The 112289-nt window shown below is 63.2% G+C and carries 115 protein-coding genes, 3 pseudogenes and 1 riboswitch (2 of these 119 cut by a window edge); of the genes and pseudogenes, 57 read left to right on the top strand and 61 right to left on the bottom strand.

Annotation, left to right across the window (positions count from 1 at the left end):
• The 4 genes from rpe to A3M3_RS0105695 all read left to right on the top strand — a co-directional run.
• Positions 1-316, top strand: the end of a protein-coding gene (gene rpe / locus A3M3_RS0105710) for a ribulose-phosphate 3-epimerase (protein ID WP_028265543.1). Its footprint begins 395 nt before the window's first position; only the last 316 of its 711 coding nucleotides appear in the window; its start codon lies beyond the left edge, outside the window; the stop codon is at positions 314-316.
• An 11-nt stretch (positions 317-327) separates the two neighbouring features.
• Positions 328-801, top strand: a complete 474-nt coding sequence (locus A3M3_RS0105705; RefSeq protein ID WP_028265542.1) for a ribose-5-phosphate isomerase — start codon at positions 328-330, stop codon at positions 799-801.
• 52 nt (positions 802-853) lie between these two features.
• On the top strand, positions 854-1873 hold the full coding sequence (gene fbaA, locus A3M3_RS0105700; protein ID WP_028265541.1) for a class II fructose-bisphosphate aldolase: 1020 nt from the start codon (positions 854-856) through the stop codon (positions 1871-1873).
• A gap of 67 nt (positions 1874-1940) precedes the next feature.
• The gene (locus A3M3_RS0105695; RefSeq protein WP_028265540.1) at positions 1941-2936 is read left to right on the top strand and encodes a Gfo/Idh/MocA family protein; all 996 of its coding nucleotides are present in this window, start codon (positions 1941-1943) and stop codon (positions 2934-2936) included.
• A 2-nt stretch (positions 2937-2938) separates the two neighbouring features.
• On the opposite strand, the pseudogene A3M3_RS28750 reads toward A3M3_RS0105695, so the two are convergent.
• The 6 genes and pseudogenes from A3M3_RS28750 to A3M3_RS0105665 all read right to left on the bottom strand — a co-directional run.
• Positions 2939-3138, bottom strand: a pseudogene (locus A3M3_RS28750) (6-phosphofructokinase); the annotation flags it as partial.
• 89 nt (positions 3139-3227) lie between these two features.
• Positions 3228-3590 (bottom strand): ATP-binding cassette domain-containing protein, encoded by a 363-nt coding sequence (locus tag A3M3_RS29230; protein ID WP_269317245.1) that lies wholly within the window; start codon positions 3588-3590, stop codon positions 3228-3230.
• A gap of 157 nt (positions 3591-3747) precedes the next feature.
• Positions 3748-3942 carry a hypothetical protein gene (locus A3M3_RS27890; protein ID WP_155854294.1) on the bottom strand — a complete coding sequence of 65 codons (195 nt, stop codon included), beginning with the start codon at positions 3940-3942 and terminating at the stop codon, positions 3748-3750.
• Positions 3943-4170: 228 nt separating this feature from the next.
• Positions 4171-5196 carry an ATP-dependent 6-phosphofructokinase gene (locus A3M3_RS0105675; protein WP_028265539.1) on the bottom strand — a complete coding sequence of 342 codons (1026 nt, stop codon included), beginning with the start codon at positions 5194-5196 and terminating at the stop codon, positions 4171-4173.
• Between the two features lie 72 nt (positions 5197-5268).
• Entirely contained in the window at positions 5269-6726 is a 1458-nt protein-coding gene (locus tag A3M3_RS0105670) for a glyceraldehyde-3-phosphate dehydrogenase (RefSeq protein WP_028265538.1), read from the bottom strand.
• Between the two features lie 277 nt (positions 6727-7003).
• Entirely contained in the window at positions 7004-7693 is a 690-nt protein-coding gene (locus A3M3_RS0105665) for an SAM-dependent methyltransferase (RefSeq protein ID WP_028265537.1), read from the bottom strand.
• A gap of 400 nt (positions 7694-8093) precedes the next feature.
• Between A3M3_RS0105665 and A3M3_RS0105660 the strand changes: the two genes are divergently transcribed.
• A complete protein-coding gene (locus tag A3M3_RS0105660) occupies positions 8094-9818 on the top strand; it encodes a DEAD/DEAH box helicase (RefSeq protein WP_028265536.1) in 1725 nt (574 codons plus the stop codon).
• Between the two features lie 250 nt (positions 9819-10068).
• Here A3M3_RS0105660 and A3M3_RS0105650 read toward each other — a convergent pair whose 3' ends face one another.
• The 5 genes from A3M3_RS0105650 to A3M3_RS0105630 form a co-directional block, all read right to left on the bottom strand.
• A complete protein-coding gene (locus tag A3M3_RS0105650) occupies positions 10069-10719 on the bottom strand; it encodes an MBL fold metallo-hydrolase (protein WP_028265534.1) in 651 nt (216 codons plus the stop codon).
• A gap of 34 nt (positions 10720-10753) precedes the next feature.
• The gene (locus A3M3_RS0105645; protein WP_028265533.1) at positions 10754-11773 is read right to left on the bottom strand and encodes an aldo/keto reductase; all 1020 of its coding nucleotides are present in this window, start codon (positions 11771-11773) and stop codon (positions 10754-10756) included.
• 76 nt (positions 11774-11849) lie between these two features.
• Positions 11850-12215 (bottom strand): DMT family transporter, encoded by a 366-nt coding sequence (locus A3M3_RS0105640; protein ID WP_028265532.1) that lies wholly within the window; start codon positions 12213-12215, stop codon positions 11850-11852.
• Positions 12216-12217: 2 nt separating this feature from the next.
• A complete protein-coding gene (locus A3M3_RS0105635; protein ID WP_028265531.1) occupies positions 12218-12532 on the bottom strand; it encodes a DMT family transporter in 315 nt (104 codons plus the stop codon).
• A 10-nt stretch (positions 12533-12542) separates the two neighbouring features.
• Positions 12543-12607: riboswitch (guanidine-III (ykkC-III) riboswitch) on the bottom strand.
• 146 nt (positions 12608-12753) lie between these two features.
• Positions 12754-13383, bottom strand: a complete 630-nt coding sequence (locus tag A3M3_RS0105630) for a HutD/Ves family protein (protein WP_028265530.1) — start codon at positions 13381-13383, stop codon at positions 12754-12756.
• A 133-nt stretch (positions 13384-13516) separates the two neighbouring features.
• On the opposite strand from A3M3_RS0105630, the gene A3M3_RS0105625 reads away from it, so the two are divergent.
• The 6 genes from A3M3_RS0105625 to poxB all read left to right on the top strand — a co-directional run bounded on the left by A3M3_RS0105625 (position 13517) and on the right by poxB (position 18153).
• Positions 13517-14113 (top strand): phosphoribosylanthranilate isomerase, encoded by a 597-nt coding sequence (locus A3M3_RS0105625; RefSeq protein WP_028265529.1) that lies wholly within the window; start codon positions 13517-13519, stop codon positions 14111-14113.
• 209 nt (positions 14114-14322) lie between these two features.
• Positions 14323-14673, top strand: a complete 351-nt coding sequence (locus A3M3_RS0105620; protein ID WP_028265528.1) for an ArsR/SmtB family transcription factor — start codon at positions 14323-14325, stop codon at positions 14671-14673.
• Positions 14670-15146: an SRPBCC family protein gene (locus A3M3_RS0105615; protein ID WP_035741388.1), complete on the top strand. Its 477-nt coding sequence runs from the start codon at positions 14670-14672 to the stop codon at positions 15144-15146. The genes A3M3_RS0105620 and A3M3_RS0105615 overlap by 4 nt, the downstream gene beginning before the upstream one ends.
• 140 nt (positions 15147-15286) lie before the next feature.
• Positions 15287-15763, top strand: a complete 477-nt coding sequence (locus tag A3M3_RS0105610) for a hypothetical protein (RefSeq protein ID WP_035741387.1) — start codon at positions 15287-15289, stop codon at positions 15761-15763.
• 162 nt (positions 15764-15925) lie between these two features.
• On the top strand, positions 15926-16327 hold the full coding sequence (locus tag A3M3_RS0105605) for a YccF domain-containing protein (RefSeq protein ID WP_028265525.1): 402 nt from the start codon (positions 15926-15928) through the stop codon (positions 16325-16327).
• Positions 16328-16416: 89 nt separating this feature from the next.
• Entirely contained in the window at positions 16417-18153 is a 1737-nt protein-coding gene (gene poxB, locus A3M3_RS0105600; RefSeq protein ID WP_028265524.1) for a ubiquinone-dependent pyruvate dehydrogenase, read from the top strand.
• A gap of 20 nt (positions 18154-18173) precedes the next feature.
• Here the strand turns inward: poxB and A3M3_RS0105595 are convergent, their stop codons facing one another.
• The 4 genes from A3M3_RS0105595 to A3M3_RS0105580 are packed head-to-tail and all read right to left on the bottom strand — an operon-like array spanning position 18174 to position 22046.
• Positions 18174-19871 (bottom strand): sialidase family protein, encoded by a 1698-nt coding sequence (locus A3M3_RS0105595; RefSeq protein ID WP_028265523.1) that lies wholly within the window; start codon positions 19869-19871, stop codon positions 18174-18176.
• Positions 19872-19917: 46 nt separating this feature from the next.
• Entirely contained in the window at positions 19918-20697 is a 780-nt protein-coding gene (locus A3M3_RS0105590; protein WP_028265522.1) for a 2-phosphosulfolactate phosphatase, read from the bottom strand.
• Positions 20694-21563, bottom strand: a complete 870-nt coding sequence (locus A3M3_RS0105585; protein ID WP_028265521.1) for a DUF4031 domain-containing protein — start codon at positions 21561-21563, stop codon at positions 20694-20696. The genes A3M3_RS0105590 and A3M3_RS0105585 overlap by 4 nt, the downstream gene beginning before the upstream one ends.
• A 15-nt stretch (positions 21564-21578) precedes the next feature.
• The gene (locus tag A3M3_RS0105580; protein ID WP_028265520.1) at positions 21579-22046 is read right to left on the bottom strand and encodes an SRPBCC family protein; all 468 of its coding nucleotides are present in this window, start codon (positions 22044-22046) and stop codon (positions 21579-21581) included.
• Positions 22047-22204: 158 nt separating this feature from the next.
• Here A3M3_RS0105580 and clpB point away from each other — a divergent pair, with 158 nt between their 5' ends.
• Positions 22205-24874 carry an ATP-dependent chaperone ClpB gene (gene clpB, locus A3M3_RS0105575; RefSeq protein ID WP_028265519.1) on the top strand — a complete coding sequence of 890 codons (2670 nt, stop codon included), beginning with the start codon at positions 22205-22207 and terminating at the stop codon, positions 24872-24874.
• 15 nt (positions 24875-24889) lie between these two features.
• On the opposite strand, the gene A3M3_RS23890 is transcribed toward clpB, so the two are convergent.
• On the bottom strand, positions 24890-25606 hold the full coding sequence (locus A3M3_RS23890) for a septum formation family protein (protein WP_081736702.1): 717 nt from the start codon (positions 25604-25606) through the stop codon (positions 24890-24892).
• A gap of 221 nt (positions 25607-25827) precedes the next feature.
• On the opposite strand from A3M3_RS23890, the gene A3M3_RS0105565 reads away from it, so the two are divergent.
• From A3M3_RS0105565 to A3M3_RS0105550, 4 genes are all read left to right on the top strand, one after another.
• Positions 25828-26061 carry a DUF3073 domain-containing protein gene (locus A3M3_RS0105565; RefSeq protein ID WP_028265518.1) on the top strand — a complete coding sequence of 78 codons (234 nt, stop codon included), beginning with the start codon at positions 25828-25830 and terminating at the stop codon, positions 26059-26061.
• A gap of 345 nt (positions 26062-26406) precedes the next feature.
• Complete coding sequence (locus tag A3M3_RS28740; RefSeq protein WP_051422949.1) at positions 26407-26934, top strand: SRPBCC domain-containing protein; 528 nt, start codon at positions 26407-26409, stop codon at positions 26932-26934.
• A complete protein-coding gene (locus tag A3M3_RS28420) occupies positions 26918-27151 on the top strand; it encodes a hypothetical protein (protein WP_028265517.1) in 234 nt (77 codons plus the stop codon). The genes A3M3_RS28740 and A3M3_RS28420 overlap by 17 nt, the downstream gene beginning before the upstream one ends.
• A 132-nt stretch (positions 27152-27283) precedes the next feature.
• Complete coding sequence (locus tag A3M3_RS0105550; protein ID WP_028265516.1) at positions 27284-28069, top strand: VOC family protein; 786 nt, start codon at positions 27284-27286, stop codon at positions 28067-28069.
• Between the two features lie 68 nt (positions 28070-28137).
• Here A3M3_RS0105550 and purM read toward each other — a convergent pair whose 3' ends face one another.
• The 5 genes from purM to uraD all read right to left on the bottom strand — a co-directional run bounded on the left by purM (position 28138) and on the right by uraD (position 32323).
• Positions 28138-29298 (bottom strand): phosphoribosylformylglycinamidine cyclo-ligase, encoded by a 1161-nt coding sequence (purM, locus tag A3M3_RS0105545; RefSeq protein ID WP_028265515.1) that lies wholly within the window; start codon positions 29296-29298, stop codon positions 28138-28140.
• A complete protein-coding gene (gene purF / locus A3M3_RS0105540) occupies positions 29295-30914 on the bottom strand; it encodes an amidophosphoribosyltransferase (protein ID WP_028265514.1) in 1620 nt (539 codons plus the stop codon). Before purF ends, purM begins: the two co-directional genes overlap by 4 nt.
• 62 nt (positions 30915-30976) lie before the next feature.
• Positions 30977-31330: a hypothetical protein gene (locus A3M3_RS0105535; protein ID WP_051422947.1), complete on the bottom strand. Its 354-nt coding sequence runs from the start codon at positions 31328-31330 to the stop codon at positions 30977-30979.
• A gap of 124 nt (positions 31331-31454) precedes the next feature.
• On the bottom strand, positions 31455-31796 hold the full coding sequence (gene uraH, locus A3M3_RS0105530; RefSeq protein WP_028265512.1) for a hydroxyisourate hydrolase: 342 nt from the start codon (positions 31794-31796) through the stop codon (positions 31455-31457).
• Positions 31793-32323, bottom strand: coding sequence for a 2-oxo-4-hydroxy-4-carboxy-5-ureidoimidazoline decarboxylase (uraD, locus tag A3M3_RS23880; RefSeq protein WP_051422946.1), 531 nt, complete (start codon positions 32321-32323; stop codon positions 31793-31795). The genes uraH and uraD overlap by 4 nt, the downstream gene beginning before the upstream one ends.
• A gap of 388 nt (positions 32324-32711) precedes the next feature.
• On the opposite strand from uraD, the pseudogene A3M3_RS0105515 reads away from it, so the two are divergent.
• The 3 genes and pseudogenes from A3M3_RS0105515 (at position 32712) to A3M3_RS0105505 (ending at position 36475) form a co-directional block, all read left to right on the top strand.
• Positions 32712-33975 (top strand): annotated as a pseudogene (locus A3M3_RS0105515) (IS110 family transposase).
• Between the two features lie 104 nt (positions 33976-34079).
• On the top strand, positions 34080-35174 hold the full coding sequence (locus A3M3_RS0105510) for a pyridoxal-phosphate-dependent aminotransferase family protein (RefSeq protein WP_028265511.1): 1095 nt from the start codon (positions 34080-34082) through the stop codon (positions 35172-35174).
• A gap of 335 nt (positions 35175-35509) precedes the next feature.
• On the top strand, positions 35510-36475 hold the full coding sequence (locus tag A3M3_RS0105505; protein WP_028265510.1) for a patatin-like phospholipase family protein: 966 nt from the start codon (positions 35510-35512) through the stop codon (positions 36473-36475).
• A gap of 230 nt (positions 36476-36705) precedes the next feature.
• Here the strand turns inward: A3M3_RS0105505 and bcp are convergent, their stop codons facing one another.
• From bcp to A3M3_RS0105465, 7 genes are all read right to left on the bottom strand, one after another.
• A complete protein-coding gene (bcp, locus tag A3M3_RS0105495) occupies positions 36706-37173 on the bottom strand; it encodes a thioredoxin-dependent thiol peroxidase (protein WP_028265509.1) in 468 nt (155 codons plus the stop codon).
• Between the two features lie 67 nt (positions 37174-37240).
• Complete coding sequence (locus A3M3_RS0105490; protein WP_028265508.1) at positions 37241-37882, bottom strand: winged helix-turn-helix domain-containing protein; 642 nt, start codon at positions 37880-37882, stop codon at positions 37241-37243.
• Positions 37883-37892: 10 nt separating this feature from the next.
• Complete coding sequence (gene allB, locus A3M3_RS0105485) at positions 37893-39254, bottom strand: allantoinase AllB (RefSeq protein ID WP_028265507.1); 1362 nt, start codon at positions 39252-39254, stop codon at positions 37893-37895.
• Entirely contained in the window at positions 39247-40470 is a 1224-nt protein-coding gene (locus A3M3_RS0105480; protein ID WP_028265506.1) for a glycerate kinase, read from the bottom strand. The genes allB and A3M3_RS0105480 overlap by 8 nt, the downstream gene beginning before the upstream one ends.
• 22 nt (positions 40471-40492) lie before the next feature.
• The gene (gene gcl / locus A3M3_RS0105475; RefSeq protein WP_028265505.1) at positions 40493-42283 is read right to left on the bottom strand and encodes a glyoxylate carboligase; all 1791 of its coding nucleotides are present in this window, start codon (positions 42281-42283) and stop codon (positions 40493-40495) included.
• 144 nt (positions 42284-42427) lie between these two features.
• Entirely contained in the window at positions 42428-43306 is an 879-nt protein-coding gene (locus A3M3_RS0105470; RefSeq protein ID WP_028265504.1) for a 2-hydroxy-3-oxopropionate reductase, read from the bottom strand.
• A 112-nt stretch (positions 43307-43418) separates the two neighbouring features.
• Positions 43419-44222 carry a hydroxypyruvate isomerase family protein gene (locus A3M3_RS0105465; RefSeq protein WP_028265503.1) on the bottom strand — a complete coding sequence of 268 codons (804 nt, stop codon included), beginning with the start codon at positions 44220-44222 and terminating at the stop codon, positions 43419-43421.
• A 566-nt stretch (positions 44223-44788) separates the two neighbouring features.
• Between A3M3_RS0105465 and A3M3_RS27290 the strand changes: the two genes are divergently transcribed.
• The 16 genes from A3M3_RS27290 (at position 44789) to A3M3_RS0105385 (ending at position 58560) form a co-directional block, all read left to right on the top strand.
• On the top strand, positions 44789-45169 hold the full coding sequence (locus A3M3_RS27290) for a YybH family protein (RefSeq protein ID WP_197023131.1): 381 nt from the start codon (positions 44789-44791) through the stop codon (positions 45167-45169).
• Positions 45170-46189: 1020 nt separating this feature from the next.
• Positions 46190-47218: a daptide biosynthesis RiPP recognition protein gene (gene mpaB / locus A3M3_RS0105460; protein WP_028265502.1), complete on the top strand. Its 1029-nt coding sequence runs from the start codon at positions 46190-46192 to the stop codon at positions 47216-47218.
• Positions 47219-47276: 58 nt separating this feature from the next.
• Positions 47277-48566 carry a daptide-type RiPP biosynthesis aminotransferase gene (gene mpaD, locus A3M3_RS0105455; protein WP_028265501.1) on the top strand — a complete coding sequence of 430 codons (1290 nt, stop codon included), beginning with the start codon at positions 47277-47279 and terminating at the stop codon, positions 48564-48566.
• On the top strand, positions 48563-49777 hold the full coding sequence (mpaC, locus tag A3M3_RS23875) for a daptide-type RiPP biosynthesis dehydogenase (protein WP_155854292.1): 1215 nt from the start codon (positions 48563-48565) through the stop codon (positions 49775-49777). Before mpaD ends, mpaC begins: the two co-directional genes overlap by 4 nt.
• Positions 49778-49781: 4 nt before the next feature.
• On the top strand, positions 49782-49925 hold the full coding sequence (locus tag A3M3_RS27880) for a daptide-type RiPP (RefSeq protein ID WP_155854291.1): 144 nt from the start codon (positions 49782-49784) through the stop codon (positions 49923-49925).
• A gap of 46 nt (positions 49926-49971) precedes the next feature.
• Positions 49972-50097: a daptide-type RiPP gene (locus tag A3M3_RS29225; RefSeq protein ID WP_269317244.1), complete on the top strand. Its 126-nt coding sequence runs from the start codon at positions 49972-49974 to the stop codon at positions 50095-50097.
• A 54-nt stretch (positions 50098-50151) separates the two neighbouring features.
• Positions 50152-50289 (top strand): daptide-type RiPP, encoded by a 138-nt coding sequence (locus tag A3M3_RS27875; RefSeq protein WP_155854290.1) that lies wholly within the window; start codon positions 50152-50154, stop codon positions 50287-50289.
• An 84-nt stretch (positions 50290-50373) separates the two neighbouring features.
• The gene (mpaM, locus tag A3M3_RS0105430) at positions 50374-51198 is read left to right on the top strand and encodes a daptide-type RiPP biosynthesis methyltransferase (protein WP_028265500.1); all 825 of its coding nucleotides are present in this window, start codon (positions 50374-50376) and stop codon (positions 51196-51198) included.
• Complete coding sequence (locus A3M3_RS0105425) at positions 51198-52445, top strand: YcaO-like family protein (protein ID WP_231497317.1); 1248 nt, start codon at positions 51198-51200, stop codon at positions 52443-52445. The genes mpaM and A3M3_RS0105425 overlap by 1 nt, the downstream gene beginning before the upstream one ends.
• A gap of 20 nt (positions 52446-52465) precedes the next feature.
• Complete coding sequence (gene mpaP / locus A3M3_RS0105420) at positions 52466-54139, top strand: daptide biosynthesis intramembrane metalloprotease (RefSeq protein ID WP_028265498.1); 1674 nt, start codon at positions 52466-52468, stop codon at positions 54137-54139.
• Positions 54136-54846 (top strand): ATP-binding cassette domain-containing protein, encoded by a 711-nt coding sequence (locus A3M3_RS0105415; RefSeq protein WP_028265497.1) that lies wholly within the window; start codon positions 54136-54138, stop codon positions 54844-54846. Before mpaP ends, A3M3_RS0105415 begins: the two co-directional genes overlap by 4 nt.
• Complete coding sequence (locus tag A3M3_RS0105410) at positions 54843-55580, top strand: ABC transporter permease (protein WP_028265496.1); 738 nt, start codon at positions 54843-54845, stop codon at positions 55578-55580. Before A3M3_RS0105415 ends, A3M3_RS0105410 begins: the two co-directional genes overlap by 4 nt.
• 24 nt (positions 55581-55604) lie before the next feature.
• Positions 55605-56297 carry a hypothetical protein gene (locus A3M3_RS0105405; RefSeq protein WP_155854289.1) on the top strand — a complete coding sequence of 231 codons (693 nt, stop codon included), beginning with the start codon at positions 55605-55607 and terminating at the stop codon, positions 56295-56297.
• 28 nt (positions 56298-56325) lie between these two features.
• On the top strand, positions 56326-56520 hold the full coding sequence (locus tag A3M3_RS0105400; RefSeq protein WP_028265494.1) for a hypothetical protein: 195 nt from the start codon (positions 56326-56328) through the stop codon (positions 56518-56520).
• A gap of 235 nt (positions 56521-56755) precedes the next feature.
• Complete coding sequence (locus A3M3_RS0105390; protein WP_028265492.1) at positions 56756-57700, top strand: ABC transporter ATP-binding protein; 945 nt, start codon at positions 56756-56758, stop codon at positions 57698-57700.
• A 2-nt stretch (positions 57701-57702) separates the two neighbouring features.
• Positions 57703-58560: an ABC transporter permease subunit gene (locus tag A3M3_RS0105385; protein WP_028265491.1), complete on the top strand. Its 858-nt coding sequence runs from the start codon at positions 57703-57705 to the stop codon at positions 58558-58560.
• A gap of 153 nt (positions 58561-58713) precedes the next feature.
• Here the strand turns inward: A3M3_RS0105385 and mctP are convergent, their stop codons facing one another.
• From mctP to A3M3_RS23865, 6 genes are all read right to left on the bottom strand, one after another.
• Complete coding sequence (gene mctP, locus A3M3_RS0105380; protein ID WP_051422945.1) at positions 58714-60411, bottom strand: monocarboxylate uptake permease MctP; 1698 nt, start codon at positions 60409-60411, stop codon at positions 58714-58716.
• The gene (locus A3M3_RS23870) at positions 60408-60689 is read right to left on the bottom strand and encodes a DUF3311 domain-containing protein (RefSeq protein ID WP_051422944.1); all 282 of its coding nucleotides are present in this window, start codon (positions 60687-60689) and stop codon (positions 60408-60410) included. The genes mctP and A3M3_RS23870 overlap by 4 nt, the downstream gene beginning before the upstream one ends.
• A gap of 401 nt (positions 60690-61090) precedes the next feature.
• Positions 61091-62287, bottom strand: a complete 1197-nt coding sequence (locus A3M3_RS0105370; RefSeq protein ID WP_028265489.1) for a type II toxin-antitoxin system HipA family toxin — start codon at positions 62285-62287, stop codon at positions 61091-61093.
• A complete protein-coding gene (locus A3M3_RS0105365; RefSeq protein ID WP_028265488.1) occupies positions 62287-62484 on the bottom strand; it encodes a helix-turn-helix transcriptional regulator in 198 nt (65 codons plus the stop codon). Before A3M3_RS0105365 ends, A3M3_RS0105370 begins: the two co-directional genes overlap by 1 nt.
• Before the next feature lie 202 nt (positions 62485-62686).
• Positions 62687-63010 (bottom strand): DUF6221 family protein, encoded by a 324-nt coding sequence (locus A3M3_RS0105360; RefSeq protein WP_028265487.1) that lies wholly within the window; start codon positions 63008-63010, stop codon positions 62687-62689.
• A 47-nt stretch (positions 63011-63057) separates the two neighbouring features.
• On the bottom strand, positions 63058-64407 hold the full coding sequence (locus A3M3_RS23865; protein ID WP_035741382.1) for an ammonium transporter: 1350 nt from the start codon (positions 64405-64407) through the stop codon (positions 63058-63060).
• Positions 64408-64798: 391 nt separating this feature from the next.
• Between A3M3_RS23865 and A3M3_RS0105350 the strand changes: the two genes are divergently transcribed.
• On the top strand, positions 64799-65536 hold the full coding sequence (locus tag A3M3_RS0105350) for a glutamine amidotransferase (RefSeq protein ID WP_028265486.1): 738 nt from the start codon (positions 64799-64801) through the stop codon (positions 65534-65536).
• A 28-nt stretch (positions 65537-65564) separates the two neighbouring features.
• Complete coding sequence (locus A3M3_RS0105345) at positions 65565-65870, top strand: putative quinol monooxygenase (protein ID WP_028265485.1); 306 nt, start codon at positions 65565-65567, stop codon at positions 65868-65870.
• Positions 65871-66093: 223 nt separating this feature from the next.
• Here A3M3_RS0105345 and A3M3_RS28735 read toward each other — a convergent pair whose 3' ends face one another.
• Positions 66094-66294 carry a hypothetical protein gene (locus A3M3_RS28735; RefSeq protein ID WP_231497190.1) on the bottom strand — a complete coding sequence of 67 codons (201 nt, stop codon included), beginning with the start codon at positions 66292-66294 and terminating at the stop codon, positions 66094-66096.
• On the opposite strand from A3M3_RS28735, the gene A3M3_RS0105335 reads away from it, so the two are divergent.
• Complete coding sequence (locus A3M3_RS0105335) at positions 66293-66979, top strand: serine hydrolase (protein WP_231497189.1); 687 nt, start codon at positions 66293-66295, stop codon at positions 66977-66979. The genes A3M3_RS28735 and A3M3_RS0105335 overlap by 2 nt on opposite strands.
• Positions 66980-67228: 249 nt before the next feature.
• Here A3M3_RS0105335 and A3M3_RS0105330 read toward each other — a convergent pair whose 3' ends face one another.
• On the bottom strand, positions 67229-68053 hold the full coding sequence (locus A3M3_RS0105330) for a hypothetical protein (protein WP_155854288.1): 825 nt from the start codon (positions 68051-68053) through the stop codon (positions 67229-67231).
• 119 nt (positions 68054-68172) lie between these two features.
• On the opposite strand from A3M3_RS0105330, the gene A3M3_RS0105325 reads away from it, so the two are divergent.
• Both A3M3_RS0105325 and A3M3_RS0105320 read left to right on the top strand, forming a co-directional pair.
• Positions 68173-69387: an allantoate amidohydrolase gene (locus A3M3_RS0105325; RefSeq protein ID WP_028265482.1), complete on the top strand. Its 1215-nt coding sequence runs from the start codon at positions 68173-68175 to the stop codon at positions 69385-69387.
• Positions 69384-70742 (top strand): formimidoylglutamate deiminase, encoded by a 1359-nt coding sequence (locus A3M3_RS0105320; protein WP_028265481.1) that lies wholly within the window; start codon positions 69384-69386, stop codon positions 70740-70742. The genes A3M3_RS0105325 and A3M3_RS0105320 overlap by 4 nt, the downstream gene beginning before the upstream one ends.
• A 203-nt stretch (positions 70743-70945) precedes the next feature.
• Here A3M3_RS0105320 and A3M3_RS0105315 read toward each other — a convergent pair whose 3' ends face one another.
• Positions 70946-71419 carry a sensor histidine kinase gene (locus A3M3_RS0105315; RefSeq protein WP_028265480.1) on the bottom strand — a complete coding sequence of 158 codons (474 nt, stop codon included), beginning with the start codon at positions 71417-71419 and terminating at the stop codon, positions 70946-70948.
• 202 nt (positions 71420-71621) lie between these two features.
• Entirely contained in the window at positions 71622-72458 is an 837-nt protein-coding gene (locus A3M3_RS0105310) for an alpha/beta fold hydrolase (protein ID WP_028265479.1), read from the bottom strand.
• 349 nt (positions 72459-72807) lie between these two features.
• Between A3M3_RS0105310 and A3M3_RS0105305 the strand changes: the two genes are divergently transcribed.
• The 3 genes from A3M3_RS0105305 (at position 72808) to A3M3_RS0105295 (ending at position 77673) form a co-directional block, all read left to right on the top strand.
• Positions 72808-73848, top strand: a complete 1041-nt coding sequence (locus tag A3M3_RS0105305) for an LLM class flavin-dependent oxidoreductase (protein ID WP_028265478.1) — start codon at positions 72808-72810, stop codon at positions 73846-73848.
• A gap of 124 nt (positions 73849-73972) precedes the next feature.
• Positions 73973-75706 (top strand): ABC transporter ATP-binding protein, encoded by a 1734-nt coding sequence (locus tag A3M3_RS0105300; RefSeq protein ID WP_028265477.1) that lies wholly within the window; start codon positions 73973-73975, stop codon positions 75704-75706.
• Positions 75703-77673, top strand: a complete 1971-nt coding sequence (locus tag A3M3_RS0105295) for an ABC transporter ATP-binding protein (RefSeq protein ID WP_028265476.1) — start codon at positions 75703-75705, stop codon at positions 77671-77673. The genes A3M3_RS0105300 and A3M3_RS0105295 overlap by 4 nt, the downstream gene beginning before the upstream one ends.
• Here the strand turns inward: A3M3_RS0105295 and A3M3_RS0105290 are convergent.
• On the bottom strand, positions 77670-78785 hold the full coding sequence (locus A3M3_RS0105290) for a sensor histidine kinase (RefSeq protein ID WP_197023129.1): 1116 nt from the start codon (positions 78783-78785) through the stop codon (positions 77670-77672). The genes A3M3_RS0105295 and A3M3_RS0105290 overlap by 4 nt on opposite strands.
• The gene (locus A3M3_RS0105285; protein WP_028265474.1) at positions 78782-79444 is read right to left on the bottom strand and encodes a response regulator transcription factor; all 663 of its coding nucleotides are present in this window, start codon (positions 79442-79444) and stop codon (positions 78782-78784) included. The genes A3M3_RS0105290 and A3M3_RS0105285 overlap by 4 nt, the downstream gene beginning before the upstream one ends.
• Before the next feature lie 83 nt (positions 79445-79527).
• Between A3M3_RS0105285 and A3M3_RS26855 the strand changes: the two genes are divergently transcribed.
• The 6 genes from A3M3_RS26855 to A3M3_RS0105255 are packed head-to-tail and all read left to right on the top strand — an operon-like array spanning position 79528 to position 84791.
• A complete protein-coding gene (locus A3M3_RS26855; protein ID WP_197023127.1) occupies positions 79528-80163 on the top strand; it encodes a M15 family metallopeptidase in 636 nt (211 codons plus the stop codon).
• A 51-nt stretch (positions 80164-80214) separates the two neighbouring features.
• Complete coding sequence (locus A3M3_RS23855; protein WP_028265472.1) at positions 80215-80889, top strand: hypothetical protein; 675 nt, start codon at positions 80215-80217, stop codon at positions 80887-80889.
• The gene (locus A3M3_RS23850; protein WP_051422942.1) at positions 80886-82235 is read left to right on the top strand and encodes an acyltransferase family protein; all 1350 of its coding nucleotides are present in this window, start codon (positions 80886-80888) and stop codon (positions 82233-82235) included. The genes A3M3_RS23855 and A3M3_RS23850 overlap by 4 nt, the downstream gene beginning before the upstream one ends.
• On the top strand, positions 82232-83350 hold the full coding sequence (gene alr / locus A3M3_RS0105265; protein WP_035741379.1) for an alanine racemase: 1119 nt from the start codon (positions 82232-82234) through the stop codon (positions 83348-83350). Before A3M3_RS23850 ends, alr begins: the two co-directional genes overlap by 4 nt.
• On the top strand, positions 83347-84333 hold the full coding sequence (locus tag A3M3_RS0105260; RefSeq protein ID WP_051422941.1) for a D-alanine--D-alanine ligase family protein: 987 nt from the start codon (positions 83347-83349) through the stop codon (positions 84331-84333). Before alr ends, A3M3_RS0105260 begins: the two co-directional genes overlap by 4 nt.
• A 14-nt stretch (positions 84334-84347) precedes the next feature.
• Positions 84348-84791 carry a hypothetical protein gene (locus A3M3_RS0105255; RefSeq protein WP_028265469.1) on the top strand — a complete coding sequence of 148 codons (444 nt, stop codon included), beginning with the start codon at positions 84348-84350 and terminating at the stop codon, positions 84789-84791.
• Between the two features lie 76 nt (positions 84792-84867).
• Here A3M3_RS0105255 and A3M3_RS23845 read toward each other — a convergent pair whose 3' ends face one another.
• The 16 genes and pseudogenes from A3M3_RS23845 to A3M3_RS0105175 form a co-directional block, all read right to left on the bottom strand.
• Positions 84868-85077, bottom strand: a complete 210-nt coding sequence (locus A3M3_RS23845; protein ID WP_035741377.1) for a hypothetical protein — start codon at positions 85075-85077, stop codon at positions 84868-84870.
• Positions 85078-85217: 140 nt separating this feature from the next.
• Entirely contained in the window at positions 85218-86105 is an 888-nt protein-coding gene (locus A3M3_RS0105245) for an N-acetylglucosamine kinase (protein ID WP_028265468.1), read from the bottom strand.
• Positions 86102-88681 carry a glycoside hydrolase family 2 protein gene (locus A3M3_RS23840; protein WP_197023125.1) on the bottom strand — a complete coding sequence of 860 codons (2580 nt, stop codon included), beginning with the start codon at positions 88679-88681 and terminating at the stop codon, positions 86102-86104. Before A3M3_RS23840 ends, A3M3_RS0105245 begins: the two co-directional genes overlap by 4 nt.
• A 46-nt stretch (positions 88682-88727) precedes the next feature.
• A complete protein-coding gene (locus A3M3_RS0105235; protein WP_028265467.1) occupies positions 88728-89807 on the bottom strand; it encodes a family 43 glycosylhydrolase in 1080 nt (359 codons plus the stop codon).
• 24 nt (positions 89808-89831) lie between these two features.
• Entirely contained in the window at positions 89832-91916 is a 2085-nt protein-coding gene (locus A3M3_RS23835) for a hypothetical protein (protein ID WP_051422939.1), read from the bottom strand.
• Positions 91917-91989: 73 nt separating this feature from the next.
• The gene (locus A3M3_RS0105225) at positions 91990-93072 is read right to left on the bottom strand and encodes a glycoside hydrolase family 130 protein (protein WP_028265466.1); all 1083 of its coding nucleotides are present in this window, start codon (positions 93070-93072) and stop codon (positions 91990-91992) included.
• A 5-nt stretch (positions 93073-93077) separates the two neighbouring features.
• Positions 93078-93833, bottom strand: a complete 756-nt coding sequence (locus A3M3_RS0105220; RefSeq protein WP_231497316.1) for a carbohydrate ABC transporter permease — start codon at positions 93831-93833, stop codon at positions 93078-93080.
• Between the two features lie 214 nt (positions 93834-94047).
• Positions 94048-95010: a carbohydrate ABC transporter permease gene (locus A3M3_RS0105215; RefSeq protein ID WP_028265464.1), complete on the bottom strand. Its 963-nt coding sequence runs from the start codon at positions 95008-95010 to the stop codon at positions 94048-94050.
• Positions 95011-95023: 13 nt separating this feature from the next.
• Entirely contained in the window at positions 95024-96331 is a 1308-nt protein-coding gene (locus tag A3M3_RS0105210; RefSeq protein WP_028265463.1) for an extracellular solute-binding protein, read from the bottom strand.
• Between the two features lie 123 nt (positions 96332-96454).
• Positions 96455-97480 (bottom strand): LacI family DNA-binding transcriptional regulator, encoded by a 1026-nt coding sequence (locus A3M3_RS0105205; RefSeq protein ID WP_028265462.1) that lies wholly within the window; start codon positions 97478-97480, stop codon positions 96455-96457.
• A 192-nt stretch (positions 97481-97672) separates the two neighbouring features.
• A pseudogene (locus tag A3M3_RS23830) lies at positions 97673-98350 on the bottom strand (type 1 glutamine amidotransferase domain-containing protein); the annotation flags it as partial.
• A 34-nt stretch (positions 98351-98384) separates the two neighbouring features.
• Complete coding sequence (locus A3M3_RS0105195; RefSeq protein WP_081736694.1) at positions 98385-98780, bottom strand: hypothetical protein; 396 nt, start codon at positions 98778-98780, stop codon at positions 98385-98387.
• A 137-nt stretch (positions 98781-98917) separates the two neighbouring features.
• Complete coding sequence (locus A3M3_RS0105190; protein WP_028265460.1) at positions 98918-99685, bottom strand: SCO1664 family protein; 768 nt, start codon at positions 99683-99685, stop codon at positions 98918-98920.
• Positions 99685-100239, bottom strand: coding sequence for a DUF3090 domain-containing protein (locus tag A3M3_RS0105185; protein ID WP_028265459.1), 555 nt, complete (start codon positions 100237-100239; stop codon positions 99685-99687). The genes A3M3_RS0105190 and A3M3_RS0105185 overlap by 1 nt, the downstream gene beginning before the upstream one ends.
• Positions 100240-100263: 24 nt before the next feature.
• On the bottom strand, positions 100264-100956 hold the full coding sequence (locus tag A3M3_RS0105180) for a histidine phosphatase family protein (RefSeq protein WP_028265458.1): 693 nt from the start codon (positions 100954-100956) through the stop codon (positions 100264-100266).
• A 97-nt stretch (positions 100957-101053) separates the two neighbouring features.
• Positions 101054-101464, bottom strand: coding sequence for a carboxymuconolactone decarboxylase family protein (locus A3M3_RS0105175; RefSeq protein WP_028265457.1), 411 nt, complete (start codon positions 101462-101464; stop codon positions 101054-101056).
• Between the two features lie 113 nt (positions 101465-101577).
• On the opposite strand from A3M3_RS0105175, the gene A3M3_RS0105170 reads away from it, so the two are divergent.
• The gene (locus tag A3M3_RS0105170; RefSeq protein WP_028265456.1) at positions 101578-102213 is read left to right on the top strand and encodes a TetR/AcrR family transcriptional regulator; all 636 of its coding nucleotides are present in this window, start codon (positions 101578-101580) and stop codon (positions 102211-102213) included.
• Here A3M3_RS0105170 and A3M3_RS0105165 read toward each other — a convergent pair.
• The 5 genes from A3M3_RS0105165 to A3M3_RS0105145 form a co-directional block, all read right to left on the bottom strand.
• Positions 102200-102946: a carboxymuconolactone decarboxylase family protein gene (locus tag A3M3_RS0105165; RefSeq protein WP_028265455.1), complete on the bottom strand. Its 747-nt coding sequence runs from the start codon at positions 102944-102946 to the stop codon at positions 102200-102202. The genes A3M3_RS0105170 and A3M3_RS0105165 overlap by 14 nt on opposite strands.
• 128 nt (positions 102947-103074) lie before the next feature.
• Positions 103075-103566: an RpiB/LacA/LacB family sugar-phosphate isomerase gene (locus A3M3_RS0105160; protein WP_028265454.1), complete on the bottom strand. Its 492-nt coding sequence runs from the start codon at positions 103564-103566 to the stop codon at positions 103075-103077.
• Complete coding sequence (locus tag A3M3_RS0105155) at positions 103563-105293, bottom strand: dihydroxyacetone kinase family protein (RefSeq protein ID WP_028265453.1); 1731 nt, start codon at positions 105291-105293, stop codon at positions 103563-103565. Before A3M3_RS0105155 ends, A3M3_RS0105160 begins: the two co-directional genes overlap by 4 nt.
• Positions 105294-105326: 33 nt before the next feature.
• Positions 105327-106103 (bottom strand): SDR family NAD(P)-dependent oxidoreductase, encoded by a 777-nt coding sequence (locus A3M3_RS0105150; protein ID WP_028265452.1) that lies wholly within the window; start codon positions 106101-106103, stop codon positions 105327-105329.
• Positions 106104-106132: 29 nt separating this feature from the next.
• Positions 106133-106957: a sugar phosphate isomerase/epimerase family protein gene (locus A3M3_RS0105145; protein WP_028265451.1), complete on the bottom strand. Its 825-nt coding sequence runs from the start codon at positions 106955-106957 to the stop codon at positions 106133-106135.
• A 193-nt stretch (positions 106958-107150) separates the two neighbouring features.
• On the opposite strand from A3M3_RS0105145, the gene A3M3_RS0105140 reads away from it, so the two are divergent.
• The 7 genes from A3M3_RS0105140 to A3M3_RS23825 form a co-directional block, all read left to right on the top strand.
• Positions 107151-108488 carry an MFS transporter gene (locus A3M3_RS0105140; RefSeq protein WP_028265450.1) on the top strand — a complete coding sequence of 446 codons (1338 nt, stop codon included), beginning with the start codon at positions 107151-107153 and terminating at the stop codon, positions 108486-108488.
• A complete protein-coding gene (locus A3M3_RS0105135) occupies positions 108488-109402 on the top strand; it encodes a transketolase (protein ID WP_028265449.1) in 915 nt (304 codons plus the stop codon). Before A3M3_RS0105140 ends, A3M3_RS0105135 begins: the two co-directional genes overlap by 1 nt.
• Complete coding sequence (locus A3M3_RS0105130; protein ID WP_028265448.1) at positions 109399-110391, top strand: transketolase family protein; 993 nt, start codon at positions 109399-109401, stop codon at positions 110389-110391. Before A3M3_RS0105135 ends, A3M3_RS0105130 begins: the two co-directional genes overlap by 4 nt.
• A gap of 126 nt (positions 110392-110517) precedes the next feature.
• Positions 110518-111177, top strand: a complete 660-nt coding sequence (locus tag A3M3_RS0105125; protein ID WP_028265447.1) for a GntR family transcriptional regulator — start codon at positions 110518-110520, stop codon at positions 111175-111177.
• Positions 111178-111249: 72 nt separating this feature from the next.
• The gene (locus A3M3_RS0105120; RefSeq protein ID WP_028265446.1) at positions 111250-111456 is read left to right on the top strand and encodes an antitoxin MazE family protein; all 207 of its coding nucleotides are present in this window, start codon (positions 111250-111252) and stop codon (positions 111454-111456) included.
• Positions 111453-111779: a type II toxin-antitoxin system PemK/MazF family toxin gene (locus A3M3_RS0105115; RefSeq protein WP_028265445.1), complete on the top strand. Its 327-nt coding sequence runs from the start codon at positions 111453-111455 to the stop codon at positions 111777-111779. Before A3M3_RS0105120 ends, A3M3_RS0105115 begins: the two co-directional genes overlap by 4 nt.
• A 139-nt stretch (positions 111780-111918) precedes the next feature.
• On the top strand, positions 111919-112289 hold the beginning of the coding sequence (locus tag A3M3_RS23825; RefSeq protein WP_081736693.1) for an MFS transporter. 1045 nt of this gene lie beyond the right edge of the window; only the first 371 of its 1416 coding nucleotides appear in the window; its start codon is at positions 111919-111921; the stop codon falls past the right edge of the window.

Raw genomic sequence — 112289 nt, 5'->3', positions numbered from 1 at the left:
CGAACTGGACATGCTCCTGATCATGACCGTAGAGCCTGGTTTCGGCGGCCAGGCATTCCTGGACGTCATGCTCCCCAAGATCCGCCGCGCCCGCGCCGCGGTCCAGGGCTCCGGAGTGAACGTCGCCATCCAAGTTGATGGCGGCATCACCGAGGAAACCATCACCCGCGCCGCCGAAGCCGGCGCCAACGTCTTCGTGGCCGGATCAGCCGTCTACGGCAAACCCTCACCCGCCGACGCGATCGAGGCACTCCGGGCCAAAGGCCAACTCGCCTTCGCCTCCAAAACAACCACCCCCGAACCCCGGCAAGCCTGAAGGACACCCCCATGCGCGTTCACATCGCAACCGACCACGCAGGTATGGAACTAAGCTCCCACCTCATCACCACCCTCTCCGCCCACGGCTACGAAATGATAGACCACGGACCCGCAGCCTACGACGCCGAAGACGACTACCCGGCCTTCTGCATTAACGCCGCTACCGCCGTCGTGGCCGACCAAACCGCAGGCGTGGACGCCCTCGGAATCGTGCTCGGCGGCTCAGGCAACGGCGAGCAAATCGCCGCGAACAAAGTCAAAGGCGTCCGCGCAGCCCTGGCCTGGAACCTGGACACCGCCAAACTCGCCCGCCAACACAACAACGCCAACGTCGTCGCAGTCGGCGGACGCCAACACACCGTCCACGAAGCCACCGAACTCATCAAAGCATTCCTCACCGAACCATTCACCAACGCCGAACGCCACGAACGCCGCATCAGCCAAATCGCCACCTACGAAACCACCGGCGAAATCACCAACTAAACCAGCACCCCACCCGTGCCAGCACAGACGAATAATCAGCATAGGAGTCAGTATGCCCATCGCAACCCCAGAGATTTACTCCGAGATGATCGACCGTGCGAAGGCCGGTGGTTTCGCGTTTCCGGCCGTGAATGTGACCTCGTCGCAGACCTTGAATGCGGCGATCCGTGGTTTTGCTGAGGCTGAGTCGGATGGCATTATTCAGGTTTCGACTGGTGGTGCGGCTTATTGGTCCGGTGCTTCGGTCAAGAACATGGTTGTCGGTTCCTTGGGTTTTGCTGCTTTTGCCCGTGAGGTCGCGAAGAACTACAACGTGAACATTGCCCTGCATACGGATCACTGCCCGCAGGACAAGCTGGCTGATTTTGTGTTGCCGTTGCTGGCTGCTTCGGAGGAAGCGGTGAAGGCGGGCAAGGACCCTATTTTCAACTCGCACATGTGGGACGGCTCGCACGAGACTTTGTCCGAGAACCTGCGGATCGGCCGGGAACTTCTGGAGCGTGCGGCTGCGGCCAAGATCATCCTCGAGGTTGAGATCGGCACGGTCGGTGGCGAGGAAGACGGTGTGGAGAACGAGATCAACGAGAAGCTCTACACCACCACCGAAGACGCCTTGGCCACGATCGAGGCGTTGGGTGCGGGGGAGAACGGCCGTTACCTGACGGCGTTGACGTTCGGCAATGTCCATGGCGTGTACAAGCCGGGCAACGTCAAGCTCCGTCCGGAGCTCCTGAAGCAGATCCAGGCGGAGGTCGGTGCCAAAATCGGCAAGGACAACCCGTTTGATCTGGTGTTCCACGGTGGTTCGGGTTCCACGGAGCAGGAGATCGCGGATGCTGTTTCCTATGGTGTCATCAAGATGAACATCGACACGGATGTCCAGTATGCGTTCACCCGTCCGGTTGCCGGACACATGTTCTCGAACTACGACGGCGTCCTGAAGGTCGACGGCGAGATGGGCAATAAGAAGGCCTATGATCCGCGTGTCTGGGGTGCTTCGGCCGAGGCCGGCATGGCTGCCCGGATCGTGGAAGCCGCAAAGCAGCTCGGCTCGGTAGGCAAGACCTTCTAATGTCGGAACCCCTAAAGGAGGGGCAGAGCCTTTCTCGGGGCAGATAGCCTGCAAGAAGGAGTGTTTAATGAGCGAGAAACTGCGTTGGGGCGTACTGGGCACCGCCCGAGTCGTCCGAAAGACAATTCCGGCGCTGCAGGAAACGAAAAATGGTGAGGTCGTAGGCATCGCGTCCCGCACCGAGGAAAGGGCCAGAGAGTACGCCGACAAGCACGGTGTCCCACAGGCGTTTGGCTCTTATGACGCGCTGCTCGCCTCCCCGGACATTGACGCCGTCTACATTGCGCTTCCCAATGCCCTGCACCTCGAATGGATTCTAAAATCCTTGGACGCAGGCAAACACGTCCTCTGTGAAAAACCTTTGGCGATGAGCGCCGGCGAGTGCGAGGAGATTACGAGCAAGGCCGAGAAGACCGGGCTCAAAGTCTTAGAAGGTTTTATGTACCGGTTTCACCCGCGTTTCGAGAAGCTGCAAGAGCTGCTCGCGGCCCGCACGGTGGGCAAATTGACTTTTGTCCACGTCGCTCACTCCTTCGATGCGGGCGGGGACGACAACATCCGCTGGTATGCCGGGCTCGGCGGCGGCGCACTTTTCGATACCGGGTGCTACTGCGTCAACATGAGCCGGATGGTCACGGCCCAGGAGCCGGCTCGAGTCGCCGCCTTTGGCAACTACCGTGACGCCATCGACGGAGGTCGGGTCGACACCAGCATTGCCGGCATGCTGCGCTTTCCCGGCGGCGCGACCGCGCTGTTTGATACCGGAGTGAATCTCGAGCGGCGCAACTTCCTGGAACTCACGGGCACCGAAGGCCGGCTCTACCTCGACAATCCTTTTGGGCTCCTGGAGGAGGATTCGGTCCTGGAGGAGCATCACTTCGGGCAGGACACGATCTATCACGAGGTCAAGGGCGAAAACCACTTCGTACGGATGGGCGAACACTTCGCTGACAGCGTCCTCAACGGAACGCCGCTCCGCTACGACCTCACGGACGCGGCAAACAACGCGCGGGCGTTGGAAGCTCTCGACAGGGCAGCGCGGAAACAAGAGGGGGACGTCTGAACCGCTTCGTCGTAACGGTTCTGCGGAACGACTTTTAGCTTGTCCAGGGCATCCTCGAAAGCTACTCGTTCGATTTCGGTGCCTTTGAGTGCTGTCATGGTGCCCAGAAGCCTTCGACCACGGAGTCGATGGCGGCCATGCCCAGGCGGGTGGCCAGGACCCGGTCGAAGGCTGAGGGCACGCCGCCGCGCTGGCGGGATCCTTTGACACTGACTTTACGTACGCATCAAGAGTACGGCGCGACGGCGGCCTGCTGAGCGGGCCGCCGTCGCGCGCTTGGGATCGGGCTGGTTAGCGGATCGGGGCCGGGGCCCCTAAGCGGCCGTCCACCATTTCGGCGACGCGGTCGCAGTAGCCGAGGACGTCATGGTCATGGGTAACCATGACGGTTGCGACGCCGTGGTCATGGCTCTGACGTGCGAGGAGTTCCACGACTTCGCGGCTGCGAGCACGGTCCAGGGACGCGGTCGGTTCATCCACGAGAAGGAGTTTCGCCCCGGTGACAAGTGCCCGCGCGATGCCTACGCGCTGGCGTTCCCCGCCGGAGAGCTGGCCCGGACGGTTGCTCGCACGGTGGGCCATGCCGACGGATTCCAGCAGGGGCATCGGGTCGAAGGCCTTTGTCCCGCCGGCGAGCCGGTTGATTTGTTTCAAATCCAGGACCCGTCGCGTGGCGCGACAACCCGCTTGCGGTGCGGACCCACGCCCAACGAGGTAAATCGTTAGGCGGCCAACTCGACCATGCGAAGGTCAAGCTTCTGAAAGATAGGGCAGCAGTACTTACTACGTGGTCCCATACCAGAAGGCATCGTCATTCCTGGGCGACCGGGACGGGAGACGGCCGGGAATGCTGCCGGCGCGACGGCCTGATGGTAGGTGTGCCGAGTCCCTGGCGGCGGGACTTGTCGGCGACTTCCAGGAAGTCAATCTCCAGCCCGTTGCTCGTTTGGCGGACCCAGTAGCCGGAATCCACCTCGGGTCCGAGGGGAAGCGGTAGTGACTTCATTGGCCTGCCAGCACGCCTGTGCGCAGTCCTCCGATGAATCAAATGGAGAGAAAACGGGCACAGTTACGCGATGCTCTGCCAGCAGGCACATGCGGCTGCGGCCCGGATCCTGGACGCCGCCAATCAGCTCGGCACGGTCGGCAAGACGGTCCGGTGTCCGAGCAATTCCTATGATCGCTGTCTCGGGAGGGCCTCGGGCCCCTCAGCCCGACAGGCTGGCCGCGGGGTTCAGCCGAACAGGACTGCGGCTTCGTCGTAGCGGTTCTGGGGGACGGTCTTGAGTTTGTTCAGGGCGTCCTCGAATGCTACTCGTTCGATTTCGGTGCCTTTGAGTGCTGTCATGGTGCCCCAGAAGCCTTCGACCACGGAGTCGATGGCGGCCATGCCCAGGCGGGTGGCCAGGACGCGGTCGAAGGCTGAGGGCACGCCGCCGCGCTGGATGTGGCCCAGGATGGTGGCACGGGTTTCGATGCCGGTCAGGGCTTCGATTTCCGGGGCCAGTTGGTCCGCGATGCCACCGAGCCGGGGACGGCCGAAGGTGTCCAGGCCGCGTTCGGAGTGCGGTGATTCCATGTGGTCCGGGACGAACCCTTCGGCCACCACTACCAGTGGCGCGCGGCCTCGGGTGTGGGCTTCCTTGACCCATTGGGCTATCTGCTCGATGCTGATCTTCTGCTCGGGGATGAGGATGGCGTGCGCGCCGGCTGCCATCCCGGCGTGCAGGGCGATCCAGCCCACGTGCCGGCCCATGACCTCCACGATCATGCAGCGGTGGTGCGATTCTCCGGTGGTGCGTAGCCGGTCCAGGGCCTCGGTGGCGATTTGGACGGCGGTGTCGAAACCGAAGGTGTAGTCCGTGGCGTCAAGGTCGTTGTCCACTGTCTTGGGAACGCCGACGATCTTCAGTCCGGCGTCGGTCAGGCGTTTGGCCGCGGCCAGGGTGCCTTCCCCGCCGATGGCGATGATCGCCTCGATGCCCAATCGCTTCATGTGGGCCTTGATGACCTCGGGGCCGCCGCCGTTCTCGAACGGGTTGGTGCGGGAGGTGCCAAGGATGGTTCCGCCCTGCTTCGCGATGCCCCGGACCATGGTGCGGGGAATCTCGATGACGTCGCCCTCAACCACACCACGCCAGCCGTCCCGGAAACCGACGAATTCCTGGCCGTGGACGGCAATGCCCTTGAGCACGGCACCGCGGATAACGGCGTTTAGACCGGGACAGTCGCCCCCGCTGGTGAGGATTCCAATTTTCATGTTTCGGCTCAAATCTAAGAAGGTTTGCGGGCATGGGTTCGGCCCGGTGACATGAGTGGTGGAGGGCGGACGCTAGGCCGATCCCAGGGCGGCAAGCACCGGCATGGCTTCCTCAACGACATCCCTCACCGGGAACGAGGGCCGCTTCACGCCTGCCATTTCTTCCACGACGCGCACCACCTGGCACGAGTAGCCGAATTCGTTGTCGTACCAGACATAGACCACCAGATTCTTGCCGTTGGCGATCGTGGCCAGACCGTCCACGATGCCGGCCCGGCGGGAGCCCACGAAGTCCGTGGAGACAACCTCGGGCGAATCGATGAAGTCGATCTGCTTGCGCAGCTCCGAGTGCAACGACATCTCACGAAGGTAGTCGTTGACCTCCTCCTTCGTGGTCCCCGTCTCCAGGCTCAGATTCAAAATGGCCATCGACACATCCGGAGTCGGCACCCGGATCGCGTTGCCGGTCAGCCTGCCCTGCAACTCAGGCAGGGCCTTGGCCACCGCCTTGGCCGCACCCGTCTCGGTAATCACCATGTTCAGCGCAGCCGAACGCCCCCGCCGGTCGCCCTTATGGAAGTTATCGATCAGGTTCTGATCGTTCGTGAACGAATGCACGGTCTCCACGTGCCCGTGGATGACCCCGAACCTGTCGTTCAGCGCCTTGAGCACCGGGGTAATCGCGTTCGTGGTGCACGACGCCGCGGTGACGATCGTGTCCGAGTCCAGAATCGAGGAATGGTTGATGCCATGAACAATGTTCTTCAAATCGCCCTTGCCCGGGGCCGTGAGCAACACCCGCGCCACGCCCTTGCTGGCCAAGTGCTGGGACAGGCCCTCGGCATCGCGCCACCGGCCCGTGTTATCCACCACCAGGGCATCCTTGATGCCATAAGCCGTGTAATCGACCGTGGAAGGGTTCTCCGAGTAAATAACCTGGATCTGCACACCGTTGGCCGTGATCGTGTTCGCAGCCTCGTCCACCCGGATGGTCCCCTCGAAAGAACCATGCACCGAATCCCGGCGCAGCAGACTCGCCCGCTTGACCAGATCGTTCTCCGCCCCCTTACGCACCACGATCGCACGCAGACGCAGCCCGTGCCCGCCACCGGCCTTCTCAATCAGCAACCGCGCCAGGAGCCGGCCGATCCGCCCGAAACCATACAACACCACATCGGTACTGCTCCGGTCATCCGCGCCCCGACGCCCCACAACCCCGGCCAGCTCGGCCCGGAGGAATTCCTCCAAAGACAGGCCACCGCCCTCGGACTTGAACTTCTCATTCAACCGGGCAATATCAATCGCCGCAGCCCCCAGCTCCAGCCCCGCCAGGACATCCAACAACGGCGCCGTCTCCTCCAAAGGCAGCTCTTCCTTGCTGATCCGACGCGCGAAACGATGCGCCTTCAAGATCCCCATCGTGGACGTGTTGACCAAACTGCGCCCATGGATGCTCGTCACCACATTATTTTCCCGGTACAACCGGCCAATCACCGGAATCATGGCCTCAGCCAACGCCTCCCGGCCCATCCACAAAAGACGAGAAGCTGAAGTCTCTAGCATCGGGCTTCCTTTCTAAAAGCGGATCGTGTGCCGCCGGTCTCGTTGTCTTGGCATCCATCGTCCTGTCATTTGCGGGTAGGCGAAACGCTGATTCGGGATGGTTTAAACCACCCGTTTGGGTGGTCGCGCATGAAAATCCTCCGCTGGGCTTCAAGATTCCTCGGTGGACCGCTTCCTGAGGGCATGCGGAATGCGGGCGACTGGCTGGCCAGTCGCCCCCAGCCTGGCACCGAAGCGACTTGGATCAGTGGCTTCGGGTGGCCCGGAGCACGCTGTCGATGGTGGTGGCTTGTTGGCCTTCAGGGCCGGTAACCACTCGCTCCCGCGAATCGGCAACGTTGATCCGCCAAGTCCCCGGACCGTTCGTGAGGGCCTCCACCAGGTCCTCGGGCGTGAAGAACTTGTCCTTCATTTCTTTGTGTGCGCTCCACGGAGTCAGGCCTTCCGGGTGATGCCCGACCACCAGCAGGGTGCCGCCGGAAGCCACGGCGGATGCGGCAGAGACCAGGAATTCCGGCCACGGGACCAGCGGAGAATGGAGGAATTGGGAGGACACCAATTCGAAGCTCTCTTCCGGATGCCATGAGCCGAAGTCCCGCTGCTGCCAAGCGATGCTGTCCTGCAACCCGGCGTCGACCGCATGGGTTGCTGCGCGTTCAAGCGCGACGGCGGAGACATCCACCGCGGTCACCGTCCAGCCGTGCTGGGCGAGCCAGATGGCGTCTGCGCCCTCGCCGCAGCCCAGGTCCAGGGCGGTGCCGGGGGCAAGGCCCGTGGCTTCCGCGATCAGCTGCGGATTGGGATTCCCGCTCCATTTCTTCGCCTTTTCGCGGTAGACATCATCCCAGAACTGAGCCGGGTCGGCGTCGGGGGCTTCGCTGGAAAGGCGGGTTCCGCTGGAGAGGGGGGCTTCGCCGTCGTGATGGTGCGTCATGGCTCAAGCCTGCCCCGAGAGGCCCCCAGAGGCAACGCCCGCCCCGCCCAACTAACTCGCATTTGTTGTCGTTTTGGAGGCTCAGAGCGACAACAAATGCGAGTTAGTTGGGCAAGGGGACGGTCGTGCGAAGGGGAGTAGCTCGCAGATGCTAGAATGGATCTACTTGATGTGCAGTGATGCCCGCTTAGTCCCCGAATTTGGATTAATTCCAAACTTGGGAAGTGGGCTTTTTTCATGTGAGAGGCACATCCTGCGTCGATGAACGCGTTTTCTCTGGTCCCGGCCACGGCTTATTGCCCACCGGTCGATCACTGACTTTTTCCTCGGCGAACCCTTGGCCCAACCGGCGTCGGGGGACGATGTCCGTTGGACACCGCCAGAAAGACCCTTGAAACACATGACTACTTTTGCTGCCCTTGGCACGCCCAAGGCCATCGCCGAGTCCCTCGCCGCAGATGGAATTGAAGAAGCCTTCCCCATCCAGGTCAAGACCCTCCCGGACACGCTCGCAGGCCGCGACGTCCTGGGCCGCGGACGCACTGGCTCCGGTAAGACCATCGCTTTCGCTATCCCGCTTGTGGCGCGTCTCGCCGAGCGCGAAGCCAAGCACTTCCGCAAGCCCGGCCGCCCCATGGGCTTGGTCCTCGCACCAACCCGTGAGCTCGCCACCCAGATCAACGCCACTATTGAACCGCTGGCCAAGGCCATGGGCCTGAACACCACCGTCATCTACGGCGGGATCTCCCAGGCCCGCCAAGAAAAGGCCCTCCGCGCCGGCGTCGATATTGTCATCGCCTGCCCGGGCCGCCTCGAGGACCTCATCCGCCAGCGCATCCTGACCTTGGAAGCTGTCGAGATCACGGTGCTGGACGAGGCCGACCATATGGCCGATCTCGGCTTCCTCCCGGTCGTCAAGAAACTCATGGACATGACCCCCGCCCAGGGCCAGCGCCTGCTCTTCTCCGCGACGCTGGACAACGGTGTTGACAAGCTGGTCAACCGTTACCTGTCCAACCCGCTGACCCATTCCGTTGATGACCCCCAGGCTGCGGTCACCACCATGGAGCACCACGTCCTGGTGGTCAACGACCAGACCGTCAAGAAGCAACTGATCGTCGAGCTCGCGTCCGGTGCCGGTCGCCGCGTCCTTTTCATGCGGACCAAGCATCACGCCCGCAAATTGGCCAAGACCCTGACCGATTGCGGCATCCCCGCCGTCGATCTCCATGGAAACCTGTCGCAGAACGCCCGTGACCGCAACCTCGCCGAGTTCTCCAGCGGCGAGGTCCGAGTCCTGGTGGCCACCGACGTCGCCGCCCGCGGTGTACACGTCGACGACGTCGAACTCGTCATCCACGTTGACCCACCCACCGAGCACAAGGCTTACCTGCACCGCTCCGGCCGTACGGCCCGCGCAGGTTCCGACGGCACTGTGGTCACGTTGACGCTCCCCGAGCAGCAGTCCGACGTCAAGAAGCTTATGAAGGCCGCCGGCGTCGACGTATCCTTCGAACGCGTCACAGCCAACTCACCGCTGGTTGCCAAGCTCGTGGGCGACGTTGCGGACAAAGTTGATCCGCGTACTCGGGCGGCATTGCTCGCCGCGAAGACCCAGCAGCCGGGCGGCGGCACCTCCACCGGTGCCAATGCCCAGCGCAAGCGCAGCCGCCGCACCACCCAGGCTGCACCCACTGCGGGTGGTCGTGGTGGTCGCGGTGGACGTGGCAAGGTTGCGGCCGAGCCCGTCCGCACCGACATCAACCGTGCGGAGCGCCGCGCTGCTGCGAACGACGACGTCGCCCGCAGCTCGCGTGGACGCGGCAACGCTGGCTCCACTCACCGCAACGACGTTCCAGGCGCACAGGGCCAGGGTGGCCGCAGCGGCCGTCCGGCAACCGGCCAGCGTGCATCTGGCGGTAACCGCTCGGCGTCGGCTCCGCGCACGGAATCTGCCACGTCCACCCGCAGCACTGGCAACAAGGCTGTATGGTCCTCGAACACGGGCGGCAACTCCGGCGGCTCATACGGCTCCGGCTCGGGCAACTCCGGTTCGGGCCGCCCGACGCGCAGCGGCCCGCGACGTGCTTCTGCTCCGGCGTCGAACGAGCGCCGCGGCCGCTAGGCAGCTTGGAGTCCAAGGCAGTCCCGCTAGGTGGCCTGGCTCGCTAGGCCACCACGGATGGACATGCTCAACGTGGGGAACAAGGAGTGGACATATTCCTGATATGTGCACTCCTGAGCCCAAAGAATGAGCATGTGCCGTGTTCCGTAGCGGAATGCACGGATGGACATGCTCAACGTGGGGAACAAGGAGTGGACATATTCCTGAGATGTCCACTCCTGAGCCCAAATAACGGACATGTGCCTGTGGGTTACCAGCCGCGCTCGCGCCATTCAGCCAAGTGAGGCCGTTCCGCACCGAGTGTGGTCGGATCTCCATGGCCAGGATGAACCACGGTGTCGTCCAGGTAAACCTCGAACACCCGTTCCGTCACGTCGTTCAAAAGCGATGTGAAGCGGGCGGCATCGTTCTGGGTGTTGCCAACGCCTCCCGGGAACAAGGAGTCGCCACTGAAAATGTGCGTCGGCCCTTCCGGATCTTGGTACACGTAGGCAATTGAACCCGGAGTGTGTCCGCGCAAGTGCACCGCGGTGATGTCGAAACCGTCGAAGTTTCCAACATCGCCATGGCGCAACGGCACGTCCACAGGCACCGGCAGCGCGTCAGCGTCGTCCTCGCCGGCAGAGGTCTTCGCGCCCGTAGCTTCCACTAACCCGGGAAGCGCACGGACGTGGTCCCAATGCTGGTGCGTCGTGGCGATCAGGGCCAGGTTCGGTGTAGCAGTAGTGTCCGCGGCCGAGGCCCGGATCATTTGCTGGATGGCTGGAAGGTCGTCCGCGGCGTCGATCAGGATCTGCGCACCACTTCCCTTGGCGGTGAGCAGGTACACGTTGTTGTTCATCTCGCTGACCGAGATACGCCGGATGGTGATGTCACGCAGTGAATGAATGAGTGAGTCCATTCGTCCACTCTACGGAAGCAGCGCGGCTTAGCGATTATTCGCGGCCCTGCGAAACCCAGGTGGGATCCGCGGACCGTGAGCCGACGACGGCGTCCGCAGCGCCGTCGAGCACGTCCAGTTGGGCGGCACTCAACACGAGCGACAGGGCTCCCAGGTTCTCGTCGATCCGGTGCGCCTTGCGTGTGCCGGGGATGGGGACCACGCTGAGCTTGAGGCGGCGGCCCTGGGCGAAAAGCCACGCCAAAGCCACCTGGGCGGCGGTTGCATCCCGTCCAGTGCTCTGCGACAGCTCAGCGGCCACGGAGCGCACCGCGGCAACAACCGCCTGGTTCGCGTCAAGGGCTCCGTCGGCAAAACGGGGGATGCGGTGCCGGAAGTCGTTCTCGCCGAGTTGTTCGGCGTTGACGGTCCCGGTCAGAAACCCCCGGCCAAGCGGTGAATAGGGTACGAAGCCCACTCCCAACGCGGCTGCAGCCGGGACGACGTTGCGTTCAACGTCCCGGCTCCAGATTGACCATTCGCTCTGCACTGCGGCGATCGGGTGCACGGCGTTGGCTTCCCTTAGCTCCTCGGCCGTCACTTCCGACAAGCCCAGGTGCCGGACCTTGCCCGCCCGGACAAGCTCCGCCATGGCGTCCACGGTTTCCACAATCGGAACGCGGAGGTCACGGCGGTGCATGTAGTAGAGGTCGATGACATCAGTGCCCAGGCGGCGGAGGCTCGCTTCCGCCGCCTGGGTCACGTAGGCGGTATCTCCGCGGACATCGGTGTAGCCATCCCGCGGATTGCCCACGATTCCGAACTTGGTAGCGAGCTGGACCTCGTCGCGGCGCTCTTTCAACAGTTTGGCAATCAGTTCCTCGTTCTCGCCCGCGCCGTAAATATCCGCCGTATCGATGAAGCTGATGCCGGCGTCCACGGCATGATGCAGTGTCCCGAGGGATTCGGCGGGGTCCACCTCGCCGTACACAGGCGTCAACGCCATTCCACCGAATCCGAGGGGGCTCACGGTCAGGCCGTCGCCGAGGTGTGCCGTCGTGGGTTCCGGGCTCATGGTTGTTCTCCTTCGCCGAGTGGTCATCTCATTGCTGGCAACTCCGCGGGGCGGGGGAGTATTCCGCACGCCCGGCTCAAAGCTCGGCTGGCTCGGCCACTTCGTCACGCTGCTCCGAGGGAAGCCCCTTCAGTCCTGCTGCGCAACCCACGATTCCCGCGATGAAGATCAGCTTGAGCGGGCTGGGGGGTTCGACGCCGGTGGCCATCGCCCAGCCGACCGTGAGCGCAGCGCCGATCCCCACCCAAACGGCGTAGGCCGTGCCAAGGGGAATGCGCCCTACTGCGATACTGAGGCCGATCATGCTAAGGGTCGCCGCGACGGCGAAGACGGCGGTGGGGATAGCTTGGCTGAATCCGTTGGACAGGCCGAGGGCCGTCGCCCACACCGCTTCGAGGACGGAGGAGGCCAACAGAACTGCCCATGCGAACTTGGCGGACATTGCTACGCCACCACCTTCAAGCCGACCACGCACACGCCGATACCCGCGAGCAGCAGCAGGCGTGCCGCCGTCGGGCGCTCAACTTTGGCGATCATCGCGTAAACGGCCGTGAGGACGACGCCGACCCCCACCCACACTGCGTAAGCGGTGCCCGTGGGGATGGATTGCATGGCGAAGGCCAGTCCCGCGGTGCTCGCAACCACGGTGACGAGAAAGACGGCGGAAGGCAATGGCCTGCGGAAGCCTTGCGAACGGTGAAGTGCGGCTGCCCAGACGGCTTCGAGTCCACCGGAGAGGATGAGGATTAACCACGACATGACATATCCTTTGGCCAGTCTTGTCGCGTGCCGGGTACTGAGCCGTCGTCCGGAGGTCCCTGTGCTGGCCTTACTTCGAGGCTAGCAAGCTCGACGCCGGGGGGCCAGTTTTGGTGGCGATCCGCGCCAGAGGACATGCCCAGCCGCGAGCACCACCAAGGGACATGTCCAGTGCTGGAGTATGCGGGTGGGCATGTTGGCATTATGTCCAGCGCCCGGACCTAGGAGTGCGCATGCTCCACGCGGTCGATGGAGATAACGGCCAGGAATCCACGGCCCAGGATTTCCGGACTGCGGGTGTCCGATCCGACTACCGCGTCGTAGCGAGCGAGGTCCACAGGTTCCGTCGTCGCGGCTTCGCCGTCTGGTGCCTCCGCGCTTTCCGCAGTCTGCGCGCCGGAAGTGACGGAAGCCTTGCCCTCCAAGAGGACCGCCAACTGGCCCTCGAACACCGGGTGCGCACGCTTCTTGGAGAGTTCGATGATGGACGTGTAGCCCTTGAATTCGCCGGCGCGGGCGATCACGTTGAGATCCCGGATGTCGCCGGTCGGGAGCGCGCTGGAAGAGGCTGCTTCTCCGGAAAACCGGAAGGGCCGGTACTTTTCCAAGGGGTGCTCTTCACCGTCCACCGTGAGCAGCAGCAACTCGCCGTCGATCACCGTGATGACGCGCTCCATACCGGGGAACATCGAGAAATCGCCGGCCGATACGACGTCGGCGATGCTGACGCGCCAGTCCCACGCCCCGTCTTGCGCCGACGCCGCTTCCGGATGGCTCGCCAGTTCGCGGGTCACCCCGCCGCCGTTGCGCCACGGTTGAGGCTTGAGCTGGGCAAAACGGATGATCTCCATGCGCTCCAGCCTAGCCCGAGCCTGCCTGCACCCGGCTGAACGCTCCCGTAACATCGGCGCAAACTTGGCTCGGTTCATCAATCCCCGATGCCCTTGCTAACGTCGTAGGGAGGTAAAAGGTTGGAGGCCCGGAATGTTCGTCAAAGTGTGCGGCCTGAGCACGCCTGAATCCGTGCAGGCCGCCGTCGAGTCCGGCGCAGACGCCGTGGGTTTCGTGCTGACCAAGAGTCCGCGCCAGATATCGCCAGACCGCGCCCGGGACCTACTCGTCCATGTACCGAAAGGTGTGGCCGCCGTCGGAGTCTTCCGCCGCGAGACCGCCGCCGACGCCGTTGCGACAGCCCGCGAGGCTGGCCTGAAATGGGTCCAACTGCACGGCAGCCGCTCGCAGGAAGATGTAAAGACCGTGCACGACGCCGGGATGCGGCTGATCAGGGCGGTCACCATGGGTGCCGCGCCGGAGGAGTTCGAGGAGTGGGGCGAGGAACTCCTCCTGATTGACGCCGCTGTCCCGGGTTCGGGGGAGGCTTGGGACTTTTCCTCGGTTCGGAAATTCGCTCTGGGCGGGCGCCACTGGTTGTTGGCCGGCGGCCTGACCCCGTCCAATGTAGGGGCCGCAGCGCATGAAGCAGCAGCTTGGGGCGTAGATGTGTCCAGCGGCGTTGAGTCCTCGCGCGGGGTGAAGGACCTTGAGCTCGTCCGGGCCTTCGTCCGGGCCGCAAAAGCCTGACCCCACCCCGGACGCCCGCTCACTTTTGGTGCCTTTTGGCGCGATCCTCCTGCAGAAGTCATGAGCGTGCGTTTGCGGTTTGCCCCTCAAAAGGTAACGCGCGTCTGAGGGAGTCCAGGCTTCGAAAAACCATTGACAGCCGCGCTTCGAGATAAGATATTTAACACATCGGCTATTTAGCCAATGCGTTAAATACTAAGGCGCCAACGATGCCCACAGATCGGCTCAGCCTCATCTTCTCGGCACTTGCCGACCCCACCCGAAGGGCCATTCTCGCCCGCCTGTCGGAGGGTGAAGCCACCGTGAACGAGCTTGCCGAACCGTTCGACATCAGCCTTCCCGCCGTCTCGCGGCATCTCAAGGTCCTGCAAAACGCGGGGCTCATCAGCCGGAGCCGGAATGCGCAATGGAGGTCTTCCAAACTGGAAGCAGAACCATTGCGCGAAGCCACCGAATGGATGGACGAATACAGGCGATTCTGGGATGTCAGCTTCACCCGCCTCGACGCCCACCTACGCAAGATTCAGCACGATTCAAACGATCGAGGGGTCAAGCAATGAACACGGAACAGAGCACCACTGAACAGCACATCCTCACCATGACCCGCGACTTCGACGCCCCACGTGAGCTAGTCTTCGAAGCCTTCGTGGACCCCGAGCAGCTGGCTGCATGGTTCGGGCCGGTGGGCGTCGACTCGCCGCGCGACCGGATTGTCGTGGAACCCAGAGTGGGTGGCGTCTGGCAGCTCGTGATGACCTGGGACGAGGACGGTGCCACCAAGGAATCGCCTATTGACGCTGTCATCACCGCTTACGATCCGCCTGCGTTGCTGGTGGCCACCCAAAAAGCAGAGCCCGACGCCGGGATCACCCTTTTGCTCGAAATGCGCCTTGAGTTTGAGGTACTGGAAGGCAACCGCACCCGGCTTCACCTTACGCAAGGACCGTTTGACTCGGACGAATGGGTTGAAATGACTCGCGAAGGATGGGGGACTTCGTTCACAAAGTTGGACACCCTGTTGGTGCGGGAATAGCCCGGGCAACCAGCAAATGCCAGAAGTCAACTTGGAAGGTCGGAGGCCATTCGGGCTAGACTCCCACGGCGGGGACAGAATGCAATTGTTCCTCGGGGCCGAATGGCTCCGGGGACTGACCGCCAAGCAGAATGCGACCTTTGAAGATCCTTGCTAAACCTCTTAACGGCCCTATCCGATACCTGACGATCGCCTTCTTCGCCGCTCTGGCGCTGTCCGGCTGCTCCGCGCAGGGTGGGGGCAACGCCTCGGCTGGTACGCCGTCGCCCTCTAGCACTGACGGAACCGCGTCGGCCAGCGCAAGCCCAAGTCCATCGTCGGGCCCGTACGGGGGCTTCGCTTCGGCAGCCGAAATGTGTTCCACCGTCTCCCAGGAAGCCACGGGAGCGTCGTTGCTACCCATGTCTGCGGCGCAGGGAAAGACTGCGGAACTGGAGCAGGATAAGGCCGAGCTCACCGCAACCGCCGAGCGCGTCCCGGAAAGCTTCAGGGCAGATTTCACGAATTTCAAGGACACGGCTATCGCCGGCTTGCAGGACCAAACGGTGTACTCGAGCGGAAAGTTCGAAAAGGCGATGGCTCCCGTCACAACCTGGCTGAGCGTCAACTGCAAATAGGCCTTCGTCAGGGAAATCCTGTCGACGCTGACCGACTTTGGCCCCATATGTGAGCGGGCGTCCGGGAAAAGGGCCGCATAGCTGAGCGGGGATCGGAAGATCAGGGGTATTTCAGGGCGAACCCCTAGGCCGCGGCTGCGTCCCACAAGGGACAATGGAAACATGAAAACGTTGCTCAACATCATCTGGCTCGTCTTCGGCGGCTTCGTTCTGGCCTTGGGATATTTCATGGCCGGAATTCTCTGTTGCTTGATGATCGTCACCATCCCGTGGGGCATCGCGTCGTTCCGGATCGCCTCGTACGCACTGTGGCCGTTTGGTCGTATGGTCGTTGACAAGCCCGGGAGCGGGGGCATCTTTACACTCCTGGGCAACGTCATCTGGTTGCTGGTGGCGGGCATTTGGATCGCGGTCGCCCACGTGGTCACTGCATTCGCCATGGCCATCACCATCGTCGGGATTCCCTTGGCCATCGCCAACCTGAAGCTCATCCCGGTGTCGCTCATGCCGTTGGGAAAGCAGATCGTGCCGAGCAACCGTCCCTTCGTCAGCACCTACCGCTGACCCCGGGGTCCTCCTTGCGTAAGGCGCCATGGATTGTTCCGGAGTAGCGTAGGCGGTGTCTGCACTGCCTCCCTCGAAAGGAACAGTCCATGCCCGCCGCCAGGAACACTGTTGCCAAGAACATCGTCGCCACCCTCAAAGCCAACAACATCCAACGCGTCTATGGGATCCCCGGAGATTCGCTCAACGGGTTCACGGATGCCCTGAGGGAGGAAGACAGTATCCGCTGGGTCCATGTCAGGCACGAGGAAGCCGCGGCGTTGGCAGCAGCTGCAGAGGCGGGTCTTACCGATGAACTGGCGGTGTGTGCAGGATCCTGCGGACCGGGCAACCTGCATCTGATCAACGGGCTCTACGATGCCAACAAGTCCAGGGTTCCCGTGCTGGCCATCGCCGCCCACATTCCCAGCGAAGAGATCGGCAGCCAGTACTTCCAGGAAACCCATCCCCAAGAACTATTCCGGGAATGCAGTGTCTACGTCGAGCACGTCGCCCATGCTTCCCAGATGCCCAGGGTCCTGGAGATCGCCATGCGGACGGCGGTCGAGAAGCGGGGTGTCGCCGTCGTCGTGATTCCCGGCGATGTTGCCCTCGCGGAGGCGCACAGCGAGCGGACCGCGGTGATCCGCGCCGCCCGGCCAGAGATCCGCCCCAATAGCCGTGAGCTCGCGGAGGCAGCTGGCATGCTCAACGCGGCCAGCAAAGTCACCATCCTGGCCGGCGCCGGCGCCGCGGGTGCGCACGCTGAGGTCATGGCCCTCGCGGACGCGTTAGGGGCGCCGATCGTCCACGCGATGCGCGGCAAGGAACACCTGGAGTACAACAACCCGTTCGACGTCGGCATGACCGGGCTCTTGGGGTTCAGTTCCGGTTACCGTGCCATGGCGAGCTGCGAGGCCTTGCTCATGCTGGGCACCGATTTTCCGTACCAGCAGTTCTACCCGGAGAACGCCAAGATCATCCAAGTGGATATCCGGGGCGAGCAGCTCGGCAGGCGTACCCCGCTTGACCTTGGGCTCGTGGGCACGGTCAAGGATACGGCGGCCTCGCTCCTGCCCCTGATCGAACGCAAGTCGAAGCGTACCCACCTGAGCACCTCGCTCAAGCACTACGCCAGGTCGCGCGCTAAACTCGATGACCTCGCCTCTCCGGCGAAGGGCGGCCAGCCCCTCCATCCGCAGTTTGTGGGCAGGCTTGTGGACGAGTTGGCAGCCCCGGATGCTGTTTTCACGTGCGACGTCGGGTCCCCCACCGTGTGGGCCGCCCGCTATCTGACCATGAACGGTCGGCGGAGGCTTCTTGGCTCGTTCAACCACGGAACCATGGCCAATGCTCTATCGCACGGAATTGGTGCGGCTGCCGCGTATCCCGGCCGCCAAGTGGTTGCCTTGGCCGGGGACGGCGGCCTGACCATGCTTCTCGGTGAGCTGATTACCTTGGTGCAGAACAAGCTCCCCGTCAAAGTGGTGGTCTTCAACAACTCCTCACTGAATTTCGTGGAGCTCGAAATGAAGGCCGCGGGCTTCGTCAATTTCGGCACGGAACTGGAGATCCCGGACTTTGCGAAGCTCGCGGAATCGCTGGGCATCCGCGGGATCCGGGTGGACGACTCCTCCGGGCTGAAGGCGGGATTGGCGGAAGCTTTCGCCCACGACGGCCCGGCCCTGATCGATGTCCGAACGGCCCGGCAGGAATTGTCCATTCCGCCGGCGATCAGCGCTGAACAGGTCAAGGGCTTCACGCTCTACGCGATCCGGACCGTCCTCTCGGGCCGCGGCGACCAACTCATCGACCTCGCGAAGACCAACATCCGCCAGATTTTCTAAGGAGCGCCCCAAGCGCCGCCCTAATTAGCCGTCACGGCTCCGCTGCGCAGATCGAAACTGAAGCTGCGCTCCACGGCCCGCGCGCCGCCGTCGTACGCCACCGTAAAGGTCAGCTCAAGCGAGTCCCGCGCAAGATCCTCTTCGGTGACGGTGTACACGGGAGTGAAGTACAGGGCTTCCGCGCCCGGCGCGAGGTCGGTGGGCGGGAAGTCGGGGGCGTTCGCGTGCGGTCCGAGGAGTACGACGCCGGCAGCCGGCCGGGTGCCCAGATTGCGGGCGCGTCCGGTGAAGGCGAGGATGTCCCCGGCTTTGTAGCCTGGAATGATGGGGCCGTAGTTGAGGTCCTGGGCTTCGCGGGTACCGAGGACTTGGGCTTGCTCGGCGGAGTAGCCTTGGCCGACTTCCTTCCAGGTCTGTACGTCCCAATCGCCGGTGTTGTCCGGGGAGATGACGTGGAATTCTCCGGCGTTCCGCCACACCGTGGGCCGTCCGGGAGTGATGGAGCGCAGTTCCATGTGGAACTCGACGCCGGCGGACTGGGACTCGGTGGCGCCTCGATCCGGCACGCGAAGTTGCTCCGTCAGCTGTTCCACCGGCACGGAAACGAAGACGATCTCGCGGTAGCCCTGCCGTTCGTACAGGACGCCGATGTTCCCGTCCGGAAGCCGGGCAGCCGTCGAGTAAGCCGAGCTGCCCTCGCACAGCAGGAGCTTGGCGGGCCAAGTGACACCGTTGTCCGTGGACAGGCTGAGGACCGTGTTGCGGCGGAGCGAGGTGTCCTGGTTGTTGCTCGCCAGCAGCCAAGTGTCCGTGGCCCGGTTGCTCAGGGACGTCACGCTCGGCATTCCGTCGAAGCGGACCAAGGAACCATTGTCGCTCGGGTCCGGGAGGTCCTCTACCCGTTCCAGCTGACTCCACGTTTCGCCGCCGTCGTGGGAGGTCGCGGCCAGGCGTCGGGGCGTCGCGCGTGAATGCAGGAGGAGGCGGCCGTCGTCGAGGCACGCGACTTTGTTCTCGTTGGGGCCGATCCCTGCCGGACCCTTCCCGATCAGTGAACCAAGTGTCCAGTTCTCGCCGTGGTCGTCACTGTACGCGGAAGCTGCCAGGATTTCGCCGTCCACGAGCACCACGAATTGCTGCACCAGGCGCCCGGCGAACGGACCGGCGTGCAGCTGGATTCCCTGCCCGGCCGCGGCGAAGATCCCGGTGATGCCGCGTTCGCCACGGCCCAGCTTGACACGGCCCAGCTTGAGCTGCTCGGTGAGACGCCGGTGCTGCCAGGTGACGCCGTCGTCGTCGGAAAAGCTGACATCGCAATGCTGCACGTCGTCTTCCGGTTCCAGCCCGGCCACTGCCTCGAAGAAGCCCGCGTGCGTGCCTGCGGCGTGGAACATGAAGATCCGCCCGGTCTGGGCGTCTACCAGGAGGCTGGGGTCGCCGTAGCCATTGAGCCCGGAACCGCTGCGAACCACCCGCTGTTCCTCCCAGGTACGGCCGCTGTCCGTGCTGCGGCGGAGCAAGAGGTCGATCGGGTTGGGCAGGTCGTCAAGGTTCGGCCTGCCGTCGTAGGCGGCGAGCACTGTTCCCGCCGTGGAGACGGCCAGCGCCGGGATGCGGTATTGCCGGTAGCCTCCCGCGCCGCGCACGGCCAGGACGTGCTCGACGTCGGGACGGGCTGGGGGGAGTGCGGCGCCCTGGTCTTGGAGATAGGAGGTCATATGTCCATGATAGGAGGTGCCGCGGGGCGCGTAGGCTTGGCCATACTCAGGGCCTCCGGAACGCACCGTCCCTCAACAGGGCCACAGCGATCCCGGCGTCAAGTTCGGCGGCGATCTCGATGTCGTCGGGGTACCCGGCGCCGATCAGCTCCCGGCCGCTCGAACACTCTTCCAGAGCATCGCGGAGTCGGGGCTCGGAAGCATTGAAGACAGCCATCGCGGCCTCAGCCTCCGGAGAGAAACCTTCCTTGCCGTCTTCCGGGGTGAAGCCGCCCCGCCCCGCGGCCGCGAGTCCGGCGATGAAGGCGCCGGCCCCGATCTGATCCTCCACGGCGGGCCGGAGCGAACCGCCGGGCCAGCGCTCGCCGGCGGCGATCACCGCCACCACCGCCTCAGGGGGAAGTTCGGCCGCCACCCAATCCGCGGTGACGGCTGCGTTGCGCAGCGAGACGGCCGCGATGATTGGGACTTCCCGCGCGAGCTCGTAGGCAATCGATGAGCCGTTGGGCGATGGGAGCACCACGCGGTTCAGCGCTCTCGCGTCGCGAAGGCTCGACGGCGCGAGGCTCAGTCCGCCGCCTCCCCTCGTGCCCGCCAGCCGGGCGCCGTGATGCTTGGCGAAATCCTCGGCTCCGGCATCCTTCCAAGGGTAGGGGAACACGACAGCCCCGCGGTCGACGGCGACACTGACGCATGTGGTGAAGGAGAGGACGTCAACCACCACTGCAAGGTCGGCGCCGGACGCTATGGCACGGCCGCCGTCGAGCCCCCATTCAAACCTCACCGCGAACGGAAGCTGCCGGTGCACCGCCGCCGCCGTGGTCATGAAAGTTCGGCCTCCAGGTTACGGCGCGCGGCATCCAGCCAGAGACCCTGGGCTCGTTCGCTGTGGAAGAGCGGATCCAGGGCAAGCAATTGCCTGACCACCGAGGCCCTGCCTGAGGCAAAGTCGGCGTCACTGACGTGGGCATAGTCCTCGCGGACGGCGCTGAGGTAGCGGGCATATGCGGCGGGTTCTGCGCCGAGGATGGAGAGATCGGCGTCGCACAGGAGCGCGCCCGCGTGATCTCCTGGTTCGGGGCTGTGCGTGGAAGTCAGCCTGACGAGCCGGGCGACCTCGTCAACCACTGCCTTGGGAAGGCCTGCTATGGCAAGCCGGTCCTCGGCCAACGAGGCCGATTGTTCTTCGTCGTGCCCCGCGATTCCCTCATAGACGGCGTCGTGGAACCATGCGGCGAGGGTTACCGGGCGCGGGGTGAGCGCGGGCCCGGTGAGGAGGTCCAAAGCTTCGAGCACGGCCAACAAATGCGTGCGGCTGTGATACTTCCGGTGCCCTTCGCCCCAGCGTTCCAGGAGCTCGAAACCAAGCTCCTCATGCCCCGGAAGCGTTGAATTCCAGCGCTCCAGAAGGGGTACGGTGAGGGCTTTGCTCCGTTCCCGGGCAGGGATGCGCAAACCGCTCGCGATCAGCTTGCGGACCAAGATGCGGGCCTCCACGGGGATGGCACCGGCGGACAGGAGGTCCTGGTAGCGGCGCTCCGGGACGTCGTAGTGGTCGCCGTCGAAGGCTCGCCCGGGAATCCCCGCGGCCTTGGCAAAGGCGTGCAGTTCCGCAAGCGATGTGTCCGAGACGAGATGGGAGAACACCGTCCCGTGTGCGGGCCACAGCGGCGGATCCAGGTATAAAGCCATGGCCTGCGTCCGGGGCTACGAGTTCTTTTGGGTGACCGCCGTTTTGAGGGAGGCCAGGCCTTTTTCGAAGTCGCCGCCCACCATTTTGTCCATATTCATGAACAAGGCGAAGACTTTGCCGAGTCCCTTGTTTTCGCCGGTCATTGTCCAAGTGACGCGGGTCCCGTCGCCCTCCGGCACAAACGTGAACGCAGTCGGGTTGACGGCTTTCATCGGTTTGGTGAACTCCAGGCGGATGTCGATCTTGCCGGGTTCCTGCGAACCGACGATTTCCATGGTGCCCGTGCCCGCCTTGTTGTTGCCGCTCCAGGCGTACTTTGCTCCGACGCCGGATTCGTTGCCCGAGTAGCTGCGGCTTAGTTTGGGATCAACTGCCTCCCACGGGGACCATTTGGTCCATTCGTGGAAGCTGTTGACGAAGGGGAAAATGTCGGCGGGGGCAGCGGGGATCAGTGCATTGCGGGTGACCGTGAAGGGTGCCATGTGCATATCGTACGGCGGTTTGTCGAAGTCAGTGCGCTGCGTGCTATAGACAGCAGTTTCGCCGTAGGCAAACATGGACCGGGAGGGTCGCTTATGCAAAGTTGAGCATAGTAGACTCAACTTTGAGTAATCGTCATCTTCCCGAAAGGAGCTCTTCCATGGACGTTAAGTTCACCACCAAGAGTCAGGAGGCTCTTTCCGCGGCGGCCATGAACGCATCAACAGCCGGAAACCCGCAGGTGGAGCCTGCCCACTTACTCAAGGCGCTTATGGACCAGCGCGAGGGTGTCGCCGTCGCGCTCTTGCGCGCCACCGGCTCGGACCCGGATGCCGTGAGCGTGCAGGCGAGCTCAGCGATCAAGGCGCTGCCGTCGTCGTCGGGCAGTTCCGTGCAGCAAGCGCAGCTTTCCCGCCCCTCCATGCAGGCCATCCAGGCTGCCCAAAACGAGGCCGAGAAGCTCGGCGATTCTTTTGTCTCCACCGAGCACCTCCTCTTGGGACTCTCCGCCGGGAGCGACGCCGTAGGAAAGTTACTGCGCGACGCCGGTGCTTCCCATGAAGCGCTTCTCGCCGCCTTGCCGGGTGTCCGTGGCGACCGGAAAGTCACGTCCCAGGATCCGGAGAACACCTTCCAGGCACTGGAGAAATACGGCACCGACCTCACGGCCGTTGCGCGCTCGGGCAAGCTGGATCCCGTGATCGGTCGGGACAGCGAAATCCGGCGGGTCATCCAAGTCTTGAGCCGCCGCACCAAGAACAACCCGGTGCTGATCGGTGAGCCCGGTGTTGGTAAGACCGCCGTGGTGGAAGGCCTCGCCCAGCGCATGGTGGCGGGTGACGTCCCCGAAAGCCTCCGGGGGAAGACCCTGATTGCTTTGGACCTCGCGTCCATGGTGGCCGGAGCCAAATACCGCGGTGAATTCGAGGAACGCCTCAAGGCAGTGCTGGAGGAGATCAAGAACTCCAACGGGCAAATCGTCACCTTCATCGACGAGATCCACACCGTCGTGGGCGCCGGCGCTACCGGTGAGAGCGCCATGGACGCGGGTAATATGCTCAAGCCCATGCTTGCCCGTGGTGAACTCCGCCTGATCGGTGCCACCACCCTGGACGAGTACCGCGAAAACATCGAGAAGGACCCTGCCCTGGAACGCCGCTTCCAGCAGGTATACGTGGGGGAGCCCAGCGTCGAGGACACTATCGGTATCCTCCGCGGTCTCAAGGAACGTTACGAGGCACATCACAAAGTGGCTATCGCGGACTCCGCCCTGGTTGCTGCGGCCACGCTCTCCAACCGCTATATTTCGGGCCGCCAGCTGCCGGACAAAGCGATTGACCTCGTGGACGAATCCGCGTCCAGGCTCCGGATGGAAATCGACTCCGCTCCCGAGGAAATAGACCAGCTTCGCCGTGCCGTGGACCGGCTCACCATGGAGGAGCTGGCCCTCGAGCGAGAGACCGACGCCGCTTCGGTGGAACGCCTTGCCGCCCTCCGGGCGGACAAGGCGGACAAGAAGGAAGCTCTGGCAGCGCTGAACGCCCGTTGGGAAGCTGAGAAAGCCGGACTGAACCGCGTTGGTGACCTCAAGGCGAAAATTGACGAACTTCGCTCCGCGGCCGAAAAGTACCAGCGCGAAGGCGACCTTGAAGCCGCCTCCCGCATCCTCTATGGCGAACTGCCGGCCCTGGAGCGCGAGCTGAACGCAGCGGCCGAGGAAGAATCCGCCCGGGAAGCAAGGGGCGAAGCGAAGCCTGCCCTCATGGTGGCGGAAGAGGTAACAGCGGACGATATCGCCGAGGTTATTTCGGCCTGGACGGGCATCCCCGCCGGCCGCATGCTGCAGGCGGAATCCCAGAAGCTGCTGCATATGGAAGAAGAGCTGGGTAAGCGGCTGATCGGTCAAGCCAAGGCCGTGGCCGCCGTTTCCGATGCCGTCCGCCGCGCCCGCGCGGGCATCAGCGACCCCAATCGCCCCACGGGATCGTTCCTGTTCCTGGGTCCTACGGGCGTCGGTAAGACCGAGCTCGCCAAGGCACTGGCCGACTTCCTGTTCGACGACGAGCGCGCCATGGTGCGGATCGACATGTCCGAATACGGGGAAAAGCACTCCGTGGCCCGGCTGGTCGGTGCCCCTCCCGGATACGTGGGCTACGAGGAAGGCGGCCAGCTTACCGAAGCGGTCCGCCGCCGTCCGTACTCCGTGATCCTGCTCGACGAAGTGGAAAAGGCGCACCCCGAGGTGTTCGACATCCTCCTGCAAGTGCTCGATGACGGCCGCCTCACCGACGGCCAAGGCCGGACGGTGGACTTCAGGAACACCATCCTGGTGTTGACCTCCAACTCTGGCAGCCAGTTCCTCGTGGATCCAACTTTGGACGCGGCGGCTAAACGGGATGCGGTCATGGCCGTGGTCAACGCTTCCTTCAAGCCTGAGTTCCTCAACCGGCTCGATGAAATTGTGCTATTCGATCCGCTCAGCGTGGAGGAGCTCGCCAAGATCGTTGAACTACAGGTGGCCGAGCTGTCCAAGCGCCTGCGTGACCGCCGGCTCACTCTCGAGGTCAGCGAGGGCGCCCGGGCTTGGCTCGCGATGTCCGGTTACGACCCTGCCTACGGGGCACGTCCGTTGCGTAGGCTCGTCCAGCGCGAGATCGGCGACCGCTTGGCCAAGGAGATCCTTGCCGGGCATATAGCGGACGGTGACACAGTTTTCGTGGATACCGCCGCCGACGTCGATGAACTCACCATTGAGGGGCTTGAAGCGTTGTCAGTTCCTGGCGGCGGAGCCCCGGCGGGCAGCGGGCTCAAGGTGCGGCGGAAGAACTAGCTGGAGCTGGCGGGGCTACTTCTGGAGGATGGATTCCTTGAGCGTGTTTCCGGAGTTCACCACGATGAAGCAGTCCACGCGGCGATCACCGTTGTCCCAGCTGGAGGCGCTCGGGTAGACATTCTGCTGTAGGAGTGTGTACTTCGTGGAGGCCTCGTTGAGCATCACGTTACGGCAGATTTCGCGCCCCTTGTCACGGAGGGCAGTAGCGCCGGGGAAGGTGTCGTCCGCTTTGTAACGGAATATTGCGCCCAGCTGGGCGGAATGGTCGGTGGTGCAGTCGACAGCCCTGGACTTGGTGGCGTTGGAGTCGAAATCCGCGAAGCAATCGCCCAGCTGGTAGTCCCTCGCCTCCACGTCCGCGGGAAGGGGGCCGCGGCTGGTGGACGTGGCGGGTTCGGGAGTGGCGTTAGCCACAGGCCGGTTCGCGAGCGCGCCCACGAGGATCCAGATCACCACGCCGATGAGGATCAACACGGCCAGCACAATGCCGCCAATGATGAGTCGCTGCCGTGTCATGACGTCAAGGGCGGTTCGCAGCGGGGAGCCTTTTTCGGGAGGAACAGTGCTCCCCGGCTCGAGCCCGCCAGGTACGCCATTCTCGGGGTCGATGCCCGAAGCCGCCGGATCCTCGGCCCCGGAAGCAGGGTCTACCGGCGACTCATCGTCGCCTGTACCGTTGTTGCCCGGGAAGGTGTTGTCCTGGCCCATGTCCGAATTTGCGCCTCTCATGCGTGTGGCCCGATATTAGGGCGACTCTACCCAAGTTTTTCATGTCGGCGAATGATGATATGGCCAGCTGGGACTGTGACGCGGCTTTTACGAACGTCGTGGCAAGCAGTCACTCCAGAAAGCATGTAATCTAGACATACGACAAATTGACCAAACATTCCGGGGCCTCACCGATAGCCAAGGTGACCACCTCCGGTCCAAGTACAAAAGGGGGTCACGCCATGGGGCGCGGCCGTCAAAAGGCAAAAGCTACCAAGCAGGCTCGGGACATCAAGTACTACTCCCCGAACACTGACTATTCAGCCCTTCAGCGCGAGCTCACGGGGCCATCAAGTCGTGCGACGAGCCGATTCGCGGACGATCCGCCGGAGCCGGACTACTCGGCTTACGAGGACAAGTACGCGCAGGACTTGGAAGACGATGACGACGAGGTAGACACCCGCCGTATCGGATAGCTGTCGCAACTATCAGGTGCCTTTCGGCATCGCGTTGCGTACCGCCGTCGTACACGAGGTCATGTGGCATCCCCGGATGCCACTCATAACGATTTAGCCCGTAGGGCTCGCCGCGATTGGCGTGCCCTACGGGCCTTTTTCGTTCCCCTTTGCCGGACCAAGGTGTTTTCTGGGTTATAGGACAAAACGTATGTAAATCCCGGGCGTGTGATGTCCGTCCCGGGATCGTCTTCGCTCGGATGTCGGATTCTGCTCAATGATTCGAATGGACAAATTCCGGACCCGCGGACTCACGGGACCTGCAGCTTCGGCAAAGAGAATGATCCAGCAGTATCCGACCTGTCCATGTGCACCGTGACGGAGCTGGCAGCCGAATTCACCGTGAGCAGATCCGCCATCTCGCAGCACTTGTTGCTGCTGGAGGAGGCAGGCCTCGTTGCCGCCCGCAAAGAAGGTCGCAACCGCTTCTACCGCTTGGACAACGTCGGCATGAGAGAACTCCGGATGCTTTTTGAGCAGTTCTGGACCGCGGAGCTGGACATGCTCGTCGCTGACGCACAAACCTTCACCACCGTCGACCAGGCGTTCGAACTCATCACGCAGCCTGCACGCCTCCGCCGCTGGCAGACCGTTGCCGCACGCGTCGACTTGAGGGTCGGCGGCGAGTATCGCTGGACCGTCACTCCGGGCCACCACGCAGCCGGAACCTTCACCGAAATCGAACCGGGCAAGCGCGTGGTCTTCACGTGGGCCTGGGAGCAGCCAGAGGCCCCGGCGGACAACGTCTCCACCGGCGGTGACGTGCGTCAGTACCGCAGCCGACGCGCAGACCCAGACTCCGTGTGCCGATTTCACCGTGTCGCAGTTGCTTGACCACCTTGCGGGATCGATTGGCAGCATCGCCAAGGCCCTGGGCGCCGAAGTGTCGGTGGCGGATGAGCTCACCGATTACGTCGAGGTCCTTGCGCAGAACACGATCAGCGAGCAGGTCCGCGCAAGCGGCAGCTTCGCCCCGGCCCAGGAAGTCTCCGAGACGTCATCCAGCCTGGAGCGCTTGATCGCTTTCACGGGCCGGGCCGTCCACGCATAAGGGTTCCGGCGCCGCTATAAGCCGCTATAGAGAGGCCCGACGCGCGCTGGGCGGTTGTCAGTGTCGGACCCCCGTACTACGTTGAACGAGATACCCGCTGGCGCATGCCGGCTACTCAACGAAGGGATAGCAATGCCGCAGGTAGATAGCTACAAGCAGGGAACTCCGTGTTGGGTGGACCTGTCATCGTCGGACATTGAGGCTTCCAAGGCCTTCTATGGTGATCTGTTCGGCTGGGAATTGGATGCGATGGATGCCGGCAACGGCATGACCTACTACATGGCCAAGCTGCAGGGCCGCTATGTAGCGGGCATGATGCAGCAAATGCCGGACATGGCTGCGGCAGGAGCACCGTCCTACTGGGCCAACTACCTTGCCGTCGATTCCGTCGATGAGGCAGCTGAACGCGCGACGGCGGCGGGTGGCAACGTCCTGTTCCCGCCGGACAGCGTCCCCAATGGGAGCGGCCGCATGTTCTTTGCCGCTGATCCCACGGGTGCCCAGATTGGTTTCTGGGAGGCCGGAAGCCACCACGGTGCGGGGTTGGTCAATGAACCGGGCACGGTGATCTGGAACGAGCTGCAGACAAACGACGTCGCCAAGGCCGTGGCTTTCTATGAATCCGTGACGGGATGCTCCAGCGAAACCGCAGCAGCCGGCGATCTGCAGGAATACACCCAATTGCTGGTGGACGGGAAGTCCGTGGCCGGCGCCATGAAACAGCCCATGGAGGGTATGCCGCCGTTCTGGATGACGTACTTCAATGTTGCCAACGTGGACGAATCCATCGCGAAAGCCGTGGAGCTCGGTGCCCAGGTGTTCGCGCCTGCCTTCGATGTGCCCGGCGTCGGCCGGATGGCAGTTCTCGGCGATCCTGCCGGAGCGGGCTTCAGCGTGATGGCCGGCGAAAGCTCCTAAACAAATCGAGTGCCCACCCAACTGCCGGATCGGCAATTGGGTGGGCACTCGATTTGCGTTAAGAACCCTTAGGCGTAGGCGTTCACTAGACGCACGGCGCCGCCGTCGACGCCTTTGGCGCCCTGGACGTAGTCCGGGCCGCTCTTGTCCACTGACGCGGAGTCCGCAGCTACGGTACCCATCACCCATGACGGCAGTCCGCGCTCGTTGAGGCGGGCTACGGCGGCGTCAGCGATCTCCGGCGACACGATGGCCACCATGCCAACACCCAGGTTGAGCGTGCGCTCAAGATCAGCCAGGGGCACATTCCCGAGTTCGGACACGAGCTTGAAGATGGCGGGCAGTTCCCACGTGGCGCGGTCAACCGTGGCCACGAGACCCTGCGGCAGCACGCGGGCCAGGTTGGCTGCGAGCCCGCCACCGGTAACGTGGCTGAAGCCGTGCACGGCGCCGGCTGCGGTACCAATGCCGCTGACCGGGAACGCGCGGGCGAGGTCCAAACAGTCAGCGGCATAGACTCGGGTCGGTTCCAAAAGCTCTTCGCCCAAAGTGCGGCCGAGCTCGGAAACCTGACGATCCAGGGCCCACCCGGCGTGGTTGATCACACGGCGGACCAAGGAGTAACCGTTCGAGTGCAGGCCTGACGACGCCATGCCGATCACGACGTCGCCGGCGCGGACGCGGTCCGGTCCAAGCAGGGCGTCGGCTTCGACAACACCGGTAGCTGCACCGGCGACGTCGTACTCGTTCTCACCCAGCAGGCCCGGGTGCTCAGCGGTTTCGCCACCCACCAGGGCAGTGCCGGCAACGGAACAGGCGGCAGCAATGCCGCGGACGATGTCCGCGATGCGCTCGGGGACAACCTTGCCGCATGCAATGTAGTCGGTCATGAAGAGCGGCTCGGCACCCACTACTACGATGTCATCCACCACCATGCCGACGAGGTCGAAGCCGATGGTGTCGTGGATGTCCATGGCCTGGGCGATGGCAACTTTGGTGCCGACACCGTCCGTGGACGTGGCCAGCAGCGGCCTTTTGTACGTGAGCAGCTTGGAGACGTCATACAGGCCGGCGAAACCGCCGACGCCGCCGAGCACCGAGCTGTTGTGGGTCGCCTTGACGGCGTCCTTCATGAGTTCGACGGCGCGGTCGCCCGCTTCGACGTCGACGCCGGCGGACGCATAGGTGATGCCGGTTGCGTTCTCAGCGGCGGAGGATGCGGAGGTCATACAGACTCTTTCTTATCGGCGTCGGTCAGCAGGTTCTCAAACTCGGCGTCGGGTCCGGGGTCGCAACCCGTGGCGCCGGGCTTGTTGGCCGGGTCGTCCGAGTCTGCGTCTACGGCTTCCGTGGAAGTGCCCGACGCCGGCAGCCCGCCGAGGTCGGTGCGCTCAAGCAGGTTCTTGCCGAGTTTGTCCGAACCCGGAAGTGCGATGGGGTACCGGCCCGTGAAGCAGGCGGTGCAGAGGCGTTCGCGAGGCTGCTGGGTGGCGCCGATCATGCCGTCTTCGGAGATGTACGCCAGCGAATCTGCGCCAATGGCGTGGGAGATCTCTTCAATGGTGGCGCCGTTGGCGATCAGTTCAGCCCGCGAGGCGAAGTCGATCCCGTAGAAGCAGGGCCACTGCACGGGCGGGGAGGAAATCTTGATGTGGACGGCCGCGGCGCCGGCTTCGCGGAGCATCCGCACGATGGCGCGCTGGGTGTTGCCGCGCACGATCGAGTCATCCACAACCACCACGCGCTTGCCGCGGATCACGGATTCGAGGGCGTTGAGCTTGAGCCGGATGCCGAGCTGGCGCAGGGTCTGCGAAGGCTGGATGAACGTGCGGCCCACATAAGAGTTCTTGACGAAGCCGTGGGCGAACGGGATACCGGACTCTTCGGCGTAGCCGACCGCGGCGGGGGTGCCGGATTCCGGGACCGGGATGACGATGTCCGCTACCTGGGTGTTTTCGCGGGCCAGCTGACGGCCCATCTCCACGCGGGACTCATACACGGAACGTCCTGCAATCGAAGCGTCGGGACGCGCAAGGTAGACGTACTCGAAAACGCAACCGGCCGGCGTCGCATCCGCGAAGCGCTGGGAACGGACGCCGTTCTCGTCAATCGCAATGAACTCGCCGGGCTCGATCTCGCGGATGAAGCTCGCGCCGACGGTTGCCAGCGCGGACTGCTCCGAGGCGACAACCCAGCCGCGCTCAAGGCGGCCCAAGCACAGGGGGCGGATGCCGTAGGTGTCGCGGGCGGCGTAGAGGGTCCCTTCGTCCATGAACACGAAGCAGAATCCGCCGCGGATCTTGGGAAGCAGCTCAAGCGCGGTCTGTTCGAGGGTCTTGCCCTCTTCGCCTTCGAGGAGGGCGGTGACCAGCGCAGTGTCCGAGGTGTTGCCTTGCTTCATTTCTCCGGTCAGCTGGCCATCGTTGCGCTCGAGGATCATTTCCCGGAGTTCGGCGGTGTTGGTCAGGTTGCCGTTGTGGGCGAGGGCCACGGTTCCGGTAGCAGTTGCACCGAGGGTCGGTTGAGCGTTGGCCCAATGGCTGGCTCCGGTGGTGGAGTAGCGGCAGTGTCCGACGGCAAGGTGTCCCGTGAGGGTGTTCAGCGTTGTCTCGTCGAAGACCTGGGACACGAGGCCCATGTCTTTGTAGACATTGATGCGCTTGCCGTCACTGGTAGCAATACCAGCCGATTCTTGTCCGCGGTGCTGCAGCGCGTACAGCCCGTAATAGGTGAGTTTTGCTACCTCTTCGCCAGGAGCCCAGACCCCGAAGACGCCACAAGCGTCCTGAGGTCCTTTTTCGTCGGGGAGAAGATCATGAGAAAGTTTTCCGTCGCCACGTGCCACTGGTCAATTGTCGCATGATGTTGGCGTGGTATTTTCCCCCACGCGAGTTTGTGACCGGGATCCTAGGCTTCGGCGTCGTCTGCTGCGGGTCCGGGTACGGACTCCACGACCGCGCGTTGAGTGCGCCGTACGCTGACCTTGTCCAGGACGAGGGCTGCGATTGAACCTAGCAGGACTCCGCCGGCGGCAAACGAAACAAGGAAGAATCCGAAGACCGCCCCGGTGTCGAAACTCGCATCGCCGGGTATCCCGTAAGCCACCAGTGCGGCAACGATGATGCCGATGACCGCACCCAGGACCATGAACGGAACGAATTTCGGCGCGCGACGGACCGTGATCCCACGGCGCTCGGCGGGGCCGTCCTGCGCTGTGTCTTGTGACGTGCCGTCGGTGGCGTTCGGTTCCTCAGAAATCATGCCTTCCAGCCTACCGTTTCGAGACGCGTCGGGCTCGCGCGCCCAACTAGCTCGCAGTTGTTGTCGTTATGAAGCGTCAAAGCGACAACAACTGCGAGCTAGTTGGGCGGCCGACACGGAGGAACTAGCTTCCTCGGTACGTGGAGAAGGCGAACGGGCTGAGCAGCAGCGGCACGTGGTAGTGCTCGCCGGCGTCGGACACCGTGAAGCTCAAGTCCACCTCCGGGAAGAAGGTGTCCACTCCCTGTGCCTTGTAATACGGCCCGGTGGCGAAGCTCAAGCGGTAACTGCCGCCGTCGACCCTTTCAGGACCCAGATCCTTGATCCGGCCGTCCGCATCGGTGGTGCCGCGGGCAATGTGCCTCCAGTTATCGCCGTCGCGCACTGAGAGAACGACGGCGACGCCGGCAGCCGGGCGGCCGGAGCCGGTGTCCAGGATGTGGGTGGTTATTTGGGAAACGCTCATTTGCTAGGTACTCCTTCGCTGCGCGCGCTGGCTTCGCTGATCACACCGGCAAGGCGCAGCAAAGCGATGTCGCGCAATTGGCCCGCCACGATGGCGTCTTCTTCTTCGGCGGTGTGGTTGAGCCGTTCCTGGAGGGAGGCCAGAATTTCCTTGGCTGTCCGTCCCGCGGCGCGGATCAGGAAGACGCGGCCGAACTTTGCCTCGTACTCACGGTTGCCTTCCGCCAAGGCGCTGACCAGGCCGTCGTCGTTGGGATCCACGCCGGCCTGTTCCGAGCGGGACATCGCGGCTTCGGTGGTGTGGGCCTTGGGCCGTTCGCCGATCCGGGGGTGATGGGCCATCGCGGCCGCGACTTCGTCTGACGTGAACGGTTCGGCGGTTTCCCGGGCGAAGTCGAGCAGGGAGTCCAGGCTGCGAAAGGGGCGTGCATCCGCGATGTGCTCCACCCAGCGCTGGATATCGAGGCATGGGCGCAGGACGTCGATCGCGTCCGCACGGTCCACGCTGTTGAATATTTCAAGCTGCATGCTTGTTCATTCCTCGTGCGAGTGCTGGCATCCATGGTGTTGGCTATGCGGAACTCCGGCGATTTCCGCCGGATGGACTTGGGCGCCTGGGCTCCCCTAGTCTTCCACATCATGGAACTGTTATTTCAGCATACGTAATAGTCAATCCAAAGAGTACGGCGGTGTCAAGAGACTACCGCACCCCGGTCCTTCCTCCGCCCGAAACGCTCGTTACCTTTTTCGTAGCCCTTTCCTGGTGCAGGATATGGGTGTGTTGGCCTGCCGTCCCGGCATGATTGTGACGCTCTGTCGATGCATGATCCTGAGCGTGTTGTCACCGGGGCTTGGCAGGTGCCAGGGAGACCGCTAATAGGGGCAGGACAGTTTGGGATCGTCGTGCGTAACGTGGATGCCGGGCCCTGACACCGCTGACGGGCCGGCACTGGAGGATGACCCGCGACTGGAGGTGCCAGGTGATCAGAAACCACGAAACCGTTGACGTTTTCATTGGCTTGGACGTCGGCAAGGGCGAACACCACGCCGTTGCCTTGGACCGGGCCGGGAAGAAGCTGCTGGACCGGGCATTGCCCAATGACGAGGCCCGGATCCGTGAGATCCTGGCCGAGTTTCAAGGCCACGGACAGGCGTTGCTGGTCGTCGATCAGCCCGCGACGATCGGGGCGCTCCCGGTGGCCGTGGCCCAGGCCGCCGGCATGCCCGTCGGTTACCTGCCGGGCCTGGCGATGCGGCGGATCGCGGATCTGCACCCGGGAGAGGCGAAGACCGATGCCCGGGACGCGTTCATCATCGCCGACGCCGCACGCACCATGCCCCACGCCCTGCGCTCGGTCCAACTCGCCGACACCCAGCTCGCCGAGCTGAGCATGCTCTGCGGTTTCGACGATGACCTGGCCAAACAGATCACTGCGACTTCCAACCGGATCCGCGGTCTGCTCACCCAGATCCACCCGGCACTGGAGCGTGTTCTTGGCCCGCGCCTGGACCACCCTGCCGTGCTGGACCTGCTGCGGACCTGGCCCACCCCGGAGGCCTTGCGTCATGCCGGCCGGCGCCGGATCGGGAACCGGCTGGGAAAGCTCGCGCCCCGGATGGGCGAACGCCTCGCCGATGAGATCATCGAGGCCTTGGGCAAGCAAACCGTGGTCGTGGTCGGCACGAACGCCGCCACGATCGTGCTGCCCCAGCTCGCGGGCATGCTCGCCGCGTTCCACGAAGCCCGCGCTACCGTTTATGCCCAGGTCGAAGCCCTCGTGGAGGCCCACCCTCTTCACCACGTCCTGACGTCACTGCCGGCGGTCGGCGTCAGGACAGCAGCACGGATCCTCACCGAAGTCGTCGGGAAAGACTTCGCCTCAGCGGCGCACCTGGCATCTTACGCAGGCCTGACACCGGTGACCTGGCGATCCGGGACCTCCATCCGTGCCGACCGCGCCTCCCGGAAAGGCAACAAAGTCCTCAAACGCGCCCTCTACCTCTCCGCCTTCGCCGCACTGAAAGACCCGCTCTCGCGCGCCTACTACGACCGCAAACGAGCCGAAGGAAAACGACACAACCAAGCCCTCATCGCCCTCGCCAGACGCCGCTGCGACACCCTCTACGCCATGCTCCGAGACGGAACCCTCTACCAAGCACGAACACCCACAGCAGCTTGACAAAAAACATAGGGGCACGCTCACCTTTGACGCGAAATCCCGAAACGCTCGCTCACCTTTACTGTCTGGTGGAGAATGTCAGCACCAGCCAAAGGAGTTTCGCCATGCCAGAGGTCCTGACGTCCCGGTATCTCTTCGGACCCGGTCCCAGCAACTGCTATCCGGAGGTGACCGCCGCGTTGGCGTATCCGGTGATCGGTCACCTGGATCCGGTATTCATTCGGCGCCTCGACCGGACATGCGCCGGGCTCCGGACCGTGTGGGGGACCCGGAATGCCCGCACCTTGCCGTTGAGTGCCACAGGCTCAGGCGGGATGGAGGCCGCTTTTGTTAATACAGTGTCCGACGGCGATGTGGCAGTAATCGCCGTCAACGGCCTTTTCGGGGAGCGAATGTGCGAGGTGGCCCGGCGCTGCGGTGCCACGGTAGTGCGCGTCGACCATGAATGGGGCCAGCCAGTTGACGCGGAAAGAGTCCTCGCCGCACACCCGAATCCCAAGGTGATTGCCGCCGTCCATGCCGAAACCTCCACAGGCGTCCTGTCCGACGTCGCACCCCTTGGGGCCGGCAAGGGCGACGCCCTCTTGATCGTGGACGCGGTGACGTCCATCGGCGGGCTGGAGCTCCTGGCCGACGAGTGGGGGATCGACGTCGGGTACGCCGGGACACAGAAGTGCCTGGGGACACCTCCTGGATTGTCCCCTTTCACCGTGTCTGAGCGCGCTTTTGAGCGGCGCATCAAGGATCCGCGTTCGTGGTACCTGGATATCGGTCTTTTGGGTGGATATGTTGGCGCGGCGAGTGGCAGCCGGACGTATCACCACACAGCGCCAGTGACCATGATCGCCGGGCTCGAGGCCGGGCTTGACCGCATCCTTGCCGAGGGGTTGACCGCTGTCCAGGCGCGGCACCGCGCCGCCGGAACCGAGTTGCGGGAGGGACTTGAAGCCATGGGCTTGGAGCTATTTGCTGCCGAAGGCTCGCGCCTGCCGAGCCTCACCACTGTCAAAGTGCCCGCCGGCGTGAACTCGGCCGCCGTCCGCACTTACCTTCTGAAGAACTTCAGTATTGAAATCGGCTCTGGGGCGGGCCATTTTACGTCGACCGTTTGGCGGATCGGCATGATGGGTCCGAACGCGAACAGGGCATCGGTGAAGCTGGTCCTTGGTGCACTGGAAGAGGCGATCGCTAAGGCCTAACGCTCGCTCACCTTTAGGCGCCAATTCCCCCGACGCTCGCTCACCTATGGCCAAAAATGCGGGAACCCTCCTGCAGTTGGGTGTGTTGGGTGTGTTGGATGGGCCGGATGTGAGCGGCCGACGGCGCGATCGACAGTGCCGCGGCAACTGGCATGATGCCGATTGCGCACCGCGTCGTCGCCGTGCTAGCGTTCCGGTGATCGTGATCTATCGACAGGAGGTGAGACCCATGAACGCAGTATCCAGTATGGGTGCTCCCTGCAGTCCACGATCGCGCGACTGAAATAGTCGCCACCGGGAGCGCCAGATCAGGCAATTCGCGAAAGGCGACTCCCATGAACATAACAACACCTTTTTCAACTCTGAACGTCACCTCGACGGCGGCATCCGACCGCGCGCCGCTGCGCCTGATGGGCCACGGCGAGCGAGCCTTGGTCCTCGGGGGCGGCGGATCGACAGGCAACGCGTGGCTGATCGGTGTCGTCGCCGGCCTGTTCGGTGCCGGGCTGGACGTGACGACTGCCGATCTGACCATCGGGACATCGGCCGGCTCGACGGCGGCGGCCCAGATAGCTGGTGCAACCCCGGCCGAGCTGCTCGCAGCCATCCTGTCCGCAGTCTCCCCGCAACGGACCGGTCCGGTGGTCGGATCCGACCGAGGACGCAATCCTGGTAGGCCGGTGGTGGACCAGTTGGAGAGGATGAGCAGAATCATCGCCTCCGCTGAGGACCCGGTTGACATGCGCCGCAGAATGGGCGCGGCGGCACTCGATCTGGATGCGGCGTCGGACGGCTCCTGGTCGACACAGTGGCGCACTATCGTCGGCTCGCGGTTGCCCAGTCAGAGCTGGCCGCAACGAACAGTGCTCATCACGGCGGTCGATGCCCGGACAGGTGAGCCGGTAGTGTTCGACCGCCACAGCGGAGTCGGGCTGGCGGACGCCATCGCCGCCAGCTGTTCCAGCGGCCTTCCCTACCGGTTGGGGGACAACCGATATATCGACGGCGGCTACCGACGCAACGAGAATGCCGATCTCGCGGCCGGACACGAGCGGGTGCTGGTGCTCTCACCCTTCGGCGGCAGAACCCTGCATCCCTTGGACTGGGGCATGCAGCTCGCGGCGCAGGTCGACGATCTACGCGCAGGCGGCAGCAGGGTCGAGACGATCTTCCCGGAGAGCAACGCCGAGCACCTGTTCGGCGCCAATGCGATGGATCTGTCCATGCGTCCTGCCGCGGCCCGGGCCGGACACGAGCAAGGCAGAACCCTCGCCGAGCAGCTCGCCGAGTTCTGGTGCTGAGGCTCAAGCAACCAAGGGCTCAAGTAACCAGGCGGAACATGGTGACCGGTTCGCGCACATCGGCGGCGAGCGGCAACCGATCTGACGCTCGCTCGTCTTTGGCCAGAATATCCGGGACCCTCCTGCAGATAATCATCTGCAGGAGGGTCCCGGATATTGGCCTCATAGCTGAAGGAGGGTCATGCTGGAGGGGCTCATAAGTGAGCGGGCGTCGCGGGGGAGACGGGGGATCAGAGCCCGAGTTCGGCTTTCAGCTCTGCTACGTGGCCATCGGCCTTGACCTGGTACTGGGTCAGCTTGACCTTTCCTTCGCCATCGAGCACCACGGTGGAGCGGACCAAACCGTCAACTACTTCGCCGTTCACGAGCTTCTCGCCCCAGGCACCGTAGGCCAAGGCCACTGCGTGGTCTTGGTCGGAGAGGAGCGGGAAGGTCAGGGCGTAGTCCCCGGCGAAGCGTGCGATCTCTTCCGGGGCGTCGGGAGAGATGCCCAGGACTTCGTAACCGGAAGATTGGAGGCTGGACAGACTGTCCCGGAAGTCGCATGCCTCGGTGGTGCAACCGGGGGTGGCGGCTTTGGGGTAGAAGTACACAATGACGTTGCGCCCGCGATAGTCCGAGAGGGAGACCTTTTGGCCTTCGGAGTTGAGCAGGGAAAAATCGGGGGCCTGGGTTCCGGCTAGGAGCTTCTGGGTCATGTTGCGATCCTTGACTTGTCGGGCAACCGCCGTGGCCGGCGATCAATCTAAAGGTTTAACGGTCTGCCTAGATGCAGTATTCCGCGGGTCCGCGGACTGTGGAGCCAGGTCCGGGCACGAACTGGTAGCCGTCTCCACGCACTGTGGCGATGACATGACGGGCTGAGCCCAACTTGCGCCGGACGCGTCCAACATACACGTCGATGGACCGGAATGCCGCGCCGGGACAGTCAAGTGACTCCAAAAAACGTTGCAATTCTTCACGTGGAACGGCCCGGGACAGGTTCTCCACGAGATAGCGCAAGAGGCTGTGCTCCATCGCCGTGAAGCCGACAGGGACGCCATCCAGCAGGACAGTGTCTGCGGCGAGATCCACTGCTACGGTGCTGCGCCGGCCGGCCCGGGCGTTAGCCAGGACAACCGGTGGGTTGACAGCGGCGGGGCGGCTTTCGCCGTCGGACGTTGCAGCTCCGGCGGCGGGCCAAAGGAGGGCTTCGGCCCCCGGAACAAGTTTGCGGGCGCGGGCCAGGACCGCTTCAGCGGCCCGGGCCCAAACCTCAGGATCGATGTCGCAGCCTTCACCCGGCTGTACCCACACGGCCAGGCCGCGCGGGTACAGCCCCGGCCGAGCCACGGAAGCTGGCTGGTGCCGCGAGGCGTTGAGCCGGGCGGGAAGTTGCCCATACGGGGCATGGACGTTGACGGCCATGGCTGCGGACTTACACGCCGCCGCGGCGAATCAGTTTGCCGCTGGGCGTCCGGCCATCGATCTCGTTGCCGCGCAGGTACGTTTTGCGTACGACGCCGGAGAGCGCCTTGCCGTCGTACGGCGTGATCGGGTTCTTGTGCTTGAGCTTCGTGACGTCGACGACGAACGCGTCGTCGGGAGCGAAGATCGAGAAATCCGCGTCGTAGCCGAGCGCGAGCTGGCCTTTGTTGTGGAGTCGGGCCAAGGCTGCGGGCTTCTCGGACATCCAGGACACGACCTGCTCCAAGGAGATTCCGCGGTGCCTTGCCTCGGTCCAGATCAGCGAAAGTCCCAGCTGCAGCGAGGAGACGCCGCCCCAGGCCACAGCAAAGTCGCCGTTTTCCAGGTCCTTCAGGTCAAGTGTCGAGGGGGAATGGTCCGAGACGATGCAGTCGATGGTGCCGTCCTGGAGTCCCTGCCAGAGCAGCTCGCGGTTTGAGGCCTCGCGGATGGGCGGGCAGCACTTGTAGGCGGTGGCGCCATCGGGGATTTCCTCGGCCATGAGCGTGAGGTAGTGCGGGCAGGTTTCCACGGTGAGGTGAACGCCGTCGCGCTTTGCCGACGCGATCATGGGCAGAGCGTCCGACGACGAGAGGTGCAGGATGTGCGCACGCGCACCGGTCCAGCGGGCCCGTTCAATGACCTCGGCGATGGCCTTGTTCTCGGCGCCGCGGGGGCGGGAGGCAAGGAAGGTGGAGTAGTGAGCGCCGCCGGGGTGGGGTGCGTGGTCGATCGCGTGCGAGTCCTCGGCGTGGACGATCATGAGGGAGTCGAAGGACTTGAGCTCGGCCATGTCCTCTTCCATCTCGTCCGCGTCCAGGTGCGGGAACTCGTCCACGCCGGAGTGGAGCAGGAAGCACTTGAAGCCGAAGACTCCCTCGTCATGCAGCGGGCGCAGGTCCTTCTTGTTGCCCGGAATGGCGCCGCCCCAGAATCCGACGTCCACGAATGCCTGGTCCTCGGCTACTTCGCGCTTGAGCTTGAGGCCGTCCACGTTGGTGGTGGGCGGGATGGAGTTCAGCGGCATGTCGATGATGGTAGTGACGCCGCCGGCTGCGGCAGCGCGCGTGGCGGAGGCGAAGCCTTCCCACTCGGTGCGGCCGGGCTCGTTGACGTGCACATGGGTGTCCACGAGGCCGGGGATGAGGGTTTCGTCGTCGGCGAGCTCGATTACCTGGGTACCTTCCAAGCCGTTACCCAATGGTTCGATCGCGACGATCACGCCGTTGCGGACGCCAACCTCGCGGGCGGTAATGCCGGCGGTGGTGAGGACGCGTTGGCCGCGGATGACCAGGTCAAACGGGCCGTGTGCTGTGGTGGTCTCTTCAGACATGGAGTTGCTCCTTGGTCTCGGTTCGCGCTGCGACTTGGGTGGGTGCCGATTTTTCAGAGAGGCGCACGCCGATGTGCACACCTAATTCTTCAAGCAGCGGCCCTGCTTCAGCTATACATTTCTCTACATTGGCTTCGAGCTCGGTCAATGCGTGGACCGACTCGAAACCGGACTCCGTAAGTTGTTCCGGGCTCAGCGTACTGCGGCCGCAGACTGCAATCACAGGGACCCCGGAACGCACTGCCGCCCGCGCCACACCCATGGGCGTTTTGCCGAGCAGGCTCTGTTCGTCGAGGCTGCCTTCGCCGGTGATCACCAGGTCCGCGCCCGCCAGCCGCTGCTCCAATTCCGTGAATTCGAGGACGACGTCGATGCCCGGCCTGCGTGCCGCGCCAAGCGCCGCGATGGCAATATAGCCGACGCCGCCTGCCGCACCCGCGCCCGGCGCCTGTGCGGCGTCCTGGGCTTCGGGGCCGATTTCGTCGGCGAGGACCCGGACGAAGTGGGCCAAGGCGGCATCGAGCGCGGCGACGTCGTCCGGCGTCGCGCCCTTTTGCGGTCCGAAGATCGCGGCGGCGCCGGTGCGGCCCAAAAGGGGATTGTCGACGTCGGACGCCAAGACGAACTCGCTTGCCTCCAGCCGGACATCCAGGTTCGAGAGGTCGATCCGGTCCAGCCGGGCCAGTGCTTCGCCGCCGGCGGGGAGTTCGTTGCCGTCGGCGTCGAGGAGCAGGGCGCCGAGGCCCTGCAGGACGCCTGCGCCGCCGTCGGTATTGGCGCTGCCGCCGACGCCGAGGATGATGTGCCGGCAGCCGAGGTCCAGGGCGGCGCGGATGAGTTCGCCCGTGCCCAGGCTGGTTGAAGTTCTGGCGGTGCCGGAGTTCGGGGCGCTGCCGTCGCCGAAGCCTGGCAGTGCCGCGAGCCCCGAGGCTTCGGCCATTTCGATGACGGCTTCCTCGCCACGGACGGCGAATTCGGCCATGACTGGCTGGCCTGTGGGCCCGGTGACCGTGGCGCTGCGGCGGGCGAAGCCGGAGCCGACGGCGGCGTCGAGAGTCCCCTCGCCGCCGTCGGCCACTGGGATGAGCGTGGTTTCAAAGCCCTCGGCCGGGTGACTGGCGGCAAAACCTGCCCGCAATCCCGTGCTCAAGCGGCTGGCGACCTCGGGAGCTGACAGCGATCCCTTGAACTTGTCCGGAGCTATGACCACACGCATTCCGTACCTCTTTCAGTACTTACTAGGCCCGCTGGGCGATGATCGCAGTGGGGGCATCCTCGGCACGCTCGGCCAGCTCTTCGAACTCGTTCACGCCGTCGATTTCAACACCCATGGAGATATTGGTGACCTTCTCCAGGATCACTTCCACCACCACGGGAACCTTGAACTCGCCCATGAGTGCCTTGGCCTTGTCGAACGCGGCGGGCAGATCGGACGGGTCTTCCACGCGGATGGCCTTGCAGCCGAGGCCCTCGGCCACCTTGACGTGGTCCACGCCGTAGCCCGCTGCGGTCGCAGAGAGATCAGTGGAGTTGATGTTCTCGAACGCCAGCGACACGTTCTGTTCCATGTTGAAGCCGCGCTGCGACTGACGGATCAGGCCCAAGTACGAGTTGTTCACCACCACGTGGATGTACGGCAGGTTGAACTGTGCGCCCACCGCCAGTTCTTCGATCATGAACTGGAAGTCGTAGTCGCCGGACAGGGCAACAACGGTCTCGTCCGGCTTGCCGCGGACAACGCCCAGGGCGGCGGGACATGTCCATCCCAGAGGGCCCGCCTGGCCGGCGTTGATCCACTTCCGGGGACCGAAGACGTGCAGCAACTGTGCACCGGCGATCTGCGAGAGGCCGATGGTGGACACGTAGGTAGTGTCTTTGCCGAAGGCCTTGTTCATCTCTTCGTACACGCGCTGCGGCTTGATCGGCACGTTCTCGAAATGCGTCTTGCGGTGCAGGGAACCCTTGCGTGCGGTGCATTCGGCAACCCATCCGGAGTAGTCCGGCAGGGACTGCGCTGCCTGGCGCTCGCGGGCCAGCTCGATCAGCCCGTCCAGCGCCGCACCGGCGTCGGACGCGATGCCGAAGTCCGGCGAGAACACGCGACCGATCTGCGTCGGTTCGATGTCGATGTGCACGAACTTGCGGCCGGCCGTGTAGGTGTCCAGTCCGCCGGTGTGGCGGTTGGCCCAGCGGTTGCCGATGCCGATGACGAAGTCCGAGGCCAGCATGGTCTCGTTGCCATAGCGGTGCGAGGTCTGCAGGCCTACCATGCCGGCCATCAGGGGGTGGTCGTCCGGGATGGTGCCCCAGCCCATCAGGGTGGGGATGACCGGAACGTTCAGCAGTTCGGCCAGTTCAACCAGCTGGGCGGAGGCGCCGGCGTTGATGATGCCGCCGCCGGCGACGATCAGCGGGCGCTCGGCTGCGGTGAGCATGTCCAGTGCCTTTTCCAGCTGCTTGCGGCTGGCCTTGGGCTTCTCGACGGCGATGGGCTCGTAAGCGTCGATGTCGAATTCGATCTCGGCCATCTGCACGTCGAACGGCAGGTCCAGCAGGACCGGGCCCGGGCGGCCGGAGCGCATCAGCTGGAAGGCCTTCTGGAAGGCGCCCGGAACCTGGCCCGGTTCCAGGATGGTCATGGCCATCTTGGTGACCGGCTTGGCGATGGACTCGATGTCCACGGCCTGGAAGTCTTCCTTGTGCAGTTTGGCAACGGGGGCCTGGCCGGTGATGCAGAGCATGGGGATGGAATCTGCCCAGGCCGCGTACAGGCCGGTGATCATGTCCGTTCCTGCGGGGCCCGAGGTACCGATGCAGATGCCGATGTTTCCGTCCGCTGCCCGGGAGTAGCCGTCGGCCATGTGGCTGGCGCCCTCAACGTGTCGGGCCAGGGTGTGGCGGATACCGCCGTGTGTCCGCATCGCGGAGTAGAAGGGGTTGATTGCCGCGCCTGGCAGGCCGAACGCCTCGATGGCGCCTTCCTTTGCCAAGATGGCGACGGCTGCGTCTACAGTGCGCATCTTCGTCATGGTGTGCTCCTTGAAAAGTCTGTTTCGCCCGCCGTGGGCGGTTTTAGGGTGTAGTGGGGGAGCCGCCGTCGTGAAGTACGACGGCGGTTGCCCAGTGGTGCTTGTTTCCGGCCTGTCGCCGGGATGCTTTAGTTGCGGCCGGCTCTACTTGCGGCCGCTGAGCTGGAGGACCTGCTTGAACAGTCCCGAGTGGTCGAGTCCGCCGTCGCCCTGGTTGACGGTGGCGGCGACGAGCTGTGCGACGACGGCGCCGAGCGGGATGGCGACGTTGGCTTCGCGGGCTGCGGAGGTGACGATACCGAGGTCCTTGTGGTGGAGGGCCAAGCGGAAGCCGGGGTCGAAGTTGCGGTCGAGCATCTTCTGGCCCTTCTGCTCGAGGACCTTGGATCCGGCCAAACCGCCGCCGAGGACCTTGAGGGCTGCGTCCGTGTCCACGCCGTAGGCCTCAAGGAAGGCGATGGCCTCGCCGAGGACCTCGATGTTGACGGCCACGATCAGCTGGTTGGCTGCCTTGACGGTCTGGCCGGAGCCGGAGGGGCCCACATGGACGATGGTCTTGCCGACGGCGTTGAGGACCGGCTGGGCTGCTTCGAAGTCGGCTGCGTCACCGCCAACCATGATGGAGAGGACGGCGTCGATGGCGCCCTGTTCGCCACCGGAAACCGGGGCGTCGAGGGGGCGGATGCCGGCTGCGACGGCGTCTGCCGAGAGGCGGGTGGCGACGTCCGGGCGGATGCTGCTCGCGTCGATCCAGAGGGCGCCCTTCTTCGCGTTGGCGAAGACCCCGTCCGGGCCGCTGACGACACCTTCGACGTCGGGGGAGTCCGGCACCATGGTGATGACGACGTCGGCGTCTTTGACGGCGTCGGCGATGCTCCTGGCGCCCTTGCCGCCTTCGGAGACGAGCTTGTCGATCTTGTCCTGGCTGCGGTTGAATCCGGTGACGGTGTGGCCGGCCTTGACCAGGTTGATGGCCATGGGGAGGCCCATGATTCCGAGTCCGATGACTGCAACGTTGCTCATGATTTTCCTTACTGAAGTCTGCTGGACCCAACTAGCTCGCAGTTGATGTCGTTTTGAGGGCTCATAACGACATCAACTGCTAGTCAGTTGGGCGGGTGGGAGGGGGCGGGGACTAGTGGGAGGTGGCGCGCTGGCGGATGGCCCAGCTGAAGGCCGTTTCCTGCGGTTCCTTGTATTCGAGGCCGATGTAGCCGCCGTAGCCGAGTTCGCGGCTGCGGGCGATCCATTCGCCGAGGGGAAGCTCGCCGGTTCCGGGAGCCCCGCGGCCGGGGTTGTCGGCGATCTGGATGTGGCCGAAGTCCTTGGCGTGGTTCTCGATGACGGCTGCGACGTCGTCCCCGTTGACTGCCAGGTGGTAGAAATCGGCGAGGAGCTTGATGTTCTCCGCACCGGATTCTTCCTTGACCCGGGCGATCACCTTGAGGGCGTCGGCGGCCTTGAGGAGCGGGTACTTGGGCGCGCCGCTGACGGGCTCGAGAAGGACGGTGCCGCCGATGCGTGCGACGCCTTGCGCGGCGCTGGCCAGGTTTTCGGCGCCGATGGCGTCCTGCTTCTCGGCTGATTCGCCGTCAATGCGGTTGCCGTAGAGGGCGTTGAAGGCCTTGCAGCCGAGCCGCTCACCGATGCCTGCGACAACGTCGATGTTGTCCAGGAACTCGGAGGAGCGTGCGGGCCAGGAAACCAGGCCGCGCTCGCCGCCGGGCATGTTGCCGGCGTTGAAGTTCAAGCCGGTGAGCTGAACGCCAGCGTCCTTGATGGCGTTCTCGAACTCGGTTACCTGGGCGTCCGTGGGGACGGAGGTTTCAAAGGGCCACCAGAATTCGACGGCGTCAAAGCCGGCAGCCTTCGCGGCGGCGGGACGCTTGAGCAGGGGCAGCTCCGTCAGGAGGATGGAGCAGTTCACTGTGTACGTCATCGTAGGTGTCCTTCCGGGGAGGGCTTGGGATCTAAGTTCCGCTGGGCTTCGTGGGCTTGGCTGACTTTGGTTTCGTCCGCTTGGCCAGACTCGTCAAGTTTCCGCTTTGTGGAATTTAGATTCTGCTTTATGAAAAGTTTAGGGAAGGCGAGGGTGGGAGTCAAGGGGGGTGGGTCTTTGGGATACCAACAAGTGGCGCCGGTGTCGTTTTCGCGATCTGCGGGCCGGACGTAAATGGGGTGTCTCGCAGGCGTCGGGCTAGAGCGCGTCATAATGTGCCGGCCGCAAACTACTAATTGCTGTCAGGTGCATTGCTGCTTCGCGGATCGTGTGGCTCGACCCCACCCGCGCCGTCGCAGGCCGATGACATTCCACGTAGGCGGACAGAAAAGCAAGGAAGTTAGGGGTTTGTGATGGCTGCTCTTACCAGACAGACGTTTGCCGGGTTATCGGTGCCGGTGGCCCTATCTATCGGGGCAGTGCTTGCCCTTTCTGGATGTTCCTTCGCGCAACCACAGTCATCGACAGGCTCGAGCAGCTCCTGCCAGGCTGCTCCAGAGGCTCTCATGAGTGAATTTGTTGAAGCATTCAATCGGCACGATGCTCCGGCTCTAGCCGCACTGTTCACGGACGAAGCCCAGTTCATCAATATCTACGGGACGGTTATGAAAAATCGTTCCGGTATAGAAGAGGGCCATGCCAAGGCCTTCAGCAGTCGGCTTGCGCCCGCCAAGCTGGTTCTCAGAGGCGTCGAGAGAAAGTCGGTGTCTGAATCAGTTTCCACACTTTACGGGACATGGGACCTGAGTCAGCCTAGCAATGGCGACCAGACGAAACTCGTACCCAGCGGCTCCGGAATACTGACAGTCGTCGCTCAATGCACCAATGCCGGTCGATGGCTACTCGCCGCAGGATCGAACGTGCGACAGTCAGCTCCGCCCAGCTAACTGGCACACTGCTCAGCGCTACACTGACTGCGGTGCAGGTTCCGTCCCCGCATTACACGGGACAGGAGTTTGTCACCGGAGGCAGTCTTGGTACCAAACGGTCTTGTTCCCTGCCTCAACGCGGGTTGCCAGATGAAACGTATGTGCCACATTCGGATCAGTGGGAGACCAAGGTCTGGCGTTATGAGACTGAGGGCCTCATCGTTACAGGCTCTGCCCTTGTCGTCCGCCAACTTCTGCGCCGCTGCCGCCCGGCTGGCTCCGTCAGCGCGCAACTGGAGGAATTCGGTCCGTTGCGCTTAAATTTTCCGGCCAGTGAATAGACCCGCCTGATGCGCCCATTTGGGACAGGTCACCCGGACGAAACCCAGCATCTTCGCGACCGCCGACACGTTCCCGTGCAATGCAGGAGTCGGAAGAACTCCGACCTGTCCTCGGCCGAGTACGTCCGGTTCTTCCCGCGCGCGGTCGATGGGCCCGTCTCGTGACGCCAGCGATAACACGCGTCGACGTTAAGCCCGAGTTCGGCCGCTACAGCCCGAACAGTTCCCCGCGATCCAGCCGGCGAAAATAGTTTGCTTTCTCTTTCGCCGAGTACTGTCGATTCGGTTTTCTCGAAGTTGATGATGGCGACATCGCTGAGCTGCGGGTCGCGTCCCGGTACGCGGCATCGTATTTCCCTGAATACCAGCGCGGGATCTGGGGGTAAGGCGTGAGGGACGCAATGCGCTACGAGTGGAGAAGCGATACGGAACGCTGGGCCTGGCATTGTCGGGGATACCCCAACGAGGCAGCTTGTCTTTGCACATCCCCGATCTACACGGAGAACCATCCCCAGCCACACGTAGATTGCCCGATTCCACCCTTAATTCTGGTCCGTCAGCACTGAATTTCCCCCTTTTTACACGGAGGCCGTTTTTGCGGCCCTAGTCTCCTACACAAGGACGGTCCCGTGCCGCCGATCATCGGAGGGCCTTTCCACGGTGCCGGTACAGGACGCAACTTATGGGGGATTGGGAAGTGAAACTAAGTCAGCAACAGGCGGTTGGCGCAGCGATGGACCAGTGGATTACGGGCATTCCCGGTCGAATTCCGGATCATGCAATCTTCGTTGAGAATCCTGAGCACGCTCCGTATGCAAAGGAGCTTGCCGGCGAGCAATCGATCGTCTTCGTGCTCGACGGCGGGAACGGCGCCGATGAAGACACCGTGGTTCCGGTCTCGGGGTTCTTCGATGTCGTCGGGGAAGAGCTGTTGGTTGCTGGCAGCCTCAGCCTCGAGGTCCAGGACTACCTGGCCATTCCGTTCATCAGCCTCATGGGAGTCACGGTTGTCAGGATTACTACTTCTGAAGACTGGCAGGCCTTCTTCGACGACGCAGAAGAAGCTCGACGATCGGGCCATTTCGTGTGGCAGCTTACCGAAGTCAACGCCGTCTTTGCAGAGCGCGGCCTTCTAGACGGCGGTCAAAGCGTTGGTTCCCCCCTCGCGAGGCTCCACATCGCATCTGACGGAACGGTACTCAGCGGTCCCTACGGATCCACTGTTGGCAAGGCGGGCGATTCGTTGGCAGACATTCGGACAAGGTGCCTCGCGCTGGAACCGGAATCTGCACTGGCTTCTGTCTGTGATGCGGAGGCTGTTCGTGATTCCCTCGGCGCCCGGCCTTGGATTCCCCGTTACTTGGCTGCACTGGATGCCTGGAAATTCATTCCCCGGGACGATCGCTCCAAAGCTACGATTGTCGGCTTTGGCGCCAGCGTCTACGGAGCATCGCCCACTGACGATCTCCCCTCACCACGGGCTCCCTTCATCATCCACAGCGATGGACAGTACACACTCCTGGACACCGCGTCGGGCCGGACTTTCCGGGTTGGACCTGATGCGGCGGCCATCATCGAGGCCCTCTCGAATCTGCGGCATCTCCAGCTCGCTGCGTCTGCGGTAGCTGCTGCCCTGGGCGTTTCCGTAGCGGCAGCCGAGGAATCCACACGAGCCGTCCTAGAACAGTTCGAACGGGCAGGCGTGGACGTTTTCGGCGCCGGCTGAGCTCCAGAAACGTCAACTTGCCGGCCACCGCCCGTCCAATTCCGAGGACCGACACCTGATGACTGCCGCACCCGCCCTTGATACCCCCAGCACCCGACTTCCGCTCTGGGTACCATTTGTTACCCAACACAATTTTCCCGTCGATAGCTACACTGCCGTCAGGGCCCATGGCGTCCACGTAGATTTTGAAGACGGGCAACGACGCCTGTGCGCAAAGAGTGGACTGTGGAACACCAACCTCGGCTACGGTAACGCGCGAATTGCCGGTGCAATTGCCAGAGAGCTTGAGGCAGCGTCCTATCTTCCGTTGTTCCGGACTGCGAATCGCAAAGCAATCGAGGCGGCAAACGCGCTGCTTTCACTCCCGGCCCACTCCTTCGAGAGGGTGGTCTTCTCTACTTCCGGGGGTGCTGCCAACGACGCCGGCATGAAGCTCGCGCGCCAATACTTCCTCTTGGACGCACAACCCGAGCGAAAAATCATCGTAGGGCTGGCCGGTAGCTATCACGGGCTGACCTACGGGAGCCAGGCTCTCAGCGGTGACCACCTCGCTCAGACGATCTACGGGGTGGACCGCCGCAATATACGGCACATCAGATTCGACGATGGGGGCGCCGAACTGGCGCTATTAATGCGCAGGGAAGGCCACAGAGTGGCCGCAGTCATCGTTGAACCTGTCCTTGGATCCGGGGCGGACGTCGTGCCAGCGAGCTTCGTGCGTTCCTTGTTGACCTTCCGGGAGGAGCACGGCTTCCTGGCCATCGCAGATGAAGTGGCCACGGGCTTCGGACGAGTGAATTCATGGTTTGTCTCGGACGAATGGCCCACGGCCCCGGACATCATTGTGACGTCCAAGGCCATGACGAACGGTACCAGTGCGTGTGCCGCCCTTCTGATTGGACAGCGAGTAACCCGGAAGTTCGATTCCACGGAATCTGTCTTTGTCCATGGAGAAACCCAAGCAGGAACACCGGCCACGTGCGCCGCGATACTTTCGACCATTGACGAACTAAAAAGCGTGGATTTTCAGGGTCTCGGGGCAGTGGTCTCGGCTGGACTTGATCGCCTCATTGTCCGGCTCATGGGCATTCCGGGCGTCAGCACCATAACCGGTCGGGGCTGCATGCGGGGCATCAAACTGGAAACAGCGCAGGGGGAACCGCTGTCAGCAGACGGTGTCCTGGCCGTCGTGAGGCATATTCATCAGGCTGGCGCAATCGTGCAGCCGGGACCGGGGAGGATCCAACTCCTTCCGGCCTTGGTCTTCACGGAAGAGAACTTTGAGGAACTCCATGCGGCAATCGCAGGCGGTCTCAGCGCCGCCCATCGGGACGGGATCTTCGGATGATCGCCGACCGGACCTGGAACACGCGCTGCGTCATTCTCGATCAGGGAACGTCTGCCAGATATGTCGGCACTCTGATCCGTGGGCGGACCGGACTTGTTGTGGACCGCGCACTCCCGGAACACCGGGATCGACTCCTGAATGGGGATCTCAAGGGAATGCCGGTCCTGGAGCTCGACGCGCGGCCTGTCTCTTTCACGACGCTAGGGCTTGTTGAGGAGTTTATCCGCGGCTACGACCTCACCACCGTTGTGGGACTTGGGGGCGGTTCCGTCCTGGACGCGGTGAAAATCTCCGCGCTCTTCACAGCCGATCGGTGTTTTGCTGAATTCGCGGCGCGTCACGCCAAGCGATCGGGCCTCATCGTCCTGCCTTTCGGGGCCGAGCCAAATACTCGTCCCAGAACCATTCTGATGCCGTCCACTGTGGGAACCGGCGCCGAAGTCAGCGCTGTAGCGTGTCTGGACACCGACGTCGGACGCCACCTGATTGCTTCACGTCACCTTTCAGGTGACGTCGCGGTACTTGATGCCGGCCATTTGTCCACCCTCCCGCGGCAGCTGGTGCTCGAAGGGCTGCTCGAAGCGCTTCTCCGGGTGGCCGGAACGCTGATCGGCAGTTCCCCGAGTATTTTCGACGACGACGCGCTCTCGGTTCTGGTGCGCATGGTGCGGTTGGGGAATCGCTTGACGCGCGAAGACTCCCCTGAGCTGCGGCTTGCTGCGGCTCGGTTGAGCATGGAAACCCACACCGGATGGTCGCTCATCGCTCGCAACCCGTATGGGGCCAAACACTGGTACGTCGCGAATGAACTGGCGTACGTGACGGGTGTGCGGAAAATGACCGCAACCGCCACTGTCATTGAAGCGATATGGGACGAGATTGAAAACGGCGCCACCGCCTGGGGCGACCCCCATCGTTTGGCCGCCCTGTGGTCCGCGGTAGCGAGTGTTGACCCCTCGCTCGGCCGCAATGCTGCCCGTGGAATCAAGGAGCTGATGCGGCGATGGGGAGTTCGCGGGCTCGATGAACTGAGCGAACGGACTGCCATGAAAACAGCCAACCTGGCCGTCAGCCGCTGGGGCCGGGTGTTACCCATGCTGCACGGAATCGACGGGGTCCACATCCTGCGCGTCCTCCGGAAAGCCAGCAACATGCAGCGAGCCTTGCCAAGCCCAGTGGGCCACCAACGAGTGGTAAGGGAAAGGGGGTGAACACATGAACAGCAGCGGCGCACCAAGGCTTCTGGACCTTGAAATTCAGGAGTTGGAAAGCATCGAAGTTCCGGACGACTGGAGCGAACGTATCCACGGAATCACAGTAGGGCTCTCTCTGGTCGGACTCGGCGTCGCCATCACCTGATGCGGCGGGACAAATGAGGCAAACGAAACAAAAGGGGGTGAACACAATGCAAGATCAGCTCAATATCTCCATCCAGGAAATCGAATCCATGGATACACCGGACTTCAACAATTGGTTCCTCGGGGTGTCCCAAGGTGTGGCCATCGGCGCCATTGCCGTCGGCATCACCTAGATGGACGCACAGCCAACTATCCGACGCCCAGAAACACCGTTGAAAGGAGGAGAAATGATTGCAACCTCAAACCTTCAACTGACCGTTGAAGAACTGGAGAACCTCGACACACCTGACGACACTCCGTGGTACATCCGTGCCGGTGACGTCATCATCATCGCCGGCATCGCCGTTGGCATCGCCGCGACCTAGTCCGTGCGCGCGGGTGGGGAAGCGCTCATATTCGCCACCCGCGCGCACACCCGTCCCCCATGTGCCTCCCGAGAGTACGAGTTGATGAGAAACGCAAGCAACGAGACTGCTGACGACATCCTGCGCGCCATCGGTCACGGGGATCCCCCTGAGGACCTGTACGGCATTGAGGGTTCCCGCCTTTACGACAAGATCACTGCTGCTGACCTTTCCGAGCTTCCTGAGATTCTGGGGGCCGCAAGGAAAACGACCGGACCAATCCTCGAATTGGCCGCAGGGTCCGGCAGGATTACCAGGGCACTCCTCGCCCTGGGGCGTCCGTTGACAGCCGTTGACTCTTCACCGGAAATGCTGCAGATGCTGAGGGAAAGAGCCGCGACCCGATCCTTTAACCCTCAAGGGGTCGCCGTGGATGTCATCGAAGCCGACATGTCCCGGCTTCATGTTCATGATGAGTTCGGCTGCATTGTCCTAGGAGCCAGTTCGGTAACGCTTCTGTCTCATGAGCAGCGTCGGGAGCTCTTTCGTCGAGTGCGCGATCGCCTTAGCCCTGATGGCCGCTTTGTGCTCACGGTCCTGGACGCGGAGCAATCCGGGCAGCAGCCACATGATCAGGGCGGAACGAAGGCTGGATATTCGGTGCTTGACTGCAACTCGATCCTGTTCACTATTGAACGCCGGGATCCGGGCAACGGAACACGGCATGTGACCATGATCAAGGTCGATTTTGATGAAGGAAGGACATACCGCTCAAGCGCGTATGCCAGCGAGATAGCTTACGTCCGCAATGAGGTCATTGAAGCGGAACTCAACGCTGAGGGTTTGCACGTTCGCGAAAGACGTGCTGTTCGGATCCCCTCGCTGGTCCGTTCGCTGAACGGGGTTGAAATGTGGGTGTGCGGGACGTGATGATCGACCCAGCACGGACCTTGGATCCTTCCCTGGGCTTGGTTTCCGACGCGCGGGTCTACGTCCCGAACGAGGTCGGTCTTTGGCGCACGGTAGCGCATTTGGCCAATGACCGGGGGACCGCGGAACACTCCTCCGGGTTCTCTTCCGCCGTCGGAGCATTCGACGCCAACAGGCGGCGGTCCCTCACCAGGGGAGCCGGCGAAGCGGTAGAGCGATTCGCGCTGGTTCCGGTGCCGCCCGATTCGGGACACCTCCTCGTGACCACACCCTGTCAGGAAAAGCGGATTGACTTCGTGTCAGCCGGACTTGGACACGCCTCGGCCCTCGGTTTCGAGATTCCGTGGTACCGGGCAGTGGACTTGGTTTCAGGGAATGAATCGCATATTCCGGCGCCGGTGGTGGATTACAGCCCCCGCGGAATTCCTCAAGAAACGCCCGTCGCCCGGTACTTCGATCCATCCCCGAACGGCGCGGCAGCAGGACCCTCGGAACGCTTCGCCAAGATCACCGCAATCGCGGAAATCATTGAGCGGGATGCCTTCTTATGGGCCTGGTGCCGGAGGACACCGCTCAAGGAGTTCACCATGAAAGACATCCCTGTGTCCCTGCGCAGTGATCCGTCAACCCTCAGGTTCACCAGGCTCCTCAGAACAGTCCTCGACGCCGGGATCCACGCCACGCTCGCTTTTGTCCCCAACGACGACGGCCCCTTGGAGACCGCAGTGGGTGTAATTCTGGATGACACTGAGAATGGCCAGTTCGGTGCCGTGGGCCTTAAGGCATCCTCCGACCCCATTTCTGCCTTGCGGGGAGCCCTCCAGGAAGCGCTCCAAATCCGGGAACTCCTCCTTGCCAGATCTCCCTCCTCAGGCACAGGCGATTCAGGGGTGACGAACGACGAAGCGAGGGCGGACTTCTGGACCACGGGTCCCGCCATCGATGAACTCCGCGGATGGGTGCAGACATTCTCGAAATCGCCGCTGCCCCGTGCTCACCCCGAGCCCGATGTGGACGACTTGGTGCGGTACCTGAATCGGAAAGGAATCACCTCGCACTGGGTCAGCCTCACCCACAGGCTTCCGTCAGCGATCCAAGCGCTCGGCTGGCAAGCGGGCAAGGCAATCTGTCCAGGTGCGTTCCCCCTGACGATGGACGAATCCAAGCGACTGCACTTCGTTCCGAACAGCCCTGACGGGCCGTCGAGTCGGACCGCGTTCGCCTCAACGCCTCATCCGTTGATATGAACCCTGCTCGAGAAACAACCATGACAAGAACTTCAGACAGGCGAACGGCCGTTCAGTGGCCCGTGCAGCTGGCCCCATCTGCATCCGTTGATGAACCCCTGCAGGCCGACGGGCCATGGATCGTGGCGATCAACGGGGTGCCCAAAGCCAGGGTCTCGCACGATGTGGCCAACGTGCTCAGAGCCCTGGACGGAAAGAAGGACCCCGCCCAGGTAGCCCACCACCTCGGCAATCCATGGACTGCCGATGATGTCAGGGGGATTGTCCGCCAACTCGTTCACACCGGTGTCTTCGACGTGACCGGGAGCCGAGCAGAAACGCGGCGAATCCAGTTCCGGGCTCCTCTGACCGTGCAGCTTACGCTCTTCAATCCCGCTCCCTTCCTCAAGGTCCTCCGTCCCGCGGTTGCAGCCATGGTTCGCCCAGGTGCCCTCGCTGCAGCTGCTGTTCTCGTGGCCAGCGGTATCGTTGGCGCTTTGACAGCGGGGCCAAATCTTTTGCGGGTGTTGGCAACGCCACTGCCCTTGGAGGCCTATCTGTTCGTCGCCGTCGCGATGTTCGCCTCCACTTTGCTGCACGAGCTCGGCCATGGAATGGCACTCGTCTATTTCGGTGGCACGCCCCGGCGTATCGGAATCATGCTGTTCTACCTCGCTCCGGCATTCTTTTGCGACGTGACGGACGGATGGCGACTATGTTCGCGCAAACAGAGGGTGCTGGTTGCGCTGGCCGGACCTCTCGTTCATCTCGGTCTGGGGAGCGTGGCGCTGGCGGTCCAAAGCCTGATGCCAGCGACATCGCTGAGGGACGCAGCAACCCTGTACGGGATCATTTGCTATGCAATAGCCGTCCTGAATCTCTTTCCGTTTATCAAGATGGACGGATACATAGCGTTGATGTCAGCCCTCGACATTCCCCACCTACGGCGCAAATCGATCACCGCCTTGGCCGACGTCGTCAGTCACCGCCTTCTCGGTTCACGTGTCCATACCCGAGGCCAATTCCTCTTCGCATGGTTCGGAGGCGCAAGCCTCCTATCGGGGATCGCCTTTATGGTCATCGGTTTCCAGAGACTTATCCCAATTGTTCTGCAGCTCGGATACGCCGGGCACATCGTGGTGTTTGTGGTTGTTTGTCTCTTGCTTGTGGTGGCGGCGAAAGGAGTCACCCGGTTCTTGAGCTCGGCCTCAAGGAGGGGGAGTCCGGCATGGCGGCGGATTGCTTTGCTGCTCCTTGGGACTGCTGCCGCGGCCGGGCTTCTCACCGCGATTCCGGTGACGTCGGTGGTGGTAGCCGGTTACACCTATAGCAACGGCGAACTGAAGATCGTAACCCCCAACGGATCGCCCGTTCAAGCAATCGCGCCAGGGGACGCGGTGACTTTGAAATCCCAGGGAATGGTTGTTCACGAAGAACTGGCACGGGCAACCATCGGGGCGGAGCCGCCGTCGAACTCCACTGCACCCCTGGAGACCATCCTCCCGGTGACGTTACCCGGCACGAACGTTCCCGTGCTGGCCTACCAGGGGTGCCTTGAAGGTTCTGCCGATCTACCGGTCTCTGGAAGGGCCGAGGTGACCAGCAAGAGGGTGCTCGGGCTGGGGGAGTGGCTCTGGAGTACCGCCTCGAATTCTCCGCTCTGGCCTGACGGATTCGGACAAGCCATCACCCACTCCGGGAAAGGAATGCAATGACAATCCACGCGACTTTCGACCGGTTCAGCAAGAAACGCGGCACAAGCTTCGCCGTCGAAGACCTGACGTTTGAGGTCCCCGCTGGGCGGATTGTGGGACTGATCGGCCCTAACGGTGCCGGAAAGAGTACTGCGCTCGCGGGCCTGACTGGCCTGTTGGAGGCGACATCCGGGCGTGCGACGGTTTTTGGAGTCGACTATCGAACCCTGCAAAAACCGGCCACCAAAGTTGGAATGAACCTGGACGGAATGGACATCGAACCCGGCCTCACCGGCCGCCGCCACCTCCGGATTTGTCAGCTCGCTGCCGGCACCTCGCCCGAGAACGTCGATCGGGTCCTGGAACTGGTCGATCTGACGGCTCACGGGAAAAGGAAAGTCCGGGACTACTCCCTCGGGATGAGGCAGCGGCTAGGCATCGCCTCGGCAATAATCGGCAGCCCCAAGCTCCTTGTCCTCGACGAACCGGCCAATGGGCTGGACCCCGACGGTATTCAATGGCTGAGGTCCTTCCTGAGGGATTTCGCGAGTTCCGGAGGGAGCGTCCTGGTCTCCAGCCACCAGTTGACGGAGCTGGAACAAATAGCCGACGAAGTGGTCATCCTCAAGCGACGGATGTTGTTCCGCGGGTCTCTTGAGAATGCCATGGCCGTTGGCGGCGGGAGCCTGGAAGCCGCGTATTTCAAGATTCTGGAGGGAGTCCGATGAATCCGGCTTTCGCGGGCGGACTCCGGGCGGAGCTGCTCAGGTACTTCAGCGGCTACTCGGCCCTGGGCGTTTTGGCATTCACGGCGCTGGTGCCGTGGTTTGTCGCCAATTTCTTCGGCTGGCCGGACAATTCGGCCAAGCTTTCCTTGACCCAAAACGTCCAAACCTTCTGGGGACTCGCCGCGACGATCACCATCGTTGCCACGTTCGCGGGAAGCTACATCGTCACTCGGGAGGCTTACTACGGGACTCTTCGACGAAGCGTGGCCATGTCCGGGCCGAGGCATCTTGTGGGAACCAAGTACATTGCCTCGTTGGTTGTTGGGCTCCTCACCGCTGCAACAGGCGTGGCGCTCTGGAGCGGCAGCGTCGCGCTCATCGTCTCCCCGGAAGTCCGCGCTGACCTAGTAGGTGGCGAGTCCTTGCGTGCTTTGCTCGGCGTCATCGTCGCGTCAGTGGTCGGGTGTTTGTGGGGCTGTTCGCTGGGCTGGATCATCAGGCATTACTATGCGACGACGATAGTCACCATGTTGATTCCGCTCGTCTTGGAATTGCCGCTCATGGCGAATTTTCCTGAAATCGCGCACTGGCTACCGTCCGGAGCCTTGGCCGGTATCGCATCCTTGCCCCTTGAAGGTCTTCTTGAACCATTGCCCGCTTTCCTTGTCGCCTTGGGATGGTTGGCGGCCGCAGGAGCAGCTGCGATGTGGACGCTGCGGAGAAGGGGGGCCTAATTGCTCAACTATGCACCTGCCTTCTTGTCTGATCTGCGACGTCCCTGGTTGTGGAAAGGATCGGCCATCGGTACGTTGCTCGTGGCCGGCCTGATCGGTGGACTTGTGGTGGCGGCGGCGATAGAACCGGAAGAGGAAAGCGGCCATGCGATGACAGGCGGTGATCGAATTCTCCTGGACGCCGGGTTGTCGCTGATGCTTACTGCAGCGGCCGTGGTGGGCTCTTTCTCCTTTACCTCGGATTTCAACACGAGATCGTTTCATCGGCGCATCCTGGTGTTCCAGCGTGGCGCGGCATTCACCGGGCGGGCGGCCTCCACCACCGTCGCGGCCTTGGTGGCGGGTACAACCATTGGCGTGCTTTTCGGGCTGGCAGGGGAACTGGGGGTTGACCGCTGGCATGTCAGCACCCACGTGGTGGTGGCCTTCGCCGGGGTGTCCGGCATGGGGTCGCTGTGGGGCTTCGCGATTGGTTCCCTCATCCGCAACCATCTCCTGAGCCTCTTTGTCGTGCCCTTGAGCCTTGTTTTGCCGACAGCTGTGGGCCGTCAGCTGGGGCACTTCGCCGACTTCCTTTTCCCGAACTTGCTCTCGGTTTGGGCGAACCAAGAGCTGGTGGGAAGCCTGAGGTTGGATTCCCTTGCTGGAGCAGCTATGTGGCTCGCTTTTGCGCTCGGAACGGGATTCTGGGTATTTCTCAAGCGCGATCTCGCCTGACCATTTACTGTTCATTAAGGAATTTACCGTGAAAAGCAACTCGATCATTTGGCTTCTCCTCGCGCTTATTTTTGGTTTCTACTCCGTATATATCTTTTCCACCATCCGCGACGACTCGCCGTGGGGCATCGTTTCCGGAGTGGCGCTGGTAGCGGGTTCATTGGTTTCGCTTGGGAAGTTCGTGCGCGATGCCAAGGCATCTAAGGTCGACCGAAACGGCTAGCGACACTTGCCATCCGGACTGTGGACCGTACGGCTGGGGTTCAGGACGTTGGCGGCGACGCAGTCCTTGTCAACCAGACCACGCATCAGGAACTCGGCAAAAAAACTTTGCAGAACACCGTCACCTTCAGCCAGGTAAGGGCTATTCGTTGCTGACGGTGTCTGCGATGGCACCGCAAAATCGGTGCGGTCAGAAACCCATCTGCCCATATGCACTTCAAGAAGGGAATGTTTTCGTGATCGAAGCACGAGGCCTGACAAAGGCCTATGGCGAGAAAACCGCCGTCGACAATGTCAGTTTCACTGTCGAAGCCGGGAGGGTCACCGGTTTCCTGGGCCCGAACGGTGCGGGCAAGTCCACCACCATGCGCATGATCATGGGGCTCGACGCCCCAAGCGCCGGCTCCGTGACCGTCAACGGGGAGCCGCTCGCCAAACACGCCGCGCCACTGCGCGAAGTCGGTGCACTGCTGGACGCGAAGGCCGTCCACACGAGCCGCACCGCATACAACCACCTGCTCGCTATGGCAGCGACGCACAGTATCCCCAGCAGTCGCGTTCGTGAAGTCATCGAGATGACCGGCCTGGGCAGCGTCGCGAAGAAGCGGGTTAAGGGATTCTCGCTGGGCATGGGTCAACGGCTAGGGATCGCTGCAGCGCTATTGGGAGATCCGCAAACCATCATTCTGGATGAACCGGTCAACGGCTTGGACCCTGAAGGCGTGATCTGGGTCCGCGACCTGCTCAAGAACCTCGCTTCCGAGGGCCGCACGGTCTTCCTCTCCAGCCACCTCATGAGCGAAATGGCTCTGACGGCGGACCATCTGATCGTGATCGGCCGCGGCAGGATCATTGCCGACGCGCCGATTGCTGCGATCATCAAAGGCAACGGTCAAGCACGGACGCGGGTGCGCAGCGAACAGCCGGAGAGGCTCATGCAGCTGCTGACAGGCGCCGGAGGGTCGGTGGAAGTCATTGAACCCGAGGTGCTTGAGGTCAGTGGTTTGGATACGCGTGACATTGCCCGGACGGCGGCGGAGAACCAGATCATGGTCTACGAAATGGTCCCCCTGCAGGCAAGCCTGGAAGAGGCCTATCTGGACCTGACCAAGGACGAAGTCGAATACCACTCGCACATCACCACCGGGACCTCCGCCCCCGGCAAGACCGGAGGCAATTAGACATGAGCACCACCGCTTCGAATCGCAGTCCCATTCGCGCCGCAGCCGGTCCCGGACTGGCGTTCCACCGCATTCTGAAGTCCGAATTCATCAAGTTCCGCACCTTGAGGTCCACGTTCATTCTTCTGGCCGCCGCCGCCATTCAGATCATGGGCATCGCCGCGCTCGGTGCACAGAGCATCGGAGAGACCTTCGCAGCTAGAGTCGCGTCCAATCCCGAACTGACCTCCCGTATTGCTGCTCAGGCCGGGGACATTGCCATTGGTGTGCCCACTCAGGGGGTTGGGATCGTAGTGCTCATCGTGGGTCCGTTGGGCGTCCTGTTCATGAGCTCCGAATTCACTACAGGCATGGCTCGCTCCACCTTCGCTGCAGTCCCGAAACGGATCTCGTTGTTCTTGGCAAAGCTCGTTGTGGTGATGGTCAGCGCCTTCGCATTAACAGCAGTGGCCAGCTACATCGCAGGGTTGGTGACGATTTCGATCCTGGACAGCTACAAGATCGCGGTGGATCTGGGTAGCCCGCAGTTCATCAAGCGCCTTTTGGTTAGTGGCGTCTACGTGGCTGCTATTGCGGGGTTCGGCATGGCGCTCGGAACGATACTCCGCAGCTCTGCCGGGGGCGTCGTGAGCCTGCTCGGCCTGGTCTTCGTGGCGCCCATTACGGTCGATCTCTTCGACGGCAGTTGGTTCGACACGGTCGGCAAATATCTGCCCGGCAACACACTTCTTATCCCGCTGACGTCCGTCAATCATGTCCCGGACTTGCTTGAAGCTTGGCAGGCCGCACTGGTCCTTGGAGCCTGGGTCATCGTACCCGCCGGTGCGGCGGTGCTCCTCCTAAAGAAGCGCGATGTGTAAGCACTGCCCGGTGCTACGCGATGATGAGCTAGCAGGATCAGCTCCGGCGAAACCCGGGAATGGCCATCACCGGCTCAATTCTCATCGTGTCGTGCCCGGACGGATGACGCCGAATATCGTGTGACGTGACGGGCTCGGTCGCGTCTGCCGCCATCAGAACGTGCTGGCCCCGCTTTCGCCCAGTGGGTACTTCCGCTGGAGTTCGGCGACCTTGGGATCGTCCTCATCCGCTCCGTAATCCGAGTTCCGGGTGATGTCTATTCCGTCCGGGAGCTTCATCGCACGGAAGACCAGAGACAGGACGGCAGCAACAATAAGGTTGATCGCGAATGCCACGACGGCAATGTAAACCTGTACGTTGGTGCCGGGGATGGCAGCGATGGAACCACCGAAATTGGCCTTCGTCACGGGATTGACCACGTTGTATGCCGCGACGGTTCCGTAGATGATTCCGGCGGCCCAGCCGGCGAACAGCGCCCAGCGGTGGAACCAGCGGGTGTAGAGCCCTGCCACAATCGCCGGGAACGTCTGTAGTATCCAGATACCGCCGAGGAGCTGCATGTTGATGGCGGCCGACTGGTCCATCGCGATGACGAAGATCAGCGCCCCGAACTTCACCACGAGCGAGGCGATCTTGGAGACCTTCGCTTCCTGCCGGGGGTCTGCGTCGGGCCGGATCAGGTCGCGGTAGACATTGCGGGTGAACAGGTTGGCGGCAGCGATCGACATGATGGCGGCGGGGACCAAAGCACCGATGGCGATGGCCGCCAGGGCGATCCCGGCAAACCACGCGGGGAAGTTGTCCAGGAACAGTTGCGGAACTACCAGCTGCGGGTTCACGGTGCCGTTGAGGTCAATGGGCTTGGTGCCCGCGGAGATGGCCGCGTAACCCAGGAGTGCAAGGAACCCGAGCATGAGCGAGTACAGCGGAAGAACCGCGGCGTTCTTGCGGATGGTGTTCCTGCTCTTGGTAGCCAGGACCCCGGTTACAGAGTGGGGGTACATGAACAGCGCCATGGCGGAGCCAAGAGCCAGCGTCCAGTACGCCGAGTAGCTGGCGGCACCCGGGATGAAGACACCGGCTGGCTTGCCGGTGGCCGGGCTGATGGCGTCGAGTTTCGTCTGGGCGGCACTAAAGATGTTGTCCCAGCCCCCGAACTTGATGGGCAGGTAGATCACAGCAACGATGACCGCCAGGTAGATCAAGAGATCCTTGACGACGGCGATAAGCGCCGGCGCCCTCAGGCCCGAGGTGTAGGTGTAGGCGGCCAGGACCACGAAGGCGATGATCAGCGGCAAGTCAGTCAGTAGGACATTCTCCGTGCTGCCGAGGCCCAACACCGTGAGCACGGCTTTGATGCCGACCAGTTGCAGCGCGATGTACGGCATCGTCGCGACAATGCCGGTGAGGGCCACTGCGACTGTCAGCGCCCTGCTGCCATAGCGCCCGCCAACGAAGTCCGCCGGCGTGACGAACCCATGCCTGTGCGAGACTGACCACAGCCGGCTCATCAGCAGGAACACAATCGGGTAAAGCACGATCGTATAAGGCACCGCGAAGAAGCCGCTCACAGCTCCGGTGGCCCACATTGCCGCCGGCACGGCGACGAACGTGTAGGCAGTGTAGAGGTCGCCTCCGAGCAGGAACCATGTCACCCACGTCCCAAAGCCGCGGCCACCCAAGCCCCACTCATCGAGGCTGTGCAAGCCGGACTCTTTGCCTGCACGCCAGCGTGCAGCGAAAAAGCCCAAGACCGCCACGAGGATAAAGAGGACGACGACGACGGTGAGCGCCACGCCGTTGACGGGCCGATCCGCTGTGGTCGCCACCGGGACGGCGAGCCCGCTCATGGTTCCTTCTCCTCTGTGCGTGCGCCCCGCACGGCTTCTCGACGGCGGCGGTCCTCCTTGGTGACCAAGCGATAGGTGACTCCCACCAGGCCGGCGGTGATCGGAACCCAGAGCATTTGGTACCAGTAAAAGAACGGCATACCGGCTAGCCGCGGCTTATCAATCGAGTACACGGGGACCAACAACGGAACCAGAATGGCGATGGCTAGCAGGATTCCGGCCACGATATACGGGCCGGGCCGCGCCGGTCCCCGGGTTGGCACATCGGGAGTTGACATGGACGCCTCCTCAATGAGACGGCCCCCGGAGCGGGATGGGCTTCCCGGGACGTGCCGGTGGCCTGAGGACCGTGAATATAACGGTCCATCAACAGAATAGATTCTGGATTAATTCTTTGACAGGGGAAGGGCTACCCCTTTCTTGTGGGAAGATCGGCTAGCAACCTCCCGCCGCAGGATCCGATGCAGGACCCGGCACAGCGGGGTCCTGCGTCGCGCGCTGAGCCTGGTGTCGCCCGCAGCTTCCGAAGCAGATTGCAGCGCGGGGAGGATGTCATCAACCCGATGACTTTCGCCGGAGCCCTTCCCCAGGATCGCGGGATCGCCCCCGCGCATTCGCATCGGCCGGGGCAAGTGGTTCAATCTGCTCTGGTTGATCCTTCAGGGTGGGCGTGCGGCGGTCAGCCCTCCAGCTTTCCACGCCGGAAACGCAGCTCTCGTTCAGCACCTCGGAGCGGTGACCCCGCGAACGGTAGCTTCTCCAAACTGATGTTCCCGGCGGCTGACAGGGCCAATGCGTTGGCGGCAGCCGCTGCGCGCTGCGGCAAGCCAATGGACGCGGCGAAATCGGCCCAATGCTTCGCCTTGAGGTTTTTTGTTTTCCCAGACAGCGGCAACGCGAGCGAGTCGTCTCCGTACAGCAGCGTGCACGGAATGTCGTAGATCGGGGCCATGACAAAGCCGTCGTGCTGGGCCCCGAGAATCGAGAGATTCTTGGCATGGAGGTCGCCGTTCCCCGTCAGCCATGCAAAGACAAACTGGAGGTACAGGTTGCGGCTAGCCACGAGAGGGGCTTTGCACCTCCCGGATAGTGCCGCGGCTACCTCCTCCGATGTCACTGAATACTTGGAAGCCGGTGGCAGGCCCATGACTTGAGCTCCGTCTTCCATGGGCAGGCGCACCCAGACGCGGTCCTTGTCCCGAACGCGGTCGAAGCGTTCCACCAACAACCCGGGCAGGCCGTTCATGTCGGTGATGATGCGGCTCTTGGCAACCGGAACCTTGAGGTTCTTGGCGGCAGAGAGGTGCGCCGCTTCGTTCGCCACCAAATGTGCGTGATCAGGCGGGTCCAGTTTGAGTAGATACCGTTGCCCCCTGAGAGACAGCGGTGTGGTCAACATGGAGGCACTTGCCTTGTCTTGGATGCCGGGGATGGCGTGGCGGTCCACTGCGTTGGCAAGGGCGGTGAAGTCCAGTTCCTCGGGCCTGGACGTGTCGGCGAGGGACGCTGGTTCCACGGGAATTGCCCCGGCGGGGACCACCTGGACGTCACCCGGCACGTCTGCCCCTACTGCGAGCAGGAGGGTGAGTTCGTCGTCGAGGCTGGTTTTGGTCGCGTCCCTGAGCACACTAAGCCGGTGCCCCTCCGGGAGCAGGCCGGCGAAGAACGGTGGGAGAGCTCCGGCGGGAGTCTCGACGGGATTCTCTCCCAAGGGCAGCGAACTGGCAACGGCAGGCCGGCCGGAAGTCAGATATTCCGCCGCGTAGGAAAAAGTGACCCCGCCGTGGCCAGTGCGGATAAGTTGGCCCGCAAGGACACCGCCCTTGTGAACGTCCGCCGCGCGGACGAACTTCAACTCCTGGAAATCGTCGACCATCAGCCCGCCATCATGTGCAGACCGACGGCGTTCGCTACCGCCACGACGGCCCCAAGCGAAGGATTCCCAGTGGCCGTTTCAATCGCCCGAACGGTCCTCTCAGAGGTCCCGGCAAGGTCGGCGAGGTCTGCCTGCGTGATTCCGGCCTCCTTGCGTGCTCTCCGTATGGTGGCCGCAATCGCCGCAAGGTCTTCCACGAGTCTCCAATGATCCGGCACGAACTTGCCGATTTGCTAGTTTCTTAGGCCCATTCTGAACTATCTTGCCAAAATCGGCAAGATAGTGCCGAAACGGATCTTTGGAGCTGCTCTGGGGCCTTCGAACCATCATTTCGGCACAATGTTGCCGATTCATCCTCCAAAACCCGGCTTGCGGAAAGGCGCTGCACGCGCCCGCCGTCTACGTCCCCGCCAGCCACTCCGGCTCGAAGTCGGGATGTTCCGAGTAGGGCAGTGCAAGGGCGTTCAACGATTTCGTGGTCCATTCGATCGATTCGGGGATCCACTGCGGCGGGTCCCCGAGCGTGCCGCGAACCATCGCGGCCAAGGCAGTCTGCCGGGCTGACTCCACGATGCTGAGCAGCCTTCGCTTTGATTCGCATTCCAGAAGAAGGCGGCGTTCGTACCATTTGCCGGCTTCGGACACGGAACGGTCGCCGAGGAGTTTCCGCGCTGCGGCCTCGTCCTCGTTCAAGCGCTCGAACAGGAAATCGACGATATCCACAAATTGAGCGTACGCGTCCCTTGCGGTCGCGGAAATGCCGGGTTCCCCTAAGCGGGGTCGGCTTGCTTTTCGCGCTGGAGCTCGACGGCGGCGGCGGCTTGCGCCGGAACCCGCACGGCCGCGGCCGCAACCGGAAGGTGGACGTGCGGGAGGGCGTTGAAGTGACTCCGGGCCATGCCGCCGAACTCGTAGGCGGTCTCGGCGTGCTCGGACAAGTCCACCCCGGCAAGCTCGGCCTCGTGGCTGACCCGGAAACCAACGGTTTTGTGGATGACCAAGGCAATGATTGCCGTCATGATGCCGGACACCGCAAGAGTGACAAGAATGGCGACGATCTGCGCCACGAGCTGCTGGAGCCCGCCGCCGTAAAACAGTCCTCCACCTTTGCCATTGACGGGCATGGCAACGAATCCGAGCGCCAAGGTGCCGACCAGCCCGCCACCGAGGTGGACGCCCACGACGTCGAGGGAGTCGTCGAAGCCGAACTTGTGTTTCAGGTCGACAAACACGGCACAGACGGCGCCAGCCAGCAGCCCCAGGCCCAGGGCCGCGGCGGGAGCGATGTTGGCGCAAGCCGGAGTAATGGCCACGAGGCCGGCAACGACGCCGGATGCGGCACCCAGGGAGGTGGGGTGGCCGTGCCGGAACTTCTCGGTGAGCAACCAGCTGAGCATAGCCCCCGCCGGGGCAACAAGGGTGTTGACCCAAATCAAGCCGGCCTGCGCCGCCGTCGTGGCCGCGCCGGCATTGAAACCGAACCAGCCGAACCAGAGGAGGCCTGCGCCAAGCATGATGAAGGGGAGGTTGTGCGGGCGGTGGTTCGGGTCTTTTCCAAAGCCGTGACGCTTGCCCAGGATCAACGCCAGGACAAACGCGGCAGCGCCGGAACTGATTTCCACTACTGTGCCACCGGCGAAATCAATCACCTGGCCGAAGACCGAACTGATGGCTCCGCCGGGGCTCAAGAGGCCGCCGCCCCAGACCATGAACGCCAAGGGGCAGTACACCAGCGTGATCCAGATGGGGACGAAGATGACCCAGGAAGTGAACTTGGCGCGGTCGGCAATCGCGCCGCTGATCAGGGCCACTGTGACGATAGCGAAAGTGGCGCTGAAGCCGAGCTTGATGAGATCGGTGGAACCGACGAGGTCTGCGGAGCCGAAGCTGCTGAACGGATTGCCGAAAATCCCCAGGACACTCTTGCCGCTGATCATCGAGTAGCCCCACAGGATCCACACGGCGCCGACGATGCCCGCCGAGATGAAGCTCATCATGATCATATTGAGGGAGGCCTTGGCCCGGGTCATGCCACTGTAGAAGAGGCCGAGTGCCGGGGTCATGAGCAGTGCAAGTGCCGCCGACACCATCACCCAAACGTTTTCCGCAGTGATATTCACGTGCGTTTCCCTTCTTATCTCTTATCAGAGTGCCGTTGGAGGACCGCCGTAGCTTGGCCCCGTTCTTCCCTTGCCCAATATTTCCGGTTCCGTGTTTCCGGCAATGCGAGGAAAAATTGCGGGGACGTTACATAACCGGGCTTGGCGTGAAGAACGCATGACGGGCATGTTTCGGGAATGTTAACGCTGTCTCCACGCCGGCGCTGAACAGCCCGAATTGGGCGTGAAGGAGCCGAGTGTTTCTGCGGATTCCAGAGCTGAAGGACGTGAAATCCTTCCAAGCGGGCAGAAATCCGGACATTTCGTCCACGTGAACGGCAACTCACCGCCCCTCAAAGGAGGTTTCAGCCGAACGCTGGCGCGCCACGGCCACCGCGCGCACACTTAGCCTGTGAAGCCGTTTCTCCTGCTCGCATCTCGTGCCGAAGACGTCGCCGCCGAGGAAGAGTACCAGGCGTATCTTCGTTTTGGAGGGCTCGTTCCCGAGCAGCTACAACGCATCCGGATGGAAGCGGCGCCCCTGCCACCGCTTGAGCTCTCAGACTATTCCGGCGTGATTGTGGGCGGCAGTCCTTTCACGTCAAGCGATCCACCCGAGCACAAGAGCCCGGTCCAGAAACGGGTGGAGAAGGAACTCGCCGAGCTCCTGGACAGGATTGTCCCTGCCGACTTTCCGTTTCTCGGGGCCTGCTATGGGGTCGGAACCTTGGGCCTTCACCAAGGGGCAATGATCGACCGTACTTACGGGGAAGGACTCGGCGGGGTGACCATCAAACTCACTGCGGAGGGAATCCAGGACCCGCTCCTCCAAGGCCTGCCCGAACGATTCGTCGCGTTCACGGGCCACAAGGAAGCCTGCACGATCCTGCCCGGCCATGCCGTTTTACTAGCTAGCTCAGCCGCCTGTCCGGTGCAGATGTTCCGTATCAAAAGGAACCTTTACGCCACACAGTTCCATCCGGAGCTCGACGCCGCCGGGCTGGTCACCCGGATCGACACCTACCGCCACGCCGGATATTTCCCGCCCGACGCCGCGGAACAGTTGATGGCTGACGCCAGGAAGATCACCGCGACCGAACCGATGAAAATCCTCGCCAACTTTGTCCGTTGGTATTCCGGCCCTCAATAACGTCGGCTGGATGAAGCACAATAGCCCCATGACCTTTGCGAACGTAGGAAGTCTCGGCACCAAACCCGGCCAGCGCGACGCCGTCGTCGCCATCCTGCTCAGGCCGAAACCTGAGCTGCGTGACGCTGGCTGCCTGCTCTACGAAGTGGGCATCAACGAAGAATCGCCGGACACGGTCTTTGTCTGCGAACTATGGGAATCGGCAGAAGCGCACCAAGGATCGCTGCAACTGGAGGGCACACGGGCCGCCATCGCAGAAGCGATGCCCCTGCTGTCCGGGGAAATGGGTGGCACCAGGTTCACTGTGTTGGGATCGCCGATCCGCGACACCTGATATTCACCCAGACGACACGTGGCTGACGGACAGGGTTTTCATAGCTCTTACATAGCCGCGCTAGTTACGGTTGGTTCATTATGGAAGAGGATGAGCCCCGTCGTCCCGGCCAAGGGCCCGGACGAAAGCCAAAACCGCGGAACCACTGGAGTCCGCGCCGACGTCGATCGGCTTTGCTGACGGCGTTCGCAGCCATTCTGGCCCTGACCCTGACGGCGACGATCTACTCGGCGGCGCACGCCCGCTCATCCGTCTCAGCGATAGCCAGCGCCTCGCCGTCGGCCGCTGTTCCGACGGCGACTGCGCCACCGGCAGTCGATCCGGCGCCCGCCTCGCCGTCGCCCGCGGTTTCGACGGCGGCCCCGCCGACCCCGACGGCGGCTGCCGCGGCACCTGCCGCGCCGGGCGCCTCAGTTGCTGGCATGACCGCCGCATTGGACTCGGAAATCAACGGCATCATCAGTGCCAACAGCCAGTACCAGATCGGGGTCACCCTGATCGACTTATCCAATGGTTCAAACCGACAATACGGGGTCCAGGCGCCGTTCGAGGCAGCCAGCACGGCCAAGGTCCTGTCTGCCGTCGCTTACTACCACCTTGTCGAGACAGGCGCGGTGTCCCTCGACGATCCAATGGGGGACTACACGTCCGGGTTCCAGATCCAGGAAATGATCCAAGACAGCGACAACGACTCTTGGTCCTTGATCATGGACGCGGTGGGGCACTCGGAACTGCAGGACTACGCCTCATCAATCGGGATCAACTATGACCCGGAAACCAATACCCTGACGCCCACCGAGATGGCCGACATCTTGGCCGGCCTCTATTCCGGGAAGCTCTTGAACCAACAAGACACGGCGCAGTTGTTGTCCTACATGCAGAACACAAACTACGAATCGCTCATCCCCGCGGCGGTTCCGGCTGGTATCACTGTTTTCCACAAGTACGGACTGCTCGACGACGAACTCCACGACGCCAGCATCCTCACCGACGGGACCCATTCCTACGTGTTTGTGGTCTACACCAAGGGCCAGGACGTCACTGATATTCCAGCCCGGACCGATGTATTCCATCAGTTGACCCAAGCAGTGGTGAGCGGCCTCTTCTAGGGTTCCCTCGCCTTCCACACCACGACGCCGGCCGTGCAGTCAGACTGACTGCACGGCCGGCGTCGTTGTTCCCTGATGGACGCTGAGCGCCTGTCGAGGTGCTATCGATATGCCCCCTTCCTACATGGGATCGGGCCAATTTCCTATGGAATGGATGTGGTTTTGCATTGTTTCTTCTCCTGACTGAAAGTTCTCCTGCGCGGTCTGGCGCAGTTGGCCGTGCCTGCCGCAGAGGCAGGGGCGGCCTAGTCAGTCGGGAGAAGACCCAGGATCAAATGCAGGCCCAGCTGCAGGACCTTGATCGCCGTCGGGGACGCAGCCGTCACTCAAGGGCGGTGCCAGTGCACGTTGTTCCGGGAGGTCTGCGGCGCCATGGGCGGAACCACCTTGTGATTCCGACGTCGAGTCCCAGCCGCGTTGGAACGCGGTGGTCGGGAGCGGCCCGTCAGGCGGAGGTTCACCCGAACTGGTCGAGGTGGCCTCGATTGCCAGTTCGGCCATCGGCGTCAGAACCAGCTCGTCCGGAATGAATCGAAGGATCCTTGTGCTCGCTCCCGGTGCGGCAGGCAGCTCGGGCAAGGCCGGGGACAGGGGGCTCTCAAGGGCGAACGCGGTGAGCGCCGCGCCCGAACCAGGGCGTAATGAAGCGGGGACAGTCGGAACGCTAGGTCCTGGAGGCAGCGGTACTCCGGGCACGGGCGGCAATGCCGGCACGGCAGGCAGCTCGGGCAATGCCGGGAGTTCCCTGATCGTGTTGTCGACCACGGACAGCGTAGCGGGGACGAGCCCCACGACCGGTGACAAGGGCTGGGCTGGTACTTGTTTGACCACGGTCTCAGGGACGGCGGCCAATTGACTCGGGCTTGGAATCGCGGACCGGACCTGCTCGACGATGGGAGCGGGGAGGGGAATCGGAGCGAGTGAAACCGAAGGCATGGGCACAGGGATCGTCGGCAGAATGTCAGTGGCTTGCGAAGGACCGGCGAGCCACAGCAACCATCCCAATGCGCCGAGAACGGCGAGAAGAGCGGGGCGGAACATCGAGATGCCACGGCGCCCCAGATACCAAGCCAAACACTCCACCTCCCCAGTGCGGTGTTTGGGCACTAAGCTACGCTCGTCGTCGTCGGCAGTCCATAGGATGCAGTGGCATCATGTGACGTGGTGGCCGTCTTCATTAATCGGAGGAACACGTGGAAACCGTCAATCAGCTCCTTGACTCCATCAAGGACGTGGGCCGCGATGCAATGCGCGGAGGATATTCCAGGGCTGCTTACTCGACGCCCGAGCTCGACCTCAGGCACTGGTTCATCGAACAAGCCCAACAACGGGGCCTCCAGGTCGAGACGGACCGCAACGGCATCATCTGGGCATGGTGGGGAACGCCCCAGGACGGTGCGCTGGTCACTGGAAGCCACCTCGATTCGGTGCCCGGGGGAGGGGCTTTTGACGGGCCGCTCGGCATCGCTTCGGCCCTTGCCGCCGTCGACATCCTGAAAACCCGCGGCCTTGACTCGAAGAACACAGGGCCGCACCGTTCCCTGGCCATCACGGTTTTCCCGGAAGAGGAAGGATCCCGCTTTGGCGTGGCCTGCCTGGGCTCGCGGCTCCTGACCGGCGCCATCGACGCCGACAAAGCGCTGAACCTGCGCGACGTCGACGGCAACACTTTCGCCGATATCGCGCGGGGCAACAGGCTGGATCCGGGCCGCGTAGGCCGCGACCCGGAAGCAATTGCGCGAATCGGTGACTTCGTTGAATTACATGTGGAACAGGGAAAGGGGCTGGGCCACGGTGGCCCGGCCATCGCCGTCGGAAGCTCGATCCTTGGCCATGGACGCTGGAAGCTGAGCGTCAGCGGCCAAGGCAACCACGCCGGGACCACTCTCATGGCCGACCGCGCCGATCCCATGGTCGCGGCCGCGCAGATCGTCGTTGCCGTCCGCGACACCGCTGCGAGGCAACCGGATGCGCGGGCTACGGTGGGGCGCTTGACCCCGGTTCCCGGCGGGACCAACGTGATTGCCTCCCGCGTCGATTTGTGGCTCGACGCCCGCCACCCCGACGACGCTGTCACGGCACAACTGATCTCAGCGATCTACGGCGTGGCCCGGGAGATTGCGGCGAGCGAAGGTTGCGCCGTCACCCTCACGGAAGAGTCCTATAGCGGTACCGTGCACTTCGATCCCGGCCTGAGCCGACGCATCGGCGAGCTCCTGCCGGGCGCCCCGGTGCTGGCAAGCGGGGCGGGGCACGACGCCGGCGTGCTGGCTGGACATGTCCCCTCGGCGATGCTTTTCGTCCGCAATCCCAGTGGAATCTCGCATTCTCCGGAAGAATACGTGGCCGACGAGGACGCGGCAGCCGGGGCCCTTGCGCTCGCCGACGTCCTGGAGGGACTCCTGTGAGCGGGTTCTGGTGCGAGGCGGCGCTGGTAAACGCGGACGGCGGCAGCGGCGCGGGCGGCGCGGTTGTCGCCACCGGTGTCCGGCTGGAAGTACAAGGTGGCCGAATTTCCAGCGTCTCTACCGGTGTCCGGCCCGAAACGGGTGACCAGATATTGAACGGGGTCGGCTTTCCTGCGGCAGCCAACGCCCACTCGCACGCTTTCCACCGGATCCTGCGTGGACGTACGCACGGCGCGCGCGGCGACTTCTGGACGTGGCGGGAGCAGATGTACCGAAGCGCTGCGGAACTGACACCGGAGAAATACGAGAAGCTCGCCACGGCAGTCTTCACCGAAATGGTGGTGTCGGGCTTCAGTAGCGTGGCCGAGTTCCACTACGTCCATCACCAGCCAGATGGAACGCCGTATCCGGAGGCGCACGCGATGGAATTGGCGTTGACCAGGGCAGCCCTGGCGGCCGGGATCCGGCTGACCTTGTTGGACACCCTCTACCTCGCGGGAGGCATCGGGGCACCGCTCAGCCCGGAACAGGCACGGTTTGGCGACGCCGACGCCCAAGCCTGGTTGGACCGGCTCGCTTCGCTGCGGGCCAAGGTTGCGCAGGGTTTTCCGCCGGAGATGGTTGGGGTGGGAGCCGCCCTGCATTCCGTCCGCGGGGTGCCCGAGGAAGCGCTCAAGACGGTTGCCCGGCACTTGCCCGCCGATATTCCGCTTCACATTCACCTGAGCGAACAAACGGCGGAGAACGAGGCTTGCCTGCAGGCCTATGGGGTCACCCCGGCGGGACTCCTGGCCCGGCACGGATTGCTGTCCGCGCGACTCTCCGCCGTCCACGCCACCCACCTGACGCCGGAGGACATCCGGCTCCTCGGGAACGCTGGATCCACGGTGGTGATGTGTCCAAGCACCGAGGCCGACCTCGCCGACGGGATCGGTCCAGCCCGCGCGTTGTCGGACGCCGGGGTGACCATCGCCCTGGGCACGGACCAGCACGCAGTGATCGATCCGTGGGTTGAAATGCGCACCTTGGAGCACGGAGAACGCCTCGGTTCGGGTCAGCGGGGCAGGTTCTCACCGCAGGAACTGCTCCAGGCGGCCACCATCGGAGCAACGGCTTCCTTGGCTACGCCCTTCGCCACGGCACTTGAGGAAGGTGCGGTCTGTGATCTGATGGTCGTGGACCCGGGCTCCGTCCGGACCGCTGGTTCCAGACCCGAGCAGTTCGCGTTCAGCGCGACGGCGAGCGACGTCACCGCCGTCGTTATTGCGGGTGAACTCGTGGCTTCACACGGAGTCCATGTGCGCCTCGGCGCTCCGGGCCGACTGCTGACGGAGGCGCTGAAGGAGTTCTCCTAGGCGCTCACCCAAGACGCTCGTTACCTTTAGGGTTGTTTTCCGGGGCGCCCGCTCATTTCTACTGAGTGTGGGTTTCCGAAATTGGCCCTATATGTGAAGGAGCGTCGGGCGAAACGGTGGCATATATGAGTGAGCGTTGGCGGCGGGGCACCGACGCGAAGATCGACTCTTGTGCCGCCGGCCGGCGTCGGGCACCCCTGCGATCAGTCGAGCGGTAACGTGACGGTTACACACGTGCCGTTGCCCGGCGAGGACACAACGGAGACCTCGCCTCCCACTTCGTTGACGGCGATGGTCATGAGTCGGAGCCCGAATCCGTGGTGCGCCCCTGCAGGCGTAGCCTGGCTGTCGAAACCGATGCCGTTGTCCGTGACAGTCAGTCGGATCCCGTGGTAAATGGCAGCGAGGCGGATGGTGATGTCGTGGGCGTGCGCGTATTTGAACGCGTTGCTGAGGGCTTCCTGGGCGGCTTGGTAGAGCAGGGAAGCGGAGCGGGACGAGATTTCAATGCCGTGGTGCGGTGTCTCCCAATGGACCGCGGTCCCCTCGCGGCGAAGCGGTGCAGCCAAGCGATCGATGCAGCCTGCGAGCCCCAAGGCGTGCAAGTCGCCGGGGTGCCGATCGGTGATGACGCCATTGATGGCAGTCACCTCGTCCAGTGCTGATGCAGTCTTCATGGCCCGTCCTGCTTCCCCTTGCAGCCTTGGTGCTTCTTGCCGACGAATGGGTTCCGCCTGGTGCATGGTTCAAGCGTGGACTCGGAGGCTCAACGTTCCTGCGAGATTTGCTCAGTTTCGCCTCAGTCTTTCGTCAGGTTTCCGCAAACTTGAGTTAAGGCGACGACGGCGGGTGGTACCCGCCGTCGTCGGACGAGAGCTGTCACTTCCCGAGGAAGTCCAGCAAAGCCTTGTTGACCTCGGCGCCGTGCGTCCACAGCATGCCGTGGGGGGCGCCGTCGATCTCAAGGTAATCGGCGTTCGGGAGCGCCTCGGTGAACCTGCGGCCCGTCACATCGATAGGGAGGATATGGTCCTCGGTACCGTGGACGATCAAGGCGGGAACGTCGATCTTGGGGATGTCGGCGCGGAAGTCGGTGAGCCACGTCGGCTGGGCGGCCACTGAGGCGTGGGCGCCGGACTGGACTGCCAGGTTCCAGCTGGCCCGGACGGATTCCTCGCTCAGCCGGGGCGTCCCCAGGAAGGTGTCGCTGTTGTAGAAGCTCTTGAAGAACTCGGTGAAGAAGGCGTAGCGGTCGGTAGTGACAGCTTCGGTGAGGCCGTCGAACACCGACTGCGGGACCCCGCCGGGATTGTCGTCCGTCTGAAGGACGAACGGTTCCAAGGATCCAAGGAACACGGCCTTTGCCACCCGGCCGGAGCCGTAGGTGCTGATGTAGCGGGCCACTTCGCCGGTGCCCATCGAGAAGCCCACCAGCACGGCGTCGTTCAGGTTCAGTGCTTCCAACAGGGTATTCAGGTCGGCGGCGAAGGTGTCGTAGTCGTAGCCGACGGTCGGCTTGCTGGACTTGCCGAAGCCGCGGCGGTCGTAGGTGATGACGCGGTAGCCGGCGTCGAGCAGTGCCGCGGTCTGCTTCTCCCAGGATGAGCCATCCAGAGGGTAGCCGTGGATCAGGACCACTGCCTGGCCAGTCCCGTGGTCCTCGTAGTAAATCTCAATCTCGGTGCTGTTTTCATTTCCGACGGTGATGTAAGCCATGACGACGGTCCTTTCGTAGCGGTTATTTCCGAGCGTTTCCAGCCTACTGTCCACCCGCGACGGCGGCACGCGCCTTGACGGGGCAGCCCGCCCCCGCCCCGTTTTGACCGACGCTCGCTCACGTTTGACGCCGTTTTGACCGACGCACGCTCACGTTTCCCCTGAAATCGACGAACCTTCAAGCAGTTCAAGATGTGGGGGAGGGTTCGCTATTTGGGGACTATATGTGGAGGAGGGTTCGCTATTTGGGGACTATATGTGGAGGAGGGTCATCCGGTTGCTCCGGTATTGGGCGACGGCGGGTCCGGCCGCAGGGAATGAAAACCAATGCTTGAATGTTCAATAAAATATGGACTTTGGAATCTTTACTTTCGGCGAGCTGACCCGTGACATCAATACCGGCGTCGCCCTTTCACCACAGCAGCGGCTCAAGGACATCATCGAGCTAGCCAAGCTTGCCGAGCAGGCAGGGCTTTCCTCGCTGAGCCTCGGAGAACACCATAGGCCCGATTTCGCCCTCTCGGCCCCGGAGATCGTGCTCGCGGCCATCGCCCGGGAAACCACCACTCTTCGGCTGGGCACCGCCGTGACGGTGCTCTCCACCCAAGACCCCGTCCGGCTGTTCGAACAGTTTTCCACGCTGGACCTCATTTCCGGCGGACGGGCAGAGATCATCGCCGGCCGTGGCGCCTTTGTGGAGTCGTACCCCTTGTTCGGCCACCGGCTGGAGGACTACGACGAGCTGTTCGAAGAGAAACTGAAGATGCTGCTTGCCCTGCGCGACAACGCCAGGCTCGATTGGCAGGGGCACCTGACCCAAACCATCTCCGGGATGGACATTGCGCCCCGTCCGGTCCAGGACAAGCTGCCGATCTGGGTAGGCGTGGGCGGCACGCCGCAGAGTTTCGTCCGGGCCGGACGGCTGGGCTTGCCGTTGTTCGTCGCCCTGCTGTCCGGGCCGGCCCGGTTCCGCAGGCTCGTGGAGCTATACCGCGAAACCGCCGAAAACTCAGGACACGACGCCGCCGCCCTGCCAGTGGGTGCCGGTGGCCATTTCTACGTGGCGCCGACGTCGCAACAAGCCAAGGACACCTTTTACCCGTACTATCGCGCCTACTTTGAGCAGAACATGCCGCGGCCCGTGGACCATTTCCCCCGCAGCACCTTCGACGAATGGACAGAACCCGGTGGAGGCCTGCTCGTGGGCAGCCCCCAGCAAATCATTGAGAAGCTCCTGGAAATCCACCAAACCCTGGGCAATACAAGATATCTGGCCCAAATCGGCCTGGGCGGCCTGCCTTTTGCCGAGACCGCGCGATCCATCGAGCTCCTAGCTACCGAAATCATGCCCGCGGTACATCGGGAGATCGGCGCCGTTTCGGTGAAATAAATCCGTTGAAGTGACCGGAATGTGGACATGTTCCCCGCCACGCTCCGCCCTGAGGGAAAGCCCTAGTTGCCCCCAGCAACCAGTCGTAGACTGGCCTTCGAATCACTACGTGAGTTGGAGACCGATGCTCTGGAAACTTCTCGTTCAGTACCTGCGGCCACACAGGCGGCTGCTGATCGCCGTCGTCGTCTTCCAGCTGGCGCAGTCCATCGCGTCCCTGTACTTGCCCACATTGAATGCCGACATCATTGACGAAGGCGTGGCCAAGGGGGACACCGGGTACATCCTGGGCACTGGCAGCCTCATGTTGCTCATCACCCTCCTGCAGATCGCCTGTTCGATAACGGCCGTCTACTTCGGCGCGAAGGCGGCCATGGGTTTGGGGCGGGACCTGCGCGGCGCCATTTTCACCAGGGTGGGGGAGTTCTCCGAGCAGGAGGTCACTCGCTTCGGTGCGCCGTCCCTGATCACCCGTTCCACCAACGATGTGCAGCAAGTGCAGCAGCTCGTCCTGATGTCCTGCACGCTCATGGTCGCAGCGCCCATGCTCAGCATCGGCGGCGTGATCATGGCCGTCCGGCAGGATGCCCAGTTGTCCTGGCTGATTGCCGTGAGCGTCCCCGTGCTCCTCGTCGCAGTAGGCCTGATCGTCACACGGATGGTGCCGCTGTTCCGCAAGATGCAGGTCCGGCTCGACACCGTGAACAGGGTGCTCCGCGAGCAGCTGGCCGGCATCCGGGTGGTGCGCGCTTTCGTTCGCGAGGACATGGAGACGGAACGCTTCGCCTCGGCCAACCAGGACGTCACCGAGATGGCATTGCGGGCCGGCCGGCTCATGGCCCTCATGTTCCCGGTAGTGATGCTGGTACTGAACGTCTCCAGCGTGGCCGTGATCTGGTTCGGCTCCTTCCGGATCGACGACGGATCCATGCAAGTCGGTACCCTGATCGCCTTCCTGAGCTATCTCATGCAGATCCTGATGTCCGTGATGATGGCCACCTTCATGGCGGTGATGATCCCCCGCGCCGCTGTATCTGCGGACCGCATCGGCGAGGTTCTGGAGACCGAGTCAAGCGTGCGGCCTCCCGAGAACCCCGTGACGAAGACCGCCGGCCGCGGCGAGTTGGAGTTGCTCGACGTCGGATTCGCCTACCCGGGCGCCGAGCAACCCGTCCTCAGCGGCATCAGCTTCCGCGCACGCGCGGGCCAGACAACGGCGATCATCGGCAGCACGGGAGCGGGCAAAACCACCTTGGTGAACTTGCTGCCACGGCTCTTCGACGCGAGCAGCGGCTCGGTGCGGATCGACGACGTCGACGTCCGCGAGCTGCACCCGGACCTCCTCTGGGGGCACATCGGATTGGTCCCGCAAAAGCCCTACTTGTTCTCCGGCACCGTCCGCAGCAACTTGCTCTACGGCAAGCCCGACGCCACGGAGGAGGAACTCTGGCGGGCGCTTTCCATCGCCCAAGCGCAGGACTTCGTCGAGGAGATGGAGGGCGGCCTGGACGCTCCGATATCGCAGGGCGGCACCAATGTTTCCGGCGGTCAGCGCCAACGCCTCGCGATCGCCCGGGCACTCGTGAAGCAGCCCGAGCTATACATCTTCGATGACTCGTTCTCCTCCTTGGACACCGCCACCGACGCCAGGCTGCGCCAGGCACTCAAGCGCCACACGTCCGGAGCCACGATGGTCATCATTGCGCAGCGGGTGTCCAGCATCGCGGATGCTGAGCAGATTCTAGTGCTCGACGACGGGCGGCTCGTGGGGCGCGGAACGCACGAAGAGTTGTTGGAGACATCCGAAACATACCGCGAGATAGTTTCCTCGCAACTGGCAGCGGAGGAGGCAGCATGAGCAGCGCGCCGAGCACGGCGAACCGCCCGCCCCGTCCGCAGATGGGTCCCGGCCGCGGCGGACCTTTCGCAGGGATGAATGTTCCGGCGGAAAAAGCCATGAACTTCGTGCCCTCCGCAAAGCGGCTCCTCGGCACGCTCCGGCCGGAGCGGCTGTGGCTGATCCTGGTTCTTGTCCTGGCTGTCTCCAGCGTGACCTTGTCCGTGATCGGCCCGCGGCTGTTGGGTGAGGGCACCAACCTGATCTTCGCCGGCGTCGTTTCCAAGCAACTTCCCGCCGGAGTGAGCAAGCAACAGCTCATCGACGGGCTGCGCGCATCCGGACAGAACTCCAAAGCGGACATGCTCAGGGGCATGGACCTGACTCCCGGCGTCGGGATCGATTTCAGGGCCCTGGCCTCGATCCTGATCTGGGTGCTGGTCCTGTATGTCCTGGCCTCATCGTTCGGCTGGATTCAGGCTTACGTGCTCAACGGCGTCGTGCAGCGGACGGTGTACCGGCTCCGCGAGCAGATCGAAGCGAAAATCAACCGCCTGCCGCTGCGCTACTTCGATTCGGTGCAGCGCGGCGAGCTCCTCAGCCGTGTGACCAACGACGTCGACAATATTTCGCAAAGCCTCCAGCAGTCCATCAGCCAGGCGGTCACCTCCTTGCTCACCGTGGCGGGCGTCATCTTCATGATGTTGCTCCTCTCGCCGATCCTGGCGTTCATCACCCTGGTCACCGTGCCGTTGACCCTGGTGACCACGGTGCTGATAGCCAAGCGCTCGCAGAAACTGTTCGTAGCCCAGTGGAAGAACACCGGTGAGCTGAACGGTCAAATCGAAGAGACGTACACGGGTCATGCGCTCGTGAAGGTGTTCGGCCGCCAACGCGAAGTGGAGCAGCGTTTCCGCGAGAAGAATGCGGAACTGTTCTCGGCCAGTTTCGGAGCCCAGTTCATCAGCGGCCTGATCATGCCGGCGCTGACCTTCATCGGCAACCTTGTCTATGTGGGTATTGCCGTGGTCGGCGGGCTGCAAGTGGCATCGGGCGCCATGCAGCTCGGCGATGTGCAGGCCTTCATCCAGTACTCGCGGCAGTTCACCCAGCCACTGGCCCAACTCGGCTCCATGGCCAACCTGCTCCAGTCTGGCGTGGCCTCCGCAGAACGCGTCTTCGAGTTGCTCGATACCGAGGAGCAGAGCACTGATCCTGAGCCTTCGCCCGTTCCTGAGGTCACGCGTGGCCGCTTGGTCTTCGAAAACATCTCGTTCTCCTACTCGCCGGACAAGCCCCTCATCACCGATGTGAGCCTGGTCGCCGAACCCGGTCAATCCGTGGCGATCGTCGGACCCACCGGGGCGGGCAAGACCACCCTCGTGAACCTGATGATGCGCTTCTACGAGCTCGACGCCGGGCGGATCACGCTCGACGGCGTCGACGTCGCCTCGATGTCCAGGTACGAGCTGCGCTCGCGGATGGGTATGGTGCTGCAGGATACCTGGTTGTTTGGAGGGACAATCCGTGACAACATCGCGTACGGCCGGCCCGACGCTACCGAAGCGGAGATCCTCGAGGCCGCCCAAGCGACGTACGTGGACCGCTTCGTGCACTCCCTCCCGGAAGGGTACGACACCGTGCTCGACGACGAAGGCAGCAACGTTTCTGCCGGTGAGAAGCAGCTGCTTACGATCGCCCGCGCGTTCCTGGCACGTCCGTCTGTCCTCATTCTGGACGAAGCCACGAGTTCGGTGGATACCCGGACCGAGGTGCTGGTGCAGAAGGCCATGAGCGCCCTGCGTTCTGACCGGACGAGCTTCGTAATTGCGCACCGCCTGTCCACAATCCGCGACGCCGACCTCATCCTGGTGATGGAAGCCGGGCAGATCGTGGAGCAGGGAACGCATGCCGAGCTGCTTGCCGCGGGTGGGGCTTACTCAAGGCTGTACGAGGCGCAATTTGCGGCTCCCGTTGCGGAGGTCTAGGGAAGCGCGGTCCGGCGTGGAAGTTTCACGGTTGCTGTGATGCCACCGCCGGGTTTGGCGCTCAGCTCAAGGGTTCCGCCGTGGGCTTGGACCGCCGCAGCGACGATGGAGAGTCCCAGCCCTACGCCGGCGTGTTCGCCTGTGGCTCGATAGGCCGTGCGTTCTTTTCGCAAGAATGGCTCAGTCAGGGTCGGCAAGAGCGTCGGATCAATGACGTCGCCGGGGTTTTCGACGACCAGGAGGCCATGCGCCGGAGTGTCGGACGTCCTCACCGATACGGTTTCCCGGCCATGAACCACGGCGTTGTGCACAAGGTTGGAGACGATCCTTTCCAGGAGGGGAGCATCTCCACTCACCACCGTGCGCGACAAATCGGCATGGACGATGACCCCCGCACGTTCGGCAGCCGGGATAAGGTCCTCTACCGCTTGCTCGGCGACAAGAGAGAGATCCACTTGCCCGAGGGTGATGCGGCCTGACTCCACACGGGAGAGGAGTAACAGCGACTCCACCGTGTTCGATGCCCGGGCATTGACCTCCCTTAACCTATGTAGTAGCTCGGTCATGTCAGTATCCGGGTTAAGGCTACCGACCTCCGCGAGGTTGCCCATGATCGCAAGTGGGGTGCGTAGCTCATGGGAAGCGTTGGCAGCGAAACGGCGTTGTTGCTCGGCGTGCTGCTGGATCCGTTCCATCATTTCATCGAATATGTCGGCGAGCTGACGGAACTCATCGCTGCGCCCACCCATGCGGATGCGGGCGGAGAGGGATCCTTTCGACACTTCCCGTGCTACCCCACCGATCTGCCTCAGCGGAGCCAGAACCCGGCCGGCCAGGAACCAGCCGCCACCCAGGCCCATGACGACAATGAGCACCAAAGCTCCGTATGCGGGCGGGAGGAAGGCGCGCATGAGGTCGGCTTGGTTCGGAGCAAAACCTCCACTTCGTGTGGACATGATCTCCTGCGGGACATAGCGCAACAGGAACACATAGGTGATAGCCAGGAGGAGTACGCCGGTTGCCACCGCCATGGCCGCATAGCTTAAGGCCAGCTTCCACCGAGCCGACAGTCCCGGTGGGCGTTCCACGGAGCCGCCCGGAGGTGTGCTCATGCCGGGGCCACTCGATATCCGACGCCGGGAACGGTTTCGATGATTTCGGGTTCCCCGAGGCGTTTGCGCAGAGCTGAGATTGTCACTCGCACAACACTTGTGAACGCGTCGATGTTCTCGTCCCAGGCCTTTTCAAGGAGTTGTTCGGCGCTGATAATACCGCCCTCAGCTTCCATGAGAACCTGGAGGACCGCGAACTGTTTCCTTGTCAAGCTCACTTCGCTTTCACCCCGTTCCACTTTTCGACGGAACGGGTCCATCCGGACTCCGGCGAACTCGAGGACGGGTGGCGCCGCGGCTTCCGGACGGCGGGCGATCGCACGCAGACGCAACACAAGCTCCCGCATCGCGAACGGTTTGGTCAAGTAATCGTCCGCACCAAGTTCAAAGCCGGATACCTTGTCCCCGATTCGATCGGCCGCTGTGAGCATGAGGATCCGCGTGGCGCAGCCGGATGCCACGATGGACCGGGCGACGTCGTCGCCTGACGGCCCCGGAATGTCCCGGTCCAACACCGCGATGTCGTAGTCGTTTACCGCCAGGAGTTCGAGAGCCGCTGCTCCGTCGAGGGCGATGTCTGCAGAGATGGCTTCCGAACGAAGGCCGTCCCGAACCGACTCGGCGAGATAAGGCTCATCTTCAACGAGAAGAACACGCATGACAGGACTCTATCCGACTGCACCCGGGCTCATGGTGCAGGCTTTTACGCTGGATTAACGTCCCACCCGATTTCATGGTCTCCATGAAGACATCCGTCCCCGAAGGCGTCGGCCGCCGTTTCCCTTGGGTTTTGTCTGTCCTGGCTCTCGTCCTACCGCTGATTGGACTCGGAGCCATAGCGGGTTGTGCCACCCCGTTTGCCGGCCATGTATACGTGTCGCCGACATCTGGCGCGTCCCCCATAGACGTCTCACCGAAACCAGCCAGCCAGCCATTCTCCGCCCAGGATGACATACGTCTTCGCGATGGTCAGATCGATCCGCTGGATAACAACCATCCTGCGGTGCGGGGCCTCAAACCCGAGCTGAGGGCGGCGGTTCAGCGGGCCGCGCTTGCCGCGAAAAGCGCGGGCCATGAACAATTCTGGCTTACCTCCGGATGGCGTTCTCCCAGCTATCAGCAGGAACTGTTGGACGCCGGAATAGCAAAGTACGGGTCACGCGAAGAAGCGGCAAAGTGGGTCAGCACGCCGCAGAAGTCGAAGCACGTCACTGGCGAAGCTGTGGACATCGGGCCCACCAACGCCGCGGACTATGTGAACCGCCATAGCGGCGAACTGGGACTGTGCCAGACGTACGCCAACGAAATTTGGCACTTCGAGCTTCGACCCGCAGGCGCCAGCGCCTGCCCGGCCCCTCTGGTGAACGCCGCCGGATAGTCCTGCCCTACCACCTCTTGGGCCGAATCGATACCAGGAAGAAGCCGAACGGTGACTGACACCTCACAACCCTCGCCTCGCACCCGCCCCCCGCAATTCATGGTCCTGACCGTGGTTCTGGTTGTTTTGGCCATAGCCGGCCTCGGCTTGGTCATCTGGAAGAGCGGGTCCGGTTCACACGATACTTCCTCTTCAGCTTCCCGCCTTTCCGGCGATACGTCCCCTGTTAGTGGCTCTGTGGTCCGAAGCTCGGAGCGGGTCACGATGCTGGGGGATTCCGTCACTGTCGCTGCTGCCGACGCCTTAGCCCAAGTGCTGCCAAAGGCCGACATCGAAGCTAGTGTGGGGCGTCAGTTCCGCGACCTTCCCGACGAGCTTTCCCAGCTCAAGAAAGAAGGAAAGCTCGGGAACATCGTCGTTGTCGCTCTGGGCGCCAATGGTTCACCTTCGAGCACGGTCTGGTCCGCGGTCTTGAGTACGCTGGGTGACGATCATAAGTTGGTGTTGGTCACGCCGCACGGCAACAAGGAGTGGATCCCGGACAGCATCGCTTCCATCCGCCAAGTAGCCGGGCAGCATCCGGGCCGTGTGGTGTTAGCTGACTGGGATGCTGTTGCCTCCTCTGTCAGCGACTTCGCGGCGGACGGGATCCACCCCGGGCCGAAAGGGGCTCAGGTCTTCGCCCGGACCGTCAGTGAAGCGATCCAGCAGGCCGCGGCGCAGTGACGCTCCTACCGCCCGATGTTTCCACCCCGTCCGTGGCTACCCGCAACAAGGGCCTGGACGTTCTGCGGGGTGCCGCCGTGACTGCTGTGTTGCTGTTCCATGCATTTCCCACCGTGTTTCCGGGCGGTTTTCTCGGCGTGGACTTGTTCTTCGTGCTCTCCGGCTACCTCATCACCGGTGTGCTGGTCAGTTCGCTCACTATTGACGGTTCACTGCTTGTGCGCAGATTCTGGTCGCGCCGACTTCGCAGGCTGTTGCCCGCCCTCGTCTTGTTACTTCCGACGGTCACCGTGCTGTCCTTAGTTGTGCCCGGTGGGCCGCAGGCAGGCATGCGGCAGCAGTGGCTGACCGCTTTGACCTTCACTAGCAACTGGTTTCAGATCGGCGCAGAGGAACGCTACTTTGCACAGGCCGATCCGCCACTGTTGACGCACCTGTGGTCGCTGGCGGTGGAGGAGCAGTTCTATTTGTTCTGGCCACTGGTATTCGGGGCCGGATGGTGTTTGCTCGGCAAATGCTCAGTTCGACTCAGGCAAAGCACGGATGCCCGGCGGCGTTTCCTGGCGTGGGCGGCGATCGCGATGGCGGTTGCCTCGGCAACCGCGATGGGAGTACAAGGTTTCGCGGGCGACCCCAGCGGCCGAGCCTATCTGGGAACCGATACCCATGCTTTCGGTCTATTGGCCGGATCTGCCCTTGCACTGTGGCCGGGAAGACGTGGCTGGCTCCGTCCCTGGGCACGCAAGGCCCTTGTCTTTGCCGCCGTTGTGGTGCTCGCGTTCTTCTGCCTGACGATGGAGGGGACGGCCCCTTTCCCATACCTTGGAGGGCTCGTGGTGGTGGTAACGGCGACATGCGTGCTGGTGCTGGCTTGCACCGTTCCGGGACAACAGCCCCGGAACCCCGGAGCGGAGCGAATTCCTCGATCAGGGCGCTACCTTGTCCGGGGGACGTCCTCGGCCTTTGGGTGGCTCGGGCAGCGTTCGTACGGACTCTACCTATGGCACTGGCCGCTACTTGTGTTGATCATGCCGCTGGTGGCGCCCGAGCTTCGCACCATCGCCGCAATCCTCATCCTGGGGCTGTCGGCCGGGGTGGCTCATCTGTCCTGGGAATTGGTGGAGAAACCCGTCCTCCATTGCAGCGCCATACCCGCCCCGGCCCAATCGATCCGGCAGAGACTTCGACCGTTTCAGACGGGAACCGCTCTCGCTCTGTTTGCTTCCCTCTGTATTGGAAGCATCTGGGCGCTCGCAATCTCGCCCTCCCACTCGCCGCTGCAGGAACGACTCCAACAGCAACAGCAACACCTCACTCCAACAGACGTCAAACGAGGAACACCATGACCGCCCCATATACCGGCCCGACACTAGCCACTATCACCTCAGGAATTGAGGCCAACATAGCCCGCGTTCGTTCACTCTGCCATGCCGAGATAATGGCCGTGGTGAAAGCCGACGGGTATGGGCTCGGCGCCGAACACGTAGCCGGGGCAGCACTCAACGCAGGGTGCACATGGCTGGGCACCACAGACGTGGTAGAAGCGTCACGATTGCGCCGGGCGGGATTCAGCGTCCCGATCTTGGCATGGCTGCATCCAGCCGGCCTTGACGTCGAAACAGCAGAGGCCGCTGACGTGGATATCGCCATCGGGTCCCTCGAACACCTCATCCAGGCCCTCCGCCGCGGCCGCGGAAAACTGAGGATCCACCTGCACTTGGACACCGGAATGACCCGCGGCGGTCTCCCTGCCTACGACTGGCACGACGCCATGCACTGGGCCGCGGCCGGCGAAAAGGAGAAGATCTTCCGGGTAGCCGGCCTCATGGGCCACCTTCCCAATGCCGACGCTGCAGAGCCCTCGGCCAACGACGCCGGCCTGCGCTCATTCGACGTCGCACACAAGATGGCCCGGAAGGCAGGCCTCGCCTTCGAAGTCCGCCATGTGGCCAGCACCTCGGCGACGCTTACCGACCCGAGGAGCCACTACGAGCTGGTGCGCATCGGTGCCGGTCTGGTCGGCATCGATCCGTCCGGTTCCACCGAGCTGAACCCCGTCGCCCGTCTGACATGTCCCGTGGTGCACACTCGCGCAGTCAGCGAAGGAAGCCCGGTGGGATACGGCGGCAGCGGCATAACGCAGAAGGCTGGGTTCGTCAGCGTCCTGGGCCTTGGCTACGCGGACGGAATCCCCCAAGTCCTCGACCGTGAGGCACACGTCGTGATCGATGGCCGTGCCTGCCGCATCCTTGGTCGGGTGAACATGGACCAGATCGTCGTCGAAACCGGCGAATGGGCGGCAGCGCCCGGCACTGAAGCGATCATCATGGGCCTCAACCCCGGAGAACCGACCGTGCAGCAGTGGGCCCAATGGGGCAACACCTCGGCACATCGGATCATCACGGGATTGGGGCGGCGGCTCCACCGTGTCGCTGCAACCGGACAGGAGGAATCCGCGTGACCACCGTTTTCGTCCTTGGCGGGGGAACAAGCCCTGAGCACGTTGTATCCCTGGCCTCAGCCGCTACCATCAGCACTACCTTGAAAGCAGCAGGGCACGACGTCCGCCACTGGACGATACAGCCCGACGGCGAATGGACCAGCCATTCGCCCGCGAAAGACCCTGTACTACACCCGCTTCAAGTACCCGGGGCGGCCGCAGGAGCCGCGGCTTTCCTGGCCGAAGCAGCGTCGGCGCCCGCCCCCGCGGTCGTGTATCCCACCTTGCACGGCGCTCCGGGTGAGGACGGGGCGGTCGCGGGACTTTGCGCGCTGGCAGGACTCCGATTGGCCGCTTCGCCCCTAGCGGCCTCAGCAGCTGCCATGGACAAATGGATCACCAAACAGCTTGCGGCCACCGCCGACGTCGCGACCGTAGCATCTGTGTTGTTAGGACCGGACCATGGTCCATTGGCGATGGTGCATCCGGCGGTCGTCAAACCGGTTACGGCAGGATCGTCCCATGGAGTCAGCCTGGTCCGGGACGAAAAAGAGATGAGCCGGGCACTATCCGAAGCCAGGGCTTTGTCCTCGAGAGTCCTGGTAGAGCCATTGGTCCATGGGCGGGAGATCGACGTCGCACTCTTTGACGACGGAACCGGCCGTCTAGTGGTCTTGCCTCCGCTGGAAATTCACACCGAGGGGCTGTTCGACACATCCACGAAATACGACGGCACCGCACGGTTCACCGTTCCCGCCGAGATCCCAACAACCATCAGCCGTGAACTTAGCGGCGCAGCAGAACGGATGTACCGGGCCCTGGGATGCTGGGGCATCGCAAGGATGGACTTCTTCGTCACGGACGACGGCGTCATCCTCAATGAAGTCAACACGGCGCCGGGGATGTCCCATCACTCCCAAGTGCCGCAAATGGCCGCTGCGGGCGGATGGCAACTCGCGCGGCTGCTCAACGAATTGGTATCAGCAGCTCGTATTCCTGCCTGAGGGAGGTTCCTCAAATGAACTCTTTACAGCAACGGACCGCCAGCCGCGGTGGCCTCGTGTTGGCGCCACTTATAGGCCTCTTGTTCGGCTCGGTATTCGGAGCCCTATGCATCCTTCTCCGAGCAGTAGGTCCCAGCGAATGGGCCTCACTAGCCGACGAATGGTGGCCGTGGGCACTAGTACTGGGCATCGCCGCGCTGGCCTCACGGTCAGTAGTTGCCAACCTCCTCGCCATTCTGGCCACAGGACTGTCGGGGTTGACCGTGTACTACGTGCTCAAGGCCTGCCTCGCCGTCGGCTACTCAGCCAGCACATATCGCGGTTTCGATGTCTATTTCCAGCAGGACAACCTCACGATGTGGTCTGCAGTCGTCGTGGCAACAGCGTTGCCTGGAGCTTTGGCCGGGGCGTGGGGTCGACGGCTTTTCGCGGTTCCGGGCCTCACACGGCGCGTCTGACTGCCCACCGGACAGCGAACGACGGCGGGAGGTGACTCCCGCCGTCGTCGTCGCGTTTGCGTCCGAAAGGGCGCTGTTACAGGGAGTGTGCGTCGAAGGCGGTTGCCTTGGCCGCGCTGTCCAGGCTGACGGTGAAGGTGTTCGGGCCGCTGCAGGTCACCGCGATGCTGGCCTTGGAGGTGTTGTGGCGCAGTGAGAAGTCATGCACCAGCGCGTCCAGCGTGTGGTGGGTGGTTGAGCGGTCCCAAATCTTGAGGGTTACGGAGTCGGCAGTTTCAAACGTCATTGTTCAGTGCTTCCATTCATGAATCCGGATGTCGGCTATCGCGCCAATGCGAAAGCCTTTCCATAGTGCACAGTGAGGCGTAGACGGCTCAAGCCAAGATGGCGTTTATTGCTAGTGAGTCTCATCACAGCCGCCCCGTGCTAGTTGGATGCAAGATGCAATGCGCCGAAGACCGGGTCCTGGGTGAGGACCTGCAAAGTGCCGAGACCTCGGGAGCATAGGGCGATTCGCATGGCCGTCTGCAGTGTGGGCTGGTTCACGCCCAGCCCGCCGCCAAGCACGATCGGCCCGTCGATCTTCAGTTGCTCGGCACATTTTGCCGCCAACGACGCCAGATCGGCGCCTGCCTGGAGAATCATGTCCAGCGAGGCCGCATGCCCGGAGGCTGCGCACTCAAAGACGACGGGCGATTTGGAAGCCCAGAATCCGCGTCCGGCGCCGCTGTGGAAAAGGGCAATCAAACCCTCCGGGCCGGAAAGTCCGCAAGCCTTCACAAGGGCTTTCGTCAGTTCGTCGGCGCGGAGCCCATGGTTCATCCGGTCCAGGCTGTACCTCACAGCTTCACGAGCAAACCAGTAGCCGCTACCCTCATCACCCAGCAAGTAGCCCCAGCCGCCGGCACGCGCTTCGTCCTTGCCGTTGGTGCCCCAGGCGGCGGATCCAGTGCCCGCAATGACGGCGATTCCGGTGCTGTATCCAGCGGCCGCGAGAAGAAGGCGCGTGTCATGGACAACCGAGACGACGGCGTCGGGGGCCAATGGCTGGATCAATTCGGTCAGGGCGTTCGCGTCTTCGGCGGTGTCAATCCCTCCGGAACCAACTACCACGCGTGCAACGGGGCCGCGGTTGAGGCTGGCGAACACGCCCTCCAGGTTGATGCGGGCTTGGTCGCGGCTCACGTTCTGCACATTGGCGCTACCGCCGGAAGTATCGGCAACGGCGGTTCCGTCCAGCCATGTGATGCCGCGTGTCTTCGAGCCTCCGATGTCCAAGCCTATGACCGCGCCGGCGACGCCTGGGTGTGTCACTGGTGTGTTCCTTCCTTCGTAGAGATCGTTTGTGAATATTCGGTGGGCGGCAAGATACTTCCGGCGTGGATTCCAATCCCTTGAAGCACCGGATACTGCCACCAGGCATCGAGTCCATCGGCGCCTGTACCACCCACGACGGATGCGACACGGAAGGTGTGGCTTTCCCCGGGCAGCAGCGAAACGCATTGCTCGGAGACTGTCGCCTCCGGGTCAAGCCGGTCTGCTTGCAGGACCAGCTCGCGCACGATGGTCTCGGCAGTGACAGTTACTTCAATCCCGCCGGGTACTTCCGACGCCCGGGCCATGACCCGCGCCGGTTCCTTGATGCGGTCTTTGTCCTCGGCGTAGAAGTAGAGGATCCGGTCCCCGTGCCCGAGTCCTTCGCCCCGTGCCACAAGGACATCGCTCAAGGGGTGCTCAGTCTCGCGCACCTCGGCGGGGAGGCCTATTTCGGTCTTGTCCCTGGGCGCTACGTCGAAGGCGAACTGATGCGACGCCTCCTGCCGGGTGCCCTGCGGGCCGGCCGCCGGGGGAGCGGTTGTGCTGAGGCGTTCCACCGTGATGGTCCCGCTCCAGGCTTCTGCGGAATCGTTGACCAGAACGACGGCGAGCCGGTCGCCGCGGCGCTGTATGGTCGCCAGCCGGGGCCGGTAGGCCTCCCGGATTGCATACCACAGCGGTTTGAGCTGACCGTGTCCGTCAATAGCGGCCCAGGAGGTGACGGGCCAGCAGTCGTTGAGTTGCCAGACGATCGATCCCGCGCAAACGGGCCACCCGGTACGAAAGTGCTCGATGCCGAATCGGATAGCGCGGGCTTGGTTTACCTGGGTGAGAAAGTGCCACTCCTGGAAATTCGCTGGATCGGGAAGGTGCGCGGCCAGTCCTCTCTGCAGCTTTCCGGTACCGTCTTCGGCTTTTTGGTGCTGGAGGAAGGCCGAAGATTCGAGGTCCAGGTCCGCCGGCTCCAGGACGCTCGTGAGGGTTGACCAGTTGGGGGGACCTTGGAACCCGAACTCGGAAACGAATCGTGCATTCCACTCTGCGTAGTGTGAATAGTCTTTTTGGTTCCAGACATCCCAGATATGTGTGTTCCCGTGACTTGGATCGTTGGGGTGCAATCCGGGATCCCCGGAGTAGGGGCTGCCGTTCCAGTAAGGACGGGTGGGATCCAACTCCGCAACGAGTGCAGGCAAGAGCTCGGAATAGTAGCGCCATCCCCAGTTTCGGCCGTCAAGCCGGGGCTTCCAATCCCAATCCCAGAATCCCCAAACGCATTCATTGTTTCCATTCCAAAGCACCAGGCTCGGGTGGTTCATGAGCCGTGCCACATTGTCCCGGACCTCAGCGGCGACTTCCTCGTAGAGGGGTCCGTCCTCGGGGTATCCGGCGCAAGCAAAGAGGAAGTCCTGCCAGACGAGGATGCCCATGCGGTCACACAGCTCATAGAAAGTATCCGACTCATATACTCCGCCACCCCAAACGCGGAGGAGGTTCATGTTCGCCGCAGTGGCTTGCGAGAGGCGCTGCCGGAGCTGGCGGTCGCTGATGCGGGACGGGAAGCAATCGTCGGGGATCCAGTTGGCGCCCTTCACGAAGATGTCGGTTCCATTGACGGCAAAGACAAAGCTGGTTCCGGTTTCGTCCCGTTCGGTCTTGAGCTCGAATTGCCGAAATCCGATGCTCTTGGACCACACGTCAAGGTCGTGACCCCCGGCGTCCAGCGTCACCGTTAGCAGGGAAAGCGGCTGGGCACCCATATCGTGCGGCCACCACAATTCAACGTCCTCGAGATCGATGACGACCCGGGCTTTGTGGGAGCCTTGCGGCAGGGTGAGTGATTCGGTTTTGCCCAAAAGGGCTACTGTGAGTCCGAGTTCGCCTGAAGCGCCCGGCGCCCGCAGGACCTCGACATCCACCTCCACATGGGCATGTCCGTTGGTGGGGAGTTCTCCCGGTCCGCGCCCTCGTCCGTGGTCGAAACCAGCCCCGGGTGCAACGGTGGTAGTGACGGATGGGCGCACTGACTGCAGCCGCGCCGTCTCATATCGCCTGATGTCCACGGGTTTCCACGGTCCGGCCGTCACCAGGTTAGGGCCCCAATCCCAGCCGAAATTGCACGCCGATTTGCGCACGTACTGGAACGGCTCCGGATTGCCGTTGGGTAGTTCCCCCATGGATGCCCGGATTTGTTCGGCATAGTCGCGCACGTTCTTGAAGGTCATTGCCAAGTCATTGGCGCCCGGCCTGACGACGTCAGTGACGTCCACGACGTAGCTGCGGTGTTGGTTGTGGGTGTGCGCGAGGTCTTGCCCGTTGACCCGGATGACGGCGATGGTGTCCAAGCCGTGGAAGACGAGCTCTGTCCGCCGGTCATCATTGCCGTCGTGGTCGAAGGTTGTGGAGTATTCCCATTCGCTCCGGCCCACCCAATGCTGGGATTCCTCGTTTTGCCCCACATACGGGTCGGGGAGGTGTCCGTGGTCAATGAGAACCGTGTGCACAACCGACGGAACGGGCGCTGCAAGCCTCCAGCCCATGGCCCCGGACGGTGCGTCCGGGGCTGGAGCTGTCATTCTCAACGTCCATCCCTTGGCGAGGTTGCTCGTTTCAATCATGTGGCTAGCTGTGGTCTGCGCGGTAGAAGTACATTTCCCGCGATCCCGCGGGAGCATCCCAGCCTTGGGCGAACATCCAGGTTCCACCGAACTTCAGGAGCCCGCCCCAAGCCAGAGAGCCTCCTCGGTGCATCGCCTTCTGGGTGAACGGTTCGTTCACGTCATACAGCGCCTGTGCGGCGGAAAACTGGCCGTCTGCGTCGCCGTAGAAGAAGTCCAGCACCAGCTTGCCGCCGTCGCTCTCGGTGCTGCCGCCGTCGTCGACGATGGCGCAGGCCACTTCGTGCAGTGAGCCGCCCAGCGGCCCTAGGTCCAGGTACTCCTGTGGCTCGAACGTCCAGTTCACCATGTCGGTGGACCGGCCCACGTGGGTGGTTCCGCCGCAGCCCTCGGACAGGTACATCAGGTAGTGGCCGCCGATCTTGACGGCGTCGCCCTGGGCGTTCCGGGGGATGACGGCCCCCTTGGCCCAGAACCGCGAGACCTCGTAGGGGACGGCCAGGCCGAGCTTTTCCCAATGGATCAGGTCGTCGGATACGGCGACATTGATGTCGCAGCCGACGTCGCCCAGGGGATAGACATCCGGGTCCTGGCCAGCCTGCTCCTCGCTGCGGTCGATCGTCCAGATCCCGTTGTAGAACATGTAATAGCGGCCATCGGCCTGGTACACCTTGGGATCTTCGCAGCCAAGGATCTCATTGTCCTGGGTGGGGTAGATCACCGGGTTGGAGGGGTTGTCCTGCCAGCCGGTTTCGGGATCGTAGACGGCAACGCCGATACGGCTCGAGACCGATTCCTTGCGCGGGGATGCGCGGTAGAAGAGGTAGAGCTTGCCGTCGCGTTCCATGACCGAGGGGTTGAAGATCGAATCCGCCGTCCAGCCGATGCCGGTCGGATCGGCCCAGTCCTGGACTTGCCGGAACGTCAGGGAATCGTCCTTGCGGAACGGACCAACAGCCCATTCCGGGTGCTCGGGATACGCGGCGGAAAACTGGTCGGTGGAAATGGTGTCGGTCAGCGGATTGCTGAACGTGAGCGCTCCCTCGTAACTGTGGAGCAGGGCTTCCGTGGTGATTTTCTGCATGGGTTCTTCCTGTGGTGATAAGTGTCAGTTGTGGACCAGGGTCACCCAGGTGAACCCACCCGGGGCTACGGTGACGCGGCCGGAATGGTCTGCCCCGTTCTGGTCGGGACCTGGCGCGACGGGCTGCCCGGAAGCATCGAAGGCCTGCTGGCTCAAATGGAACCCTTGGGGCATGTCCACTTTTCGATCCGTGCTTCCCGGAGCCGCGCTGATGTACAGGGTTGATTGGCCTCCTGAGCCGGAGACGGAAACCGAGGAAATCTGCGGCTGCAGCAGCACACCGTCGATCGATACGTCGCTTCCGGCCTTGGCGGTCACGTTGTCCTGGCCGGCCGGCAGAGCCCGGTCAAGGGAGAACGGGAAGAGCTTGCCGGGAGTTGCCGTGATGCCTTGTTCCCCTGCCCCGCCATTGGGCGTGTTACCGAGGAAAGTGCTCCCGGCAGTCCACGACGTCGTTCCGGCGGCTTCGGAGCGCTGGTTCACGATCGGGTACGCATTACGTGCCTGGCCCGCGGCCGGGACCGGGATCTTCACGGTGCCGCCCGCGTTGAGGGCGACGTATGCACCGCCGGACCAATTCGCCTCACCGGTCCATGCGGAGGCTGGCTTGACGACTGCGCCGCCGGTGATGGTTCCGGCTTCGGCTTCGGCTACCTTGAGTCCGTCCGTCCCCACGGTGCTAGAGATCCCCAAGGCCTTGGCCTTGAGCTCCGGATTGGCGTCCAAAGCGAGCATGGACAACAACGTGTGGATGGTGGATTCCGCCCCGGAGTTGGGGTTGACACGGCCGTCGGTTTCGATGCCGTCAATAGCGGTGCCTGTTGCCGCGTTGTAGGCGGGCTTTCCGCTGCGGTTGGCACCGAAGTACCAGCCTGCGGCAACCGCCGCGACGTCGAGTAGTCCGGGAGCGTTCGCGGCTTTTGCGGTCGCCACGAGTCCTTCAACCCGCGAGTCCACGCCGTAGGCTATCTGTGCCTCACCGGGGGTCGGGCTCCAGGCGTTGTCCGGTCCTCCCGCGGCGAGGAGCTGCGGAGTGAATTGGGCGGAGTCCTTCACAGCGGCGGTCAACAGCTCAGGGCGATGCAGCAACGGGGACGCGGTCGCGACGGCGGCTGCAGCCATTCCGCCCCATGCATGCCACAGGGTCTGGGTCTGGGTCGACGGAAGAATCGCGCCGAACGGCCACTGCTGGACCGATCCCGAGGACATCGCGGCGATGCCCTCGGTGAGCTTGCCCAGCGCGGTGGCGGCAGCGCCGTCGTCGGGCGCGGCCTTCGAATAGGCGGAGAGTCCGAGCACGGCTTCCGCGGAGGCGTCCGCCCCTCCGGTGATCAGCCAGGCAGGGACCTTGGTGCCGTCGGCAACGTCGTACTTTCCGTACTTCGAGAGGGACTGCTTGTTGACGGACGCGACGGCGAGGTCCATCCTGGTCTGCAGGAACGCGGCAAACTGGGGATCGGCGGACTTGAACGCCGCATATCCTTCGCCTAGGGCCCACACGGTCCGGGCCAGCCAGTAGGACTCGGCCGAATCGCTGGGGTCAGGAAGTTCCACCGGCTTGGCACTCGGCGTCAGGGTGCCATCGGCTTGCTGCCACAACACCACGTTGCCGGCATTGGGACCGGAAGACGTCTGCAGGTACGTCAGCTCGCGCAGCACGTCGAAGGCATGGGCGCGGCTCGACGCGTCGCCGGTCTGCTGCCAATGGCGCAAGTAGACGACGGCGGTGCGGGCGATGTCGTCCGCGTTGAAGGCCCCTTGGCTCCAGTAACCCGTGGTTGCGTCCTTGGAACCTCCTCCTACCCGCGTGTAGCTGCCGTCGGCGTTCTTGTTGGCGTACGTCCACGGCGCCTGCGCCGCGGGGTGTTCAGCGATCTGGTAGGTCGTGTGGCCATCCACGGCGTTCAGGGGAACCGTGTCCAGCAGGAAATTCAGGTGGGACAGATTGGTCAACGGTGCCTGCGACGCCGAGGCCGGCGCCTGCGACGCAGCGGCCGGAACCGGCTGCGCCGCCGAGGCCACCCCAGCCCCGGCCAGGAGCATCGACAAGGTGGCAACAACTGCGACCGGGGCGGATTTCAGCCGTGCATAAACTAGGGGAGGTGTCATGTCTAACTCCTAGGGGGCATGGAAGAAGGGCTGGACTGCTGGGGCGGGGTGGTGCCTTGGGGCGCGGTCCGCCCTACGCGCGGTCCAGGCGTGCCACGCCGATCTTCGAGTCGGCCATGCCATAGAAGACGAATAACTGATCGCCGATCTTCTCTATTGCCGTGGGGAAAACGACGTTGGGGACGATGCCCGAGACCTCGTCTTCTGTTTCGGGGGCCAGCAGGGGCTTGTCGCTGCGCGCGATCACGATCGAAGGATCCTCAGCATCCAGGATCATCGCCGCGGCGGTGTAGTTGACGTTCTGCTGGTGGTCGAAGGCGGACTTCTCCATGGACCCTGTGACGCCGTGGTAGATCAAGAGCCAGCCTTCGTCGATGCGGATCGGTGCGGGTCCGCCACCAATCTTGAGTGCTTCGAAGGGGAACTCGCTCAGGGCAACCACCTTGTGCTTGCGCAGGTGGACCAGGTTGCGGATGTCCTTCTCGACGTCGGCCACGGCGACGTAGGAAATCCAGATCCCCGGGCGGTTGTCATCGAGGCCGGCCGGCAAGTGCTCGCCTTCGCCCTCGCGGATCCAACCCAGGTCCCACATGGGGCGGTGCAGCAAAGCGTAGGAGGGGACGCCGTCGGGATCGTTGACCGGCTCCGGGAAGAACACCGCATCCTTGTTGGCGAACAAGTTCAAGTCCATGGACAAGTCTGCTTGGTACTCGAAATGGCAAGGCCCCAGGCGATTCCAGGTGCGCAGGTCTTCGGAGTGGGCGAAGGCGAGACGGGGGCCAAGGGGTCCGTAGGCGACATAGGTCATCAGGTGGCGGCCCAGGGACGGCACCCAGGTAATGCGGGGATCTTCGGTTCCAGCGTTGTTGATGCCCCGTTCCCACCCTTCGTCAGGGGCCAGGACAACGCCCTGGCGTTCGACGCCGGACGGGACGCCGTCGTCACCGATGATCACTTTGGCGAGTCCAACGCGGGAGACATTCCCCTTCGCGACGAGGCGCGGCAGGAGGTACAGCTCGCCGTCGGGCCCACGGCCGCTGGCCGGGTTGAGGACGCCTTCGGCTTCGAACTCGTTCCCGGCTTCCGGCGTCATGATGACTCCGGCGCGGGTCAGGGTGAACGGGACGGTGGGGAGTGCAGACGTTGAGGAAGTCATAGGGGTTAGCCCTTTACGCTTGATCCGATATTGGTGGAGATGAATTGGCGCTGGAAGAAGATGAACAGCGCGACGGCGGGGGCCGCGAGAACGCAGGCACCGGCAAGGATTGCGCCGAACGGGTTTGATGCCGTGGCGGCAATGTTCGAGATGTAGTTCGCGAGGGAGACGGCGAGCGGCTGGATGGCCTGGTCCTTGGTGACGAGGAACGGCCACAGGAACTCATTCCACGGACCGATGAAGGTCAACAGAACGGCAGTGACAATGGCGGGCCGGACCAGGGGGATCGCGATCTGCCACAGGATCCTCAGCTCGCTGGCTCCGTCGATGCGTGCGGCCTCGAACAAGGTGGATGGCAGCTGCATGAAGTACTGACGGAAGACAAACACTGCGGTGGAATTGATCGCGAACGGCAGGATCATGCCCAGGTACGTATCCGCGAGCCCGTAGTCCCGGACAATCATGACGTACAGCGGGATGAGCAGCAGCTGGAACGGGATCATCTGCACCAGCAGCATCATCCCGAACACCAGTCCTTTGCCACGGAATTGCATCTGAGCGAGCGCATAGCCCACCAGGAGCCCGAATACCACCGTGAACAAGATGACGCCGCCGGTGAAGATCCCCGAATTGACCAGGCCCTTCAGCAGGTCGATCGAGTTGTTGATGTTGCTGTAATTCTCGCCGGTGATGTTGGCCGGACTAGGGAAGGCTCCGCCCACGGAAGTATCCGGGTTGGTTTGGAGCGAGCCGATGAACATGTAGTAGAAGGGGAAGAGGAACACAAAGGCTCCCAGCGCCAGCAGCAAGAAGCTGCCCACGCCCAGGTTCTTGCGCTTCGCCACGGAACTGCCTTTGCGGGAGGCCGCGGAGCCGGAACCGGCGGACCCGGAGGTCGCCGCTTCGGAAGCGCCGGCACCCGGCCGGCGATCGTCGTCGTCGTTCTTGAGAGTGGCCCTATTGAAGATCGACACGTCAGTCCTCCTTCCCGCCGACGAGGCGTTTTTGGATCAAGGTGATCAGCAGCACGCCGATCACGAGCACCACCCCCAGCGCGGCTGCAACATCCGGATTCCCTTGCAGGATTCCCTTCTGGTACATCAGGAAAACCGGCGACGTCGAGGCTCCGTCCGGTCCGCCACCGCCGGTGAGAAGATAGGGCTCGGTGAACAGGTTCGCTCCAGTGATGGTTGCCAGCAGCGTCACCAGCACGCTGGCTGAGCGCACTCCGGGAACAGTGATGTTCCAGAACTGGACCCATTTGCTCCCGCCGTCCACCGAAGCGGACTCGTAGAGCTCGTCCGGGATGTTCTGCAGTGCGGCCAGGTAGAGCAGGATGAAGAACCCCAGCTGCTTCCAGGTCACGTAGAGCGCCACCGTCGGCATCGCCAGCCAGGAGTTCGTCAACCACGAGGGGTTCGGGGCCAGCGGCCCCAGCAGCGCGTTGACCAGCCCGTTCTGCTGGAACAGGAACAGCCAGACCCCGACGACGGCGACGCTCGCCGTGACGTACGGGACGTAGTAGGCGACCCGGAAGAAGGTCTTGAGCCTCGTCACGCGGTTCAGCGCGTTCGCCAGGACCAGGGACAGCCCCACGGTCAGCGGCACATTGATGACCAGGAAGATCCCGATGTTGGCAAAGGAACGCTGCACTTCAGGATCGGACAGGACGGTGACGTAGTTGTCCAGCCCCACGAAGGGCCGGTCAACCTGGACTCCTGGTGCAGTGAAGAAGAACTGATGGAAGGAGATGTAGACGGCGTAGCCCAGTGGATAGGCCAGCACTGCAAGGACGTAGATGACATAGGGGGCGCTGAACAGCACTCCCAGAGGCTGGCGGCCCAGGAAGTTCTTGCGTTTCCTGGGCGCCTGCCGGTGGTCCACGGCCCGCCCGGCAGTGTCTCCCGTCCGGGGACCCCCGACTGAGCGAAGTGACATGGGGATTCGCCTGCTACTTCTGGGCTGCCAGTTGGTTGATCTTGTCAGAAGCACCCTTGAAGGCGTCATCGATGCTCTGGTTGCCGAAGATCACGGACTTGCCCCACGCGTCACGGAAGGTCTGCCAGATCTGGACCGAGTTGGTGACGTTGGGAACTTCCACGGTGCGTGCGGCTTCGTCGGCGAAGGTCTTGTAGGCCGGGTTCTGGTTGAAGTAGTCCGCGTAGGCCGTGGTCAAGTCCTTGCGCATCGGCATCTGGCCCGTTTCGGAGAGGAGCTTGCCGTCTTGTTCCTTGCTGGTGGCGAACTTCATGACATCCCACGCAGTGCCTTGGTTCTTGCAGGAGGAGTACATGGCGACGTTTTTGGCGTCAGAGAAGGTGGAGCCGTTGGTCTGGGCTTGTGTACCCGGGACCGGGACGGTGCCCCAATTCACTTTGCCCTTGTAAGCGGCGACGGCCCAGGGGCCCGCGAGGGACATGCCGGCCTTGCCATCTGCGAAGGAGTCGCCTTTGTACGTTTCCTTGGACGCCAGGTTCTCCTTGTAGAGAGTCTGGAACATCGTGGCTACTTGCTTGCCCTGATCGCTATCGAAGGTGGCTTTGCCGTCCTTGATCAAGTTGGTGCCACTCGAATTGGCGGCATAGAACGGGTAGAAATCGAACCAGGACTGGAAGAAATCGCTAGCAGGTGAAGGCCACACCGCATTGGCGACGGCACCGGACTTCACGAGTGTCCGGGCGGTGTCCAGGAATTCGGACTGCGTGGCAAGCTTGGGCTTTTCCGGGTCCAGTCCAGCCTTCGCGAAGATGTCCTTGTTGTAGAAGAGGACCACGGGGTTGGACTTCCACGGCAGCTGGTACGTCTTGCCATCGGAGGACTTGTACTGATTCGCGAGGTCGCCCGTGCGGTCCTTGATGTACTGGGCTCCGTCAGGGAAGGAGTCCAACGGGACCAGGCCCCCTTGCTTCTGGAACTGCGGAACGGCCACAGGGGCCGTGTTGAAGACCAGGCAGGGCGCGTTGCCCGCGGTGATTGCCGCCCCGATGACTTCTTCGGAGCTCTTGCCTGCCGGGATTTCCTGCGCGTCTACCTGCTGGTCAGGGTGGGCCGCGTTCCATGAGGCCACCATTTCCTTGCCCCACTTCACCTCGAACTCGTTGTTGGAGTACCAGATCTTGATGGGGCCCTTTGCCGTTGTGGCGGAGTTCGCTCCGGCAGCTGTGCTGGAGGCGCCTCCACCGCATGCGGCCAAGCCGGCTCCGACCACCGCAATAGCGGTCAGGGAGAGGATCCTCGAACTAATTTTTCCGTGCTTCATTGCAACTCCTTTTGCGAGGTAAAAATTGACGGACTGCGGAGCCTTCGCCTTCACATGGGAATGGCAAATAGCCCCACCAATTGCGGGTAGATCGATCTTCGTAAGACTGGACGTGGGAGGCGGCTAGTTTTTCGGCCTGCTGGGTGCCGCCCCCGTGGAGGCTCGGACCACCAGCTTCGGGGAGGGAAGATAGACGTCCTCCGCGGGCGCTCCGCCGAGGATGCTCAGGAGCACTTGGGCGGCAACCCGCCCCCAGAGCAGCGGATCGGCCGGGATAGTGGTCAGCGGAGGATTGAGATAGCTTGCGAGCTCAGTATCGTCGTAGCCCGTGATGGAAAGATCACCGGGGACGGTCATCCCCAAGGACTGCGCGTAGGACTGGCCGGCCGTGGCCATCAGGTCGTTCGCGTAGATGATCGCAGTGGGCCGTTGGGCTGAGCGAAGCAGTTCCGCGGTAGCCGCCAATCCGCCGGCCGCGGTGAAGTCCGACTCAATGAAGGAACCGGCCTCGAGCCCGGCTTTCGACATGGCGTTTTGCCAAGCCAGCCGCCGGCTTCGGCCGTGAATGTAACTCTGGGGTCCGGCCACGTGCGCGATTCTGGAGTGCCCCAGGGAAACCAAGTGTTCGACGGCGGTGGTAATGCCCTCGGTATCATCCATGCACACTGCAGGAAATGGCGAGGAGGTTTCGGGCCGGTTCAGGGTGACGGCCGGAATCTTGAGGCCTTTCAACAAGGCGATTCGGGAATCGTCAACCCTCATATCGGTGAGGATGACACCGTCCACGCGGCCGTCGGCAGCCAGCTTCCGGTAGCCCAGCTCTTCCGCCTCGGCGCTGGCGGCGACGGTGAGGACCAAGGCGTACTCGTGCTCAACCAGCGTGGTCTCGATCCCGGCGATGAACGCGGGAAAGAAGGGATCCGTGCCCAAAAGGCGGGGATCCCGGGCAATGACGAGCCCCACGGCAAAAGCCTTGGCCGATGACAAGCCCTTGGCGCGAAGGTTCGGCTTCCAACCAAGGTCCTTCGCGACCTTGAGGATGCGCTCCCTGGTCTCGTCGCTGACCCCGGGCTGTCCGTTCAACGCGTAGGAGACGGCACCCTTACTCACGCCGGCTGCCTGCGCAACGTCGTTGATGGTCACTGTCATGTTCGCCTCATTGCCACTGGGTGATCGGAATCACTGAACCGGTTTTGTTACCTCTACTGAACCGGTTTAGTAATCGCTTGTCAAGGGCATAAGGGGGAAATTACCGGAACTCGTGCGTCATTCGTTAGCGGTAGATCCTCGCTGGCGCCCGCTCCGTCGTCGGGGCGGGCGCCAGTTTCAATGCAGTGCGGGCTAGTGCTCGGAGCCTGCGGCGGCAGCCTTCTTGGCGTCCTTTTCTGCGCGTAAGGACTCCGCCTCGTGCTGTTCCTCGGCCTTTTCCTGGTGGATGACCTCCGCGAGGAGCTTCTCCATCTCCTTCGCCACGCCGGCGGCGGAGGCCGGGTTCTGTCCGGTCACCAGCCGGTCGGCAACCACGACCTTCTCCGCAAAGACGCCGGCGGAGACATGAATCGCGCCCTGTTCCTTCAGCCGGTCTGCCAAGAAGAACGGGATGAATTTGTCCATACCTGCGGCCACTTCTTCATCGTTGGTGAAGGCAGCCACCTCCCGGCCCCCGACGAGCCGGAACCCGTCGGCCAGGTCCACGTTTACCAAGCCTGCCGGTCCGTGGCAGACCGCGCCCACTACGCCGCCGGCGTCGTAGACGCTGGCGACCAGCTTCTGCAAGCCTTCGCTGTCCGGGAAGTCCCACATGGTGCCGTGGCCTCCCACGAGGAAGACTGCGTCGTACTGGCCCGGATCAACGACGTCGACGCGCGCAGTGTTGTAGAGACCGGCGCGTGTGGCCTCGTCCTCCGTGAAGGCAACCTGGATGGGATCTTGCAAGTCCACCTCATCGTGCGGGGGCTGACCACCCTGGATGGATGCGAAGTCGACAAAATGCCCGGAATCCTTGAAGACAAATTCAGGCCCATCACATGCGCCAAGGCGTCCGGACAGCTGCCTATCGGCGTCGGTAGTTCCGGATATGCAGATAGGCCATGACTATCAGCAGCGGAACGTGGATGGCCGGCATATTGTGGGCGAACCATTTCGGAAGGTAGATGTCCGTCACCCCGCCGCTTTCGGCTCCGTAGTGTTTGGCGAGCTGCGTGAGCGGACACCGGAATCCGTTGCCGGCGAACACCAGAGATTCGCCCGCTATCACCGCCGCAGCCATACCAACTCTTCTGTCAGTGCGCCCGACCATCCCCTTGTAGAGCACGTAGACAACGCATGACTCAATCGAAAGCCATGCCAGTGTGTGGAATGTCTTGATGGCAGCGACAGCGGCTGGATGAGGCCTGGACGCTGCCTCTTCCGCCCTGCCCTGCGGTGCGTAAACTCGGCCGATCTCCATACGAATGCACCTCCTGATTCAGAACGCGGTATGCCTCGCTGCCTGGCGCTCTTCCCCAGTTCCCCATTGTGGAACTACCGGGCTCCCGGTTCTAGAGGCTTCATGAACATGCCTGCGAAGCCGTAGCCGCAATTCCCTTAGAACAGCGGCCAGGGCACCGCCGACATCTCACCTTTCGGAGCCGGAAACCGCCCTGCCAAGCGCAACCGGGCGCAGCGCGCGGCGAGCGATGCGATTTCTTCGGCGCTGAGCAAGTCCGCCAAGCTTCGGCCCAGCCCACCGCGCAGTCCTTCGCTGACGCGATCGATGCCGTCGCATTCCTCGGCGGTCAGAGGCTCTCCCAGCCATCCCCACAGCACCGTGCGCAGCTTGTGGTCACGGTGAAAAGTGAGCCCATGGTCCACGCCGTGCCGGTGTCCGTCCGTCATGGCAAGAATATGATCGCCTTTGCGGTCGGCGTTGTTGACGACCGCGTCGAACACCGCCATGCGTCTGAGCGCCGGCGAGTCTTCGTGAACAAGGGTGACCATCCGTCCGTTCTCATCTTGTCCCTCGAGAACATGTTTCCAGCCCGTCTCCGGCACCTGGTCCGTCGCGAGCAGGTTCACGGCGTTTTGGGTGGGGTCTTGCTCTTGCCAGAGCTGCACCATTCCTTCGCCCATAGGACCACCGCGCAGCCAGGTGTGCGGCACGACGTCCCAGCCGAGGACCTGCGAGACCAGGTAGGCGGCTACCTCCCGGTGAGCCAGGGTGCCGTGGGGAAAATCCCACAGCGGAGTTTCGCCTGCTATCGGCTTATAGACGACCACCACGTCGCCGATGCGGCCCAGAAATGTGGCGTTTGAAGCCGTCGTGATGCGGCCGGTGAGCGTCAGCTCGGCGGTCACTAGGTCCGGCGTTGGCATCAGGCCTCGGGAAGGGTGCAGATGTGCCCGTCGGCGTCTATGGGGTAACCGCAGAGCGAGCACGTTGGACGCCCGGCGCCCACGATCTCACGGGTGCGCTTGGCGAATGCACGGGCGGTGCCGACCGGCATTCGCACCAGCAGCATTTCAGGCTCGTTAGCGCCGTCCTCATCAAGCAATGCGTCGTTGTCATCAGCATCGAGATCGGTGATGGGATAGGCCTCTATCACGATCTGGGCCGTGGTTGGGTCCCAATCCAAGGTCATGGCGCCGGTGCGGAACTGCTCCTGAACGGCTTCGAGCTGGTCGTTGTCGACAAGTTCAATGGGAGTACTTGTGGGAACGCTGAAGGGGTTGCCCTCGACGGTGATGAGCTGGTCGAGAATTTCGTCGATCTTCTCCGCGAGCAGAGCCGACTGCTGCTTCTCCAGAGCAATACTCACGATCTGCGTTCCTGCGCGCACCTGCAGGTAGAACGTGCGCGCCCCCGGAAGGCCAATGGTGCCGACGACGACCCGATCTGGCCAGGCAAACTCGTGAACTCGTGTAGACATGTCAGTATTTTAGGCACATGAGGTTCATGGCGCCTCTTGCCCTGCACCACCGCCCACCGGCGCATCGCCAGAGTGGATGCCGTTTGACAGCCACGATAGATCACCCGCGTCGGTGTTGGTTGCGTAGACGCTCGGCCGAATAGCGCCGTAGCGCACGATCGATACGGAGGCGGGGGCCACGTTAATACGCTGGAACAGGTCAAGGTGCATGCCGAGCGCGTCGGCGATGATTGACTTGATGATGTCACCGTGGCTCACCGCCGCCCACACGGCTCCCGGCCCGTACTCGGCTTCGAAGGCTGCGTCGTGGCGTCGAATGGCTGCCACCGACCGTGCCTGCATCGCGGCCATGGATTCACCGCCGGGAAAGACGACGGCGGACGGTTGCGACTGCACAACCGACCACAAATCCTCGCTCGCGAGATCACTGAGCGTGCGGCCCTGCCACTGGCCGTAATCGCACTCGGTGAGATCGAAATCGACCGGCGCGTACGGCGTGCCGGCCTGGCGATCGAGGATGAGCCGGGCGGTCTGCTGACAACGCTCAAGAGGGCTCGAAACCACCGCGACTAAGGGCACAGCCGCGAGCCGGTCTCCGGTCAGAGCCGCCTGGTCACGCCCGATCTGGTCCAGGCTGACGCCCACGGCCCGACCGGCCAGCAGCCCAGTGGCATTGGCTGTGGTGCGGCCGTGCCGCACGAGAATAACTGTCGCCATCCACCCAGCCTAACCACCCGCTCGCTGGCGGTGTGAACTGCACCGGGCAGTCCAGTTGAAACGCGGACGGAAGGCTATGGCTCATGAGGGGGGTGGATCAGTCGGCGGCTTCCGGAGTGAGGCCCCGCTCTGCCATGACTTCCTTGACGAGGGTCAGGGCGTTGAGCACCCTTGGGAATCCGATATAGGGGATGCAGTGGATCAGGGCGCCGACGATTTTCTCCTTGCTCAGGCCCACGGTGAAGCCGGTGTTGATGTGCAGCTTCAGCTGGGGTTCGGTGCCCAGGGCCACTAGCGTGGAGATGGTTACCATGGTTTGCTCCTGTTGGGTCAAAGCCGTGCGGGAGTAGATGTCGCCGAAGGCGAAGGAGACGATGTAGTCGGAAAGGTCGGGGTCCAACTCCTTGTATGACTCCACGAGTTTGGCGTGGTCGAAGGTGTTGGCGTGTTCGGTGGAAACGAGCTCCATCATGCGGTCGAGGCCGCGCTGATAGCGATCCGTGGTCATGTGCGTATTCCTCTTTGTCTAGTGGGAAATAACGCTCCGCGCACTTTTGCGAAACGCTACGTTGCGTTACAATACTAGCATCGAACAATGAGTCGCGAAAAGGTGGTTGAGGAATGAATTTTCCACAGGGAGTCGACGGTTCCCCGGCCGGCGCGGATGCGGGGCAACGCGCGGGTTCCGGGCATTCGGGACGACGCGCGCGGTCCGAACAGAAGATTCTTGACGCCACTCGGGAACTTCTGGGGGAAGAAGGGTTCGTTAGCTTGACGGTGGAAGGTGTCGCTGCGCGGGCGGGAGTGGCGAAGACGACGATCTACCGGCGGTACCGTTCCAGGAATGATCTTGCCCTGGCCGTCTTGCTGGACATGGTGGGTGACGTCAGCACCCGGCCATACGCCGAGGAAACCGAAACCGAACTGACGAAGCTAGTGGACCGGACAGCCGAGCTTATGCGCACCTCGGTGATGGGACGGATCATGAAGGGCCTGGTCTCGGAAGTCGCCGCAGATCCCGAGCTTGCACAGGTTTATCGGGAACGGGTAGTGAGCCACCGGCTGGCGGACGTACGTGCCTTGGTTGAGCATGGCATCTCAAGGGGGGAGCTGAGGGCCGACCTCGACGCTGAAATGGTCACCGACCTGCTGCTCGGCCCCATCTATTACCGCTTCTTCCTCAGTGGCGCCCCGTTGGACGGGGGTTTCGCTAAGCGCCTCGTCACCACTTTGCTCCCGGCTTTCACACCTCGTTGATCACGCGGAGGGCGTTGAGCGTGCGGGGATAGCCGATGTAGGGCAGAAGCTGGGTGACGACGTCGAGCAATATTGCCCGATCGTTGCCGACGTTCATGTTTGCGGACACGTGCCCCTTGACCTGCGGCTCGCACCCGCCAAGCGAAACGAGCATCGAGAAGGTGAGGAGCTCGCGCATCGGCACAGTGATACCGGTGCGTGTCACATGGTCGCCGAAGCAGTTTGCCGACAGGTAGCGCTGGAAGTGCATCTCGTCGGCGGGAGCTGAGGCGTACATCTTCTCGATGACCTCGGCGCCGATGATGGCTTTCTGCACCGCGAGGCCCTTCTCCGCCCGGTCCTCGGCGGTGGTGGTCGACTGGCCCGGCAGCGGCAGTTCGACGCCGTTCTCAGTGAGGATCTCGTTCGTGGCATGGATGAAGTCAAGGACCTTGGCCATGCCGACATATGGAACTGCCTGGTAAACGATTTCCTTGATTTCAATAGGCGTGACGCCCACGGTGAGCGCTGCGCCCAGTGTGACCCGGTATTCGCTCAGGGCCTGCGAGGCGATCATCGACGCAAGCTGGACCATGAGGCGGGTCCGTGTGTCCAGGCTTCCATGGCGCAGCACTTCGTCGAAAGCGAAATTGTTGAAGTAGTCGAAGAGTTCGGGATCGGTCACCTGAAGCGTGGAGACGCGCCCCGGGAACAGCTCCTCGTGGTTCCTGCGCGCTTCCTCGGTAATGGCCATGGCTGTCCTCCCGATCCTCGGTGGTCTCCTTCAACCACTCAACACCAAGTCCGAGCGGAAAGGGAGACCCCGCTGCGCTGTGCACCAGCAGGGCCTCCCCTCGCAAGAGCCGCACTCGGCGGCAGGGCTCAGCAGCCCTCGAAATCCGTGAGGACCTTGACCTTGTCCGCTGATGCCGATGCCGGGTCGAAGGAATAACCGAGCCACTCCCGGGCAAGCCTGCTGGCAAGTTCCACCCCGACCACACGCTGGCCCATGGTGAGCACCTGGCAGTCGTTGGACAGGATGGAACGCTCCACGGAGAAGGAATCGTGCGCGGTGGTAGCGCGGATACCGTCCACCTTGTTCGCTGCGATGGCCACGCCGATTCCTGTACCGCAGAAGAGGATGGCCCGGTCCGCATGACCGTCCCTGATGAGCTCGCCCGCCTTGATCCCGACATAAGGGTACGGCGTGGTGAAGTCTTCCCCGGAGTCGCTGCGGTTGACGCCGATATCGATGATTTCGCTGACCCTCGGATCGTTCCGCAAGTCAGCCATGATCCGGTCTTTGTAATCGACGCCTGCTTCATCGGCGCCCAGGATGAGTCGGAAACCCATGGTCTGTCCTTTCGTCGTCATGCGATGACTCCCATGCGCACAAGGTGCGGGCCCATGATGGTGAAGATCATTGCCAGCGAGGTGGCTCCGGGATCGGCTGTGCCCACGCTCTTTTCGGCGAGTGGCCGGGCCCGTCCTTTGAGCGGGCGGAGCGAAGCCGTGGCTTGCGCGGCCTCGGTGGCTGCCGCAGCAGCTTCGGCCCAGGCAACTTCCGGAAGGACGTCCTCGGACACGAGCTTGTTGAAGGTGTCCACGAAGGGGAGCAGGGCATCCACCATGGTCTTGTCGCCCACCTCGGCCTTGCCAAGATCAGTGATCCGCGCGGCGAAAGCTGTCACCGCAGCGGCCAGTCCAGCCGGTTCCGGCGCCTCGTCATTACCGAGGGATTCGCCGAAAGCCCGAAGGCCTGCGCCCCACAGAACGCCCGACGTTCCGCCGGCCTTGTCCGCCCAAGCATCGCCGGCGGCCCCCAACATATCGCCGGCTCCGGCACCGCTGGCCAGCGCCTTCGCGGCGGCCGACGTGGCGGCGTCGATGCCGCGGACCATCCCGCGGCCGTGGTCGCCGTCGCCCGCTACCGCGTCCATGTCGCCAAGATGCGTTTCGGCGTCGTGCAGTGCTTCCCGGGCAGCTTCCAGAGCGGCCGCGCAGTTCGCGGCGTAGTCGCGTGAGTCCGGGGTGGCCGCGAACTCCGGGGCCACAGCGCCGCCGTCGAACGCTTCCTCCGCGAGCTGACCACCGGTCGGCAGGGAGGCATGGCCGCGACGGTACGCCGGCGTTTCGGCGGGCGCCGTCCACAGCGGCTCAAGTTCCTCGTCCAGCCACGTGATGGTGAGGGAGACACCGGACATGTCCAGGCTCGTGACCAGTTCTCCGAGCTCCGGCATGACCAGTGTGTATCCGGCAGCGCGCAGCAACGGAGCCACGGTCAGCCACAGGACGAAGAGTTCCTCGTGCTTGGTGGAACCGAGGCCATTGAGGATCACTGCGATGCGCTTTCCTGCCCCGGGCGGCGTCTCTGCGAGCAGCCGCGCAACGAGTTCTTGGCCCAGTTCCTTGGCAGCCGGAAGCTCGGTGTCGAACAGCCCGGGTTCGCCGTGGATGCCCAGGCCAAGGCCCATCTGCTTGTTCTTGAGGGTGAACAGCGGTGCCTCGGCGCCGGGAAAAGTGCAGCCGTGGAAGGCGCTCCCGATGGTCCGAGTGAGGCTATTGGCCTTCCGGCCCAAGCGTACGACGTCGGCCAGTCCGGCTCCCGCTTCGGCGGCGGCACCCATGATCTTGAAGACCGTGAAGTCACCCGCGATGCCGCGGCGTTTGGCGGATTCCGACGGCGGTGCGCTGGCAATGTCGTCCGTGACCAACACGTTTTCCACGGCGATGCCTTCTGCGGCCAAGCGCTCGCTGGCCATGCCGAAGTTGATGACGTCCCCGGCGTAGTTGCCGTAAGCGAATACCACTCCGGCGCCGGAATCCGCGGCCTTGGCAACGGAGTAGGCCTGCTGGGCGGAAGGCGAAGTGAAGATGTTGCCCACGACCGCGCCGTCGGCCAGTCCTGAGCCGATGAGCCCGGCGAACGCCGGGTAATGCCCGGATCCGCCGCCGGCGAGGACGGCAACCTTGGGCTGCTGGGGACGGTAGCGGCGGACGGCTCCGCCGGGAACCTGGCGCACCAGGCCGGAATGGATGTCGCAGAAGCCCGCGAGGGCTTCCTCGGCGAAATCGGCGGGATCGTTGAAGATTTTGGTCATCGTGGGCTCTTTCGGCTACGGATGTGGGAGCTGCTAGTGGATGTGGCTTCCGCCATTGATGTCGATGGTGGTGCCCGTGAGGTAGGCGGATTCCTCGGAAGACAGGAATGCGATGACGGCTGCGATTTCCTCGGTGGTGGCGTTGCGGCCCAGCGGGATGCCGGCGTTGATGGCGGCTTCCTGCTCGTCCGTGCTGCCGACGCGGATGTTGGTGTCCACGGCGCCCGGGGTGATGGCGTTGACGGTGACGCCGGTGGCGCCGATTTCGCGTGCCAACGCCTTGGTGAAGCCGAGGATGGCTGCCTTCGCGGCGGAGTAGGGGACCTTGCCGAAGACGCCGCCACCGCGCTGGGCGGAAACGGAGGACATGTTCACGATGCGGCCCCAGCCGCTGGCGATCATGTCCGGCAGGAAAGCCTTGGTCACCAGGTAGGTGCCGGTGGCGTTCACGTCCATGACCTTGTGCCAGAGTTCCAGCGTGGTTTCGAGGAACGGCACGGGAGACGTGATGCCCGCAATGTTGGCGAGGGCGCCGACGGCGGGGAGGGTGCCCGCGCTGATCTCGGCGGCGACCGCTTTGTAGGCCGCGTTGACGGAGTCTTCGTTGGCGACGTCGATTTCGTAGCCGAAGGCGGGCACGTTGAACTGGTTGCCGATGTCCGCTGCGACCTTGGCGGACTTCTCGCCGTCGAGGTCCAGGATCACCACGGCCCAGCCGTCATTGGCGTAGCGGCGTGCGGTGGTGATGCCGATGCCCCGGTCCGAGGTTGCCCCGGTGAGGACGGCGGTGCGCTGGATGGTGCTGGTCATGATGCTCCTTGGTTTTGTTGGTGTGAAAGTCAGATGAGGTCTGAGATGAAGCTGGCGGCCTTGGCGGCCGCCGCCGGGCGTTCGTCGTGGGTGACGTCGCGGGTTTCGAGCTCGAGCGAGAAGTGCCCGCCGTAACCGGCCGCCGCGAGCGAGCTGAGTCCCGCGGCGAAGTCCGCCTGGCCGTTTCCGATGCTGAGGTTGATGTTGCCCGGAACCGCGTCCCTTAGGTGGACGTGGGCAATCCGGCCTTGGTGGCGTTCGATGTACTCCAGCGGGTCTTCGCCCGCGGCGACAATGTGGCTGAAGTCCATGACGATCCCGACGCCGGAGCCCGCCAGTCGCGCGGCCAGCAGTTCGGCACGTTCCAGGTTCCAGCAGAACCGGAGGAAGTGCAGGGATTCCGTCCAGAGTTCGACGCCGAACTCCGCCGCACGCTTTCCGGCACCGATGAGCTGGGCTGCGATGGTGTCCAGATCCTCGTCGAGGCTGCGGACCGGATCGTGTTCCAGGGCGCCACAGGGGAGAACCAGGGCCTTCGCTCCGGTGTTCGCGGTAAGGGTGAGGAGCGCATCGAGGTGCCTTAGCCGGGTGCTGCTCTGCCCGGCGTCGAGCAGTGCGTTGAGGTCTCCGATATCGCCATTGACGGAACGGACCCGCAAACCCGAGGCGGCGACTTGAGCGGTCACGGCCGCGACGGCGTCGGAATCAAGCTCATAGGGAACGTGATCGCAGACGCCCGGCAGTGCGCCGAGGTCGATTTCCTCGAAGCCCAGGCCGTTGATCGTGCGCAATGCCATGGGCAGGTCCTGGTGCCGGAAGCTGATGGACGAGCAACCGAGTCGGGAGTTGAACATCTTCGTTTCCTCCAGTCGTGCCCGAAGGCAGTAGTGATGGGAACCACAATACGTAAGTTGACTGTCAACAGTCAACCCTTGAAGTTGACTGTTGACAGGACTGGATGACGCAGGTCACACTGACATATCATGTGTTAACAGTCGACAGTGCTGAGGCGCCTTGCCTCAGTCGCTCTTCGAAAGGGATTCACCAATGAGCAAAGAAGCTCTGACCATGCGCGGTCCGGTCCACGGCACCAAGGACGCCAGGCGCGTCGCCATCGGCTCCGGTGTGGGCGCAGTCATCGAAACCTATGACTTCATCGGCTTCGGCACCGCGGCTGCCCTGTACTTCGGAACGGCCTTCTTCCCCACGGGCGATCCCGTGACCGGCACCCTCGCCGCTTTCGCCACTCTCGGCGTCGGCTTTGCCGCCCGCCCCATCGGCGGCATCATCGGCGGCCATCTGGGTGACAAATTGGGACGTAAGCCGGTCCTCGTGGCCTCCCTGATCCTGATGGGCGTGGCTACATTCTTGATCGGCCTTCTTCCCACGTACAGCCAAGTGGGCCTCCTGGCGCCGGCGCTCCTGGTGTTCGTCCGCATCGTCCAGGGCCTGGCCTTCGGAGCCGAATGGGGCGGGGCCATCCTGATGAGCTACGAGCATGCTCCCTGGAAGAAGAAGGGGAAGTACACAGGCATCGTCCAGACCGGATTCCCCGTGGGACTCCTCCTGGCCAACCTTGTCTTCCTTGGCAGCGTCCAGCTCGGCGGCGAACTTGCCTGGCGCATTCCGTTCCTCGCGAGCATGGTGTTGGTTGTTGTGGGCTTGATCATCCGCTCCAAGGTCCCGGAATCCCCGGTCTTCGACGAGGTCAAGGACAGCGGGGCCATCGTTAAGTCGCCCATCGTAGAGGTCCTGAAGACCGACTGGCGCAACATCGTCAAGGGCATCGGCCTCCGCATTGCCGAGACCGCGGGCTACGCCGTCTCCATCACGTATATGATTTCCTACCTGAACGGCCAGCACCTGGCAGATAAGACCCAGACTCTGGTGGCCCTCTGCATCGCCTCGGCCATCGGCATCTTCGCCACCCAGGCCTGGGCGCGGCTCACGGACAGGATCGGACGGCGCCCTGTCTACATCTGGTCCTGCGCTTTCGCGGTGCTCTTTGCCATCCCGATGTTCCTGCTGGTCAATACCGGTTTGTTCATCTTTATCATTGCCACGATCGCCGTCTCCTACGGCGTCTGCCAGAACTCCCTCGCCGGTGCCCAGGGCGCCTGGTTCCCCGAGCTGTTCCAGGCGAAGACCCGCGCCTCCGGTGCCTCGCTTGCCTACCAGATCTCGGCCACCATCTCGGGCTTCACCCCCTTCATCACCACCCTGCTCTTCGTCGCCATGGGATGGATGGGCCCGGCGTTGCTCTTCGGTGCCTACGCAGCCATCGGCCTCTGGGCGGCTTTGGCTACCCGCGAAACCTGGGGCAAGCGTGAGCGCCAGCTGGCAGATGAGGCCACCAAAAGCACTCCCCAGTCGGTGAATGTCTGATGACGGTGGAACAGGTGCAATACACGGCAGGACGTGCCGGAGAATCAGCGATGGAACGAGTTGACCGGGTGGCTGCAGCCGCTCACCGTATCCGGCACTATGCCCTCAACATGGGTGAAGTCCAAGGGCAGGGCTATGTTGGCCAGGCACTCGGAGCGGCGGACATGCTCGCAGCCATTTACGCAGATCAGCTCCGCTACCGCGCCAATGACCCCGAATGGGAGGGGAGGGACCGATTCCTGCTCTCCACGGGCCACTACGCGATCGGCCACTATGCAGCATTGGCCGAGGCCGGAATCATTCCCGTCGAGGAGCTCGAAAGCTACGGTTCGGACGATTCCCGGCTCCCCATGTCCGGGATGTCGAGCTACACGCCGGGCATGGAGATCTCCGGAGGTTCGCTGGGACACGGGCTCCCCATCGCCGTCGGAATTGCCCTTGGTCTTCGGCACCGCGCTCCATCGGGACGGGGATCCAACGCGAGGGTCTACAACTTCCTCTCCGACGGCGAGCTTGACGAAGGTTCCACCTGGGAAGCCGCCATGGGCGCCCACCACCACCAGCTGGGCAACCTGACGGCCATGGTGGACATTAACGCCCTGCAGGCCGACGGGAAGACAGACACGGTCCTCCGGACCGAGCCCGTGACGGAAAAGTGGCAAGCCTTCGGCTGGTACACGCAGCGGGTGGACGGGAACGACGTCGGTGCGTTGCTGGCCGCGTTCGACAACGCCGCCGCCCAGGCCGCCGCCGTCGGACGTCCTTCCGTCATCTTGTGCGACACGAAGGTGGGGCGCGGCGTGCCGCTGCTCGAGGAACGCGAAAAGGCGCACTTCATGCGCATCGAAGAACACGAATGGCAGCTGTGCCGCAAGCAGCTGACCGCAGGATCCAAAGGGAAGGTCACCCGATGAGCACCGTCACTGCCCCGAAACTAAAGACCTCCGCCATGATCGCGTCGTTCGCGGATCCGGGCCAGAAGACTTCTTCCGCGCCTTTCGGCCACGCGCTGGTGAAGGCCGCCGAGGCCGACCCGCGAATAGTCGGACTCACCGCTGACCTGGGCAAATACACGGACATGCACATCTTCGCGCAGGCCTTCCCGGAGCGGTTCTTCCAGATGGGCATGGCTGAGCAGTTGCTCTTCGGCGCGGCGGCAGGGCTGGCCGAGACCGGCTTGGTGCCGTTCGCCTCGACCTACTCCGTGTTCGCCGCGCGCCGGGCCTACGACTTCCTGTGCCTCGACATCGCCGAGCCGAACTTGAACGTGAACATTGTGGGCGGACTCCCTGGCCTGACCACGGGCTACGGACCCAGCCACCAGGCCACGGAGGACATGGCCATTTTCCGCGGCATGCCGAATCTGACCATCGTTGATCCATGCGACTCCGTGGACATCGAACAAGCGGTGCCGCAACTGGCAGCAAGCGACGGTCCCACGTACCTGCGCCTCCTTCGCGGCAACGTCCCCACGGTGCTGGACGAGTACGGCTACACGTTCGAACTCGGCAAGGCGAAGGTGCTGCGGGGCGGCAACGACGTCGTGTTTGTCTCCAGCGGGCTGATGACTATGCGTGCGCTGCAGGCCGCAAAGGCGCTCGCCGCGCACAAGGTGGATGTCGCCGTCGTGCATGCTCCCACTATCAAGCCGTTCGACGCTTCCACCGTCTTGGCGGAGCTGAACACCGACCGCCTGGCCGTTACGCTGGAGAACCACAGCGTGGTGGGCGGCTTGTTCGAAACGGTGGCATCGGCCGTGGTCACCGCGGGCCTGGGCAAGCGTGTAGTTCCCGTGGCGCTACCGGATGAATTCCTCGACGCCGGTGCGCTGCCCACCCTGCATGAGAAGTACGGATTGTCGGTACAGCGGATAGTGGCGAAGGTCTTGGCCGAACTGGGCTAAGTCAGTCTTTCGTGGGGCTTGGAATGCGCGGGGCAGGCATCGGCCGGTTCCGTGCTCCTGCCGTAAGATCAACAGTTAACACACCGACTGTAAACAGTCGACCACTGACACTGAAGGACGGACATGATGGCTGGAGCAACAGCACCCCTTCTAGGGCTGGAAAAGAAGAGCCTTCGCGAGCAGGCTCTCTCCGCGCTGCGGACCGCCATCACGAGTGGCGAACTGGCACCCGGCCGGCACCTGGTGGAAACCGAATTGTCGGACATGCTCCAGATCAGCCGAGGGACACTCAGGGAGGCGCTGAGGCAACTTGAGCAAGAGGGCCTCCTGTCGGCAGGGCCCCGTGGCCGGCTCTCCGTCCGCCACCTCGATGCCAAGGAAATCCGCGATATCTACTCGGTCCGCGCAGCCTTGGAATCCCTCGCCGCGCGCACGCTTTGCGAATTGCCCGACCGCCAACAGGTAATCACCTCGCTGCGCGCAGCCGTCGACACCATGGCGGCCGCAGCCGAGGGAAGCCTGGAGGAACGGATCGAGTCCGATCTGGAATTCCACCGCACCATGTGCCGCCTCACCGGCAACGAGACACTGCTTCATTCCTGGGAATCGCTGGAGGGATCCATCCGGATGTCCATCATGTTCGCGGGGCTGGAAAAGGGCGTCAAGAACATGAGCGTCGAGCGCCACCACGACATTGTGGCCGCCATCGAAACCGGGGATGCGTCACTGGCCCGCAAGACCATCATCGAGCATATGGACAGCGCTGCCGCGGTGTTGGTCGCATAGGGGCTCGACGGCGGTGCCCGCGGCGGCTTCTGCATCTGTCGCAAGAGAATCGTTACATGTAACATTGATTTCATGGCAGTTCGAGATCGGGTCGGCGAATACCGTAAGCGGATGCGCGAGCACGGCTTCCGTCCCATCCAGATATGGGTGCCGGACGTTCGGTCTCATGGGTTCGACGCCGAAGCCCACCGGCAGGCCGCTGCCGTGGCAGCTGCTGGACAGCACTCCGATGACCAAGAGTTCATCGAGGCTGTGGCAGCGTCCTGGGACGACGAGTGAACCGTGGCGAACTCTGGACAGTAGCCGGCGGCGTCCACGCCTCCAAGCCACGGCCAGCGCTGGTGATCCAGGATAACCGATTCGACGTCACCGATTCCGTTACAGTGCTTCCTCTGACAACAACCCTGATTGACGCACCTCTCCTGCGGGTCGGTGTCTCCGCCTCGGAGCTGTCAGGCTTGCGGCAAGAAAATCAGGTGATGATCGACAAGTTGACGACCGTCCGACGTTCCAACGTGCAAAGCCGGGTGGGCCGCTTGACGGCCGCTCAGCTCGTTGAGATTGAAAGGGCTTTGCTGGTATTCCTCGGCCTTGCCGGCTAGCACAGCGTCGAGCCCTCCGGTGGCCGTCCGCGACGGCGGCGCTCAACTTCGCGGTAACCGCGCCTCCGGTGGGGGTCACTGCCAGTACCCCTCACGGTAGAGACTCCCTCATTCTTCCGGCAGCTTGTTTCCTTAACCCATGACACACCCCGAAACCAAGTGGCCGGCTCCGGTTCCCCCGTCGGACATGGCCGATGCGCCACGGGCACGCCTCACGCTCGCGATTGCGTCCTTGGGATTCTTTTTGATCACCTTGGACATCCTGATCGTCAACGTTGCGCTCACCAGCATCGGGCGGGAACTCGGCGGCGGGACGGCCGGGCTGCAGTGGGTCATCGACGGGTACACGCTGATGTTCGCCGCGTTGTTGCTGTTTGCAGGGAACCTGTCGGATCGGATCGGCGCGAAGACCGCTCTGGGGTGGGGCATCGCGCTGTTCCTCGTGGCGTCGGTTGCGTGCGCACTTGCGCCGACGTCGGGGGTTCTCATTGCTGCCCGCTTCCTTCAAGG

The organism is Arthrobacter sp. MA-N2 (assembly GCF_000517125.1).
In the GTDB taxonomy this organism is placed as follows: Bacteria; Actinomycetota; Actinomycetes; order Actinomycetales; family Micrococcaceae; genus Arthrobacter; species Arthrobacter methylotrophus.
The sequence above is the reverse complement of the archived record's forward strand: the minus strand, read 5'-3'. Positions and strand labels throughout refer to the sequence as shown.

Bases quoted from the DNA above. Each gene is read 5' to 3' on its own strand.
- A3M3_RS0105290 (WP_197023129.1), bottom strand. From the start codon at position 78,785: ATGAGCACACCTCCGGGCGGCTCCGTGGAACGCCCACCGGGACTGTCG.
- A3M3_RS0105665 (WP_028265537.1), bottom strand. From the start codon at position 7,693: ATGACGCACCATCACGACGGCGAAGCCCCCCTCTCCAGCGGAACCCGC.
- A3M3_RS28735 (WP_231497190.1), bottom strand. From the start codon at position 66,294: ATGCCAGCAACTGAGGCGCCCGGCGCGGCAGGTGCCGCGGCAGCCGCC.
- A3M3_RS0105195 (WP_081736694.1), bottom strand. From the start codon at position 98,780: ATGGAGATCGGCCGAGTTTACGCACCGCAGGGCAGGGCGGAAGAGGCA.
- A3M3_RS0105145 (WP_028265451.1), bottom strand. From the start codon at position 106,957: ATGTTCAACTCCCGACTCGGTTGCTCGTCCATCAGCTTCCGGCACCAG.
- A3M3_RS0105595 (WP_028265523.1), bottom strand. From the start codon at position 19,871: ATGACCTCCTATCTCCAAGACCAGGGCGCCGCACTCCCCCCAGCCCGT.
- A3M3_RS0105590 (WP_028265522.1), bottom strand. From the start codon at position 20,697: ATGACCACGGCGGCGGCGGTGCACCGGCAGCTTCCGTTCGCGGTGAGG.
- A3M3_RS29225 (WP_269317244.1), top strand. From the start codon at position 49,972: ATGCAAGATCAGCTCAATATCTCCATCCAGGAAATCGAATCCATGGAT.
- A3M3_RS0105135 (WP_028265449.1), top strand. From the start codon at position 108,488: ATGACGGTGGAACAGGTGCAATACACGGCAGGACGTGCCGGAGAATCA.
- A3M3_RS0105510 (WP_028265511.1), top strand. From the start codon at position 34,080: ATGCCAGAGGTCCTGACGTCCCGGTATCTCTTCGGACCCGGTCCCAGC.
- A3M3_RS0105335 (WP_231497189.1), top strand. From the start codon at position 66,293: ATGACCGCCGCATTGGACTCGGAAATCAACGGCATCATCAGTGCCAAC.
- purM (WP_028265515.1), bottom strand. From the start codon at position 29,298: ATGACCTCCGCATCCTCCGCCGCTGAGAACGCAACCGGCATCACCTAT.
- A3M3_RS26855 (WP_197023127.1), top strand. From the start codon at position 79,528: ATGAAGACATCCGTCCCCGAAGGCGTCGGCCGCCGTTTCCCTTGGGTT.
- A3M3_RS0105255 (WP_028265469.1), top strand. From the start codon at position 84,348: ATGAACTCTTTACAGCAACGGACCGCCAGCCGCGGTGGCCTCGTGTTG.
- A3M3_RS0105140 (WP_028265450.1), top strand. From the start codon at position 107,151: ATGAGCAAAGAAGCTCTGACCATGCGCGGTCCGGTCCACGGCACCAAG.
- A3M3_RS0105150 (WP_028265452.1), bottom strand. From the start codon at position 106,103: ATGACCAGCACCATCCAGCGCACCGCCGTCCTCACCGGGGCAACCTCG.
- A3M3_RS0105705 (WP_028265542.1), top strand. From the start codon at position 328: ATGCGCGTTCACATCGCAACCGACCACGCAGGTATGGAACTAAGCTCC.
- A3M3_RS0105650 (WP_028265534.1), bottom strand. From the start codon at position 10,719: ATGGACTCACTCATTCATTCACTGCGTGACATCACCATCCGGCGTATC.
- allB (WP_028265507.1), bottom strand. From the start codon at position 39,254: ATGTCTGAAGAGACCACCACAGCACACGGCCCGTTTGACCTGGTCATC.
- A3M3_RS0105220 (WP_231497316.1), bottom strand. From the start codon at position 93,833: ATGTTCATCGGCTCGCTCCAAACCAACCCGGATACTTCCGTGGGCGGA.
- A3M3_RS23835 (WP_051422939.1), bottom strand. From the start codon at position 91,916: ATGACACCTCCCCTAGTTTATGCACGGCTGAAATCCGCCCCGGTCGCA.
- clpB (WP_028265519.1), top strand. From the start codon at position 22,205: ATGGACGTTAAGTTCACCACCAAGAGTCAGGAGGCTCTTTCCGCGGCG.
- A3M3_RS0105285 (WP_028265474.1), bottom strand. From the start codon at position 79,444: ATGCGTGTTCTTCTCGTTGAAGATGAGCCTTATCTCGCCGAGTCGGTT.
- A3M3_RS0105615 (WP_035741388.1), top strand. From the start codon at position 14,670: ATGAACACGGAACAGAGCACCACTGAACAGCACATCCTCACCATGACC.
- A3M3_RS0105415 (WP_028265497.1), top strand. From the start codon at position 54,136: ATGACAATCCACGCGACTTTCGACCGGTTCAGCAAGAAACGCGGCACA.
- A3M3_RS0105620 (WP_028265528.1), top strand. From the start codon at position 14,323: ATGCCCACAGATCGGCTCAGCCTCATCTTCTCGGCACTTGCCGACCCC.
- A3M3_RS23840 (WP_197023125.1), bottom strand. From the start codon at position 88,681: ATGACAGCTCCAGCCCCGGACGCACCGTCCGGGGCCATGGGCTGGAGG.
- A3M3_RS23870 (WP_051422944.1), bottom strand. From the start codon at position 60,689: ATGTCAACTCCCGATGTGCCAACCCGGGGACCGGCGCGGCCCGGCCCG.
- A3M3_RS0105585 (WP_028265521.1), bottom strand. From the start codon at position 21,563: ATGGCTTTATACCTGGATCCGCCGCTGTGGCCCGCACACGGGACGGTG.
- A3M3_RS0105660 (WP_028265536.1), top strand. From the start codon at position 8,094: ATGACTACTTTTGCTGCCCTTGGCACGCCCAAGGCCATCGCCGAGTCC.
- A3M3_RS0105410 (WP_028265496.1), top strand. From the start codon at position 54,843: ATGAATCCGGCTTTCGCGGGCGGACTCCGGGCGGAGCTGCTCAGGTAC.
- A3M3_RS0105215 (WP_028265464.1), bottom strand. From the start codon at position 95,010: ATGTCACTTCGCTCAGTCGGGGGTCCCCGGACGGGAGACACTGCCGGG.
- A3M3_RS27290 (WP_197023131.1), top strand. From the start codon at position 44,789: ATGAGTGAATTTGTTGAAGCATTCAATCGGCACGATGCTCCGGCTCTA.
- A3M3_RS0105310 (WP_028265479.1), bottom strand. From the start codon at position 72,458: ATGGCTTACATCACCGTCGGAAATGAAAACAGCACCGAGATTGAGATT.
- A3M3_RS0105300 (WP_028265477.1), top strand. From the start codon at position 73,973: ATGCTCTGGAAACTTCTCGTTCAGTACCTGCGGCCACACAGGCGGCTG.
- A3M3_RS0105305 (WP_028265478.1), top strand. From the start codon at position 72,808: ATGGACTTTGGAATCTTTACTTTCGGCGAGCTGACCCGTGACATCAAT.
- A3M3_RS28740 (WP_051422949.1), top strand. From the start codon at position 26,407: ATGTGCACCGTGACGGAGCTGGCAGCCGAATTCACCGTGAGCAGATCC.
- A3M3_RS0105155 (WP_028265453.1), bottom strand. From the start codon at position 105,293: ATGACCAAAATCTTCAACGATCCCGCCGATTTCGCCGAGGAAGCCCTC.
- A3M3_RS0105635 (WP_028265531.1), bottom strand. From the start codon at position 12,532: ATGTCGTGGTTAATCCTCATCCTCTCCGGTGGACTCGAAGCCGTCTGG.
- A3M3_RS0105640 (WP_028265532.1), bottom strand. From the start codon at position 12,215: ATGTCCGCCAAGTTCGCATGGGCAGTTCTGTTGGCCTCCTCCGTCCTC.
- A3M3_RS0105370 (WP_028265489.1), bottom strand. From the start codon at position 62,287: ATGGTCGACGATTTCCAGGAGTTGAAGTTCGTCCGCGCGGCGGACGTT.
- A3M3_RS27875 (WP_155854290.1), top strand. From the start codon at position 50,152: ATGATTGCAACCTCAAACCTTCAACTGACCGTTGAAGAACTGGAGAAC.
- A3M3_RS0105580 (WP_028265520.1), bottom strand. From the start codon at position 22,046: ATGGCACCCTTCACGGTCACCCGCAATGCACTGATCCCCGCTGCCCCC.
- A3M3_RS0105535 (WP_051422947.1), bottom strand. From the start codon at position 31,330: ATGATTTCTGAGGAACCGAACGCCACCGACGGCACGTCACAAGACACA.
- A3M3_RS0105210 (WP_028265463.1), bottom strand. From the start codon at position 96,331: ATGAAGCACGGAAAAATTAGTTCGAGGATCCTCTCCCTGACCGCTATT.
- A3M3_RS0105190 (WP_028265460.1), bottom strand. From the start codon at position 99,685: ATGCCAACGCCGGACCTAGTGACCGCCGAGCTGACGCTCACCGGCCGC.
- A3M3_RS0105645 (WP_028265533.1), bottom strand. From the start codon at position 11,773: ATGAGCCCGGAACCCACGACGGCACACCTCGGCGACGGCCTGACCGTG.
- A3M3_RS0105630 (WP_028265530.1), bottom strand. From the start codon at position 13,383: ATGGAGATCATCCGTTTTGCCCAGCTCAAGCCTCAACCGTGGCGCAAC.
- A3M3_RS0105315 (WP_028265480.1), bottom strand. From the start codon at position 71,419: ATGAAGACTGCATCAGCACTGGACGAGGTGACTGCCATCAATGGCGTC.
- A3M3_RS0105695 (WP_028265540.1), top strand. From the start codon at position 1,941: ATGAGCGAGAAACTGCGTTGGGGCGTACTGGGCACCGCCCGAGTCGTC.
- A3M3_RS0105175 (WP_028265457.1), bottom strand. From the start codon at position 101,464: ATGACCACGGATCGCTATCAGCGCGGCCTCGACCGCATGATGGAGCTC.
- uraD (WP_051422946.1), bottom strand. From the start codon at position 32,323: ATGCAGCTTGAAATATTCAACAGCGTGGACCGTGCGGACGCGATCGAC.
- A3M3_RS23845 (WP_035741377.1), bottom strand. From the start codon at position 85,077: ATGACGTTTGAAACTGCCGACTCCGTAACCCTCAAGATTTGGGACCGC.
- A3M3_RS0105675 (WP_028265539.1), bottom strand. From the start codon at position 5,196: ATGAAAATTGGAATCCTCACCAGCGGGGGCGACTGTCCCGGTCTAAAC.
- A3M3_RS0105160 (WP_028265454.1), bottom strand. From the start codon at position 103,566: ATGACGACGAAAGGACAGACCATGGGTTTCCGACTCATCCTGGGCGCC.
- A3M3_RS0105550 (WP_028265516.1), top strand. From the start codon at position 27,284: ATGCCGCAGGTAGATAGCTACAAGCAGGGAACTCCGTGTTGGGTGGAC.
- uraH (WP_028265512.1), bottom strand. From the start codon at position 31,796: ATGAGCGTTTCCCAAATAACCACCCACATCCTGGACACCGGCTCCGGC.
- A3M3_RS27880 (WP_155854291.1), top strand. From the start codon at position 49,782: ATGAACAGCAGCGGCGCACCAAGGCTTCTGGACCTTGAAATTCAGGAG.
- A3M3_RS0105465 (WP_028265503.1), bottom strand. From the start codon at position 44,222: ATGACGTACACAGTGAACTGCTCCATCCTCCTGACGGAGCTGCCCCTG.
- A3M3_RS0105425 (WP_231497317.1), top strand. From the start codon at position 51,198: ATGATCGACCCAGCACGGACCTTGGATCCTTCCCTGGGCTTGGTTTCC.
- A3M3_RS27890 (WP_155854294.1), bottom strand. From the start codon at position 3,942: ATGAAGTCACTACCGCTTCCCCTCGGACCCGAGGTGGATTCCGGCTAC.
- A3M3_RS0105480 (WP_028265506.1), bottom strand. From the start codon at position 40,470: ATGCGTGTGGTCATAGCTCCGGACAAGTTCAAGGGATCGCTGTCAGCT.
- fbaA (WP_028265541.1), top strand. From the start codon at position 854: ATGCCCATCGCAACCCCAGAGATTTACTCCGAGATGATCGACCGTGCG.
- A3M3_RS0105180 (WP_028265458.1), bottom strand. From the start codon at position 100,956: ATGGCGACAGTTATTCTCGTGCGGCACGGCCGCACCACAGCCAATGCC.
- A3M3_RS0105130 (WP_028265448.1), top strand. From the start codon at position 109,399: ATGAGCACCGTCACTGCCCCGAAACTAAAGACCTCCGCCATGATCGCG.
- bcp (WP_028265509.1), bottom strand. From the start codon at position 37,173: ATGACCCAGAAGCTCCTAGCCGGAACCCAGGCCCCCGATTTTTCCCTG.
- A3M3_RS0105170 (WP_028265456.1), top strand. From the start codon at position 101,578: ATGAATTTTCCACAGGGAGTCGACGGTTCCCCGGCCGGCGCGGATGCG.
- A3M3_RS0105625 (WP_028265529.1), top strand. From the start codon at position 13,517: ATGTTCGTCAAAGTGTGCGGCCTGAGCACGCCTGAATCCGTGCAGGCC.
- mctP (WP_051422945.1), bottom strand. From the start codon at position 60,411: ATGAGCGGGCTCGCCGTCCCGGTGGCGACCACAGCGGATCGGCCCGTC.
- A3M3_RS0105505 (WP_028265510.1), top strand. From the start codon at position 35,510: ATGAACATAACAACACCTTTTTCAACTCTGAACGTCACCTCGACGGCG.
- gcl (WP_028265505.1), bottom strand. From the start codon at position 42,283: ATGACGAAGATGCGCACTGTAGACGCAGCCGTCGCCATCTTGGCAAAG.
- mpaP (WP_028265498.1), top strand. From the start codon at position 52,466: ATGACAAGAACTTCAGACAGGCGAACGGCCGTTCAGTGGCCCGTGCAG.
- mpaC (WP_155854292.1), top strand. From the start codon at position 48,563: ATGATCGCCGACCGGACCTGGAACACGCGCTGCGTCATTCTCGATCAG.
- A3M3_RS23890 (WP_081736702.1), bottom strand. From the start codon at position 25,606: ATGAGAGGCGCAAATTCGGACATGGGCCAGGACAACACCTTCCCGGGC.
- mpaM (WP_028265500.1), top strand. From the start codon at position 50,374: ATGAGAAACGCAAGCAACGAGACTGCTGACGACATCCTGCGCGCCATC.
- A3M3_RS0105185 (WP_028265459.1), bottom strand. From the start codon at position 100,239: ATGTCTACACGAGTTCACGAGTTTGCCTGGCCAGATCGGGTCGTCGTC.
- A3M3_RS0105165 (WP_028265455.1), bottom strand. From the start codon at position 102,946: ATGGCCATTACCGAGGAAGCGCGCAGGAACCACGAGGAGCTGTTCCCG.
- A3M3_RS0105225 (WP_028265466.1), bottom strand. From the start codon at position 93,072: ATGACTTCCTCAACGTCTGCACTCCCCACCGTCCCGTTCACCCTGACC.
- poxB (WP_028265524.1), top strand. From the start codon at position 16,417: ATGCCCGCCGCCAGGAACACTGTTGCCAAGAACATCGTCGCCACCCTC.
- A3M3_RS0105565 (WP_028265518.1), top strand. From the start codon at position 25,828: ATGGGGCGCGGCCGTCAAAAGGCAAAAGCTACCAAGCAGGCTCGGGAC.
- A3M3_RS0105490 (WP_028265508.1), bottom strand. From the start codon at position 37,882: ATGGCCGTCAACGTCCATGCCCCGTATGGGCAACTTCCCGCCCGGCTC.
- A3M3_RS0105205 (WP_028265462.1), bottom strand. From the start codon at position 97,480: ATGACAGTGACCATCAACGACGTTGCGCAGGCAGCCGGCGTGAGTAAG.
- A3M3_RS0105385 (WP_028265491.1), top strand. From the start codon at position 57,703: ATGAGCACCACCGCTTCGAATCGCAGTCCCATTCGCGCCGCAGCCGGT.
- A3M3_RS0105670 (WP_028265538.1), bottom strand. From the start codon at position 6,726: ATGGGCCGGGAGGCGTTGGCTGAGGCCATGATTCCGGTGATTGGCCGG.
- A3M3_RS0105295 (WP_028265476.1), top strand. From the start codon at position 75,703: ATGAGCAGCGCGCCGAGCACGGCGAACCGCCCGCCCCGTCCGCAGATG.
- A3M3_RS0105125 (WP_028265447.1), top strand. From the start codon at position 110,518: ATGGCTGGAGCAACAGCACCCCTTCTAGGGCTGGAAAAGAAGAGCCTT.
- A3M3_RS0105470 (WP_028265504.1), bottom strand. From the start codon at position 43,306: ATGAGCAACGTTGCAGTCATCGGACTCGGAATCATGGGCCTCCCCATG.
- alr (WP_035741379.1), top strand. From the start codon at position 82,232: ATGACCGCCCCATATACCGGCCCGACACTAGCCACTATCACCTCAGGA.
- A3M3_RS0105235 (WP_028265467.1), bottom strand. From the start codon at position 89,807: ATGCAGAAAATCACCACGGAAGCCCTGCTCCACAGTTACGAGGGAGCG.
- A3M3_RS0105120 (WP_028265446.1), top strand. From the start codon at position 111,250: ATGGCAGTTCGAGATCGGGTCGGCGAATACCGTAAGCGGATGCGCGAG.
- A3M3_RS0105345 (WP_028265485.1), top strand. From the start codon at position 65,565: ATGACCTTTGCGAACGTAGGAAGTCTCGGCACCAAACCCGGCCAGCGC.
- mpaD (WP_028265501.1), top strand. From the start codon at position 47,277: ATGACTGCCGCACCCGCCCTTGATACCCCCAGCACCCGACTTCCGCTC.
- A3M3_RS0105605 (WP_028265525.1), top strand. From the start codon at position 15,926: ATGAAAACGTTGCTCAACATCATCTGGCTCGTCTTCGGCGGCTTCGTT.